The organism is Micromonospora sp. WMMA1976 (assembly GCF_027497335.1).
GTDB lineage: Bacteria > Actinomycetota > Actinomycetes > Mycobacteriales > Micromonosporaceae > Micromonospora > Micromonospora aurantiaca.
In genome coordinates, this window is record NZ_CP114912.1 from 2,444,229 (window position 1) to 2,559,571 (window position 115,343).

General features: G+C 74.3%; 93 protein-coding genes (2 of these 93 cut by a window edge). 61 read left to right on the plus strand and 32 right to left on the minus strand.

Going from position 1 to position 115,343, the window contains the following annotated elements:
• The 7 genes in view from O7546_RS11270 to O7546_RS11300 are tightly spaced (at most 32 nt apart) and all read left to right on the plus strand, a layout consistent with a single transcriptional unit that may run on beyond the window.
• Positions 1 to 2,374, plus strand: partial view of a Na+/H+ antiporter subunit A gene (locus O7546_RS11270; RefSeq protein ID WP_194800004.1) — the 3' portion only. The gene continues 461 nt to the left of window position 1, outside the view; the window shows 2,374 of its 2,835 coding nt (coding positions 462–2,835); its start codon lies off the left edge, out of view; it ends in the stop codon at positions 2,372 to 2,374.
• The gene (locus tag O7546_RS11275; protein ID WP_194800005.1) at positions 2,371 to 2,838 is read left to right on the plus strand and encodes a Na(+)/H(+) antiporter subunit C; all 468 of its coding nucleotides are present in this window, start codon (positions 2,371 to 2,373) and stop codon (positions 2,836 to 2,838) included. Before O7546_RS11270 ends, O7546_RS11275 begins: the two co-directional genes overlap by 4 nt.
• Positions 2,835 to 4,406 (plus strand): Na+/H+ antiporter subunit D, encoded by a 1,572-nt coding sequence (locus O7546_RS11280; protein WP_194800006.1) that lies wholly within the window; start codon positions 2,835 to 2,837, stop codon positions 4,404 to 4,406. The genes O7546_RS11275 and O7546_RS11280 overlap by 4 nt, the downstream gene beginning before the upstream one ends.
• Positions 4,403 to 5,002 carry a Na+/H+ antiporter subunit E gene (locus O7546_RS11285; protein ID WP_194800007.1) on the plus strand — a complete coding sequence of 200 codons (600 nt, stop codon included), beginning with the start codon at positions 4,403 to 4,405 and terminating at the stop codon, positions 5,000 to 5,002. Before O7546_RS11280 ends, O7546_RS11285 begins: the two co-directional genes overlap by 4 nt.
• Positions 4,999 to 5,262 carry a monovalent cation/H+ antiporter complex subunit F gene (locus O7546_RS11290; RefSeq protein WP_135239653.1) on the plus strand — a complete coding sequence of 88 codons (264 nt, stop codon included), beginning with the start codon at positions 4,999 to 5,001 and terminating at the stop codon, positions 5,260 to 5,262. The genes O7546_RS11285 and O7546_RS11290 overlap by 4 nt, the downstream gene beginning before the upstream one ends.
• On the plus strand, positions 5,259 to 5,657 hold the full coding sequence (gene mnhG / locus O7546_RS11295; protein WP_194800008.1) for a monovalent cation/H(+) antiporter subunit G: 399 nt from the start codon (positions 5,259 to 5,261) through the stop codon (positions 5,655 to 5,657). The genes O7546_RS11290 and mnhG overlap by 4 nt, the downstream gene beginning before the upstream one ends.
• Positions 5,658 to 5,689: 32 nt before the next feature.
• On the plus strand, positions 5,690 to 7,282 hold the full coding sequence (locus O7546_RS11300) for an amidohydrolase (protein ID WP_281600883.1): 1,593 nt from the start codon (positions 5,690 to 5,692) through the stop codon (positions 7,280 to 7,282).
• A 43-nt stretch (positions 7,283 to 7,325) separates the two neighbouring features.
• On the opposite strand, the gene O7546_RS11305 is transcribed toward O7546_RS11300, so the two are convergent.
• From O7546_RS11305 to O7546_RS11325, 5 genes are all read right to left on the minus strand, one after another.
• A complete protein-coding gene (locus tag O7546_RS11305) occupies positions 7,326 to 9,035 on the minus strand; it encodes an exo-alpha-sialidase (protein ID WP_281600884.1) in 1,710 nt (569 codons plus the stop codon).
• 185 nt (positions 9,036 to 9,220) lie between these two features.
• On the minus strand, positions 9,221 to 10,219 hold the full coding sequence (locus O7546_RS11310; RefSeq protein WP_281600885.1) for a helix-turn-helix domain-containing protein: 999 nt from the start codon (positions 10,217 to 10,219) through the stop codon (positions 9,221 to 9,223).
• A gap of 120 nt (positions 10,220 to 10,339) precedes the next feature.
• A complete protein-coding gene (locus O7546_RS11315; RefSeq protein WP_194800012.1) occupies positions 10,340 to 10,834 on the minus strand; it encodes a hypothetical protein in 495 nt (164 codons plus the stop codon).
• A gap of 60 nt (positions 10,835 to 10,894) precedes the next feature.
• Positions 10,895 to 11,842 (minus strand): hypothetical protein, encoded by a 948-nt coding sequence (locus O7546_RS11320; protein WP_194800013.1) that lies wholly within the window; start codon positions 11,840 to 11,842, stop codon positions 10,895 to 10,897.
• Between the two features lie 123 nt (positions 11,843 to 11,965).
• The gene (locus tag O7546_RS11325) at positions 11,966 to 12,697 is read right to left on the minus strand and encodes an FCD domain-containing protein (RefSeq protein ID WP_194800014.1); all 732 of its coding nucleotides are present in this window, start codon (positions 12,695 to 12,697) and stop codon (positions 11,966 to 11,968) included.
• Positions 12,698 to 12,835: 138 nt separating this feature from the next.
• On the opposite strand from O7546_RS11325, the gene O7546_RS11330 reads away from it, so the two are divergent.
• The 8 genes from O7546_RS11330 to O7546_RS11365 all read left to right on the plus strand — a co-directional run bounded on the left by O7546_RS11330 (position 12,836) and on the right by O7546_RS11365 (position 22,055).
• Positions 12,836 to 14,461 (plus strand): ABC transporter substrate-binding protein, encoded by a 1,626-nt coding sequence (locus O7546_RS11330; RefSeq protein ID WP_281600886.1) that lies wholly within the window; start codon positions 12,836 to 12,838, stop codon positions 14,459 to 14,461.
• Between the two features lie 103 nt (positions 14,462 to 14,564).
• Positions 14,565 to 15,521: an ABC transporter permease gene (locus O7546_RS11335; RefSeq protein ID WP_013285836.1), complete on the plus strand. Its 957-nt coding sequence runs from the start codon at positions 14,565 to 14,567 to the stop codon at positions 15,519 to 15,521.
• Positions 15,521 to 17,479 carry a dipeptide/oligopeptide/nickel ABC transporter permease/ATP-binding protein gene (locus O7546_RS11340; protein ID WP_194800016.1) on the plus strand — a complete coding sequence of 653 codons (1,959 nt, stop codon included), beginning with the start codon at positions 15,521 to 15,523 and terminating at the stop codon, positions 17,477 to 17,479. Before O7546_RS11335 ends, O7546_RS11340 begins: the two co-directional genes overlap by 1 nt.
• A complete protein-coding gene (locus O7546_RS11345) occupies positions 17,476 to 18,543 on the plus strand; it encodes an ABC transporter ATP-binding protein (RefSeq protein ID WP_194800017.1) in 1,068 nt (355 codons plus the stop codon). The genes O7546_RS11340 and O7546_RS11345 overlap by 4 nt, the downstream gene beginning before the upstream one ends.
• On the plus strand, positions 18,540 to 19,478 hold the full coding sequence (locus O7546_RS11350) for a dihydrodipicolinate synthase family protein (RefSeq protein WP_194800018.1): 939 nt from the start codon (positions 18,540 to 18,542) through the stop codon (positions 19,476 to 19,478). The genes O7546_RS11345 and O7546_RS11350 overlap by 4 nt, the downstream gene beginning before the upstream one ends.
• A 2-nt stretch (positions 19,479 to 19,480) precedes the next feature.
• Entirely contained in the window at positions 19,481 to 20,410 is a 930-nt protein-coding gene (locus tag O7546_RS11355; protein WP_194800019.1) for an ROK family protein, read from the plus strand.
• A complete protein-coding gene (locus tag O7546_RS11360) occupies positions 20,407 to 21,096 on the plus strand; it encodes an N-acetylmannosamine-6-phosphate 2-epimerase (RefSeq protein ID WP_194800020.1) in 690 nt (229 codons plus the stop codon). The genes O7546_RS11355 and O7546_RS11360 overlap by 4 nt, the downstream gene beginning before the upstream one ends.
• Positions 21,087 to 22,055, plus strand: coding sequence for an acetylxylan esterase (locus tag O7546_RS11365; RefSeq protein WP_281600887.1), 969 nt, complete (start codon positions 21,087 to 21,089; stop codon positions 22,053 to 22,055). The genes O7546_RS11360 and O7546_RS11365 overlap by 10 nt, the downstream gene beginning before the upstream one ends.
• Here O7546_RS11365 and O7546_RS11370 read toward each other — a convergent pair.
• From O7546_RS11370 to O7546_RS11380, 3 genes are all read right to left on the minus strand, one after another.
• Positions 22,052 to 23,095 carry a polyprenyl synthetase family protein gene (locus tag O7546_RS11370; RefSeq protein WP_194800022.1) on the minus strand — a complete coding sequence of 348 codons (1,044 nt, stop codon included), beginning with the start codon at positions 23,093 to 23,095 and terminating at the stop codon, positions 22,052 to 22,054. The two genes, O7546_RS11365 and O7546_RS11370, sit on opposite strands and share 4 nt — an antisense overlap.
• A 7-nt stretch (positions 23,096 to 23,102) precedes the next feature.
• On the minus strand, positions 23,103 to 23,513 hold the full coding sequence (locus tag O7546_RS11375; RefSeq protein WP_013477142.1) for a hypothetical protein: 411 nt from the start codon (positions 23,511 to 23,513) through the stop codon (positions 23,103 to 23,105).
• 83 nt (positions 23,514 to 23,596) lie between these two features.
• Positions 23,597 to 26,242: a DUF11 domain-containing protein gene (locus O7546_RS11380; protein WP_281600888.1), complete on the minus strand. Its 2,646-nt coding sequence runs from the start codon at positions 26,240 to 26,242 to the stop codon at positions 23,597 to 23,599.
• Positions 26,243 to 26,447: 205 nt separating this feature from the next.
• Between O7546_RS11380 and O7546_RS11385 the strand changes: the two genes are divergently transcribed.
• From O7546_RS11385 to O7546_RS11405, 5 genes are all read left to right on the plus strand, one after another.
• Complete coding sequence (locus O7546_RS11385) at positions 26,448 to 28,010, plus strand: phenylacetate--CoA ligase family protein (RefSeq protein ID WP_281600889.1); 1,563 nt, start codon at positions 26,448 to 26,450, stop codon at positions 28,008 to 28,010.
• A 3-nt stretch (positions 28,011 to 28,013) separates the two neighbouring features.
• Positions 28,014 to 28,454, plus strand: a complete 441-nt coding sequence (locus tag O7546_RS11390) for a DUF4188 domain-containing protein (RefSeq protein ID WP_104114793.1) — start codon at positions 28,014 to 28,016, stop codon at positions 28,452 to 28,454.
• Complete coding sequence (locus O7546_RS11395) at positions 28,451 to 29,533, plus strand: hypothetical protein (protein ID WP_281600890.1); 1,083 nt, start codon at positions 28,451 to 28,453, stop codon at positions 29,531 to 29,533. The genes O7546_RS11390 and O7546_RS11395 overlap by 4 nt, the downstream gene beginning before the upstream one ends.
• Before the next feature lie 2 nt (positions 29,534 to 29,535).
• Positions 29,536 to 30,552: a nitroreductase gene (locus tag O7546_RS11400; protein ID WP_194800026.1), complete on the plus strand. Its 1,017-nt coding sequence runs from the start codon at positions 29,536 to 29,538 to the stop codon at positions 30,550 to 30,552.
• Positions 30,553 to 30,705: 153 nt separating this feature from the next.
• Positions 30,706 to 33,516, plus strand: coding sequence for a glycoside hydrolase N-terminal domain-containing protein (locus O7546_RS11405; RefSeq protein ID WP_281600891.1), 2,811 nt, complete (start codon positions 30,706 to 30,708; stop codon positions 33,514 to 33,516).
• Between the two features lie 52 nt (positions 33,517 to 33,568).
• Here the strand turns inward: O7546_RS11405 and O7546_RS11410 are convergent, their stop codons facing one another.
• The gene (locus O7546_RS11410) at positions 33,569 to 34,282 is read right to left on the minus strand and encodes a hypothetical protein (RefSeq protein WP_194800028.1); all 714 of its coding nucleotides are present in this window, start codon (positions 34,280 to 34,282) and stop codon (positions 33,569 to 33,571) included.
• A gap of 73 nt (positions 34,283 to 34,355) precedes the next feature.
• Here O7546_RS11410 and O7546_RS11415 point away from each other — a divergent pair, with 73 nt between their 5' ends.
• Positions 34,356 to 35,183, plus strand: a complete 828-nt coding sequence (locus tag O7546_RS11415) for a PIG-L family deacetylase (protein WP_194800029.1) — start codon at positions 34,356 to 34,358, stop codon at positions 35,181 to 35,183.
• Positions 35,184 to 35,217: 34 nt separating this feature from the next.
• On the opposite strand, the gene O7546_RS11420 is transcribed toward O7546_RS11415, so the two are convergent.
• Positions 35,218 to 36,324: a glutamate--cysteine ligase gene (locus O7546_RS11420; protein ID WP_194800030.1), complete on the minus strand. Its 1,107-nt coding sequence runs from the start codon at positions 36,322 to 36,324 to the stop codon at positions 35,218 to 35,220.
• A 94-nt stretch (positions 36,325 to 36,418) separates the two neighbouring features.
• On the opposite strand from O7546_RS11420, the gene O7546_RS11425 reads away from it, so the two are divergent.
• On the plus strand, positions 36,419 to 37,390 hold the full coding sequence (locus O7546_RS11425) for a hypothetical protein (RefSeq protein WP_194800031.1): 972 nt from the start codon (positions 36,419 to 36,421) through the stop codon (positions 37,388 to 37,390).
• Between the two features lie 119 nt (positions 37,391 to 37,509).
• On the opposite strand, the gene glnA is transcribed toward O7546_RS11425, so the two are convergent.
• The gene (gene glnA, locus O7546_RS11430) at positions 37,510 to 38,934 is read right to left on the minus strand and encodes a type I glutamate--ammonia ligase (RefSeq protein WP_194800032.1); all 1,425 of its coding nucleotides are present in this window, start codon (positions 38,932 to 38,934) and stop codon (positions 37,510 to 37,512) included.
• A 233-nt stretch (positions 38,935 to 39,167) separates the two neighbouring features.
• On the opposite strand from glnA, the gene O7546_RS11435 reads away from it, so the two are divergent.
• Entirely contained in the window at positions 39,168 to 40,952 is a 1,785-nt protein-coding gene (locus tag O7546_RS11435) for an N-acetylglutaminylglutamine amidotransferase (RefSeq protein ID WP_194800033.1), read from the plus strand.
• 19 nt (positions 40,953 to 40,971) lie between these two features.
• Positions 40,972 to 41,232 carry a hypothetical protein gene (locus tag O7546_RS11440; RefSeq protein WP_135239679.1) on the plus strand — a complete coding sequence of 87 codons (261 nt, stop codon included), beginning with the start codon at positions 40,972 to 40,974 and terminating at the stop codon, positions 41,230 to 41,232.
• A gap of 46 nt (positions 41,233 to 41,278) precedes the next feature.
• On the opposite strand, the gene O7546_RS11445 is transcribed toward O7546_RS11440, so the two are convergent.
• Positions 41,279 to 41,449: a hypothetical protein gene (locus tag O7546_RS11445; protein WP_194800034.1), complete on the minus strand. Its 171-nt coding sequence runs from the start codon at positions 41,447 to 41,449 to the stop codon at positions 41,279 to 41,281.
• Positions 41,450 to 41,692: 243 nt separating this feature from the next.
• Between O7546_RS11445 and O7546_RS11450 the strand changes: the two genes are divergently transcribed.
• Complete coding sequence (locus tag O7546_RS11450; RefSeq protein ID WP_281600892.1) at positions 41,693 to 43,108, plus strand: aldehyde dehydrogenase family protein; 1,416 nt, start codon at positions 41,693 to 41,695, stop codon at positions 43,106 to 43,108.
• Here O7546_RS11450 and O7546_RS11455 read toward each other — a convergent pair.
• From O7546_RS11455 to O7546_RS11490, 8 genes are read right to left on the minus strand one after another with little or no spacing between them, the layout of a single operon-like run.
• On the minus strand, positions 43,105 to 43,839 hold the full coding sequence (locus O7546_RS11455; protein ID WP_194800035.1) for a class II aldolase/adducin family protein: 735 nt from the start codon (positions 43,837 to 43,839) through the stop codon (positions 43,105 to 43,107). The genes O7546_RS11450 and O7546_RS11455 overlap by 4 nt on opposite strands.
• Positions 43,839 to 44,705 (minus strand): thioesterase family protein, encoded by an 867-nt coding sequence (locus O7546_RS11460; RefSeq protein ID WP_269696746.1) that lies wholly within the window; start codon positions 44,703 to 44,705, stop codon positions 43,839 to 43,841. The genes O7546_RS11455 and O7546_RS11460 overlap by 1 nt, the downstream gene beginning before the upstream one ends.
• Positions 44,702 to 45,565 carry a beta-ketoacyl synthase N-terminal-like domain-containing protein gene (locus tag O7546_RS11465; protein WP_194800036.1) on the minus strand — a complete coding sequence of 288 codons (864 nt, stop codon included), beginning with the start codon at positions 45,563 to 45,565 and terminating at the stop codon, positions 44,702 to 44,704. Before O7546_RS11465 ends, O7546_RS11460 begins: the two co-directional genes overlap by 4 nt.
• Positions 45,562 to 46,668 (minus strand): beta-ketoacyl synthase N-terminal-like domain-containing protein, encoded by a 1,107-nt coding sequence (locus O7546_RS11470; RefSeq protein WP_281600893.1) that lies wholly within the window; start codon positions 46,666 to 46,668, stop codon positions 45,562 to 45,564. Before O7546_RS11470 ends, O7546_RS11465 begins: the two co-directional genes overlap by 4 nt.
• Before the next feature lie 6 nt (positions 46,669 to 46,674).
• On the minus strand, positions 46,675 to 47,163 hold the full coding sequence (locus O7546_RS11475) for a beta-hydroxyacyl-ACP dehydratase (protein WP_269696747.1): 489 nt from the start codon (positions 47,161 to 47,163) through the stop codon (positions 46,675 to 46,677).
• Complete coding sequence (locus O7546_RS11480) at positions 47,160 to 47,546, minus strand: hypothetical protein (protein WP_167796877.1); 387 nt, start codon at positions 47,544 to 47,546, stop codon at positions 47,160 to 47,162. Before O7546_RS11480 ends, O7546_RS11475 begins: the two co-directional genes overlap by 4 nt.
• Complete coding sequence (locus tag O7546_RS11485) at positions 47,528 to 48,784, minus strand: CoA transferase (protein WP_194800038.1); 1,257 nt, start codon at positions 48,782 to 48,784, stop codon at positions 47,528 to 47,530. The genes O7546_RS11480 and O7546_RS11485 overlap by 19 nt, the downstream gene beginning before the upstream one ends.
• A gap of 1 nt (position 48,785) precedes the next feature.
• The gene (locus O7546_RS11490) at positions 48,786 to 50,345 is read right to left on the minus strand and encodes an AMP-binding protein (RefSeq protein ID WP_281600894.1); all 1,560 of its coding nucleotides are present in this window, start codon (positions 50,343 to 50,345) and stop codon (positions 48,786 to 48,788) included.
• Between the two features lie 136 nt (positions 50,346 to 50,481).
• Between O7546_RS11490 and O7546_RS11495 the strand changes: the two genes are divergently transcribed.
• Both O7546_RS11495 and O7546_RS11500 read left to right on the plus strand, forming a co-directional pair.
• Positions 50,482 to 51,573 carry an LLM class flavin-dependent oxidoreductase gene (locus O7546_RS11495; protein ID WP_194800040.1) on the plus strand — a complete coding sequence of 364 codons (1,092 nt, stop codon included), beginning with the start codon at positions 50,482 to 50,484 and terminating at the stop codon, positions 51,571 to 51,573.
• Positions 51,570 to 52,850 (plus strand): cytochrome P450, encoded by a 1,281-nt coding sequence (locus O7546_RS11500; protein ID WP_281600895.1) that lies wholly within the window; start codon positions 51,570 to 51,572, stop codon positions 52,848 to 52,850. Before O7546_RS11495 ends, O7546_RS11500 begins: the two co-directional genes overlap by 4 nt.
• Before the next feature lie 9 nt (positions 52,851 to 52,859).
• On the opposite strand, the gene O7546_RS11505 is transcribed toward O7546_RS11500, so the two are convergent.
• On the minus strand, positions 52,860 to 54,062 hold the full coding sequence (locus O7546_RS11505) for a cytochrome P450 (RefSeq protein ID WP_194800042.1): 1,203 nt from the start codon (positions 54,060 to 54,062) through the stop codon (positions 52,860 to 52,862).
• A 190-nt stretch (positions 54,063 to 54,252) separates the two neighbouring features.
• Here O7546_RS11505 and O7546_RS11510 point away from each other — a divergent pair, with 190 nt between their 5' ends.
• The 7 genes from O7546_RS11510 to O7546_RS11540 are packed head-to-tail and all read left to right on the plus strand — an operon-like array spanning position 54,253 to position 71,524.
• Positions 54,253 to 55,242, plus strand: coding sequence for a ParB/RepB/Spo0J family partition protein (locus O7546_RS11510; protein ID WP_281600896.1), 990 nt, complete (start codon positions 54,253 to 54,255; stop codon positions 55,240 to 55,242).
• 27 nt (positions 55,243 to 55,269) lie between these two features.
• Positions 55,270 to 61,845, plus strand: coding sequence for a non-ribosomal peptide synthetase (locus tag O7546_RS11515; RefSeq protein WP_281600897.1), 6,576 nt, complete (start codon positions 55,270 to 55,272; stop codon positions 61,843 to 61,845).
• Positions 61,842 to 67,193 (plus strand): non-ribosomal peptide synthetase, encoded by a 5,352-nt coding sequence (locus O7546_RS11520; RefSeq protein WP_281600898.1) that lies wholly within the window; start codon positions 61,842 to 61,844, stop codon positions 67,191 to 67,193. Before O7546_RS11515 ends, O7546_RS11520 begins: the two co-directional genes overlap by 4 nt.
• Complete coding sequence (locus O7546_RS11525; RefSeq protein WP_194800045.1) at positions 67,190 to 68,335, plus strand: saccharopine dehydrogenase NADP-binding domain-containing protein; 1,146 nt, start codon at positions 67,190 to 67,192, stop codon at positions 68,333 to 68,335. The genes O7546_RS11520 and O7546_RS11525 overlap by 4 nt, the downstream gene beginning before the upstream one ends.
• Positions 68,332 to 69,423 carry a Gfo/Idh/MocA family oxidoreductase gene (locus O7546_RS11530; protein WP_269696752.1) on the plus strand — a complete coding sequence of 364 codons (1,092 nt, stop codon included), beginning with the start codon at positions 68,332 to 68,334 and terminating at the stop codon, positions 69,421 to 69,423. The genes O7546_RS11525 and O7546_RS11530 overlap by 4 nt, the downstream gene beginning before the upstream one ends.
• Positions 69,420 to 70,175, plus strand: coding sequence for an alpha/beta fold hydrolase (locus tag O7546_RS11535; protein WP_194800047.1), 756 nt, complete (start codon positions 69,420 to 69,422; stop codon positions 70,173 to 70,175). The genes O7546_RS11530 and O7546_RS11535 overlap by 4 nt, the downstream gene beginning before the upstream one ends.
• Positions 70,133 to 71,524 (plus strand): serine hydroxymethyltransferase, encoded by a 1,392-nt coding sequence (locus O7546_RS11540; protein WP_194800048.1) that lies wholly within the window; start codon positions 70,133 to 70,135, stop codon positions 71,522 to 71,524. Before O7546_RS11535 ends, O7546_RS11540 begins: the two co-directional genes overlap by 43 nt.
• Here the strand turns inward: O7546_RS11540 and O7546_RS11545 are convergent.
• A complete protein-coding gene (locus O7546_RS11545) occupies positions 71,509 to 72,759 on the minus strand; it encodes a cytochrome P450 (RefSeq protein WP_281600899.1) in 1,251 nt (416 codons plus the stop codon). The genes O7546_RS11540 and O7546_RS11545 overlap by 16 nt on opposite strands.
• A 97-nt stretch (positions 72,760 to 72,856) precedes the next feature.
• Here O7546_RS11545 and O7546_RS11550 point away from each other — a divergent pair, with 97 nt between their 5' ends.
• The 3 genes from O7546_RS11550 (at position 72,857) to O7546_RS11560 (ending at position 76,417) form a co-directional block, all read left to right on the plus strand.
• Positions 72,857 to 74,035, plus strand: coding sequence for a glycosyltransferase (locus O7546_RS11550; protein WP_269696753.1), 1,179 nt, complete (start codon positions 72,857 to 72,859; stop codon positions 74,033 to 74,035).
• A 64-nt stretch (positions 74,036 to 74,099) separates the two neighbouring features.
• Positions 74,100 to 74,984, plus strand: a complete 885-nt coding sequence (locus O7546_RS11555) for an NAD-dependent epimerase/dehydratase family protein (RefSeq protein ID WP_194800051.1) — start codon at positions 74,100 to 74,102, stop codon at positions 74,982 to 74,984.
• A gap of 14 nt (positions 74,985 to 74,998) precedes the next feature.
• Positions 74,999 to 76,417, plus strand: a complete 1,419-nt coding sequence (locus O7546_RS11560) for an aldehyde dehydrogenase family protein (protein ID WP_228531758.1) — start codon at positions 74,999 to 75,001, stop codon at positions 76,415 to 76,417.
• 42 nt (positions 76,418 to 76,459) lie between these two features.
• On the opposite strand, the gene O7546_RS11565 is transcribed toward O7546_RS11560, so the two are convergent.
• The 3 genes from O7546_RS11565 to O7546_RS11575 are packed head-to-tail and all read right to left on the minus strand — an operon-like array spanning position 76,460 to position 80,187.
• Positions 76,460 to 77,515, minus strand: a complete 1,056-nt coding sequence (locus O7546_RS11565; RefSeq protein WP_269696755.1) for a hypothetical protein — start codon at positions 77,513 to 77,515, stop codon at positions 76,460 to 76,462.
• 39 nt (positions 77,516 to 77,554) lie between these two features.
• Positions 77,555 to 78,520, minus strand: coding sequence for an FAD-dependent oxidoreductase (locus O7546_RS11570; protein ID WP_194800052.1), 966 nt, complete (start codon positions 78,518 to 78,520; stop codon positions 77,555 to 77,557).
• On the minus strand, positions 78,517 to 80,187 hold the full coding sequence (locus tag O7546_RS11575) for an AMP-binding protein (RefSeq protein WP_281600900.1): 1,671 nt from the start codon (positions 80,185 to 80,187) through the stop codon (positions 78,517 to 78,519). Before O7546_RS11575 ends, O7546_RS11570 begins: the two co-directional genes overlap by 4 nt.
• Positions 80,188 to 80,413: 226 nt before the next feature.
• Here O7546_RS11575 and O7546_RS11580 point away from each other — a divergent pair, with 226 nt between their 5' ends.
• From O7546_RS11580 to O7546_RS11655, 16 genes are all read left to right on the plus strand, one after another.
• A complete protein-coding gene (locus O7546_RS11580; RefSeq protein WP_194800054.1) occupies positions 80,414 to 82,093 on the plus strand; it encodes a carbamoyltransferase N-terminal domain-containing protein in 1,680 nt (559 codons plus the stop codon).
• 77 nt (positions 82,094 to 82,170) lie between these two features.
• Positions 82,171 to 82,461, plus strand: coding sequence for a phosphopantetheine-binding protein (locus O7546_RS11585; protein WP_216933389.1), 291 nt, complete (start codon positions 82,171 to 82,173; stop codon positions 82,459 to 82,461).
• Positions 82,462 to 82,513: 52 nt separating this feature from the next.
• On the plus strand, positions 82,514 to 84,217 hold the full coding sequence (locus O7546_RS11590; protein WP_269696759.1) for a carbamoyltransferase N-terminal domain-containing protein: 1,704 nt from the start codon (positions 82,514 to 82,516) through the stop codon (positions 84,215 to 84,217).
• 2 nt (positions 84,218 to 84,219) lie between these two features.
• Positions 84,220 to 85,242, plus strand: coding sequence for a methyltransferase (locus O7546_RS11595; RefSeq protein ID WP_281600901.1), 1,023 nt, complete (start codon positions 84,220 to 84,222; stop codon positions 85,240 to 85,242).
• Positions 85,239 to 85,988 (plus strand): 3-oxoacyl-[acyl-carrier-protein] reductase, encoded by a 750-nt coding sequence (gene fabG / locus O7546_RS11600; protein WP_281600902.1) that lies wholly within the window; start codon positions 85,239 to 85,241, stop codon positions 85,986 to 85,988. The genes O7546_RS11595 and fabG overlap by 4 nt, the downstream gene beginning before the upstream one ends.
• A 49-nt stretch (positions 85,989 to 86,037) precedes the next feature.
• A complete protein-coding gene (locus tag O7546_RS11605) occupies positions 86,038 to 86,292 on the plus strand; it encodes an acyl carrier protein (protein WP_135239705.1) in 255 nt (84 codons plus the stop codon).
• 4 nt (positions 86,293 to 86,296) lie between these two features.
• On the plus strand, positions 86,297 to 87,514 hold the full coding sequence (locus O7546_RS11610; RefSeq protein WP_194800058.1) for a beta-ketoacyl-[acyl-carrier-protein] synthase family protein: 1,218 nt from the start codon (positions 86,297 to 86,299) through the stop codon (positions 87,512 to 87,514).
• Positions 87,511 to 88,584: a beta-ketoacyl synthase N-terminal-like domain-containing protein gene (locus O7546_RS11615; RefSeq protein ID WP_269696762.1), complete on the plus strand. Its 1,074-nt coding sequence runs from the start codon at positions 87,511 to 87,513 to the stop codon at positions 88,582 to 88,584. The genes O7546_RS11610 and O7546_RS11615 overlap by 4 nt, the downstream gene beginning before the upstream one ends.
• Complete coding sequence (locus O7546_RS11620; RefSeq protein ID WP_135239708.1) at positions 88,581 to 89,390, plus strand: alpha/beta hydrolase; 810 nt, start codon at positions 88,581 to 88,583, stop codon at positions 89,388 to 89,390. Before O7546_RS11615 ends, O7546_RS11620 begins: the two co-directional genes overlap by 4 nt.
• The gene (locus O7546_RS11625; protein ID WP_194800060.1) at positions 89,387 to 90,085 is read left to right on the plus strand and encodes a DsbA family protein; all 699 of its coding nucleotides are present in this window, start codon (positions 89,387 to 89,389) and stop codon (positions 90,083 to 90,085) included. Before O7546_RS11620 ends, O7546_RS11625 begins: the two co-directional genes overlap by 4 nt.
• Positions 90,082 to 91,305 carry a cytochrome P450 gene (locus tag O7546_RS11630; protein WP_135239710.1) on the plus strand — a complete coding sequence of 408 codons (1,224 nt, stop codon included), beginning with the start codon at positions 90,082 to 90,084 and terminating at the stop codon, positions 91,303 to 91,305. The genes O7546_RS11625 and O7546_RS11630 overlap by 4 nt, the downstream gene beginning before the upstream one ends.
• Complete coding sequence (locus tag O7546_RS11635) at positions 91,302 to 92,450, plus strand: steroid 3-ketoacyl-CoA thiolase (protein ID WP_281600903.1); 1,149 nt, start codon at positions 91,302 to 91,304, stop codon at positions 92,448 to 92,450. The genes O7546_RS11630 and O7546_RS11635 overlap by 4 nt, the downstream gene beginning before the upstream one ends.
• 46 nt (positions 92,451 to 92,496) lie before the next feature.
• Positions 92,497 to 93,432 (plus strand): TIGR03560 family F420-dependent LLM class oxidoreductase, encoded by a 936-nt coding sequence (locus O7546_RS11640; RefSeq protein WP_269696765.1) that lies wholly within the window; start codon positions 92,497 to 92,499, stop codon positions 93,430 to 93,432.
• 48 nt (positions 93,433 to 93,480) lie between these two features.
• The gene (locus tag O7546_RS11645) at positions 93,481 to 94,650 is read left to right on the plus strand and encodes an acyl-CoA dehydrogenase family protein (RefSeq protein WP_135239713.1); all 1,170 of its coding nucleotides are present in this window, start codon (positions 93,481 to 93,483) and stop codon (positions 94,648 to 94,650) included.
• The gene (locus O7546_RS11650) at positions 94,638 to 97,052 is read left to right on the plus strand and encodes an alpha-L-rhamnosidase (protein WP_194800063.1); all 2,415 of its coding nucleotides are present in this window, start codon (positions 94,638 to 94,640) and stop codon (positions 97,050 to 97,052) included. The genes O7546_RS11645 and O7546_RS11650 overlap by 13 nt, the downstream gene beginning before the upstream one ends.
• Positions 97,049 to 97,432 (plus strand): hypothetical protein, encoded by a 384-nt coding sequence (locus O7546_RS11655; protein ID WP_194800064.1) that lies wholly within the window; start codon positions 97,049 to 97,051, stop codon positions 97,430 to 97,432. The genes O7546_RS11650 and O7546_RS11655 overlap by 4 nt, the downstream gene beginning before the upstream one ends.
• Here O7546_RS11655 and O7546_RS11660 read toward each other — a convergent pair.
• Positions 97,426 to 98,883: an amidase gene (locus tag O7546_RS11660; protein WP_194800065.1), complete on the minus strand. Its 1,458-nt coding sequence runs from the start codon at positions 98,881 to 98,883 to the stop codon at positions 97,426 to 97,428. The genes O7546_RS11655 and O7546_RS11660 overlap by 7 nt on opposite strands.
• 267 nt (positions 98,884 to 99,150) lie before the next feature.
• Here O7546_RS11660 and O7546_RS11665 point away from each other — a divergent pair, with 267 nt between their 5' ends.
• Complete coding sequence (locus O7546_RS11665) at positions 99,151 to 100,530, plus strand: cytochrome P450 (protein ID WP_194800066.1); 1,380 nt, start codon at positions 99,151 to 99,153, stop codon at positions 100,528 to 100,530.
• 154 nt (positions 100,531 to 100,684) lie between these two features.
• Here O7546_RS11665 and O7546_RS11670 read toward each other — a convergent pair whose 3' ends face one another.
• A complete protein-coding gene (locus tag O7546_RS11670) occupies positions 100,685 to 101,986 on the minus strand; it encodes a condensation domain-containing protein (RefSeq protein ID WP_281600904.1) in 1,302 nt (433 codons plus the stop codon).
• Between the two features lie 73 nt (positions 101,987 to 102,059).
• Between O7546_RS11670 and O7546_RS11675 the strand changes: the two genes are divergently transcribed.
• From O7546_RS11675 to O7546_RS11690, 4 genes are read left to right on the plus strand one after another with little or no spacing between them, the layout of a single operon-like run.
• Entirely contained in the window at positions 102,060 to 103,784 is a 1,725-nt protein-coding gene (locus O7546_RS11675) for an FAD-dependent oxidoreductase (RefSeq protein ID WP_269696768.1), read from the plus strand.
• Position 103,785: 1 nt separating this feature from the next.
• Positions 103,786 to 105,189, plus strand: a complete 1,404-nt coding sequence (locus O7546_RS11680) for an FAD-dependent oxidoreductase (RefSeq protein WP_269696769.1) — start codon at positions 103,786 to 103,788, stop codon at positions 105,187 to 105,189.
• A gap of 32 nt (positions 105,190 to 105,221) precedes the next feature.
• Entirely contained in the window at positions 105,222 to 106,502 is a 1,281-nt protein-coding gene (locus O7546_RS11685; protein ID WP_269696770.1) for a cytochrome P450, read from the plus strand.
• Positions 106,503 to 106,511: 9 nt separating this feature from the next.
• Positions 106,512 to 106,919 (plus strand): VOC family protein, encoded by a 408-nt coding sequence (locus O7546_RS11690; RefSeq protein ID WP_269696771.1) that lies wholly within the window; start codon positions 106,512 to 106,514, stop codon positions 106,917 to 106,919.
• 4 nt (positions 106,920 to 106,923) lie between these two features.
• Here the strand turns inward: O7546_RS11690 and O7546_RS11695 are convergent, their stop codons facing one another.
• Positions 106,924 to 107,790, minus strand: coding sequence for a thioesterase family protein (locus O7546_RS11695; RefSeq protein WP_269696772.1), 867 nt, complete (start codon positions 107,788 to 107,790; stop codon positions 106,924 to 106,926).
• 3 nt (positions 107,791 to 107,793) lie between these two features.
• A complete protein-coding gene (locus O7546_RS11700) occupies positions 107,794 to 109,245 on the minus strand; it encodes an MFS transporter (RefSeq protein WP_281600905.1) in 1,452 nt (483 codons plus the stop codon).
• 96 nt (positions 109,246 to 109,341) lie between these two features.
• Between O7546_RS11700 and O7546_RS11705 the strand changes: the two genes are divergently transcribed.
• Complete coding sequence (locus tag O7546_RS11705; protein ID WP_135239725.1) at positions 109,342 to 109,788, plus strand: VOC family protein; 447 nt, start codon at positions 109,342 to 109,344, stop codon at positions 109,786 to 109,788.
• Between the two features lie 10 nt (positions 109,789 to 109,798).
• On the opposite strand, the gene O7546_RS11710 is transcribed toward O7546_RS11705, so the two are convergent.
• Positions 109,799 to 111,091 carry a condensation domain-containing protein gene (locus O7546_RS11710; protein WP_194800073.1) on the minus strand — a complete coding sequence of 431 codons (1,293 nt, stop codon included), beginning with the start codon at positions 111,089 to 111,091 and terminating at the stop codon, positions 109,799 to 109,801.
• A 67-nt stretch (positions 111,092 to 111,158) separates the two neighbouring features.
• On the opposite strand from O7546_RS11710, the gene O7546_RS11715 reads away from it, so the two are divergent.
• Entirely contained in the window at positions 111,159 to 112,253 is a 1,095-nt protein-coding gene (locus O7546_RS11715; RefSeq protein ID WP_269696774.1) for a class I SAM-dependent methyltransferase, read from the plus strand.
• Between the two features lie 57 nt (positions 112,254 to 112,310).
• On the opposite strand, the gene O7546_RS11720 is transcribed toward O7546_RS11715, so the two are convergent.
• A complete protein-coding gene (locus O7546_RS11720) occupies positions 112,311 to 112,793 on the minus strand; it encodes a PaaI family thioesterase (RefSeq protein ID WP_194800075.1) in 483 nt (160 codons plus the stop codon).
• Entirely contained in the window at positions 112,793 to 114,397 is a 1,605-nt protein-coding gene (locus O7546_RS11725; RefSeq protein WP_281600906.1) for an AMP-binding protein, read from the minus strand. Before O7546_RS11725 ends, O7546_RS11720 begins: the two co-directional genes overlap by 1 nt.
• A 230-nt stretch (positions 114,398 to 114,627) precedes the next feature.
• On the opposite strand from O7546_RS11725, the gene O7546_RS11730 reads away from it, so the two are divergent.
• On the plus strand, positions 114,628 to 115,343 hold the 5' portion of the coding sequence (locus O7546_RS11730) for an acyl-CoA dehydrogenase family protein (protein WP_194800077.1). Its footprint extends 607 nt past the window's final position; 716 of the gene's 1,323 nt are visible here — the first part of the coding sequence; the start codon lies at positions 114,628 to 114,630; its stop codon lies off the right edge, out of view.

Sequence of the window (115,343 nt, forward strand, 5' to 3'; positions counted from 1 at the left end):
CAGCCGCCGCGCGGCGATGCAGGCGCTGCTGGTGACCACGCTGGGCGGCCTGGCGATGCTCGCCGGGTTCGTGATGCTCGGCCAGCACGCCGGCTCGTACCGGTGGTCGGAGATCGCCGGGAACCTGCCCGAGGGCGGCTACCTCACCGTCGCGCTGGTGCTCGTCCTGCTCGGCGTGACCAGCAAGTCGGCGATCTTCCCGTTCAGCTTCTGGCTGCCGCGCGCGATGGCCGCGCCCACGCCGGTCAGCGCATACCTGCACGCCGCCGCGATGGTCAAAGCGGGCGTGTTCCTGGCCGCGCTGATGGGCCCGGCGGTGGGCCAGACCACCGTGTGGCGCGGCGTCCTGCTGGCCGGCGGCCTGATCACGCTGTTCCTCGGCGGCTGGACGGCGCTGCGGCAGGTCGACCTGAAGCTGCTGCTGGCGTACGGCACGGTGAGCCAGCTCGGCCTGCTCATGGTGATCCTCGGCGCGGGCACCCGGGACACGGCGCTGGCCGGCGCCGCGATGCTGCTGGCGCACGCCCTGTTCAAAGCCACACTGTTCCTCGTCGTCGGCGTCGTCGATCACGTCACCGGCACCCGCGACCTGCGGGAGCTCAGCGGGCTGGGCCGGCGCGCGCCGGTTCTGGCGGCGGTCGCCGGACTCGCGGCCGCCTCGATGGCGGGCCTGCCGCCGCTGATCGGCTTCGTGGCCAAGGAAGCAGCGCTCGAGGCGTTCCTGCACGGCGGCACCACCGAACTGGTCGTGCTCGCCGGGGTGGTGGCCGGCTCGGCGCTGACCGTCGCGTACACCGCGCGGTTCCTGTGGGGCGCGTTCGCCGCCAAGCCCGGCGTCGCGGAGACCCGGCCGCACCGGATCGAGCCGGCGTTCATCGGCCCGGCGGCGGTGCTCGCCCTCGCCGGTCTCGCGGTCGGCGTCCTCGCCCCGGCGGTGGACCGGGTGCTGGCCCCGTACGCCGATCAGTTCCCGACCGCCGACCCCGGCTACCACCTGGCCCTCTGGCACGGCCTGACCCCGGCGCTGGGCCTGTCGGCGCTGGCGGTGACCGCCGGTCTCGGGCTGTTCCTGCTGCTGCACCGGCGCCGGCCCCACCTGCCGCGGCTGCCGTTCGACGGTGCCACCGGCTACGACCGGCTGGCCGGCGCGGTCGACCGCGCGGCGGTCGAGCTGACCGGCGCCACCCAGCGCGGCTCGCTGCCCTTCTACCTCGGCGTCATCCTGCTGGTGCTGGTCGTGCTGCCCGGTGGCGCGGTGCTCGCCGGCGCGCCGTGGGTCAGCCGGTTCCAGCTCTGGGACACCCCGTTGCAGGCCGTCGCCGGCGCGGTCATCGTGGTCGCGGCACTGGTGGCCGCGCGCGCCCGCCGCCGGCTGACCGCGATGATCCTGGTCGGCGTGACCGGCTACGGCACGGCGCTGATGTTCATCCTGCACGGCGCGCCCGACCTCGCGCTCACCCAGTTCCTGGTGGAGACCGTCACGATCGTGATGTTCGTGCTGGTGCTGCGTCGCCTGCCGCGCCGGTTCTCGGCCCGCCCGATCCGCGCCACCCGGCGGTTCCGGGTCGCGCTCGGCGTCGCCGTCGGCGTGGTCACCGCCGGGATGGCGTACGTGGCCGCGGGAAGCCGGACCGCCACGCCGATCTCGGTCGGCTTCCCGGACGAGGCCGTCTCCTACGGCGGCGGCAAGAACGTCGTCAACGTGACGCTCGTCGACATCCGGGCCTGGGACACGATGGGCGAGATCGCCGTGCTGGTGGTGGCCGCCACCGGCGTGGCCAGTCTGATCTTCCGCCGCTCCCGCGCGCTGGACCTGCGCAGCGGCATCCCCGGCGCCGGCCGGCAGCAGTCGTCGCGCCCGCGCTGGCTGACCAGCGGCGCGACCTCCCGGCAGCAGTCGGTGATCCTCCAGGTGGTCACCCGCCTGCTCTTCCACGCCATCCTGCTGTTCTCGATCTACCTGCTCTTCTCCGGCCACAACGCCCCCGGTGGCGGCTTCGCCGCCGGGCTGGTCGCCGGGCTGGGACTCGCCGTGCGATACCTGGCGGGCGGGCGTACCGAACTCAACGGCGCCGCACCCGTCGACGCCGGCCTGGTGCTCGGCGCGGGCCTGTTCGTCGCGGTCGGCACCGGCGTGGCCGCGATGCTGCTGGGCGGCGAGTTCCTGCAGAGCGCGACGCTCGACTTCCACCTGCCGCTGCTGGGCCACGTGCACTTCGTGACGTCGGTCTTCTTCGACGTCGGCGTCTACCTCATCGTGGTCGGCCTCGTCCTGGACATCCTGCGCAGCCTGGGCGCCGAGATGGACCGCCAGGAGGAGGTCGACGAACAGGAGACCGAACCGGCCGGCGTACGGGAAGAGGAGCTGGTGTGAGCCCGAACATCCCCAACCTGGTCTACGTCGTGGTCATCGGCGTCCTGTTCGCCACCGGCGTCACCCTGCTGCTGGAACGCAGCCTCACCCGTGTCCTGATGGGGGTCATCCTGCTCGGCAACGGCGCCAACCTGCTGCTGCTCACCGGCGGCCGGGCCGGCGGCCCGCCGATCGTCGGCACCACCGTCCAGGAGGACATGTCCGACCCGCTGCCCCAGGCGATGGTGCTGACCGCGATCGTGATCACGCTCGGCATGACCGCGTTCCTGCTCGCGCTGGCCTATCGGAGCTGGCACCTCAACGGGCACGACGAGGTGCAGGACGACGTCGAGGACCGCCGGATCATGGAGCTGGCCGACCGGGACGAGGGCCCGGGCACCTCGGACTCGGACACCGTCGACGCCGCCGACGGCAGCCCCGAGGCCCGGGTGCTCGCCGCCGGTGAGGCGGAGGCCGTCCGATGACCTGGCTCGTCCCGCTGCCGGTGGTGATGCCGCTGCTCGGCGCCGCCCTCACCCTGCTGCTCGCCCGCCGGGCCCGCGCCCAGCGGTGGGTCAGCATCATCGTGCTCGCCGCCACCGTCGCGGTGGCCGCGATGCTCCTGGTCCGCTCCTCGCTGGACGGCCCGCTCGTGGTGGAGGTGGGCGGCTGGGTGGCGCCGATGGGCATCGTGCTCGTCGCCGACCAGCTCGCCGCGCTGATGCTCGTGGTGTCCGCCTCGGTCACCCTGTGCGTGCTCGTCTACTCCATCGGGCAGGGCATGGCCGACGGCAACGAGGAGACGCCGCTGTCGGTCTACCACCCGACCTACCTGGTGCTGACCGCCGGCGTGTGCAACGCCTTCCTCTCCGGCGATCTGTTCAACCTCTACGTCGGCTTCGAGATCCTCCTGGTGGCGAGCTACGTGCTGCTCACGCTGGGCAGCACCGAGACGCGGATCCGGGCCGGCACCACGTACGTCGTGGTCAGCCTGCTCTCGTCGCTGATCTTCCTGGTGGCGATCGGTCTGGTCTACTCCGCCACCGGCACGCTGAACCTGGCGCAGCTCGCCGACCGCCTGGACGCGCTGCCCGACGACATCCGCCTGGTGCTGCAGGGCATGCTGCTGCTCGCCTTCGGCATCAAGGCGGCGGTGTTCCCGCTGTCGGCGTGGTTGCCGGACAGCTATCCGACCGCGCCCGCGCCTGTCACGGCGGTCTTCGCCGGCCTGCTCACCAAGGTCGGCGTGTACGCGATCATCCGGACCGAGACGCTGCTGTTCCCCGGCGGCCGCACCGCCGACCTGCTCATGGTGATAGCGGCGCTGACCATGGTGGTGGGCATCCTCGGCGCGGTCGCGCAGTCGGACATCAAACGGCTGCTGTCGTTCACGCTGGTCAGCCACATCGGGTACATGCTGTTCGGGGTCGGCCTGACCACCCCGCTCGGCCTGTCCGCGGCGATCTTCTACGTGGTGCACCACATCACCATCCAGACCACGCTGTTCCTCGCCGCCGGCCTGGTCGAGCGACGCGGCGGCAGCACCGCGCTGGACCGCCTCGGCGGCCTGGCCCGGCTGTCACCACTGCTGGCGGTGCTGTTCTTCGTGCCCGCGCTGAACCTGGCCGGCATACCACCGTTCTCCGGGTTCCTCGGCAAGCTCGGCCTGGTCCAGGCCGGCGTGGACGACGGCGGGTTCCTGGCCTGGTCGCTCGTCGCCGGGGGACTGCTCACCAGCCTGCTCACGCTCTACGCCATCGCCCGGGTGTGGAACCTCGCCTTCTGGCGGGCGCCGCACGCGGACATGCCGCAGCCCGGCGACGCCGAGCAGGCGGCCCGCACCGACGGCGCCGAGCAGCCGCACGACGGCCCGTCGCCGGCCGGTGCGGTGCTGCCCCGGCTGATGACCGTGTCCACCGCCGCCCTCGTGGTGCTCGGCCTGGCGTTGACGGTGGTGGCCGGGCCGCTGTTCGACATCAGCACCGACGCCGCCGACGACCTGTTGCGCCGTGCCCCGTACGTCGAGGCCGTGTTCCCGGAGGGACCGCCGTGACCAGTCAGCCGAAAGCGCCGCTGACCCGCCGTGACCGCTGGCGCAACCGGGCCATCGCGGTGACCGGCCTGGTCACCGTCTGGGTGCTGTTGTGGGGCACCTTCAGCTGGGCCAACGTGATCAGCGGACTCGTGGTCGCGGCGGTGCTGCTGGTCGTCTTCCCGCTTCCCCCTGTCACGTTCGCCGGCCGGATCCGGCCGGTACCGCTTCTGCGGTTCGTGATCCGCTTCCTGTACGACCTGGTGGTCGCGTCCGCCCAGGTGGCCTGGCTGGCCGTCCGGCCCGGGCACCCGCACTCGGCGATCATCGCGGTGCGCCTGCGGGTGAACACCGACCTCAACCTCACCCTCAACGCCGAGGCGCTGTCGCTGGTGCCGGGCAGCCTCATCCTGGAGGCCGACCGGAGTACCGGGACGCTCTACGTGCACGTCATCGGGATCCGGAGCCCCGACGAGGTGGAACGGTTCCGGCGCAGCGTGCTCGAGCTGGAGGCGCGCATCGTCGCCGCCGTCGGCTCGGTCGAGGAGCGCGACCGGATCCGCCACGACGAGGCCGAACCCTCCGGTTCGGTCGAACTGGAAGGAGCACCGACGTGACCGTCGTCGCCGTGATCGTCACCGCGCTGCTCGTCGCGGCCGGTGGACTCACCCTCGTCCGCATCATCCGCGGGCCGTCCATCCTCGACCGGGCCGTCGCCACCGACGTGCTGCTCGCCGTCGCGGTCGCGGCCATCGCCACCGAGGCGGCCTACAGCCGGGACGCCACCGCGCTGCCGGTCCTCGTCGTCCTCGCCCTCGTCGGTTTCGTCGGATCGGTGAGCGTCGCCCGGTTCGCGTCCCGGAGAAGCACGAAGTGACCGCCGACGCGATCCTGGACATCGTCGCCGGCGTCTGCCTGATCGCCGGCGCGCTGCTCTGCCTCGCCGCGGGCATCGCGCTGGTCCGCTTCCCGGACGTGCTGTCGCGGATGCACGCGGCGGCCAAGCCCCAGGTGCTCGGGCTGCTGCTGGTGCTGCTCGGCTGCGCGCTGCGGCTGCGTACCGGGGTGGACATCACCACGCTGGTCCTGGTCGGCCTGTTCCAGCTCGCCACCGCCCCGGTCGCGGCGCACATGGTCGGGCGGACCGCGTACCCGCACGACGACATCCGGCGGGACCTGCTGATCACCGACGAGCTGGCCGACCACATCGACCGGATCCGCGCGGACCGGGCCGGTGAGCCGGAGGAGACGGCGCCGGTCCGCACGTCCTGACCCTCCGTACGAGCGCCGAGGCAGGGGAGCCCATGAGCGGCACGGTCTACGAGAACGCCCGCATCCACACCCTCGACCCGGACCGCCCGTACGCCGAGGCGATGCTGGTCCGCGGCGAGCGGATCGTCGCCGTCGGTGACCTCGCCGACTGCCGGGACCGGGCCGGCGGCGGCGCGCGGCGGGTCGACCTCGGCGGGGCGGCCGTGCTGCCCGGGCTGATCGACAGCCACATCCACGCGGCGTCCTACGTGCGCGGGCTGGACCAGGTGGACCTGCGCGGCACGGCGAGCCTCGACGAGGCGCTGACCCGGATCGCGGGACACGCCGCCGCGCTGCCGCCGGACGCCTGGCTGCTCGGCGGCGGGTGGGACAGCAACAGATGGACCCGGCCGGTGCAGCCGGCCCGCACCGACCTGGACCGGGTCTGCCCGGACCGGCCGGCGGCGCTGCCGAGCATCGACGGCCACACCATCTGGGTGAACACCGCCGCCCTGGCCCGCCTCGGCATCGACGCCGCCACCCCCGACCCGCCCGGCGGGCAGATCGCGCGGGACGAGCACGGCGAGCCGACCGGCATCCTGCGCGAGGCGGCGGCCGACGCGGCGTACGCGGTGGTGCGCTCCCCGCACGCCGGTGACCTGGTGGCGCAGCTCCGCGCCCACCTGCCCCGGCTGCTCGCCGCCGGTCTGACCGGCATCCACGACCTCGACGGGCAGGACGCCCGCGCCGCCTACGAGACGCTGTACGCCCGGGGCGAGCTGCCGCTGCGGGTGCACAAGACGATCCCCGCCACCGCCCTGGACGAGGCGATCGACGCCGGCTGGGCCACCGGGGACGGGGACCGCTGGCTGAGCACCGGCCCGGTGAAGATCTTCACCGACGGCGCGCTCGGCTCGCACACCTGCCTGATGACCGAGCCGTACGACGGGGAACCCGGCAACCACGGCATCGCCGTCACCCCGGCCGAGGAGTTCGAGCGGCTGGTGGCGACCGCCGCCGGGGCGGGGATCGCGGTGGCGGCGCACGCCATCGGCGACGCGGCGAACCGGATGGTGCTGCGGGCGTACGCACGCTGGCGCGAGTCGGCCGGCCCCGGCCCGGTGGCGCGGCTGCGGCACCGGATCGAGCACACCCAGCACCTGCTGCCGGACGACGTCCCGCTGCTCGCCCGCCACGGCGTGATCGCCTCGATGCAGCCCACGCACTGCACCAGCGACATCCCGCTCACCACCCGGATGCTCGCCGGCCGGGGCCTGGCGTCGTACGCCTGGCGCAGCCTGCTCGACGCCGGGGCGACTGTGGCGTTCGGGTCGGACGCCCCGGTGGAGGACCCCGACCCGTTCTTCGGCATCCACGCCGCGGTGACCCGGCAGCAGCCCGGCGGCACCCCACCCGGCGGCGTCGACCCGCACGAGCGGCTCGACCTGGACGCCGCGCTGCGCTGCTTCACCGAGGCCGGAGCGTACGCCTCCTACGAGGAGCACCTGAAGGGCCGGCTGCGCCCCGGCATGCTCGGCGACTTCATCGTGCTGCCCACCGACCCGTACCGGGTCGAACCGGCGCGGCTGCGGGACCTGACCGTGGCGCTCACCGTGGTCGGTGGCGTGGTCCGCTGGCAGCGCTGACCGTGTCCCGCCCGGACGCCGCTGTCCGGGCGGGACACTGCGGTCAGGCGCCCTTCACCCAGTCGAGGCTGAACCGGGCGAAGTAGATGCCGCCGGTGTCGCCCACCTCGTACAGGTTGCCGACAGTGCCGTCGGCCAGGACCGCCATCGTCGAGTAACCGGCGCCGCCGGGCTTGACCAGCGCCCGCGCCGGCCAGGTCGCGCCGTCGTCGGTGGACAGCCGGACGGTGAGGTCGTTGCGCGCGCTCGGGTGCGCGTTGTTGCTGAACAGCGCCGTGCGGGTGCGTACCGGCGCGCGGTTCGCGCCGACCTCGGCCGGGCGCAGGTAGGACATCTCGTCGGCGTTGCAGAGCGGGTCGGTCAGCACGGCGCTCGCCGTCGCCGGACCGAACGTCGCGGCGCCGTCGGTGGAGGTGGCGTAGAAGCGGCTGCGGGTCGAGTTGTGCCGCATGTTCTGCATCACTGCGCCGGTGCTGCGTTCGATCGCCTTGCTCTCGTTGATGTTCGCGCCGGCGGATCCGCCGCGGCGCCAGGTCGCGCCGTGGTCGTCGCTGTAGATGGTCGCGGCGTGGCTGGTGCCCGCGGCGTCCCGGTAGGCGATCGGCTGGATCAGGCGGCCGGTGCTGGTCTGGATGCCGTGGCCGGAGGAGAAGAACACCTGCCGCCAGGTGGGGTCCTTGACGGCCGGGTTCAGCTCGACCGGGGCGCTCCAGGTGGCGCCGTCGTCCCGGCTGGTGATGTAGCGCAGATGCATGCTGTTCGGGTCGTCGGCGGTGTTCAGGCCGGAGCCGCCGGACCAGAAGCTGATGCCGGGCCGGGGGGAGTAGGTGAAGAAGCAGTAGACGACGCCGGTGGCGCGGTCCACGAGCAGGCTGGGGTCGCCGACGCCCTCGCTGGTGGTGGGCGGCGCGTGGATGACGCGGGGCTGCTCGAAGGTGCGCCCGCCGTCGGTGCTGCGGATCATCACGATCTGGATGTTGTTGGTGCCGCCGCCGAGGTCGTACGAGCCGTTGACCCGGGCGTCGGCCACGGCGATGACGGTGCCGTTGTTGCTCACGGCCAGGCCGGGGATGCGGACCGAGGCGACGGTGCCGTTGTAGCGGCCGTTCGCGCCGTTGAGGTCGCGGATCACTGTCTGCGTGGTCAGCAGCGTGGTGGTGGCGAGCTGCGGGTTGCCGGCGGCGAGGTCGCAGGAGGTGGTGCCGCGCAGCGTGGTGTCGAAGCCCGGCGCGGTGACCCGCAGCGTGTACGGCGTGCCGGCGCCGACGGTCCAGTAGTGCAGGAAGTTGCCGCCGGCGGCGATGGTGCGGGTCCACGGCGAGCCGGTGCGTCCGGGCCAGGTGACGGTGAAGTCGCGGGCCGTCGTGGTGCGGTTCTCCAGCGCGAGCTGGAGGCGGCCGTTCGTGCAGTCGAAGCCGGCCAGCGCGGACATGCCGGTGCCGCAGTGGAAGATGCCGCCGGTGGTCTCGTCCAGGCCGGTCGGGGTCGTCGTGCGCAGTGTGTACGGCGTGCCGGGGGACAGCGTCCAGTACAGCTCGGCGCTGCCACCGGCGGCGACCGTGCGGGTCCACGGCGAGCCGGAGCGACCGGGCCAGGTGACGGTGTAGGTCTGCGTCGTGGCGCTGCGGTTGTCGAGGTCGAGCAGCAGCCGGCCGGCGGTGCAGTCGGCACCGACGGTGGCTGTCACACCGGCGGGGGCGGCGGCCTGGGCAGCGGTGGCGGGCAGTACGGAGAGGAGGGTGAGGGCGGCCACCGCGAGGACGGTTGCGCGGCGCGGTATGGCGCGGCGAGGGGACACGTGGTTCCTTCCGGACGGGGGAGGGGGAATCGGACTTAGCTATAAGACGTCAGATGTCCGATGTCTGCACGCTAGGCGGATTCACCCCGGCCCGTCAAGGATCGGTTGCGGTCGACGTCCCCGTCCGGCCCGGGGAGTCGTCAGCGGTCCGGTCCGTGCGTCTCGCCGAGCAGTGCCTCGCCCATCGCGGTGAGCCGGTGCAGCACCAGGTTGCCGTGCCGCTGGCTGGTGATCAGTCCGGCCTCGCGCAGGATGGTGGTGTGATGGCTGGTGGTGGCCGGCGAGATGCGGGCACGCCGGGCCAGCTCGCCGGTGGTGGCGCCGCTCGCGGCGGCGCGCAGGACCGCGACCCGGGTGTGGCCGAGCAGCGGACCGAGCCGGCGTTGCGGGCCGGCCGGCGGCGCCGGTTCCGCTCGCTGCCGGCGCGCCGGATAGACGAGCGTCGGCGGCAGGTCGGGGTCGGCCAGCGTGATCGGCGCGTGCCAGCAGAAGTACGACGGGACCAGCGTGATGCCCCGGCCGTCGAGATGCATGTCCCGGTCCTCCGGGTAGCCGTGCACGGACAGCACCGGCGGATCCCAGGAGGTCTCCGGGCTCAGGTCGTCGAGGATCTGCCCGGCGCCGTTGTCGAGGACCCAGGCCCCGCGCAGCGCCCGGTCGCCGGAGACGGCGGAGGTGATCTGCGTCCAGTAGGGAGCGAGCGCGACCCGGAAGTAGGCGCGCAGCGCGTCGCCGAGGCCGTGCCGGGCGGCGAGCCGGCCGGCTGCCAGGTCGCTCATCCACGCGCCGTCGACGGGCGTCACCATCCGCCCGAGTTCGGTGCGGATCCGCCGGGCCGGGGTGCCGAGCACCCGGTCGATCCCCTCGTCGAGGTCGGTGACGGGGCCCGGTGTGAGGAAGTCCGGGAAGTAGCGCTTGAGCGGCGCGACGGGCAGGAGCCGCTCGCGGACGACCGGGACGAGACCGGCGCGCTCCAGGTCCGGACGGATCTGCCGGTGCCACCGGGCGTAACCCGCGTAACCGGCCCGGGTCTGGAGGCGGTGCAGGCTACAGATGATCTCCCACAGTGGATCCGGCCGGGCCGCCAGCCGGGTGCGGCTGAGGTCCCCGGCCGTGAAGTGGATGCGTAGCGTCCCCATGACGCACAGTGTTCCGACGCGCGCCGCCGCGCTCAGTCTCGTCCACGACATTGACGTATATCGCTGGATTGGACGCGGCGGGGCGGCAGCCGCACGGCTGCCGCCCCGCCCTGTCCCAGCTCAGCCCGCGCTGCAGCTCGTACGCCACCGGTGGGAGGCGATGTTGTCGTTTGTGGTCTCCCCGTAGCCGCCCCGCGTGGAGCCCCAGTTGAAGGTGTGCTGGGTGAGGTTGTCCCACACCTCGCCGGCGCCGAGACACGCGTACGCGCCGGTGTAGTCGGGGTGGATGTAGAGGGCGACCGGCCGGCCGGTGTTGGAGTCGTTCCAGGCCGAGGACGCCAGGTTGCGCATGCTTGCCCGGTTGTTGTAGTCGCAGTTGGCGTTCTCCGCCGTGTTGATCGTGTCCCAGTTGTTGTCGGCGTTGTACCACCAGCACCACCGGCCGGCCCAGTTGGCGTCCTGGCTGACGTACAGGTAACCGCTGCCCGCGGCGGCACGCTGCGCCGTGTCCGCGTGCGGGGTCGGCCGGGGCGCGGCCTGGGCGGCGGTGGCGGTGAAGGCCAGCGCGGCTGCCGCCGCGACCACTGTGGCCAGCGCGGACCGTAGTGCTCTCATGGTGTTTCCCTTCAGTCGGGTCCTTCCGTGGCGGGCCGCCACGGACGTCGTGGGGGTGGGTCAGCCGGCGGCCAGCACGGCGCGTGCCAGCGGCAGCGCGGCGGCCTCCAGGCGGAGGCGTTCGGCGACCTCGGTGTGGAACCGCCTGTCGAGGGCGGCCCGATGCTCGGCGTCGAGCCGCCGGGCGAGCGGGCCGAGCCCGGTCCGGGCCGCACAGGTCGCCTCGGCCACCGCCAGCCTGATCTCGCCGGGCGTGGCGGAGCCGGCAGCCGGCTCGGGCACCGACGCGCGGGCCGATGCCGGGTCGGCCACGTCGTGCCCGTCGGCGTGCATGCACCGCCGCCACGCCCGTACGCCGTCGGCGTAGCGGGGGTCGGCGAGCACCCGGCCGACGCGCAGGCCGGCCAGGTTGTCCGTGACTTTCGTGGCGCGGTACCAGCCGGGCAGGTCGCGGTAGAGCTGCCGCTCCGCCTCGGACGTGCAGCTGTGGCTGCTGCGGCGCAGCACGCCGCCGGCCGGCAGCGTCGCGCGCAGGGCGTCGGGCTCGCCGGGGTCGCCGTTGACCGCGCGTACGGCGGCGGCGCCGCGTTCGGGGGGCAGCTCCCGGACGTACCGGGCGTTCGGGTCGGCCGCCATCGCCTCCTGGAGGCGGCGTTCCAGGGCGCCGCCGTATCCGTACCGGCGGGCGTAGGAGACGTCGTCGAGGCCGTACGGGAATTCTCGCAGCTCCGGCACCGGCTGCCGGGGAACCGGCCAGTAGCGGAAACCGCGACGCTGCATGCAGTCGCGGATCAGCACCTGCGTGGCGGCGTACCGCACGTCGGCGGCCGGGGCGGCGGCGGGCAGGACCGGTACGGCGGCGGCACTCACCGCGGGCGCGCGCTGACTCTCGGGCGGCGGCGCGACGTCCGGGCGCGCGCCCAGCGCCCCGGCCACCGCCGCCGCGAGGGCGGCGGGGACCGCGACGGCGTACCACCTCGACCGCGCTCGGCGCGACACCACCGCCATGACGTGCACCTCGGCTGTCCGGGGCGCCCGGTGCGCCCGTCAGAAGACAGCTTCGGTGCGGGGCGTGCGCCGGGACAGAGACCTTCGATCAGGCTCGAACGACAGGTCCCGGCGTACGGCGGATCAGGTCTGTGCGGCGCGGGCGATGCTCGCCCGGATGGGCGCGTAGTGCTCGGCGACGGCCGATCGCAGCGCCGCCGCGTCGGCGGCGGTGAGGGCGGCGACGATCGCCTGGTGCCGCTGGGCGGTGATGACCCGGTCCTCCGGCTCGGTCTGCAGCGTGGGCGCGACGATGGCCTGCACCTGCCAGAACGCCTCGGTGAGCTGGACCAGCAGGTCGTTGCCGAGGGGTTCCATCAGCTTCAGGTGGAAGGCGCGGTCGACGTCGAGGAAGTCCTCGCCCCGGGCGGCCCGGCTGTGCATCTCGTCGGCGAGCGCGGACAGCTCCGAACGGTGCCGCTCGTCCAGGGCGTCGATGACGGTGGCGGCCAGTCCCTGCTCCAGCGTCTGGCGGATGTCGACGACCTGGGCCAGTACGTGGTGGTCGTCCTCGCCGCTGAGCAGGCCGCGGAACGTCAGGCTCTCCACCAGGGCGTTGAGGGACATACGGCCGACGAACGTGCCGTGGCCGTGGCGCACCTCGACGATGTCGAGCGCGGAGAGGATCTTCACTGCCTCGCGGACGCTGGAGCGGCTGGCGCCGACGGCCTCGCACAGCTCCGTCTCGGTGGGCAGGAGGTTCCCCGGCTTGAGGCGGTTGCGCAGGATGTACTCCTTGATCCTGGTGGCGACCTCCTGCCGGCGAGGGCTGGGCCGCTCGGCGCCGCGTAGCGGACTGGCGTCAATGGTCGTCATCTGCCCCTTGCCCTTCGTTCCCGAATCTGACACCCTCACCCTACCGGCATCAGACGTCAGACGTCATACACCTTATGCTTCACATCCCCGAGCGCGAGCGGTCACGCGAGCGCATGAAGAGCCTATGGAGGCAGCTACGTGAGCACCACCGGTAAGCCGTCGAGGAGCCGGCGCGCCCTGCGCGGCCGCGTCCGCTCCCTGACCGTCGCCTCCCTCGCGGGCGGCCTCGCGGTCGCGCTGGCGGCCTGCAGTGGCGGTCCCGCCTCGACAAACGCCGTGGGCGACGGGAAGGGGGGCACGTCCATCGAGGCGACGCTGGCCTTCACGCTCTCCAGCGGTTTCGATCCCAGCAACGCCTCCTCGGCCGTGGCGACAGCGGTCAACCAGCACGTCTTCGAGGGCCTCGTCGACCTCGACCCGATCACGCGGGAACCCTACAACGCCCTGGCCAAGAGCGACCCGACCCCCGGGGCCGACGGCCGGACGTACACCGTGACGCTGCGTGACGGGGCGAAGTTCTTCGACGGCACCCCGGTCACCGCCGAGGACGTGGCCTGGTCCTTCACCCGCGTGCTCAAGCCCGCGGACCCGAAGGCGCCGCCGCTGATGCAGGGCTTCGTGTCGTTCCTGGACACCGTCACCGCCAAGGACGCGACGACCGTCGAGTTCACGCTGAAGTACCCGTTCGCGCTGTTCAGCGAGCGGATCTCGGTCATCAAGGTCGTCCCCAAGGCCAAGACCGGTGACCCGGCCGCGGCCAAGGCGTTCGACACCGCCCCGATCGGCTCCGGCCCGTTCAAGGTGGACAGCGCGTCCAAGGAATCCGGCATCAAGCTGAGCAAGAACGCGAACTACAACGGCCCGCGCGCCGCCAAGGTCGAGACGATGACGTGGAACACCACCACCGAGGCGTCGGCCCGTGTGTCGGACCTGCAGGGCGGCCGGGTGCAGGCCATCGAGGCCGTGCCGTACCTGAACGTGGACTCGCTCAAGGACAAGTACACGATCGACGTGAAGCAGGCCTTCAACCAGGTCTTCCTCATGTTCAACAACTCCGCCGCGCCGTTCAGCGACAAGCGGGTGCGCCAAGCCCTGCACTACGCCATCGACAAGGAGGCGGTCATCAAGACCGCGCTCAACGGCTACGGCAGCCCGGCGACGAGCTACCTCGACGAGGGCAACAAGGCCTACCAGAAGGCCGCCACCGTCTACGACTACAACCCGGACAAGGCCAAGGCCCTGCTCCAGGAGGCCGGCGTCACCAACCTGTCGTTCCGGCTCGACACCACCGACAGTTCGGTGGTCAAGGACGTCGCCCCGCTGGTCATCGAGCAGTGGAAGAAGATCGGCGTCAACGCCACGCTCAACACCGTGCCGTCCTCGGCCATCTACGGCGACATCGTCCCCAAGGACACCTTCCGGGTGCTCATGGCCACCGGTGACCCGAGCGTCTTCGGCGTCGACACCGACCTGCTGATGCGCTGGTACTACTTCGGCGAGACCTGGCCGGGCCAGCGCTACCGCTGGAGCGACGCCGACCGCAAGGCCATGAGCGACCTGCTCGACAAGGCCGCGCAGACCTCCGACGAGACGGCCCGCAAGGCGCTGTGGAAGCAGGCCCTGGACATGGCGGCGGACCAGGTGCCGCTGTACCCGATCCTGCACACCAAGGTCGTCACCGCGTACGACCCGGCCAAGGTGGACGGCTTCTCCGGCGCTTCCACCACCGGCCTGTACTTCCTGGGCACCGGCCGGACCGGCTGAGCCCGCGCTCGGGGTTCCGGCCCCGCAGGCGTCCCGCCCGGCCCCACGTGACCCGTGCGGCCGGGCGGGGCGTCCCGGCGCCCCGCCACGAGAAAGAGAATCCATGCTGACCGTCCTGAACCTGGTCGCACGACGATTCCTGACGCTGATCCCCCTGGTGCTGGGCATCACGCTCTTCGTCTTCGTGATCATGCAGTTCTCCCCGATCGACCCGGCGTTGTCAGTCCTCGGTGACCAGGCCACGCCGGCGCAGGTCGAGGCGTTCCGCGCCGCCAACGGCCTGAACGACCCGCTGCCGCTGCGCTACCTGCACTTCCTCGGCGACCTCGTCCGCGGCGACCTCGGCATGACGTTCCCGCCGTCGGTCCCGGTCGCCGAGAAGATCGCCATGGCGCTGCCGCTGACCATCCAGCTCACCGCGCTCGGCGTCGTCGGCGCGCTCGTCATCGCGCTGGCGCTCGGCATCCCGGCCGCCCTGTACCGGGACCGCTGGCCCGACCAGGTCATCCGGATCGTCTCCATGGCCGGCATCGCCACGCCCTCGTTCTGGCTGGCCCTGCTGTTCATCCAGGAGTTCTCGGTCCGCCGGCCGATCTTCCCGACCGGCGGCTACGTCAACCCCGCCGACTCGGTCGGTCTGTGGTTGCAGTCGCTGGCCATGCCCGCGCTGGCGCTTGCCGTACCGGTCGGCTGCTCGCTGGCCCGGATCGTCCGGACGTCGATGGTCGAGGAACTCGACAAGGACTACGTCCGCACCGCGATCGGCGCCGGACTGCCGCCGCGCGTGGTGATCGGCCGCAACGTGCTGCGCAACGCGCTGGTCAACCCGCTCACCGCGCTCGGCCTGCGGATCGGCTACCTGATCGGCGGCACCGTCGTCATCGAGGCGATCTTCTCGCTGCCCGGCATGGGCACCCAGATCATGAGCGCCGTCCAGCAGAACGACACCGCGCTGGCCCAGGGCACCGTGCTGACCATCGCGCTGTGCTTCGTCCTGGTGAACCTGGTCGTCGACATCCTCTACCTCTTCGCCAACCCCCGACTGCGCGGAGGCCACTGATGCGCCGGTCCCTCACCACGCGGCTGTCCCGCCCCGGCATGGCCTTCGCCCGGCTCGGTCTCGCGGCCCGGTTCGCGCTCGGCTTCGTCGCGCTCATCGTCGTCGTCGGCGTGCTCGCCCCGCTGCTGCTGCGTCACGACCCCACCCAGACCGGGCTCGGACCGGCGCTGACCGGCCCGAACGGTGACTTCTGGTTCGGTCTGGACAAGCTCGGCCGGGACGTCTTCTCCCGGCTGGTCGCCGGCACCCGGCGCTCCCTGATCGTCGGGTTCGGCGCGGCCGGCATCGCGCTGGTGCTCGGCGCGATCCTCGGCGCGATCGCCGGCAGTAGCCGGACCGTCGTCGACGAGATCATCATGCGCTGCCTCGACGTGGTGATGGCCTTCCCCACGATCGTGCTCTCCGCGCTGCTGATCATCTCGTTCGGCAAGAACAGCCTGCTGGTCCTCGTCATCGCGATCGGCTTCGTGTTCACCCCGTCGGTCGCGCGCATCGTCCGCGCCAACGTGCTGTCCCAGTACGGCGAGGACTACGTGGCCGCCGAGCGGATCATCGGCGCCCGGCGGCCGCACATCCTCTGGCGGCACGTCCTGCGCAACTGCGCCGCCCCGATCCTGGTCTTCGTCACCGTCATGGTGGCCGACGCGATCGTCTTCGAGGCGTCGCTGTCCTTCATCGGCGGCGGCCTCGCCCCGCAGGAGGCGGCCTCCTCGTGGGGCTCGGTGATCGCGTTCGGCAAGGAGATGGTGCAGATCGGCGGCTGGTGGGCCACGTTCTTCCCCGGCCTGCTGATCCTGCTCACCGTGCTGGCGCTCAACGTGCTCTCCGAGGGCATGTCCGACGCGTGGGCCGCCCCGGCCGCGCGCCGTGCCACGTCCACCACCAGCGGCGACGCGCTGGAGCAGGCGAAGCCCGGCACCGGCGAGGTGGTCGAGCTGCCGGGCCTCGCCGAGGCGGCGCGGCGGCTGCGCGAACGCGCCCGCCCGCTGCCGCAGGGCAAGCCGGTCCTTCAGGTCAGCGACCTGTCCATCGGCTTCGAGGGCCGCCACCGCGGCGTGGACATCGTCGACGGGCTCTCCTTCGACGTCCGCCCCGGCGAGGTCGTCGGCCTGGTGGGGGAGTCCGGCTCGGGCAAGTCGCTCAGCGTCCTGGCGGTGATGGGCCTGCTGCCGCAGGGCGCCCGGGTACGTGGCGAGATCCGCTTCCAGGACACGAACCTGCTGAAGCTGAACGCCAAGGGCCGCCGTGCCCTGATGGGGCGCGAGATCGCCATGGTCTACCAGGACGCGCTGTCGGCGCTGAACCCGGCGCTGCGCGTCGGCGCCCAGCTCGCCCAGATGATCCGCCGCGGCGGCACCCGCTCGGCCGAGGAGCTCATGCGGCTGGTCGGGCTGGACCCGCAGCGCACGCTCGCCGCGTACCCGCACGAGCTGTCCGGCGGGCAGCGGCAGCGCGTGGTGATCGCCATGGCGCTGTCCCGCGATCCGAAGCTGATCATCGCGGACGAGCCGACCACCGCGCTCGACGTCACGGTGCAGGCCCAGGTGATGAAGCTGCTGCTGGACCTGCGCGAGCGGCTCGGCTTCGCCCTCATCCTGGTCAGCCACGACCTCGCCCTGGTCAGCGACGTCTGCGACCGGGTCGTGGTGATGTACGGCGGCCAGATCGTGGAGACCGGCGTGACCGCCGACGTGATGGAGGCGCCCGCCCACCACTACGCCCGCGGCCTGCTCGGTTCCGTCCTGTCCCTGGAGACCGGCGCGGAACGGCTCACCCAGATCCGCGGCGTGGTGCCGTCACCGGCCGACTTCCCGAAGGGCTGCCGGTTCTCCGACCGCTGCCCGATGGCGACCGAGATCTGCCGGGGCACCGCGCCCGCCCTGGAGGGCACGGACGGCCACGGGTACGCCTGCCACCACCCCGCCGTCACCGTCAGCGAGAAGGAGCCGGCCCGATGAGCGCCACCGCCGAGCACCGGCCGATCGCCGAGCTGAGCGACGTGCACGTGGTGCACGCCGCGCGCGGCGGCGGCATGTTCAGCCGGGAGAAGGTCTACGCGCTCACCGGCGCCGACCTGGTCATCCGGGCCGGCGAGACGGTCGGCATCGTGGGCGAGTCCGGCTGCGGCAAGTCGACGCTGGCAAAGGTGCTCGTCGGCCTGCAACGACCGACCGCCGGCACGGTGTCGTTCGCCGGCAAGGACGTGTGGTCGATGAGCACGGCCGAGCGGCGCGAGCACATCGGCGCGGGCGTCGGCATGATCTTCCAGGACCCGGCCACCTCGCTGAACCGCCGCATGCCGGTACGCGACATCCTGCGCGACCCGCTCGACGTGCACCGCCGGGGCACCCGGCAGCAGCGCGAGCAGCGGGTGACCGAGCTGATGGCCCTGGTGGGCCTGCCCCGCTCGGTCGCCGACGTGCTGCCCAGCCAGCTCTCCGGCGGGCAGCGCCAGCGGGTGTCCATCGCCCGCGCGCTGGCCCTGGAACCGGGACTGGTCATCGCCGACGAGCCGACGAGCGCGCTCGACGTGTCGGTCCGGGCCCAGATCCTCAACCTGCTGCTGGACCTCAAGGACCGGCTCGGGCTGGCGATGGTGCTGGTGTCGCACGACATCCAGACCGTCAAGCGGGTCAGCGACCGGGTCGTCACCATGTACCTGGGCCGCATCGTCGAGCAGACGCCCGCCGCCCTGCTGCCCGAGGGCGGCCGGCACCCGTACACCAGGGCCTTGTTCTCGGCCACGCCGGGCCTGCTGTCACCGATCGAGCCCATCCCGCTGGTCGGTCCGGTCCCGTCGGCCACCCGGCCGCCGAGCGGCTGCCCGTTCCGGACCCGCTGCTGGGCCGCCACCGACGGCTGCGCCGTGGACATGCCGGCGCCGCGCCCCGCCGAGGGTGAGGGCCACGAGTTCCGCTGCCACCACCCGGTGCCCGCCGGAACCGCGAACACCGAACTGGTCGCGCTCGCCACCTCGGCGACCGGCCGCACCACATCTGAGTCTGTCGAGGAGAACCTGTGACCACCCCAGCCCCGCGGTTCGCCGGAGTCGTGCCGCCGGCCGTGACCCCCCTGACCGATGAGGGCGAGGTCGACGTCCACTCGCTGGAACGGCTGGTCGAGTGGCTGCTCGACGCCGGCGTCGACGGCATCTTCGCCCTCGGCAGCTCCGGCGAGACGGTCTTCCTCACCGACCGGCAGCGGGACCTGGCCCTGGAGACCATCGTGAAGACCGCCGGCGGCGCCGTGCCGGTCATCGCCGGCTGTATCGAACCCACCACCCGCCGGGTCGTGGAGCGCGCCGAGGCGTCCACCCGGCTGGGCGCGGACGGCCTGGTCGTGACCGCGCCGTTCTACGCCATCGTCGGCCCGCACGAGATCGAGCGGCACTTCCGGGCCGTCGCCGCGGCGGTCGAGCTTCCGCTGCTGGCGTACGACATCCCGGTCTGCGTGCACAGCAAGCTCTCCGTCGACCTGCTGACCCGGCTCGCCGCCGACGGCGTGCTGGCGGGCGTCAAGGACTCCAGCGGCGACGACGTCGCGTTCCGCCAGCTCGCGCTGGCCGTCGCCGAGCACGCGCCGGAGCGCGACTTCAGCCTGCTCACCGGCCACGAGGTGGTGGTCGACGCGATGATGCTCGCCGGTGGCTCCGGCTCGGTGCCCGGACTGGGCAACGTGGACCCGGCCGGGTACGTGCGGCTGCACCGCGCCTGCGTGGCGGGCGACTGGACCGCGGCCCGCCGGGAGCAGGACCGCCTGACCCGGCTGTTCCGCATCGTCGACGCGGCCGACCCGGCCACCTCGGCGGGCGCCACCCGGGGCGTCGGCGCGTTCAAGACCGCACTGTCCCTGCTCGGCGTCATCGCCGGCAACGCGGTGTCGCTGCCGCTGCGGCCGCTGGACGCGGCCGAGACGGGCCGCGTGCGTACCCAGCTGGAACTGGCCGGGCTGCTCTGACCATGCCCGACGTGAGCACCACCGGTCTGGTCGCCGCGCTCGACATCGGCGGCACCAAGACCACCGCCGCCCTGGTCACCGCCGCCGGAGAGGTCGTGGGCCGGCGCACCGCGCCGACACCTGGTCGCTCCGGTGCTGCCGCGGTGCTCGACACCGCGGCCGGCCTGGTGGAGAAGCTGCGGGCGGACGCGCCGGGCGTCGTACGGGCGCTCGGCGTCGGTAGCGCCGGAGTCATCGACAGCGGCTCCGGCCTGGTGCTGTCCGCCACCGACGTGCTGACCGGGTGGACCGGCACGGACCTGCGTGGCGACCTGAGCCGGCGCCTGGGCGTACCGGTCACCGTGATCAACGACGTGCACGCCCACGCGCTGGGCGAGGCGCGTCACGGCGTCGCGGCCGGCTACGACACGGTGCTCTACGTCGCCGTGGGCACCGGCGTCGGCGCGTCGTTCGTCCTCGGCGACACCGTGCTCACCGGTGCGCACAGCGCGGCCGGGCACGCCGGGCACCAGCCGTCGGCGTACGCCGGAACGCTCGCCTGCACCTGCGGCGGGCGCGGGCACCTGGAGGCGATCGCCGCCGGGCCCGCGCTCACCGCCGAGTACGTCCGGCGTACCGGCCGGGCGGTGGCCGACCTGCGGGCCGTCGCCGCGCTCGCCGCGGACGGCGACGAGACGGCCCGGGATGTCGTCCGGCTGGGCGGCGCGGCTGTCGGTTCCGCCGTCGGCGGCCTGGTCAACGTGCTCGACCCCGCCGCCGTGGTGATCGGCGGCGGCGTCACCGGTCTCGGCGAGCCGTGGTGGCGGGCGCTGCGCGACGCGGTGCCCGCCGAGACACTGCCCGCCCTGGCCGCAGTGCCGGTCCTCGCCTCCACCCTCGGACCCGACGCGCCACTGCTCGGCGCCGCCTCGCTCGCCTGGAAGGTCTCATGAACGCGCTCGTCGACCAGCTCCGTGACCGCCTGGTGGTCTCCTGCCAGGCGTACCCGGGTGAGCCGATGCGCGACCCGGACACCATGCGCCGGGTCGCGCTCGCCACCGCACGCGGCGGCGCCGCCGGCATCCGCGCCCAGGGGCTGGCGGACATCGCGGCGATCCGCGCGGCGGTGGACCTGCCGCTGATCGGGCTCTGGAAGGACGGCGACGACGACATCTTCATCACCCCGACCCTCGAACACGCGCTCGCCGTCGCCGACGCCGGGGCGCACGTCGTCGCGCTCGACGGCACGTCCCGGCCCCGGCCCGACGGCCGTACGCTCGCCGAGACGATCGCCGCCGTGCACGAGCGCACCGGCGCGCTCGTGATGGCCGACTGCTCCACCTTCGACGAGGGCGTGGCCGCCGCCGCTGCCGGCGCCGACCTGGTCGGTACCACGCTCGCTGGCTACACCGCGTACACCACGAAGGGCGACGGGCCGGACCTGGACCTGGTCGCCCGGCTCGCCGCCGCGATCGAGGTCCCGGTGGTCGCCGAGGGACGCATCCACACCCCGGAGCAGGCCGCGCAGGCGCTGCGGGCGGGCGCGTGGACGGTCGTGGTGGGCACTGCCATCACCCACCCGAGCACGATCACCGGCTGGTTCGCCTCGGCCGTGCGGGAGGCCGCGTCGTGCCGCTGACCGACCTCGACCTGGCCGGCTGTCTGGCGTACCGGCCGGAGCTTCACGTGCCGGCGGACCTGGACGCGTTCTGGGCGCGCACGCTCGGCGGCGGCGACCCGGAGCGTGCGGTCTACGAGCCGGTCGACACCGGGCTGACCCAGATCCGGACGTACGCCGCCACGATCCCCGGTTTCGGCGGTGAGCCGGTACGCGGATGGCTGCACCTGCCGGCCGGTGCCGACGGGCCGCTGCCCTGCGTGGTCGAGTACCTCGGCTACGGCCGGGGCCGCGGCCTGGCGCACGAGAAGCTGTTCTGGGCCGCGGCGGGGTTCGCGCACCTGATCATGGACAGCCGGGGCCAAGGCTGGAGCGCCGCCACCGGCGGCACGCCCGACCCGCACCCCTACCCGGCCGGCACCGTGCCCGGCTTCCTCACCCGGGGCGTCGACGACCCGGCCGAGCACTACTACCGGCGGCTGATCACCGACGCGGTGCGCTTCGCCGAGGCGGCCCGGCGGCACCCGGCCGTCGACCCCGCCCGGGTAGCGGTGACCGGCTTCAGCCAGGGCGGCGGCCTGGCCCTGGCCGCCGCAGCGCTGTGCCCGGACGTCGTGGCGGTCATGCCGGACGTGCCGTTCCTCTGCGACATCCGCCGGGGCGTGCGCGTCGCCGGCCCGGACAGCCCGTACGCCGAGGTCGTCGAGTACCTCGCGCTGCACCGCGACCGCGCCGACCGGGTGTTCCGCACGCTGTCCTACCTGGACGCCGCCGTGCTCGCGCCGCGCGCGACAGCGCCGGCGCTGTTCTCGATCGCGCTGCGGGACCAGGTCTGCCCGCCGTCGACCTGCTTCGCCGCCTACCACCGCTACGGCGGCGACAAGGACGTGCGGGTGTACGAGTTCAACGACCACGAGGGCGGCGAGGCGGCACACCAGCGCGAACAGCTCACCTGGCTGCGCGCGATCCTGGGCGCCTAACGCGCGCGTTCCACCACGTAGTCGGTCAGCTCCAGCAGGAAACGGCCGTCCTCGCTGTCGGCGGCGGCGCCGAGCGCCCGCTCACCCTCGCGGCGGGCGGCCAGCGCGAGGTCCCGGGCGCTGCGCCGCGCCGACTCCACACAGTCGTACGCGAGCAGTCGCCCGTGCAGCCAGCGCACCTCGGCGTCGGTGCGCTCCGCGCGGGTACGGCTCAGCAGCCGCACGAGCCGTTCGCGTTCCTCCGGTGTGCACCGCCGCATGAAGTCGATCAGGATCAGCGTGCGTTTGCCCTCCCACAGGTCACCGGCGATCTCCTTGCCGTACCGGGCGTAGTCGCCGGTGAGGTTGAGCGCGTCGTCCTGGATCTGGAACGCCGCGCCCAGATACCAGCCGTAGCGGTCGAGCACGTCGACGGCGTTCTCCCGGCCGGTCGCCACGAGGACGCCGGTGCGGCACGGGTAGATGCACGTGTACCAGGACGTCTTCTTCAGGCACATCCGGTAGTAGTCGTCGGCGTCGAGGTCGCACACGTTGTCGCGGATCCAGCCGATCTCGATGGCCTGCCCCTCCAGCGAGTGGCGCATCATCAGCTCGGTCTCGGTGAACAGCCGCCAGGCGATCCCGGAGCCGAGGGCCGCCCGGTTCGCCGCCAGCCGCCGCAACGCCAGCAGGTTCGTCATGTTGCCGACGTTCAGCGCCACGCCCACGCCGTACTCGGCGTGCAGCGTCCGCCCGCCGCGTCGCTGCTCGCTGGAATCCTGGATGTCGTCGTGGATGAGGAAGGCGTTGTGAAACAGCTCCACCGTCACTGCGGCGTTGAGGCCCACCGCGTCGCCGCCGCCGAACGCCCGGCACGTGGCCAGGCACAGCGCGGCGCGCAGCCCCTTGCCCCACCGGCGCGGATACTCCGCGACCAGGTCGTAGAGGTAGCGCGGGCCGCCGTCGGGCACGTCGTCGAGCAGCGCGCCGAGGGCGAGCCCGCGATAGCGCTCCAGCATCCGTTCCACGTGCCCGCCGGCCACCCCGGTGGGCGGCGCCATCGCGCGGCTACCGGTCCGTCGGCCGCTTCGGGGCCGGCGACGCCAGCCGGTCCGCGAGGCCGTTTGCCACCTCGGGCGCCAGCCGCGCCAGATTGAGTACGGTGTCCAGCGCGTCGTGCGCGTCCGACGTGTACCGCCGGATCACCTCGCCGCGCTGGTCGTCGGCCATCTTCAGTTGCCCGACCACGGTGTCGATCAGGGCGTGCCCGTCGGTGCGGACCCGGGCGACGAGTTCGTCGAACGCCTCCGGGTCCACGCGCCGGCTCTCGGTCAGCTTCTCCTCGAGCCGCCGGGCGCCGGCCAGCCCCGCCGCGAGTTCCTCCTCCAGCACCGTGGCCGCGTGGGTCACGGTCTCCGAGGTCTCCTCGGCCACCTTCTCGAAGCGCTCATTCGTGCGCTCACGCTCCACGTTCTCCATGCGGCGGAGTCTCCACCCGGCTCCGGGCGCCGGGCTAGGCATGTGTCGCGATGGTGACTGACGGTAATGACCGCAGGTGGTGGTCAGGGGTGTCGGCGCGAGCGCCGGGTCAGGACCAGACCGGCGACCAGGAGTACGCCGAGGGCCACGGCGGCGAGCCCGATCGAGGTGATGACCGCCGTGCCACTGCCGGTCACCGGCAACGGCGGGATCGGCTTGTGCGGCCCCGGCTTGGGCGGCTTCGGTGTGGGCGGTTCCGGTGTCGGCGGTGTCGGGGTGGGCTGCACCGGCCCGGCGACGACGACTGTGGCCGAGCAGCTCGGGGTGCAGCCCGGGTCGGTGGCGCCTTCGGGTGGTGTGACTGTGGTGGTGTTCGTGAGGTCTCCGGTGGTGTCGGCGGGCACGGTTCCGGTGATCGTGTAGGTGAGCGTGCCGCCCGCGAGGACGGTCACCGTGTCGGCGATGTTGCCGGTGCCGGAGGTGGTGCAGGTGCTGCCGGTGGACGCCGCACACGTCCAGGTGAAGCCGGGCAGCGGCAGCGGGTCGGTGACTGTGACGCCCACGGCGTCGGACGGGCCGCCGTTGGTGACGGTGACCGTGTAGGTCAGGGGAGTACCCGGCACGTACGGGCTGGGTGCCGCCGCCTTGGTCACCGCCAGGTCGACGGTCGGCCGGCCCGGGGTCACGACCGTCGCCGTGCAGTTCGGCGTGCAGCCGGGATCGGAGACACCCTCGGGCGGGGTCACGGTGGTGGTGTTGGTGAGGTCGCCGGTGGTGCCTGCGGGTACGGTCCCGCTGATCGTGTAGGTGAGCGTGCCGCCGGCGAGCACGGTGACGGTGTCGGCGAGTTCCCCGCTGCCGGAGGCGGTGCACGTGCTGCCGGTGGACGCCGCGCAGGTCCAGGTGAAGCCGGGCAGCGGGAGCGTGTCCGTGACTGTGGCGCCGACGGCGTCGGACGGCCCGCCGTTGGTGACGGTGACCGTGTACGTCAGCGACGCCCCCGGCACGTACGGGTCAGGGGTTGCCGTCTTGGTGACGGCCAGGTCGACGGCGGGTGCCGCCGGGGTCACCACCGTCGCGGTGCAGGTGGGCGTGCAGCCGGGGTCGGAGACCCCGTCGGGTGGGGTGACCGTCGCGGTGTTCGTGAGGTCGCCGGTGGTGCTCGACGGCACGGTCCCGCTGACCGTGTACGTGAGCGTCCCGCCCGCGAGCACGGTCACGGTGTCGCTGATGTCCCCGGTGCCGGAGGCGGTGCACGTGCTGCCGGTGGACGCCGCGCAGGTCCAGGTGAACCCGGGCGCCGGCAGGGGATCGGTGACGGTGGCGCCGACGGCGTCGGACGGCCCGCCGTTGGTGACCGTGACGGTGTACGTCAGCGGTGCGCCCGGCACGTACGGGTTCGGGCTCGCCGTCTTCGTCACGGCCAGGTCGACGGTGGGGATGACCTGGAGCGTGGCGGAGCCGGGCGGGTTGATCCCGAGGATCGTCGGGAAGTTGCTCTCACAGCCGGGGATCGGCGTGCCGTCCGGCCCGGCGCATCCGGTGTTCGTGTACGAGCCGACCACGTCCGCGGTCACCTCGACGGAGACGGTGCAGGACGCGACGCCCAGGCCGATGTCGCCGTCGAAGACCACGGAGGTCGCGCCGGCTGCCGCGGTCACCGTGGCGTCCGAGCAGGTGGTGTTGTTCACCCCGGTCGCGGTCACGCCTGCGGGAAGCTCGTCGGTGAAGCTCATCCCGTTCTTGGCCTGCAGGTCGTCGGTGTTGGTGACGGTGAACGTCAGGGTGGACGTCTGCCCCTGCCCGATGGTGGCCGGGCCGAACGCCTTGTCCAGTTGCGGGGTCACGTCGACGATCTGGGGGAGGTCGAACGCCACGTCGTTGCCGACGCCCGTGGCGGTGGCGTTGTAGAGACGCAGGCCCAGCGTCGGGGTGTCGTCGACCGGGAGTTGGATCGCCGTGGACTGGAGCTTCGCGATGTAGGTGCCGTTGATCACCACCGCGCTGGGATCCGTGCAGGGGTTGAGACCCTCGGCGAGGACCGTCGGCACCTCGTTGAGCATCAGCTCGAACCGCTCGCTGGCCCGCGCGGTACCCGGGACCTGGCAGTTCGTCTCCGCGAAGATCGCCGAGACGGCGTAGAAGTGGCCGCCGACCGCCGGGATGGTGTTGCTGTCGGTGTCGAACTGGTAGCCGGCGGCCTGCACTCCGCCGATCCCGTTGGAGAACTCGGTGAGGGCCTGGTTCGTCGTCGCCTCCTCGTCATTCTGGCCCTGGAAGACCCCCATGTCGTGGACCATCTGGCCGATCGTGGTCCAGGCGCGGCTGCGGGCGCACTGGTCGTTGTCGGTCACGGGCGGGTCGCCGCCGTTGGGCGGGAGCGGTGACGTCTGCCGCATGATCCAGCCGTTGCAGGCTCCGGCGCCGGGGCTCCACGCCGGGTCCGCCGTGTACGTCTCGCTGTCCGCGCCGCTGCCTCCCGGCCCCGGCACGTACACCGAACCGGGTGATCCGGTGTAGGAACCGATGCGGATCGGCGCGTCGACCGCGCTCTCGTTGGAGAAGTCCTCGGTGAAGATGGGAGTGCCGGGCTGGGGCACTCCTGGCTGGCCGGGAACGGTGGCCGAGGCGGGCGGGGGCGAGACCACCACCGCGAACGTCGACGACGACGCCAGCACGGCGAGCACCGCCAGCGCCGACGCAGGTCGCCACCATCCCTTGTGAACCATCTTCCTCTTCCCCCGTTGTGGCTGGTCGGAGCCGGAAGGCCTCGACGCTCACAGCGGTAAAGGTGCCAGGTCATTGCCCCTTAAGTCCGTCTTTTCATGATTCCTGCGTCCGCTCACGGCGGTCGGCCGGCTGGGTACGGGTACTCAGCGCAGTACCGTCCCGTCGCTCATGTGTCCGCGTCGCGGCGTCGACAGGATGCTTCTCATGGCCGAGACGCTGCACCGACACGCCGCTGCACGTACCGTCGACACGCCGTTGCCCGCCGAGGCCGCGCTGGCCCCCGCCGGCCGCGCGGTCGCCGCGCTGGCCCGGCTCGTCGCCCACCACCCCGCCGGCTGGCGCTGGCTGGCCCGGCGCCACCACCCGGTCCTCGACCGCCTCGCCGCCGCGAACGCGCGGTCGACCTGCGTGCGGGCGGCCCGGCGGGTGCCCGCCTACCAGGCGTTCCTGCGGGCCCGCCCGGGCGGCCTGCGCCGCCGGCTGCGGGACTTCCCGGAGACCGACAAGCGCGGGTACGTCATGGCGTACGACGCCTCGGCCCGGTGCCGGAACGGGCGGATGCCGGAGCGCGGCGTGGTGGTCGACGAGTCGGCCGGATCGTCCGGGCGGCCCTTCAACTGGCCCCGCGGCGAGCGGGAGCTGCGGGCGGTGCACCGCGACATCGCCGGCTACACCGGACTGGCGTTCCCGATGCGCCGCCCGTTCGTCATCAACGCGTACTCGATGGGCGCCTGGGCGACCGGCACCACCACCGGCGCGGCGATGGCCCGGATCGCCACGGTGAAGAACACCGGCCCGGACCTCGGGAAGATCGTCGACACGCTGCGCGAGTTCGGTCCCGGCCACGACTACCTGGTGACCGCGTACCCGCCGTTCCTCAAGCACCTGCGGGACCGGCTCGACGCCGAGGGCTTCCCGTGGTCGCGGTACCGGATCTTCGCCAGCTGCGGCGGCGAGGGCATGACCGAGGCGCTGCGCGACTACCTGGAGGAGCGGTTCGTGCGGGTGCGCTCGGCGTACGGGGCGTCGGACCTGACCATCGGCATCGGCGCGGAGACCCGGTTCACGGTGTGGCTGCGGCGGCGGCTGCGTACCGACGCGGGACTGCGGGCGGAACTGCTCGGCGCGGGGGAGCAGCGGCTGCCGATGGTGTTCCAGTACAACCCGTTCGCCACCTACCTGGAGACGAACGAGCGGCGCGAACTGCTGTGCACAGTGGCGAGCCCGGACGTGCTCCAGCCCCGGCTGCGCTACAACGTCGGTGACGAGGCGCTGCTGGTGCCGTACCGGCGGATCGTCGAACTGGCCCACGCCGACCCGGTACGCCGCGCCGAGTTCCGTACCGCGGTCGCCGAGGAGCGGATGACGCTGCCGTTGCTGCTGCTGTTCGGCCGCAGCGACTCCACCGTGTCCTACCTGGGCGCGAACCTCTACCCGCAGGACGTCGAGTACGGCCTCTACACCGGCAACCCGTACGCCGCCGAGATCAACAGGTTCTGCCTCACCCTGCACGAGGACGCGGCGCTGGAGACCCGGCCGGTGATCCACGTCGAGCTGCGCCGCCCGCTGGACAGCGCGGCCCGCGCGGCGCTCGCCGACGCGTGCCGCGACGGGGTACGCGCGCACCTCACCTCGGTGTCGCGGGACTTCGCGCAGTCCCTGGTGGAGGACCCGACCGCCGGTGACCTGCGGGTGGAGCTGCACGAACCGGACGGCGGCCCGTTCGCCGGCATGCAGAAGATCAAGAACGTCTACCTGGTGAGGTGAACGATGCGTACCCGTGACTTCTCCCGCGCCCCGGCGCAGGCCCGCGCCGGCGCCATGTTCATCGGCGGCACCCGGTACGCGAACCCGCTGGTGCTGCTGCGCCTGGCCCCCGACTGGATCCGGATGGTGCGCGACATGCGCCGGATGTCCGGCTACTGCTGGCACACCGTCTACTGGCAGTTCCCGCTGACGCTCGGCACCATCGCGTTCTTCACCGACCGGGACGCGCTGCTGCGCTTCGCCCGGACCCGGCACCACCGCAGGCTGATGATGTGGCTGACCGACGGCAACCGCAACGCCACCGCCGGGTTCATCCGGCTCTACACCGCCTCCCCGGACGGCTACTCAAACGGCGCGTGGCGGGCCGAGGACGGCGCGATGGGCCACATCGAGCGGTTCACGCCGCTGGGCGCGGAGACGACCGGACCGGCGGTGCGCCGGTGACCGGCCACCGGTTCGAGCGCGTCACCGGCCGGCGCGGCCTGCGCGACTTCCTCACCCTCACCGACCGGCTGTACGCGGACGAGCCCCGGTACGTGCCGACGCCCCGGCAGCAGATCCGCCGCTGGTGGCGCGACGGCGTGCCGATGTACGTGCTGCGTGACACCACCGGCACCGTGGCCGGGCGGACCACGCTGCACACCGACGCGGACCTCGACGCGAAGCTGGGCCGCCGGTGCCAGCTGTTCGGGCTCACCGAGTTCACCGCGTCCGCCGCCGGGCCGCTGTTCGACGCGATCACCACGCACGCCACACCCGGCCGGGACCTGCTGCTCGGGCCGGTGGCGCTGCTGCCCAACCAGGCCGGCGGCGTGATCACCTCCGGGTACGCCGACCGGGGTTTCGTGGACAGCGCGTGGAACCCGTCGTACTACCCGGACGCGTACGAGGAGAACGGGTTCACCGGGCGGTTCGTCTCCGACACCTGGATCTGCCCGGTGCCGCCACCGACCGGACCGCCGCCCGCGCTGGGCGTCCAGCCCGACGGCGCGCGGCTGGACCTGCACCACGGGGACACCCGGCGGCTCGACGAACAGCTCGACCTGCTGCGCGGGATGCTCAACGACTCCTTCGCCCAGCTCGGCTACTACACGCCGATCTCGGCGGCGCAGCTGCGGCGGCAGACCGACGGGCTGGCGTACCTGCTGGACGAGTCGCTGCTGCTCTACCTGACCCGCGACGGGCGGCCGGTGGCGTTCGTGCTCTGCGTGCCGGACATCAGCGACTTCCTGGTTGCTGTGCGCGGCGACCTGAACCCGGTCAACCAGTTCCGGCTGCTGGCGACCCGCCGCCGGTACCGCCGGGAGGCGGTGCTGATCGTCAAGGGCGTGGTGCCGGAGTTCCAGGGGCGCGGCTACCAGCGGTTGCTCTCCGCGCACCTGCACCGCAACCTGCACGACGGCGGCTACACGGCGCTGCGCAGCACGTACGTCGGGCGGGACAACCCGGCGTCGGCGGCCCAGTACCGGCGCCTCGGCGGACGCCCGCTGCACGGCTACACGTTCTATGCCAGGGAGCGGTGAGCATGGACCTCGCCGCGTTCCACGCGCTGGAGCCGCTGTGCTGGCGGGCCCCGAGCGCGCACAACACCCAGCCGTGGCGGCTGCGCTACGAGCGTTGGGCGATCACCGTCGGCTGGGACCCGGCCGACGCGCTGCCGGCGGGTGACCCGACCGGCCGGGACCTGCGGCTGTCGCTGGGCGCGTTCGTGGAGACCTGCCTGATCGTCGCGGCCGACGCGGGGCTGCGGCTGGACTGGGCCGCCGACCACGACGAGTCCGACCGTCGGGTGGGGCGGCTGCGTCCGGCACGGCAGCCGTACCGGACGCCGTTCCGCACCGCCGACGTGTGGGACCGGCGTACCCACCGGGGCCGGTTCACCGGCGGCCCGGACGCCGACGTGGTCGCGGCCGTGGACGCGGTTGCCCGCCGGGCCGGTGGCGCGGTCCGCGCGGTGCCGGCGGCCGGGCGGCTGCGCGCGCTGCTGCGCACGGCGGACCGGCACGTGTACGCCGACCCGGCGGTGGTCGCGGAGCTGCGCCGCTGGCTGCGCCTGGACCGGTCGGGCCCGCGCTACCGGACCGACGGGCTCAGTGACAGGTGCCTCGGGCTGGGCCGGGCCACGGCCACCGGGCTGCGGGCGGCGCTGGCGGCGTACCCGGCGTTGCGCCCGCTGGGGCTGCCCCGGCTGCTCGCCGCCGCGGGCGGTGATCCGCTGGCGCAGGGCGGCGGGGTGCTGGCGCTCGTCGCGCCGCCCGGTCTGGACGCGGCCGGGCAGGTCGAGTTCGGACGCGTGCTGATGCGGATGTGGCTGACGTTGCACACGGCCGGGCTGGCCGCGCACCCGCTCAGTCAGCTCGTCGACGTCGCAGCCACCCGGGACGCGCTCGGCGCGCTGCTGGACGTGGCGCCGGAGCGGATCGTGCACGTGGCCCGGGTGGGCCGGCCGGCCGTCCCCGCGCCCCGTTCGGCCCGGCGAGTGCGCCACGGATCGGATCTGTTAGCGGTAACACCCCTTGACGCAGTGTCACTTCATCCATGAGAGTCCATGTTGGCTGATGTGTCGCCCGGTCGGGAGCCCTGGGCGCGTAGTGGCAGGAATGCGGCGTCCGGGTGCGCGAGCGATGTCTGTTAGCGATAACAGCACCGTCGCGCACCCGGGCCCGCCCTCTGAACTGCGCGGTTGGGAGCAACCATGTCCGAAGTGACACGACGAAACATCATCAAGGCCACGGCGGCGGGCGCCGGTGCCGCGCTGGTGCCGGCCGCCTGGAGCGCCGCCGCGCGCGCCGGCTCGGCGGCGCCACCACAGGTGCTGGCCGCGAACGACCTGGCACTCTGGTACGACGAACCGGCCGGCACCGACTGGCTGCGCGCCCTGCCGATCGGCAACGGACGGCTCGGCGCGATGGTGTTCGGCAACGTCGACACCGAGCGGCTCCAGCTCAACGAGGACACCGTCTGGGCCGGCGGCCCGTACGACTCGGCGAACACCAGGGGCGCGGCCAACCTGGCCGAGATCCGGCGTCGCGTCTTCGCCGACCAGTGGACCTCGGCCCAGGACCTGATCAACCAGACCATGATGGGCAGCCCGGGTGGGCAGCTCGCCTACCAGACCGTCGGCGACCTCCGGCTCGCCTTCGGTTCGGCGAGCGGGGCGACGCAGTACAACCGGACGCTCGACCTGACCACCGCCACCGTCACCACCACGTACGTGCTCAATGGTGTGCGGCACCAGCGGGAAGTGTTCGCCAGCGCGCCCGACCAGGTCATAGTGCTCCGGCTGACCGCCGACCGGGCGAACGCGATCACGTTCTCCGCCGCGTTCGACAGCCCGCAGCGGACCACCGTGTCCAGCCCGGACGGCGCGACAGTCGCGCTCGACGGCATCTCCGGCTCGATGGAGGGAGTGAACGGCTCGGTGCGGTTCCTCGCGCTGGCCAACGCCGCCGTCACCGGCGGCACGGTCAGCAGCTCCGGCGGCACGCTGCGGGTGTCCGGCGCCACCAGCGTGACGGTCCTGATCTCGATCGGCACCAGCTACGTCAACTACCGCACCGTCAACGGCGACTACCAGGGCATCGCCAGCAACCGGCTGAACGCCGCCCGGAGCGTCTCCGTCGACCAGCTCCGTTCCCGCCACCGCACCGACTACCAGGCGCTGTTCAACCGGGTCACGATCGACCTGGGCCGTACCGCCGCCGCCGACCAGCCCACCGACGTACGGATCGCGCAGCACGCGAGCACGAACGACCCGCAGTTCGCCGCGCTGCTGTTCCAGTTCGGGCGGTACCTGCTGATCTCCTCGTCGCGGCCGGGCACCCAGCCGGCGAACCTCCAGGGCATCTGGAACGACTCGCTGACGCCGTCCTGGGACTCGAAGTACACGGTGAACGCCAACCTGCCGATGAACTACTGGCCGGCCGACACCACGAACCTGTCCGAATGCTTCCTGCCGGTCTTCGACATGGTCAAGGACCTCACCGTGACCGGCGCGCGGGTCGCCCAGGCGCAGTACGGCGCCGGTGGCTGGGTCACCCACCACAACACCGACGCCTGGCGGGGCGCATCCGTCGTGGACGGCGCGTTCTGGGGCATGTGGCAGACCGGCGGGGCCTGGCTGAGCACGCTCATCTGGGACCACTACCTGTTCACCGGCGACAGCGGATTCCTCCAGGCCAACTACCCGGCGCTCAAGGGCGCCGCCCAGTTCTTCCTCGACACGCTGGTCGCCCACCCGACGCTCGGCTACCTGGTGACGAACCCGTCGAACTCGCCGGAGCTGGCGCACCACGCCAACGCCAGCGTCTGCGCCGGCCCGACGATGGACAACCAGATCCTGCGCGACCTGTTCGACGCCGCGGCCCGGGCCAGCGAGGTGCTCGGCGTCGACGCCACGTTCCGGTCCCAGGTGCGCACCGCAAAGGACCGGCTGCCGCCGAGCCGCGTCGGTTCCCGGGGCAACGTGCAGGAGTGGCTGGCCGACTGGGTGGAGACCGAGCGGACCCACAGGCACGTCTCCCACCTGTACGGGCTGCACCCCGGCAACCAGATCACCAGGCGCGGCACCCCGGCGCTGTACGAGGCCGCCCGCAGGACGCTGGAGCTGCGCGGCGACGACGGGACGGGCTGGTCCCTCGCCTGGAAGATCAATTTCTGGGCCCGGCTGGAGGACGGCGCCCGCGCCCACAAGCTCCTGCGCGACCTGGTCCGCACCGACCGGCTCGCGCCGAACATGTTCGACCTGCACCCGCCGTTCCAGATCGACGGCAACTTCGGCGCCACCTCCGGCATCGCCGAGATGCTGCTGCACAGCCACACCGGCGAGCTGCACCTGCTGCCCGCGCTGCCGAGTGCCTGGCCCGCCGGGCAGGTCGCGGGCCTGCGCGGCCGGGGTGGCTACACGGTGGCGCTGACCTGGAGCAGCGGCCAGGCGGACGAGATCACCGTCCGCGCCGACCACGACGGCACGCTGCGCCTGCGGTCCCGCCTGTTCACCGGGAGCTTCACAGTCGCCGACGTCACCGACGGCAGCACACCCGCCACCACCCGGCCGGAGTCCGACGTCGTCGCGCTCACCGTCCGTGCCGGGCACACCTACCGGGCGGCCCGGCCCGGCGTGACGCCGTCGCCGACTGCGACTCCGACGTCCACGCCGTCACCGACTCCGACCCCTACCCCTACCACCAGCTCGCCGGCGCCGTCCGGCGCGCGTGCCACGTACGCGATCACCGGCTCCTGGTCGGGCGGCTTCCAGGCCGAGGTCACGGTGACCGCCGGCGCCACCGCGATCCGCGGCTGGACGGTCTCCTGGACGTTCCCGAACGGTCAGGTGATCAACCAGATCTGGAGCGGTACGCACACCCAGAACGGCGCGAACGTGACGGTGCGCAACGTCGACTACAACGGCTCGGTGCCGGCCGGCGGTTCCACCACGTTCGGCTTCATCGGCTCGGCGGGCGGCACCAACAACCCGCCGGCGAACCTCACCTGCACGACCAGCTGAGCATCCACGCGCCCCGCCGCGGCCACCCGGCCGGGGCGGGGCGTGCCGCCGGTCAGGCCAGCAGCGTCTCGCGCAGCCGCGCGCCCAGGTTCAGCTCGCCGACCACGCGGGGACCGGCCGGGTCGTACACGGCGATGCGGTGGTTGCGGCGCATCATCTCCCGCACCGCGGGAGGCAGCCGGGGCGGATCGTCCATCGTCGCGAGCACCCGCGCGCCGGTGCCCATCAGCCGCTCCACGAGCGTCGCGCTGTCGGTGTCCACACGCACCCGGCCGAACTCCCAGCCGGCCGTGGTCAGGTCGAGCACCTCGAACAGACGCGTCACGAACGGCTGCGGGTCGGTCACCCGGTCCAGCCGGTCGGCCCGCCCGCCGACCACCGCCACGGCGGCGCTGACCTGCGCGTACGGGTGCAGCCCGCTGGGCAGCGCGCCGAGCGGCCAGCGCAGCGCGGGCCCGGCCTCCTTCCACAGGGGCCGGTAGTTGCGGCGGTGCACCAACAGCCGCCGCCCGGTGCGCCGGAACACCTCCTGCGCCTGGGCCAGCAGGTCGGCGTGGGCCTGATCGGCGGCCTCGCAGACGATCCCGGCGGCCACCACGAGACCGTCGTCATCGGACAGCAGCCGGGTGATCGCGTCAGCCTGCTCCGGGAACCGGAGGCGGGCGTGCGCGCCGTAGGACCGCCGGACGTCCCGCAGCAGCTCCTGCTGACGTGCGGGGTCCAGTTCGACCCGTCCGCCACCGAGCAACCGCTGGAGCCAACCCATCGCGCCTCGCTTCCGTCGCCGTCTGCGGACCGGGCAATGCTAGTTCGTCGGCCGATGCTCGTATGGTGACGGGGTGACCGATCGATCCCTGACCCTGATGGCGGTGCACGCGCACCCCGACGACGAGGCGACCAGCACCGGCGGCGTCCTGGCGCGCTACGCGGCCGAGGGCGTCACCACGGTGCTCGTGACGTGCACCGACGGGGGGTGCGGCGACGGTCCCGGCGGGATCAAGCCGGGCGACCCCGGGCACGACCCGAAGGCCGTGGTCGAGATGCGCCGCGCCGAGCTGGCCGTGAGCTGCGAGGCGCTGAAGGTCACCCACCTGGAGACGCTCGGCTACGGCGACTCCGGGATGATGGGCTGGGCGACGAACGACGCGCCCGGCGCGTTCTGGAACACGCCGGTGTCCGAGGCGGCCGACCGGCTGGCCGAGCTGATCCGGCGCTACCGCCCCGACGTGGTGGTCACCTACGACGAGAACGGCTTCTACGGCCACCCGGACCACATCCAGGCCCACCGCATCACGATGGCCGCCGTCGAGCAGACCGCTATCCCGGCCAAGGTCTACTGGACCACCGTGCCGCGCAGCGCGTTCCAGCAGTTCGGCACCGTCATGCGGGAGATCGGGGTGGAGTTCCCCGAGCCGGAGGCGACCGACGAGATGCCGGCGCTGGGCCTGCCGGACGACGAGATCACCACCTGGGTCGACACCAGCGGATACGGCGGGCAGAAGTTCGCCTCGCTCGCCGCGCACGCCAGCCAGGCGGAGAACATCTTCTTCCTGCGGCTGGGGCAGGAGCGGTTCACCGAGCTGATGGGCATGGAGACGTTCGTGCGGGTGCGGGACACCACCGGCGCCGCCACCCCCGAGGACGACCTGTTCGCCGGGTTGCGCTGACCGGTCGCCGGTCCGGTCCGGGGAGGTCATCGACTCACGTCGAGACGGTCTGCGCGGCCAGGTGCGCGAGCACCACGCGGATGTCGCCGCCGGTGTCAGCCATGACCTGACGCTGCCGGGTGGCGCCGGTGCCGTCCCGGCGCACCCGGTCCAGCTCGCGCCGGACCAGGTCCAGGTCGCCGTGGCGGGTCAGCGCGGGCGTGACGGTGACGAACAGGTCGTCGACGAGGTCCCAGGCGGGCCGGGGCCGCCCGGTGCGCAGGTCGACCAGCTCGCCGTCGACGCCGTCGTGGGCGGCCCGCCAGTGCGCGGCGGCGACCAGGCAGTCCCGGATGCGGGGTGCGGGTACGCCGGCGCGGACGTCGTCGATCAGGGTGGCCACGAGCGCCCGGACCAGCCCGGCGACCAGCACCGTGTCGTCGACGGTGGGACACACGTCGCCGACCCGGACCTCCACCGTCGGGTACGACGCGGACGGGCGGGCGTACCAGTAGACCATCGCGGCGTCGAGCATGATCCCGGCGGTGATCAGGTCCGCCACCGTGGCGTCGTAGTCGGCGGCGGAGTCGAAGTGCGGTGTCGGTCCGATGCTCGGCCACCGTTCCAGCTGCATCGAGCGCCAGCTCGCGTGGCCGGTGTCCCGCCCGTCGTGCAGCGGCGAGTTGGTGGTGAGCGCCTGCACCACCGGCAGCCACTGGCGCAGGTGGTTGCAGACCTGCACGGCGAGTTCCCGGTCCGGGACGCCGACGTGGACGTGGCAGCCGCAGACCGCCGGGTCGTGGGCCACCGGGCCGAACCGGCGGGACATGTCGTGGTAGCGCTGCTCGTCGGGCACCGTGCGGTGGGCCTCGCAGACCGGGGTGGCGCCGACGGCGACCAGCTGCGCCCCGGCCGCGTCGGCCGCCCGCGCGGCCGCCCGGCGCAGCGTGACCAGGTGCTCCCGCAGCTCTCCGAGATCGGGGCTGACCGGCGTCACCATCTCGACCATGCTGTGCCGGAACTCCTGCCGGCTCTGCTCGCGGGCGGTGCCGGAGAGCGCGCCGCGTACCCGGTCGGCGACCGGCATGCTCTCGCCGGTGGCCGGGTCCAGCAGCAGGAACTCCTCTTCCACCCCGAGGGTCAGGACGTGAGGCGGAGTCATGTCCCGACGGTACGAGGGCGGGGGCCGGCCCGAGGCCGTTTCCGCCGACCACCGCCCCCGCGGGTGGCGGCACGCAGAGCGGCAGAATGACGAGGTGACCTCACCTGGTGTCTCCTACGGCGACCTCGACCTGCTTGCCGACGCTGGACGCTGGCACGACCTGCTGAGGTTCGCTGCCACAGTCGAGGCGGGGCCGGTCGACCAGCGGCGGGAGACGGCGCACGTCGTGGCATTGGAAGCGCCGGCCGGGATCGCCGCCGCCGCAGCCGAACTGTTTCCCGGCGATGACAAGGGCTCCCCGGGGCCCCTGTGGGAGGTGGTAGCCCAAAACCACACGTGGCGAGAACTGACCCCCCATCTGGCCGACCCACGCACGCGGCATCTGACAGCCCACACTCGCGTGCTGCACGGCGAGGATCTCCGTGCGGCCGCCGACCTCGATCCACAGCTGCTCGATGCCCCGCTGTGCCTTCTGCCGTGGGAAGCCGCCAACTGGTACAGCACCTTGGACATCCCCGAGTACGACCGGTCCGGCAGTTCGGGATGCACCATCTGGGCCTGTCCGAGCCAGTTGGCCGACCCGAAGCCGCTACCCGTGACCACCGTACGGCCGGCACAGCACGCCGCGGTGGCACTCCTCGGCCGCTTGTCACCGGCTACCCAGGCGTACGCGTTCCACGGAACCGCATGGGAGGCGGCCTCGGTGGTGGCCACCGACCAGGCCAGGATGCCCAGGGGCCAGCGGTGGCAGGGCCTGCGGGGCCGCCAGGGATCACAGGTTCCCTTCGCCGATGTCTACCCCAGCCTGGTGCACCTGGCCACCGGTGAAGGGCCTTACGCGCGTCGGACCGGACAGGCGCTCGGACGGACGGCTCTCTGGAAGGCACTCGCCGTCATGGCTGACGTGACCCCTGCCGCAGGGGCGGGCAGCGTCAGCGCGTTTGTCGAACGCCTGCACTGCGTCGTCTGGCAGGAGCCCGACGACGAGATCTGGTACCTGCACCTGGCGATGGAAGACCCGGCGCAGGGCATCGCCTGGGTCCTCACCGGCAACGACTTCGACTGACCGGACAGCGACCGTCAGCGCATCGGAGCGGCGGCCATGCCCGCTGTGAGCCGAGCATGACCGCCGTCCGCGAGGTCGTGCAGTGCTTCTGTTGATCCGGGTCAGCGCCGTGATCGGTCTCAGCAGTCGAAGTAGAGCGCGAACTCGTGCGGAGTGGGCCGCAGCCGGACCGGGTCGACCTCGTTGGCGTTCTTCCAGTCGACCCAGGTGGAGATCAGGTCGGCGGTGAAGACGTCGCCGTCGAGCAGGTAGTCGTGGTCGGTCTCCAGCGCCGCCAGTGCCTCAGGCAGCGAGCCGGGTACCTGCTTGACGTCGCCCCACTCCTCCGGCGGCAGGTCGTACAGGTCCTTGTCGATCGGCGCCGGCGGCTCGATCTTGTTCTTGATGCCGTCGAGACCGGCCATGAGCATGGCCGAGAAGGCCAGGTAGGGGTTGCTGGACGGGTCCGGCACCCGGAACTCGACGCGCTTGGCCTTGGGGTTGCTGCCGGTGACCGGGATGCGGGTGCAGGCGGAGCGGTTGCGCTGCGAGTAGACCAGGTTGACCGGCGCCTCGAAGCCGGGGACGAGACGGCGGTAGGAGTTGACGGTCGGGTTGGTGAAGGCGAGCAGCGACGGGGCGTGGTGCAGCAGGCCGCCGATGTACCAGCGGGCGGTGTCGGACAGGCCGGCGTAGCCGGTCTCGTCGTAGAACAGCGGTTCGCCGCCGCGCCAGAGGCTCTGGTGGGTGTGCATGCCGGAGCCGTTGTCACCGAACACCGGCTTGGGCATGAACGTCGCGGTCTTGCCGTGCGCCCACGCCTCGTTCTTGATCAGGTACTTGAAGAGCTGAAGCTCGTCGGCGGAGTGCAGCAGCGTCGAGAACTTGTAGTTGATCTCGGACTGCCCGCCGGTGCCCACCTCGTGGTGCGAACGCTCCACTGTGAAACCGGCGTCCACCATCCGGCGGACCATGCTGTCGCGCAGGTCGGCGTAGTGGTCGACAGGCGGCACCGGGAAGTAGCCGCCCTTGTAGGCGGTCTTGTAGCCGCGGTTGCCGCCCTCCTCGACCCGCCCGGTGTTCCAGGCGCCCTCGATCGAGTCGATGTAGTAGAACGACTGGTGCGCCGAGGTCTCGTGGCGGATCGAGTCGAAGATGTAGAACTCCGCCTCGGCGCCGAAGTACGCGGTGTCGGCGATGCCGCTCGCCGCCAGGTACGCCTCCGCCTTCTTCGCCACGTTGCGCGGGTCGCGGGAGTACGCCTCCCGGGTGAACGGGTCGTGGACGAAGAAGTTCAACGCGACGGTCTTCTGCGTGCGGAACGGGTCCACGAACGCGGTCGCCACGTCCGGCAGCAGGAGCATGTCCGACTCGTGGATCGACTGGAAACCGCGGATCGACGAGCCGTCGAAGGCGAGACCGTCGGTGAAGACGCTGTCGTCGAACGACTCGACCGGCAGGTTGAAGTGCTGCATCACGCCGGGCAGGTCACAGAAACGTACGTCGACGAACTTCACGTCCTCGTCGGTGAGGTATCGCAGGAGTTCCTCGGAATTGGCGAACACACGTCCTCCTGGCAGGCGTCGTTGATCCTGGCCACGTCCCGTGGCCGGACCACCCGGGGACATGGCCCGTACCGCCACCGTACGACGGCTCGCCGTGCCCGGCTCGCCAACCGCCCATCAGGGTTTCCTTCGCCACAGGCCGGGTAGTCGCCGTACCCGGCGGACCGCCCGGGAGACGACGTGGCGGGAGGTTGGCGTGGTGGGTGCTGCTCGACTGACCGGCGGACGCTGAGATGTGCGGGATCAGCGGTGAGGCCAGACTCGACGGGGCCACCCCCGACGCGGCCGCGGTGACCCGGATGACCGCCGCCATGCGCTCCCGCGGGCCGGACGGCGAGGGCGCGTGGAGTGACGGCTGGATCACCCTCGGGCACCGCCGGCTGACAGTGATCGACCTGTCCGAGGCCGGCGCCCAGCCGATGGTCCGTGACGACCTCGGCCTGGCCCTGGTCTTCAACGGCTGCGTCTACAACTACCCGGAGCTGCGCGACGAACTGCGCGCGGCCGGGCACACCTTCCACAGCACCAGCGACACCGAGGTGATCCTGGTGGCGTACGCGCAGTGGGGGGAGCGATTCGTCGACCGCCTGGTCGGCATGTTCGCGGTGGCGCTGGTGGACCGGCGGCGGCGATGCCTCGTGCTGGCCCGCGACCGGCTCGGCATCAAGCCGCTCTACCTCGCCGAGTCGCCCGGCCGGCTCCGGTTCGCCTCCACGCTGCCGGCGCTGCTGGCCGGCGGGAACGTCGACACCGGCATCGACCCGGTCGCGCTGCACCACTACCTGTCCTGGCACTCGATCGTGCCGGCGCCGCGCACGATCCTGCGCGGCATCCGCAAGCTGCCCCCGGCCACCGTCCGGGTGGTCGAGGCCGACGGGCGCAGCCGCGAGCGCGTCTACTGGCGGCCCGAGTACCGGCGCGACCCGGCCCACGAGGGCATGGACGCCGCCGACTGGCGGGCCGCCGTCGGGGACGCGCTGCGCACCGCCGTACGCCGCCGGCTGGTCGCGGACGTGCCGGTCGGGGTGCTGCTCTCCGGTGGCCTGGACTCCAGCATGATCGTGGCGCTGCTGGACGGCGCCGGACAGCACCACCTCCAGACGTTCAGCATCGGGTTCGACAGCCGCGGCGACGAGAGCGGCGACGAGTTCCACTACTCCGACCTGGTGGCCCGCGCGTTCGGCACCGACCACCACCGCATCCGGCTCGCCGACGGCGACCTCGGCCCGGCCGTGCGCGCCACCGTGGCGGCCATGACCGAACCGATGGGCAGCCACGACGTGGTGGCGTTCTACCTGCTCTCCGAGCAGGTCGCCCGGCACGTGAAGGTGGCGCAGTCCGGCCAGGGCGCCGACGAGGTGTTCGCCGGCTACGGCTACCACCACCGGCTGGCCGACGCGGCCCGCGACGACGCGACGGCCGGGTTCACCGCCGCGTTCTTCGACCGCGACCACGCCGAGCTGACCGAGGTGGTCGAACCGGCGTACGCCTGCGACGGTGACGCCAGCGGCGAGCTGGTCGCCGCCGACCTGGCCGCGCCGGGCGCGCAGACCGCCGTGGACGCCGTGCTGCGCCTGGACACCCACCTGATGCTGCCCGACGACCCGGTCAAGCGGGTGGACAGCATGAGCATGGCGTGGGGGCTGGAGGTGCGTACGCCCTTCCTCGACCAGGACCTGGTCACGCTCGCCGCGGCGTGCCCGCCTGAGCACAAGCTGGCCCAGGGCGGCAAGGGCGTGCTCAAGGAGGCGGCCCGCGAGGTGCTGCCGGCCGAGGTCATCGACCGGCCCAAGGGTTACTTCCCGGTGCCGGCGCTGCGCAACGTCGACGGTCCCGTGCGAGAGTTGGTGGTCGAGGCGCTGGGTGCGCCCGAGGCGCGCCGGCGCGGGCTGTTCCGCCGGGCGTACGTCGACGAGCTGCTGGCCGAGCCGGACCGGGCCCAGGCCGCCGCCGGCAGCAACAAGCTGTGGCAACTGGGCCTGCTGGAGCTGTGGTTGCAGACGCACGGCGTGAGCTGAGCGGGGCGGGAGAAGCACTGTGAAGTTCGTCATCGAGAGCGAGGCCGACGGCAGTGTGGGGTTCACCGTCGTCGGTGGCGACGGTCAGCTGCTCGCCACCGGGGCGCCCTGCCCGGACAAGGGCTCGGCGCTCGCCGTGGTGGGGGAGCTCATGCACGGTCTGGGCGACGCCTGCGTCGAGGACCGCACCGAGGCCGGCGCCGGGCCGGTGGCCGGCACCCGCACCGAGATCGGCGACGACATGTCGGACATCGGCCGCTCCGGCATCCCGCCGGTCTGACCGCGGCACGTCCCGCCCGGCCGGAGGGCCGGGCGGGGCGGTGTGCTCACCGCTCGTCGTCGAGCACGTCCGTGTGGCCGTCGCGGGTGACCGTGGGCGGCAGGTGTTCGTCCGGCTGGGGCGCCTCGGCGAGCGTGTGGTGCGGGTCGCCGTCGGGCGAGAACAGCACCCGATCGGTCTTGCGGGTCTTCTCCTGCTCCTCCTCCGGCTCCGTCACCGCGTTCTCCCTCCGCTCACCGGCGCCTCCGGCAGGCCGCCCCTCGTCCCACGCTAAGCGCCGGACGAGCGCCGGGAGCGGGTTTCCGCGCGACGGCCCCGACGCTCGACGGACGGGGAGCGCACGGACCGATCCGACTCTCATCATCCGCGGAGCGCCGCGGCGGGACAACGTGCACGCTGCCCACCCCGCACACCCGCGGATACGCTGCCAGCCGCAGGCACCAGCGACGGAGGGGCAGCCGTGGCGCTGACGATGACCGTCGACGGCCGCCCGGCCGCCGGCGCCGGAACCTTCGACGTCGTCGACCCGGCCACCGGCGCGGTGTTCGCCACCGCCCCGGCCTGCCCGCCCGAACTGCTCGACCGGGCGATGGCCGCGGCGACCGCCGCGTACCCGCAGTGGGCTCACGACGACGAGGCGCGGCGCGGCGTGCTGCGCGCCGCGGCCCGGGCGGTCCTCGGCGCCGTCGCCGACCTCGCCGCGCTGGTCACCGCCGAGCAGGGCAAGCCGCTGGCCGAGGCGACCACCGAGGTACGCGCCGCCGCCGCGTGGCTGCACTACTTCGCGGGCATCGAGACCGGACCACAGATCGTCGACGGGCGACGCGACACCGCGATCGTCACCGCGCGGCCCCTCGGCGTCGTCGCCGCCGTCACCCCGTGGAACTATCCGCTCGCGCTCGCCGCCTGGAAGATCGCTCCGGCGTTGCGGGCGGGCAACACCGTGGTGCTGAAGCCCTCCCCGCACACCCCGCTCGCCACGCTCGCCCTCGGCGAACTGCTGCGGGACCTGCTCCCACCCGGCGTCCTGAACGTGGTGACCGGGCCGGACCCGCTCGGGGCGCGGCTGTGCGCCCACCCCGTACCCAGGAAGATCACCTTCACCGGGTCGACAGCGACCGGCCGGCGAGTAGCGGCGGAGGCCGCCGCCCGGCTCCGGCGGGTCACGCTCGAACTCGGCGGCAACGACGCCGCGGTGGTGCTCGACGACGCCGACCCGGCGCGGATCGCCGATGACCTGTTCTGGGCGGCCTTCACCAACAGCGGCCAGATGTGCATGGCGGTCAAGCGGGTGTACGTGGCCCGGCCGGTGCACGACGCGCTCGTCGAGGCGCTCGCCGACCGCGCCGCCACCGTCCCGATGGGCCCCGGCGCCGACCCCGGTGTCCGGCTCGGCCCGGTGACCACCCGGGCCCAGCGGGAGTACGTGGCAGGGCTCGTCCGCGCGGCCGTCGCCGGCGGCGCGACGGTGGCCGCCGGTGGTCGAGCCGCCGGCGGGCCCGGTCACTTCCATCCGCCCACCGTCCTGTCCGGGGTGTCCGACACCGACCGGGTCGTCACCGAGGAGCAGTTCGGGCCGGTGCTGCCGGTGCTGGCGTTCGACGACGTCGAGGAGGCGCTCACCCGGGCCGACGCGACACCGTTCGGCCTGACCGCCTCGGTCTGGTCGGCGGACCCGGACCGGGCCGCCGCGGTGGCCGCCCGCCTGGACGTGGGCCAGGTGTCGGTGAACGCGCACGCCGCCGGGGTCCGGCCGGACCTGCCGTTCGGCGGGCGGAAGGACAGCGGCCCCGGGGTCGAGAACGGACACTGGGGACTGGCCGGGTACACCCAGCCGCACGTCCTGGTCCGGCCGCCCTCGGATGACCAGCCCTAGTCGAGCAGGTCCGGCTCGGCGTGCACGACGTCCTCGTACATCGGGCGGAAGTTCAGCCGGCCCAGCCCCGGCGTGCCGATGGTGGCCCGGGTGAGACGGGCCTCGGCGGGCGCGATCGGCACCGGCGTGCCGGCCGCCTCCGCCGCGAGCTGGATCCGGCAGCAGCGGTCCATGCTGAAGAACCACCAGGCCGCCTCGTCCACGCTGCCGCCCACGGTCAGCAGGCCGTGGTTACGCAGGATGACCGCCTTGCCGGGGCCGAGCGCCGTGGCGATCCGGTCCGCCTCGTCGCGGTCGAGGACCACCCCGGAGTAGCCGTCGTGCAGGCCGTGGTCCTCGTAGAACGCGCACGCGTCCTGGGTCAGCGGGTCGAGCAGCCGGCCCAGCGTGGCGAACGCGCGCCCGAACACGCTGTGGCTGTGCGCGGCCGCCACGACGTCCGGGCGGACCGCGTGGATGCGGCTGTGGATGGCGTAGCCGGCCGGGTTGATCGTGCCCTCGCCGTCCACGACGGTGCCGTCGGAGTCCACCAGCAGCAGGTCGCTCACCCGCAACCGGCCGAACGAACGGCCGAACGGGTTGATCCAGAACCGGTGCGGCTCGCCCGGGTCGCGGACGGTGAGGTGACCGCCGGCGCCCTCGTCGAAGCCGTACCTGTGGAACAGCCGCAACGCCGCCGCGAGGCGCTGCTTGCGGCGCAGCCGCTCCTCCGCGACGCTCCGGGCCCCCATCACGCCCTCCCGAGCAGCGCGGCGACGACCTCGTCGTCGAACTCGGCCAGCCGTCCCGCGTCCGGGCCGCGGCTGATCGCGTACCCGTGCAGGATGCGGGCGTGGGCCACCGGCACGCGCTCGCCGTCACGCCGCACGGCGAAGCGGACGTCGGCGTCGAACATGGTCCCGCGCAGCACGTCGGTGACGGTGAACGTGGTCTCGATCTCCTCCTCCATCCGTGCGGCGGCGAGGACCCGCACGGACGCGCGGGACACGACCGGGATCCAGCCGCGCACGTCGAGCATCCGGCCGACCGAGATGCCGCGGGCCGCCAGGAACCGGTCCACCACCTCCTCGACCGCGCGCACGTAGCCGGAGTGCTGCACCGGCTGCGAGTACTGGCAGTAGAAGTACGGTGCCCGCCACCGCCACTCGAACGGCGTACCGGCCGCGTCGCCGGCGGGTGCGGGAGCGTCCGCCCGGACCTCGGCCACGACCGGCACGTCACCGGGGACCGCGACGTCGACGGCCGGGCCGGTCCGGACCAGCGCCGCGCGGACCCGGCCGCGCAGCACCGGCACGCCGCGCGCGGTCAGCCGTACCGCGAACTCGCCGCCGCCGCGGTGCCGCGCCTCGGCGGTCACCTCGTCGTCCACGTCGAGCACCGCCGGTAACTGCACCGAGGCGTCGGCGATCACCAGGCCGAGGCCGTGCTCGTGGTACAGCCGCGAGGGCCCGGCGCCGCGCTCGCGGAACCAGGCGAGCACCGCCTCCTCGGCCAGGTACATGAAGTGTTTGAACCCCACCCAGGTACGGATGTTGGCGCCCTCGAAGCGGGGGCGCAGCGCCACGGTGGTGGTCTCGTCCGGCAGGACCGCTGTCACCGGGTCTCCTCTCGACTGTCGGATCGGGGCGCGGGCCCGGGGTCCGGCGCGGCGCGTACCGTGACCGCGCGGAACCCGTCCTCGTCGTCGCCGCAGCGGACCTCCACGACCGCCGGCCCGCCGGGCGCGCGCAGGGCGTCCGCCGCCAGCGCGACCGGGACCAGGCCGTCGGCGCCGTAGTGGCCGCCCCCGCCGCCGGTGCCGTGGCCGTCCGGCGGGTCACCGGGCACCGTCCGCACCGGACCGACCACCAGGTGCGGCGCGGGCACCCGGTCGAGCGGCTCCAGCACCAGGCAGGCGGCGCCGGCACGCAGCGGACCCGGGCGGCCCGGGCGGGTCGCGTGCAGCGCGACGGCGATGTCGTCGTCCGGCTCGGCGCCGACCACCACCACCCGGCCGGCCCGGCCCGCCGCCAGCAGCCGCAGCCCGGCGGCGAGCGCGTCCAGGCCGGAGGTGGCGCCGGAGCAGCACATCAGGTTCGGGCCGCCGAAGCCGAACCAGATCGCCACCGAGCTGGCCACCACGTTGGGGGAGGCGTTCGGCGCGGACAGCGGGGACACCGCCCGCCAGCCGTCGGCGCGGGCGGTGGTGACGATCCCGGCGACGGTGCCGACGTTGCCCAGGTTGCTGCTGGCCACCACCGCCGTGTGCGGGTCGACCCGATCCGGCGGGGTGCCGTCGCCGTCGGCGCGGCCGAGCGCCCGGTGCACCGCGCACAGGGCCAGCCGGGTCGCCGTCTCCTTGTACAGCAGTCCCTTGCGCCCGAGGACGGTCCGGGCCCGCTCCGCCGGTGGCGCGTCCGGCCCGGGCAGGTACGCGTACCAGGCGGTGAGTGCCGCCGCCGGCCCGGAGGCGGTCATCGGGCGGCCTCGACGAGCGTCACCGCGTTGACCCCGCCGAAGCCGAACGCGTTTACCTGCGCCAGCGTCGCCCGAGTCCGGGCCGGACGGTCGCGGACCAGGTCGAGGCCCTCGGCCCCGGGCAGCGGCGTGCGCAACCCGGCGATCGGTGGCACCACCCCGGCGCGCAGGCAGCGGACGGCGACGTCGAGACCGTGCAGCGCGGCGGTGCCGGAGGTGTGCCCGATCGCGCCCTTGAGGCCGGTGACGGTGGTGGGGCCGCCCAGCGCCACGAGCGCCGCCGCCTCCGTCGGGTCGTTGAGTGCAGTGCCCGTGCCGTGCGCCACCACCAGGCTTGCGTCGGCCGGCTCCCGGGCACCTCGGGCGTACGCGTCGTCCATCGCCCGGCGCACACCCTCGGCCGACGGCGCGGTCTCGTGGTACGCGTCGCAGGACAGTCCGGTGGCGACCACCCGGGCCAGCACGCGTGGCGCCAGCCCGGCCCGGGTCACCACGAGCGCGGCGGCCCCCTCGCCCAGCAGGACGCCGGCCCGGTCCCGGTCGAAGGGGCGTACCCGGTCGGCGGGCTCGTCGGCGACCCGGCCGATCATCGCGAGCATCGACTCGGTCATCGCGTCGGTGGCCGCGACGACGACGGCGTCGGCCTCACCGAGTTCGATCATGTCCTGCGCGAGGGCGAGGACGTGCCCGCCCGCGCTGCACGCGTTCGCGACGGTGACCGCGCCGGGCACGCCGGCGTCCGCGACGGCGGACCGGAAGTGCAGCCCGCCCGCGCGGAACGGCGCCCGGTCGGCCACCGCCCGCTCGACCGCGCGCAGCTCGCGCAGCCCGGTGCCGACAAGCGCCGCGACGCGGTGCCGGGCCGGGTCGAGCGCCGCGTCGGCGAGCGCCCGCCGGACGCAGTCGCGCAGCCAGCCGGCGGCGGGCCACAACTCGCCGCCGGAGCCGTCCGGGATCGGATAGCCGTGCCGCACGTGCACGGCGGCCGGGTCGTAGCCGGACAGCGGCGCCACCCCGCACCGGCCGCCGAGCAGCGCGGCGAACGTGGCGTCGCCGTCGCCGAAGCAGGTCCGCACCGCGCTCGCCGCGATCTCCACCGGCATCGCGGCCTACCCCAGCTCCGCGAGCGCGGCGCCGGGCCGGACGGCGGCGATCAGCTCACCGATCACCGCAGTGGTCCGCCCGCCGACCGTGACGGTGCCCGACGCGACGGCCGCGCCGTCGACGACCTTGTCCAGCCGTACGTCGTGGCGCAGCACGTCTCCCGGGTACGCGGCGCCGGACAGCCGCAGTTCACGCACGCCGACGAACAACGGCAGCAGCCCGCTGCCCGGCCCCGGCACGCCGACGCCCGCGCGCAGGAACCAGGCGAGCGCGGCGGCCTGGCCGAACGACTCCAGCAGCAGCGCCACCGGATACGCGTACGCCTCGGGAGACGTGGTCTCGTCCAGGCCCGCGTAGCACCACTCGGCGGCGGTGACCGCCTTCTCGGCCACGATCCCGTCGGGCCGGACCTCCACCACCCGGTCCACGAGCAGCAGCGGGAACCGTTGCGGCAGCAGCCCGCGGATCGCCTCCTGCCCGACCGGCGCACTCACCGATACCGCCCGGCGTCGAACTGCGCCTCCAGGCGGGCGCACTGCTCCCCGTCGCCCCGGTGGCAGCGGGCGCGGGCGGTGAGCGGTCCGGTCGCCGGGTCACCTGTCACCTCGACGCGCATGGTGAACTCGCCCGGCGCCAGCACGGGCGCGGTGAACCGGGCCGAGCGCAGCACGGTCAGGCGCGCGCCGTCCACTCCGGCGCAGACGGCGCGCAGCAGCGTGTCGACAAGGAATACCCCGGGCAGGATCGGCCGGCCGGGGAAGTGACCGGACAGGTACGGGCCGTCCGGCTCGACGACGGTACGGGTGCGGATGCGCACCCCGTGACCGGAGCGTTCGATCTCGATGCTGTCGAAGGGGCTCAGTGGGGGCGGGTACACGCCGGGGCCTCCTGTCGGTCGGTGGCGCCGCACGCGCGCAGCCGCGCGAGCTCCGCCCGGTCGACGCCGGCCTCGGTGAGCAGCGCCTCGGTGTCCGCGCCGACGGCCGGCGCGCCGTGCCGCACCCGGGTCGGTGTCCGGGAGAACTTGGCAGCCGGGCCGGTCAGCGGGCCCGTGGTGCCGTTGCACAGCGGGACGGTCTGCACCATGTCGCGTTCCCGGACGTGCGGGTCGGCGGCGGCGTCGGCGAAGTCGCGTACCGGCTCGGCCGGGATGCCCGCGGCGGCGAGCCCGGCCGCCGCCCCGGCCACGGTCCGCGCCTCGCACCACGCGCCGACCAGCGCGTTGACCTCGTCGCGGCGGGCACGGCGCTCCTCGTTCGTGGCGAAGCCCGGGGCCCGGGCCAGCTCCGGCCGGTCCATCGCCGCGGCGAGCGAGCGCCAGTGCTTGTCGAGCGCGACCGCCAGGTAGAGCCAGCCGTCCCGGCAGCGGTACGTGCCGGCCGGTACGACGAAGTCGGCCTGGTCGCCCCAGCGGCGCAGCGGCACGCCGGTCGCGCCGAGCGTCAGGTAGCCGCCGCTGTTGGCGAGCAACGCGTCCAGCAGTGACACGTCGACGTGCTGGCCCTCGCCGGTGCGGTCGCGGTGGCGCAGCGCGGCCAGCGCGCCGATCGCGCCGTGCAGCCCGGCCAGATCGTCGGCGAGGAAGGACGGCGCCTTCATCGGTGTGCCGTCCGGCTCGCCGTTGAGGCCCATCCAGCCCGCCGCTGCCTGCGCGATCGGGTCGAAGCCGGCGTCGGTGGCGCGCGGGCCGTACTGGCCCCAGCCGGAGATGGAGACGAAGACGATGTCGGGATTGACGCGCCGGCACTGCGCGTAGCCGACGCCCCATCCGTCGAGCGTGCCCGGCCGGTAGTTCTCCACCACCACGTCGGCGGTGACCACCAGCCGCAGGAACGCCTCCCGGGCCGGTTCCCGGCGCAGGTCCAGCGACACGCTGCGCTTGTTGCGGTGCACCGTCTCCCGGAACCAGGACAGGCCGGTGCCGGGGATGTCCGGCGGCATCCGGCCCTCCCGGTTGCCGGGCATCTCGATCCGGATCACCTCGCAGCCCAGGTCGGCCAGGACCGCGCCGGTCATCGGCCCGGCCCACACCTTGCTGATCTCCAGCACCCGTACGCCGTGCAGCGGCCCGTCCACGTCGTGACGTGCCTCGCGGTAGAAACCGGCCTTGTCCATCTCACCGCCAGCTGTCTGGTATCTGCGATCGGTGTGCCGAACTGCGGTGCAGCGCCTGCCGCCGCACCTTCCCGGAGTCCTCCCGGGGCAGCGCGGTGGACAACTCGTAGGAGCGCGGCACCTTGAACCCGGCCAGTTCGCGGCGGCAGTGCCGGTCCAGCGCGGTGGTCAGGTCGTCGGTGAGCGCGTGGGTGTCCACCTCGACCACGGCCCGGACCTGCTGCCCGAACTCCTCGTCCGGCACGCCGAAGACGACCGCGTCGCGGACCGCGGGGTGGCGCAGCAGGACGGCCTCGACCTCGGCCGGGTACACGTTCACCCCGCCGGACAGGATCATGTCGTCGGCGCGGCCGGTCAGGTAGAGGTAGCCGGCGGCGTCCAGGTAGCCGCGGTCGCCGTAGGTGAAGCTGCCGTCGGCGCGGTGCGCGGCCCGGGTCTTCTCCGGTGCGTCGCGATACTCGAAGCCGTCCGGGCGGCGCAGGTAGACCCGGCCCTCGTGCCCGGCCGGCAGCGGCATGTCGTCGGCGCCGACCACCACGATCTCGGTGCGCGGCAGCGGCCGGCCGACGCTGCCCGGGTGCGCCAGCCAGTCCTCGGCGTGGATGATCGTGGCGATACCCGCCTCGGTGGCCGCGTAGTACTCGCTCAGCACCGGGCCCCACCAGGCGATCATCTGCCGTTTCACGTCCACCGGGCAGGGCGCCGCCCCGTGCCAGACGCGCCGCAGCGTGGCGCCGCCGAACGCGGCCCGTACCGCGGGGTCCAGCCGCAGCAGCCGCACGAACTGGGTCGGCACCAGGTGCGTCATGGTGACGCCCTCGGCGTCGATCAGCCGCAGCGTCGCGGCCGGGTCGAACCGGGGCCGGGTGACCAGCCGGAACCCGCGGATCAGCGGCAGCAGCGAGAAGAACAGCTGGCCGGAGTGGTACCAGGGGCCGCACAGCAGGTTCACCCCGTCCGCCGGCATGCCCAGCACCGTGCACAGCCGGTTCAGGCGTCCGCGCAGCCGGGGGAGTGGCTCGCCCTGGCGGAACAGCCGGCTGACCACCGCCTTCGGCGCGCCGGTGGTGCCGGAGGTGTAGAGGCCGGTGGCGCCGCTGCCCGCCTCCGGCGGCTCGGCGGCGTCGGCGTGCGCGAGCAGCGGCTCGGCGGCGGCGAACCCGTTCACCGGCTCGTCGCCGAGCACGACGCGCAGTCCGGGGCGGCGGTCGTTGCGCTGCCACGCGTCCCGGGCCGCCGGGAGGCGCTCGGTGTCGGTGATCAGCGCCCGGCAGCCGGAGTCGGAGAGCAGATACGCGACCTCGGCGCCGGTGAGGTGCCAGTTCATCGGCACGATCACCAGACCGGCGTGCAGACAGGCGAGCAGCAGCTCGAACACCTCGTGCCGGTTGCCGGCGAGCACGCCCACCCGGTCGCCCGGGCGCAGCCCCTCCCGGCGCAGCAGGTCGCACCAGCGGTTCACCCGCTCGTCGAGGGCCCGCCAGCTCAGCGCGGCGTAGCCGTCGTCGAGCGCGACCGCGTCCGGCGCGGCGGCCACCATCGGGTGCAGCAGCTGCGCCATCGCGGATCCTCCTCGCCCGGGCGGTGCCACCCGGCCCGTCGGTGACCCCAGCAACGTAGGTTTCGGCGGCCTCCTTTGTCGACTCTCGTATGTGCGGAGTCGTAACGTGTGCCCGGCCCGGTGAAGGGACGATCGGATGACACTGCACCTGCACTGGTTCCTGCCGTCGCACAGCGACGGGCGGGACATCGGCTGGCGTCCGCGGGGTGCCGGCGCGCGGCGCACGGTACGCCGGGAGCCCGACCTCGCCTACCTCGCCCAGGTCGCGCTCGCGGCGGAGCGGCTCGGCTTCGAGGGCATGCTGATCCCGGTCGGGATGTTCTGCGAGGACCCCTGGCTGGTCTCGGCCGCGCTGGCCGGGCGCACCGAGCGGATCCGGTTCATGATCGCGCTGCGGCCCGGGCTGATGTCGCCGACCCTGGTGGCGCAGATGGTGGCCACGTTCCAGCGCCTGTCCGGGGACCGGCTCATGCTCAACGTGGTGGTCGGCGGCGACCCGGACGAGCAGCGCCGCTACGGCGACTGGCTGGACCACGACCGGCGCTACGAGCGCGCCGACGAGTTCCTCACCATCCTGCGCGGGGCGTGGACCGGCGAACCGGTGGACTTCGAGGGGGCGCACCACCGGGTCCGGGCTGCTCTGGTGACACGCCCGCCGCGGACCGCGCCGACGGTGTTCGTGGGCGGCTCGTCGGCCGGTGCGCAGGACACCGCGCTGCGCCACGGTGACGTCTATCTGGCCTGGGGGGAGTCGCCGCCGGAGCTGGGCGCGTTGCTCGGCGAGGTACGCGAACGCGCCGGCGGCAAGCTCTCCTGCGGCACCCGCTTCCACGTGATCACCCGGGACACGCCGGAGCAGGCGTGGGCCGAGGCGGACCGGCTGACCGCCGGGATGGACCCGAAGACGGTGGCCGCCGCCCAGGAGCGGTTCCGGCGCAGCGAGTCCGAGGGACAGCGCCGGATGGCCCGGATGAGCGCCGGCGCCGAGGGCCGGCTGGAGGTGTACCCGAACGTCTGGGCCGGGTACGGCCTGCTCCGGCCGGGCGCCGGGGCGGCCCTGGTCGGCAGCCACGAGCAGGTCGCCGACCGGATCGCCGAGCTGCACGGGCTGGGCGTGGAGCATCTGCTGCTGTCCGGCCAGCCGCACCTGGAGGAGGCGTACTGGTTCGGCGAGGGCGTGCTGCCGCTGCTGCGTGAGCGCGGCATCCTGGCGGAGGTCCACGGATGACGGCGGCGGTGAGCCCTGACGCGTCGCCGGAACTGCTCGCCGACCCGGCCACGTACGTGTCCGGACCGCCGTGGCGGGAGTTCGCCAGGCGGCGGGCCGAGGCGCCGGTGGCCTGGGTACGGGAGCCGGCCCTGCGCCGCCGCTCCGGGCGCGCGGGCGACGGACCGGTGGGCGAGGTGCTGCACCGCGGCGACGGGTACTGGGCGGTGACCCGGTACGACAGCGTGGTGCGGGCCTCCCGCGACCCGGCGTTGTTCTCCTCGGCCACCCGCGGGCCGTTCCTCGCCGACCCGAAGACCCGGGGCGACCTGCAGCGCACCCGCCAGCTGCTGTCCGGCATGGACCCGCCCGGGCACACCCGCCTGCGCCGGGTGCTGACCGCCGCGTTCACGCCGCGCACGGTCCGGGCGCTGCAGGACTCCATCGACGCGCACGCCGCCCGGATCGTCGCCTCGGCGGCCGGCCGGGGTGAGGTCGACGCGGTACGCGACCTGGCCGCCGAGCTGCCCCTGGTGGTCCTCGCCGACCTGCTCGGCATGCCGCCGCAGGACCGGCACCTGATGTTCACCTGGAGCAACCACCTGGTCGGCTTCGACGACCCGGAGTTCGGCGGTGGCGACGTCCGGACGTTCAAGCGGGCCATGACCGACGCGTTCGGGTACGCGGCCGCCGCCGCCGCCGCGCGCCGCCGCGACCCGGGCGACGACCTGACGAGCGTGCTGGCGACGGCGGAGGTGGACGGCCGGCCGCTGACCGAGCCGGAGCTGTGCGGCCTGTGGCTGCTGCTCGTGGTGGCCGGCAACGAGACCACCCGTCACCTGGTCTCCGGCGCGCTGGAGCTGGCCGCCGACGACCCGGCCGTCCGCGACGCGCTGGCCGACCCGGACCGGGTGCCGGCGGCGGTGGAGGAGCTGCTGCGCTGGGTCACGCCGATCATGCAGTTCCGCCGGACCGCCACCGCCGACACCGAACTGGACGGCCAGCCGATCCGGGCCGGTGACAAGGTGGTCCTGTACTACGCGTCGGCCAACCGGGACGAGGCGGTGTTCGCCGACGCGGACCGCCTGCGGCTGGACCGGGCCCCGAACCCGCATCTGGCCTTCGGCGTGGGCCCGCACTTCTGCCTGGGCGCGCACCTGGCCCGGGCCGAGGCGGTGGCGCTGCTGCGGGCGCTCCACCCGCACCTGCCGCATCTTCGCCGCGTCGGCCCGACACAGCGGCTGGCCTCGAACTTCATGAACGGGATCAAGTCGTTGCCGGTGCGCCTGGTCCGGTAGCGGGGGTGTTCAACCGGGGAAGGCGCCCAGTCGAACACGTGCCGGCAGGTGGTCGTACCCCCGGAAGCTCATGTGCCGGCGGCGTACCGGGACGCCGGCCGGCTCGAAGCCGGCCAGGCCGCGGGCGATCCGGTCGAACACCGCCGCCCCCTCCAGCCGGGCGAGCGTGGCGCCGAGGCAGAAGTGCGGGCCGGCGCTGAAGGAGACGTGCGGGTTCGGGGTACGGGCGATGTCCAGCTCGTCCGGGCGGGCGAACCGCCTGCCGTCCCGGTTGGCGGCGGCGAGCAGCAGCACTACCAGCCGGTTGGCGTTGATCCGCCGACCGGACACCTCGATCGGGGCGCGGGTCAGCCGGGCGGTGGCCTGGATCGGCGCGTCGAAGCGCAGGAACTCCTCGACCGCGCTCGGCACCAGCTCCGGCTCGGCCCGCAACCGGGCCAGCACGTCCGGGCGGGACAACAGGGCGGCGCAGCCGGTGGCGATGAGGTTGGTGGTCGTGTCGAAGCCGGCGAAGAACAGGAAGATCACGTTGTCCACCAGCGCCTCGGCGGTGATCGCGCCGCCCGGGTCGGCGGTGGCGAGCAGACCGGCCAGCGGATCGTCGTCGCGACCCCGGCGCTCGCGCTCGGCCAGCAGCTCCCGCACGTAGGCGCGCAGCCACGTCACCGCGGCGGCGGTGGCGTCCCGGTCGCCCTCCACCCGAATGCCGGCGCCGAAGGCCCGGGCCAGCGTCATCGCGTACGGGCGCACCAGGTCGCGGTCGGCGACGGGGATGCCGAGCAGTTCGGCGGCGACGGTCACCGGCAGCGGCGCGGCCAGCCCGGTGACCAGGTCGGCGTCCCCGTCCATCGCGGTGAACAGCTCGCCGACCAGTTCGTCGACGCGGCCGCGCAGCCCGGCCACGGCCCGGGGCGCGAGCAGCCGGGACATCGCCCGGCGCAGCACGGTGTGCACGGGCGCGTCCCGGTTGAGCACTGTGGCCCGGAAGAAGCCGGTGACCGCGTCGGGCTCGCCCGAGGCCTGGTATACGACGTCGGGGAACTCGTGGCCGACGCGCGGGTCGGCCAGCAGGGCGGTGACGTCGGCGTGCCCGGTGACCGCCCACACGCCGGGACCGGCGGGCACGACCGGCCCGGCCTCCCGCAGTGCCGCGTAGGCGGGGTAGGGGTCGTCCAGTCCGGCGATCGCGGTCGCGTCGTATCGCACTCGCACGACGGGATCGTAGCGCCGGTGGGACGCTTGAAAGCGAGATAGCGCAGCGACGGCGATCACTGACCTGTCGCGATCCCGGCACGTCCGGGGCGTGTGCTCGGCTTCCCCGTCTGATTAGGATTCACGTATCACGGCTCTTGCGGAGCGACGAGAGACGTAAAAGCTAGATACGACATCCCCTGGAGGCGGCGTGACCAAGGGAGCAGCCATGACGGTGGTGGCGGACCTCGACGAGGAGCCGGCGGGTACGGCCGAGGGCGGGCCGGTGCAACTGCTGCCGATCGCCTGCCTGCGCGCGGCCGACTCGCCCAGGCTGGCCGGCGAGGACGACCTGCACGCGCAGACACTGGCCGAGACGGACGCGCCACTGCCGCCGATCCTGGTCCACCGCGGCACCATGCGCGTGATCGACGGCATGCACCGGCTGCGCGCCGCGGTCCTGCGTGGCGAGACGCAGATCGCCGCCCGCCTGTTCGACGGCACCGTCGAGGCGGCGTTCGTGCTCGCGGTGCAGGCAAACGTCACCCACGGACTGCCGCTGTCGCTCGCCGACCGCGAGGCGGCGGCCCAGCGGATCCTGCGGTCGCACCCGCACTGGTCCGACCGGGCGGTCGCGACCGCGGCCGGGCTCGCGGCGAAGACCGTGGCGAGCATCCGCCGGCAGGACATCGGGGCCCCCGACGTGCACGCCCGGCTCGGCCGCGACGGCCGGCTGCGCCCGGTCAACAGCGCCGAGGGCCGCCGCATCGCCAGCGAGCTGATCAGCCGCAAACCGGAGGCGTCGCTGCGCGAGATCGCCAAGACCGCCGGCATCTCCCCGGCCACCGCCCGGGACGTACGCGAGCGGATGAAGCGCGGCGACGACCCGCTGCCGCTGCGTCAGCGAGGGGGTGAGCCGCGTCCGGCCCGTTCCGGCCTGAGCCGCCGGCCACCGATGCGGGAGCGCTCGGTCAACCTGCAGAACCTGCGGCACGACCCGTCCGTCCGGTTCACCGAGTCCGGCCGTGCACTGCTGCGCTGGCTCGACAGCCAGGCCACCGGGCCGCAAGGCTACGCGGAGCTGATCGGCACCATCCCGGCGCACTGCACGTACGTGGTCGCCGACATCGCGCGCAGCATCGCCGAGGAGTGGCTCGAGTTCGCGGACCAGCTCCGGCAGCGGGCGAACGAGGCGGCCTGACGTCGCCACCGGTGGGATTGGGGACAAATGGATACGCAGCACGAGCTGACGCTCGACCGCGTCCGCGCCGACATCGGCGCCGCGGTCGGCGACACCGACGCGCTCGACGCCTCGGACGGCGACCTCATCGCCTGCGGCCTCGACTCGCTGAAGGTGATGCGGCTGGCCAGCCGGTGGCGGGCGGCCGGAGTGGACGTCAAGTACGCCGAACTCATGGAACGGCCGACGCTCGCGGGCTGGATGGACCTGCTCACCGCACGACAGGCGCCCGCTCCCGCCACCGCCGCTCCCGCCGCGTCCGGTGCCCCGGCGGACGCCCCCGGAGAGCCGTTCGACCTCGCCCCGATGCAGTACGCCTACTGGGTCGGCCGGCACGAACAGCTCGTGCTGGGCGGCGTGGCCACCCACTTCTACGCCGAGTTCGACGGCGCCGCGATCGACACCGCCCGGCTCGACGCGGCCACCCGGGCGCTCATCGCCCGCCACGACATGCTGCGCGTGACGATCCTCGACGACGGCCGGCAGCGGGTCGCCGACTCCTCGCCGTGGTCCGGCGCCACCGTCCACGACCTGCGCGACCTCGACGGACCGGCGGTCACCGCGCGGCTGGCGGAGATCCGCGACCGCCTCTCGCACCGGCGCTTCGACATCGCCCGGGGCGAGGTCTTCGACCTGGCCGTCTCGGTCCTGCCCGGCGGCGCCAGCCGGCTGCACCTCAACATCGACATGATCGTCGCGGACGCGCTGAGCTTCCGGATCATCCTCAACGACCTGGCCGAGCTGTACGCCGACCCGGACGCCGCGCTGCCGCCGATCCGCTACAGCTACCGCCGGTACCTCGCCGAGCGCCGCGCCGCACCGGCCCGGGGACGGGAGGCGGCCGTCGCGTACTGGCGCGAACGCCTGCCGGAGATGCCGGCCGCGCCGCAGGTGCCGCTGGCGACCGCGCCCGAGCGCCTGGCGGTCCACCGCGTGGTCCGGCGCTTCCACCGCCTCGACGCGGCCTGGCGCGAACGCCTCGACGCGCGGGCCCGGACGCACGGCGTCACGTCGTCGATGGTGTTCGCCGCCGCCTTCACCGAGGTGCTGTCCGCGTGGAGCGCCGAGCCCGACTTCCTGCTCAACGTGCCGCTGTTCGACCGGGATCCGCTGCACCCGGACGTGGCGCACCTGGTCGGCGACTTCACCAACCTGCTGATCGTGGCCGTGCACACCGGGGAGGGCACGTTCCTCGACGCCTGCCGCCGGCTGCAGGACCGCGTCCGCGCCGACGCCCTGCACAGCGACTTCTCCGGCCTGGAGGTGCTGCGTGCGCTCTCCGCCGAACGCGGCGCGCAGGCGCTCGCGCCGGTGGTGTTCACCAGCGCGCTCGGCCTCGGCGAGCTGTTCAGCCGCAAGGTACGCGACTGCTTCGGCGACGCCGGCTGGAACATCTCCCAGGCCCCGCAGGTCTGGCTGGACCACCAGGTCACCGAGGACGACGGCGGGCTGCTGCTCAACTGGGACGCCGTCGACGGCCTGATCCCCGCCGACGTGCTCGACGACATGTTCGCCGCGTACCTGTGGCTGCTCGACCGGATCGTCACCGACGCGGGGGCCTGGACCGAGCCGGTGCCGAGCCTGCTGCCGCAGGCGGCCGCCCGCCGCCGGGCGGCGCTGAACGACACCGCCGGCCCGCAGCGGCGGACCACCCTCACCGAGGGGTTCCTGGCGCACGCCGCCGCCGAGCCGGACCGGATCGCGCTGCTCGCCGCCGGGGCCGTCGTGCGCTACGGCGAACTCGCCGAGCGGGCCCGGCGGATCGCCGGCCGGCTCGTCGCCGCCGGACTGGATCCGGGCGACACCGTCGCGGTGACCCTGCCGAAGGGACCGGCGCAGATCGAGGCGGTGCTCGGCGTGCTGTGCGCCGGCGGCGTCTTCGCCCCGGTCGGCGTCGACCTGCCACCGGTGCGCCGCGCCGCGATCCACCGGGCCGCCGGGGTGCGGATCGTGCTCACCGACACGGCCACCCGGGACCAGCCGATCTGGAGCCACGGACTGCCGGTGCTCGCCGTCGAGGAGGCCACCGACGCGCCACCGCTCGCCGAACTCCGGCCGGCCGGGCCCGACGACCTGGCGTACGTCATCCACACGTCCGGCTCGACGGGCGGCCCGAAGTGCGTGGAGATGACGCACCGGGCGGCGATGAACACCATCGAGGACATCGGCGACAGGTGGGGCATCGGCCCGGACGACCGGGGGCTCGCGCTGTCCGCGCTGGACCACGACTGGTCGGTGTACGACATCTTCGCGTTCCTCACCGCCGGCGCCGCGCTGGTCTGCGTCGACGACACCGCCCGCCGCGACGCCGAGCACTGGCTCGACCTGGTCCGCCGCCACCGCGTCACGGTGTGGACGTCGGTACCGGCGCTGCTGGACATGCTGCTCGTGGCGACCGAGGGCGAAGCGGCGGAGCAGGCCGGCGACCTGCCGTTGCGGCTGGCCCTCGTCGGCGGCGACTGGGTGGGGCTCGACCTGTACGACCGGCTCACCGCGCGGGCGCCCGGCGCCCGCCTGGTCGCGCTCGGCGGCGCCACCGAGGTCGGCATCCACTCCACCTGGCACGAGGTGACCGAGGTGCCGGCGCACTGGCGGTCGGTGCCGTACGGCGCCCCGCTGCGTAACCAGCTCACCCGCGTGGCCGACGGGCTCGGCCGGGACCGGCCCGACCTCGTGCCCGGCGAGCTGTGGCTCGGCGGCGTCGGCGTCGGGCCGGGCTACCGGGGCGACCCGGAACGCACCGCCGCGCGGTTCGTCGAGCGGGACGGGCAGCGCTGGTACCGCACCGGTGACCTGGCCCGCTTCCACCCCGACGGGCGCCTGGAGTTCCTCGGCCGCCTCGACGGCCAGGTGAAGATCCTGGGACACCGGCTCGACCTCGGCGACGTGGAGGCGGCGCTGCGCGAGCACCCGGGCGTGGCCCGCGCGGTCGCGCTGACCGTACCCGGCGAGGCCGGGCCGCGGCTGGTCGCCGCGGTGACCCCGGCGGCCGGCGGGCCGGTCGACGCGCAGACGCTGCGGGCGTACGCCGGGGAGCGGCTGCCGCCGTACATGGTGCCGTACCGCGTCGACGTGCTGGACGCGCTGCCGCTCACCGCGAACGCGAAGATCGACCGGACCGCGCTCGCCGCCCGGTTCAGCGACGACGCCCGGCCCGCACCCGAGGCGGCGGGCCGGCTGACCGGCCCGGCCGAACTCGCCGTCGCGGCCGTCTGGGCCGACCTGCTCGGCCGGCCTGCCGTCGGCCCCGACGACAGCTTCTTCGCCCTCGGCGGCAACAGCCTGCTCGCCACCCGCCTGGTCACCGCCGTGCGGGCGGCCGGATTCCCGGGCGCGCGCCTGTCCACGCTGTTCGCCGCGCCGACGCTCCGGGCGTTCGTGGACCGGCTCGGCGAGGCGTCCGCGCCGGTCGCCCCGGCCGCGCCCGCCACTGCCGTGCCGGTCGAGGCCCACCCCGAGCGACGGTACGACCCGTTCGACGCCACCGAGGTCCAGCGCGCCTACTGGCTGGGCCGGCGTCCCGAGTTCACCCTCGGCGGCGTCGGCTCGCACTGGTACTGGGAGTTCGAGGGCGAGCAGGTCGACCTGGAGCGGTTCGAGGAGGCGTTCAACCGGGTCGTCGCCCGGCACGACATGCTGCGCGCCGTCTTCGACGACGACGCCCGGCAGCGGGTGCTGCCCGAGGTGCCGCGCTACCGGATCACGGTCACCGACGCCGGCGGTGACGCGTACCCGGTCGCGGTCGAGCGGATGCGCGACGACCTCGCCCACCTGGTGCACGACCCGGCCGCCTGGCCGATGTTCGCGGTCCGCGCGGTCCGCTCGGCGGATCGCACCCGCATCGGCCTCAGCCTCGATTTCCTGGTCCTCGACGCGCTCAGCATCATGATCGTGCTGGCCGATCTGGCCGAGCTGTACGCCGACCCGGCGGCCACACTGCCCGAACTGGGGATCACCTTCCGGGACTGCGTGGTGGCCGGGGACCCCGATCCGCAGCGCCGCGAGGCCGCCCGGCGCTACTGGGTCGAACGGCTGCCGCACCTGCCGCCCGGCCCGCGGCTCCCGCTGGCCCGCGATCCCCGCCAGATCGACCGTCCCCGCTTCACCCGGCGGGAGGGACGCCTGAACGACCAGGCGTGGTCGCGCCTGGTCGCGCGGGCCGCCGAGCACGGCGTGACCCCGTCCACCGTGGTCGCCGCCGCGTTCGCGGCCGTCCTCGGGAGGTGGAGCGCCACGCCGGACTTCACGCTGAACCTCACGCTGTTCGACCGGCTCGCCACCCACCCCGACATCTCCCGCATCGTCGGTGACTTCACCTCGCTGCTGCTGGTCGCGAACACGCCCGAACCGGGGGAGAGCTTCGCCGCCGCCGTCCGCCGGCTCCAGGGCCGCGTCTGGGCCGACATCGAGCACAGCTCCTTCTCCGGCATCGCGGTCCTGCAGGAACTGGCCCGGCACACCGGCTCGGCGGAGGTCGCCATGCCTGTGGTGTTCACCAGCACCATCGGCGTCAGCGCCGCCACCGATCGCCCGTTCGGCCTGACCACACCGTTCGGCCGGTACGTCACCGGCCTGTCCCAGACCCCGCAGGTGTGGCTCGACCACCAGGTCACCGAGCACGAGGGCGGGCTGCTGTTCAACTGGGACGCGGTCGAGGAGCTGTTCGCGCCGGGCGTGCTCGACGCGATGTTCGACGCGTACCGCGGGTTGCTGCGCCACCTCGCCACCGCCGGCTGGGACCGGCCCGCGCCGGTGCCGCTGCCGGCCGGGCAGGCGCAGGTGCGGGCCCGGGTCAACGACACCGGCGCACCGGTCACCGATCGGCTGCTGCACGCCGGGTTCGCCGCCGTCGCCCGCGACGACCCCGGCCGTACCGCACTGGCCTGGGGCGACGGTGAGTCGCTGAGCTACGGCGAACTCGCCCGGCGGGCCCGCCGCGTCGCCGGTGCGCTCGTCGCCACCGGCGTGCGGCCCGGCGACAACGTGGCCGTGTCGCTGCCCCGGGGACCGGACCAGGTCGCCGCGGTGCTCGGCGTCCTGCACGCCGGTGCCGCGTACGTCCCGGTCGCCGCCGACCAGCCCGAGCTGCGCCGGGAGCGGATCCATCGGGGCGCCGGGATCCGGGTCGCGCTCACCGCGTCGGCGGTGCCCGACGGCGTGACCGCACTGCCGATGGCGCGGGCGCTGGCCGCCGCCGAGCTCGCCGAACCGGTCACCGTCACGCCCGACCAGCCCGCGTACGTCATCTTCACCTCCGGCTCCACCGGCGAGCCCAAGGGTGTGGTGACCGCGCACGGCGCCGCCTGGAACACTGTCGACGACATCAGCACGCGCTTCGGCGTCGGCCCCGGCGACCGGGTGCTGGCGGTCAGCGCCCTCGACTTCGACCTGTCCGTCTACGACCTGTTCGGCGCCCTCGCGGCCGGCGGGACCGTGGTGCTCACCGCCGAGGACGAGCGCGCCGACCCGGCCGCCTGGCTGCGCCTGGCCGACACCCACCGGGTCACGGTCTGGAACTCGGCCCCGGCGCTGCTGGACATGCTGCTCACCATGTCGGGCGACCGGCCGCCGCTGCCGCTGCGTCTGGCCCTGGTCTCCGGCGACTGGGTCGGGCTGGACCTGCGGCGGCGCCTCGACGCGGTGACCTCCGGCTGCCGGCTGATCGCCCTCGGCGGCGCCACCGAGGCGGCCATCTGGTCGAACGCGTTCGAGGTGACCGAGGTGCCCCCGGAGTGGACGTCGGTCCCGTACGGCTTCCCGCTGCGCGGCCAGCGCTACCGGGTCGCCGACCCGGCCGGCGCGGACCGCCCCGACTGGGTGCCGGGTGAGCTGTGGATCGGCGGGGCGGGCGTCGCGCTCGGCTACCACGGCGACGAACGCCGCACCGCCCAGCGTTTCGTCCGCCACGACGGCGGCCGCTGGTATCGCACCGGCGACCTGGGCCGCTACTGGCCGGACGGAACGCTGGAGTTCCTCGGCCGCGCCGACCACCAGGTGAAGATCCGCGGCCATCGGGTCGAACTGGGCGAGGTCGAGGCGGCCCTGGAGAGCCACCCGGCGGTGACCCGGGCGGTGGCCGTGGCTCCCGGGGGACGGCAGCGCCGGCTGCTCGCGGCGGTGGTCGCACCCGGCGGCGTCGATCCCGGCGACCTGCGCGCGCACCTGGCCCGCCGGCTGCCCGAGCACATGGTGCCGGCCCGCGTCGAACACCTCGCCGAGCTGCCGCTGACCGCCAACGGCAAGGTCGACCGGGCACGCGTCGAGGCGATCGTCGACCGGCCCGACCACACCGGCGGGGAACGGATCAGCGACCCGGTCGAGGAGGCGGTGGCGCAGCTCTGGACCGACCTGCTCGGCCAGCCCGTCACCGGCCGCCGGGAGAGCTTCTTCGCGCTCGGCGGCAACAGCCTGCTCGCCACCCGGCTGGTGGCCGCGTCCCGGGCCCGGTTCGGGGTCGAGCTGTCGCTGCGTCAACTGCTCACCGCGCCGACGGTCGCCGAGCAGGCCGCCCTCGTCGCCGCCCAGTCCACCGTGGAACTCGCCGTCGAGGAGGGTGTGCTGTGACCGCAGCGCTGCGTGCCGACGCCGCCGCGATCCTGGCCGAGCTGGAAGCCGCCGGCGTCCGGCTGTGGGCCGAGGACGCCCGGCTGCGTTTCCGCGCGCCCCAGGGCGTGCTGACCGAGGAACGGCGGGCCCGGCTGCTCGCCGCCAAACCCGAGCTGCTCGCGTACCTCGCCGAGGCCGAGTCGGGACGCATCGAGCCCGAACCGGAGGCCCGCCACGAGCCGTTCCCGCTCACCGACATCCAGGCCGCGTACCTGATGGGCCGGCGCACCGTGTTCGCGTACGGCGGGGTCGGCTGTCACGCCTACGGCGAGGTGCGGCTGCGCGACCTGGACCCGGAGCGGGTACGCGACGCCTGGCAGGCGCTGGTGGACCGGCACGACATGCTGCGGGCGGTGATCGACGCGAACGGCTCGCAGCGCGTCCTGGCCGAGGTACCGCCGGTCCGGGTCGCCGCCACCGACCTGCGCGGGCGTCCCGCCGAGGAGGTCGAGGCGCACGTCGCGGCCGTGCGGGCCGACATGGACCACCGGGTCTACGAACCGCACGAGTGGCCGCTGTTCGACCTGGCGGTGACCCGCGCCGACGACGGCGCGCTGCTGCACGTCTCGATCGACTTCCTGATCGCCGACTTCGTCAGCATCCAGCTGCTGCTCACCGAGTTCCAGGAGCACTACACCGATCCGGACGTGGTCCGGCCGCCGCTCGACGTCACGTTCCGTGACTACCTGGCCGCCGAACGGCGGCTGCGCGGCACCCGCCGCTACGAGCGGGACCAGGCGTACTGGTTCGACCGGATCGACAGCCTGCCGGCCGCGCCGGACCTGCCGGTCCTCGGTGACCAGTCCGCCGGCGACCCGGTCCGGTTCCGGCGCCACGAGCTGCGTCTCGACGGCGCCGGGTACGCCGCGCTGCGCGAGGCCGCCGCCGCGCACGGGCTCAGCCCGACCGCGGCGGTCCTCACCGCGTACGCCGAGGTGATCGGCAGGTGGAGCCGGCGGCGACGGTTCGTGCTGAACCTGACGATGCTCAACCGGCTGCCGTTGCACCCGCAGGTGGATCGGCTGGTCGGCGACTTCACCTCCGCCGTGCTGCTGGAGGTCGACGGCGCCGAGGGGACCACGCTCGCCGAACGCGGTGGCGCCCTGCAACGCCGGCTCTGGCAGGACCTCGACCACCGGCTGGTCGGCGGCGTCACCGTGCTGCGGGAGCTGGCCCGCCGCCGGGGCGCCGACGCCGCGCTCATGCCCGTCGTGTTCACCAGCGCGCTCGGTCTCGGCGACACCACAGCGCCCGGGCCGGAGGCGGGGGAGACCGGCTACGGCATCAGCCAGACCCCGCAGGTGTGGATCGACTGCCAGGCGCTGGAACGCGGCGACGGCCTCGAACTGCACTGGGACGTCCGGCAGGGGGTGTTCCCGGACGGTGTCGCGGAGGACATGTTCGCCGCGTTCGGCGACCTGGTACGGCGGCTGGCCGGCGACGCGCCGCCCTGGTCGCAGCCGTCCCCTGTGGACCTGCCGGAACGGCAGCGCCGCCGCCGCGCCGAGGTCAACGACACCGCGGCGCCGCTGTCCGGGCGGCTGCTGCACAGCGGCGTGGTCGAGCAGTGCCGGCGCACCCCGGACCGCCCGGCGGTGCTGTCCGGGGAGCGCACGCTGACGTACGGCGAACTGCTCGGCCGGGCCGGCGCGGTGGCGGCGGCGCTGCGCGAGCGCGGCTGCGCGCCCGGCGACATCGTCGCCATCGTCATGCACACCGGCTGGGAGCAGCCGGTCGCGGCGCTCGGCGCGCTGCTGGCCGGCGGCGTCTACCTGCCGATCGACACCCGCAGCCCCCGGGCGCGCCGCGACGCGCTGCTGTCCGGTGCCGGGGCGCGGCACGTGCTGGCCACCGCCGCCACCGCCGACGGGCTCGACGCCCCGATCCTGGTCGAGCGGCTGGACCCGGTCGACCCCGACGAGCGGCTACTGACGCCCGCCGCCGGCCCGGCGGACCTGGCCTACGTCATCTACACCTCCGGCTCGACCGGCACGCCCAAGGGCGTGATGATCGACCACCGGGGCGCGGTAAACACCGTCGAGGACGTCAACGCCCGCTTCGGCGTCGGGCCGGACGACCGGGTGCTGGCCCTGGCCAGCCTCGCCTTCGACCTGTCCGTGTACGACCTGTTCGGCCCGCTGGCCGTCGGCGGCGCGCTGGTGCTGCCCGACCACGACCGGCGCGCCGACCCGTCGCACTGGGTCGACACGATGCTGCTGCACAGCGTCACGCTGTGGAACTCCGTCCCGGCGCAGATGCAGATGCTCGCCGACTACCTGACCGTGGAGGCCGGCGTCGACCTGCCGTCGCTGCGGCTGGCACTGCTCAGCGGCGACTGGATCCCGGTCACCCTGCCGGACCAGATCCGCGGTCGGCTGCCCGGGCTGCGGCTGGTCAGTCTCGGTGGCGCGACGGAGGCGTCGATCTGGTCGATCCACCACCCGATCGAGGCGGTCCCGCCGCACTGGCGCAGCATCCCGTACGGCACGCCGCTGACCAACCAGACGTTCCACGTGCTCGACGAGGCCGGACGTGACTGCCCGGACTGGACGGTGGGGGAGCTGTACATCGGCGGCGTGGGCGTCGCGGCCGGCTACCTCGGCGACCCGGAGCAGACCGCCCGCCGGTTCAGCGTGCACGAGCCCGGCGGCGAGCGCCGGTACCGCACCGGCGACCTCGGCCGCTACCGGCCCGACGGCGTCATCGAGTTCCTCGGCCGGGAGGACGACCAGGTCAAGATCCGCGGCCACCGGATCGAACTGGCCGAGGTCGAGGCGGCGATGCAGTCGCACCCGGCGGTCGGTGCCGCCGTCGCGTTCGTGGAGGGGGAGCCGCCGCTGGACCGGCGCCTCGCCGCCGTGGTCGAGACCGCACACCGGGAGCCGGACCGGGAGGCCGCCGTCCGCGACACCGCCCGGCTCCTCGACGGCGCCCGGCGCCGGCTCGCCGAGGTACGCCGGGAGATGGACGCCGACGCGGCAGTCGCGTTCGCCCGCGAACTGGACCGCACCGCGCTGCTGGCGATGGTGACCACGTTGCGCGGCGCCGGCCTGTTCCGTACCGCCGGGTCGGCACACACGCTGCCGGAGGTGCTCGACGCCGCCCGCGTCGCCCCGAAGCACCACCGCCTGGTCCGGCGCTGGGTGAAGGGCTTGATCGCGGGCGGCATGATGCGCCGCGACGGCGACCGGCTCACCGGCGTACCGGCGGTGACCGCCGACGACGTGGCGGCGGCCTGGGCGCGGGTCGACGAACTGCTGCCCGGTGGCGGGCACCGGCCCGAACTCGTCGAGTACTTCCGCGCGGCCACCACCCGGCTCCCCGAGCTGCTGCGCGACGACGCCGACCCGATCCAGTTGCTGTTCCCCGAGGGGCGGCTGGACATCCAGGAGTCGGCCTACCAGGGCAACTTCCTCAGCGACACGGTCAACCGGCTGGTCGTGGAGGCGATGTGCACGCTCGCCGCCGACTTCCCGGCCGGGCGGCCGATGCAGGTGCTGGAGGTGGGTGCCGGGGTGGGCGGCACCAGCATCGACCTGATCCCGGCGCTCGCCGCGCACCCGGTGCGCTACCTGTTCACCGACGTCTCCACCTTCTTCCTCAACGCCGCGCAGGAACGCTTCGCCGCATACCCCTGGGTCGGCTACGGCATCTACGACCTGAACGCCGACTACCGGGCGCAGGGCCTGGAGTCCAACGCGTTCGACGTGATCCTCTGCGCCAACGTGCTGCACTACGCCCGCCACGCCGGCCGGGCGCTGGCACGGTTCAGGGAGATGCTGCGCCCCGGCGGCTGGCTGGTCTTCATCGAGACGACCCGGGACAACTACCAGATCCTCACCTCGATGGAGTTCCTGTTCGACGCCACCGCCGGCGACTTCGAGGACGTACGGGCCGGACAGGACGAGACGTTCATCTCCCGGCCGCAGTGGCAGGCGCTGCTCACCGAGGCCGGTGCCTCCACTGTGGTGTGCCTGTCCGACGAGGACGAGGCGCTGGACCGGATCGGCATGCACGTGTTCGCGGTGCGGTTCAAGGCCGACCGGGTGCCGGTCACCCCGGCCGAGATCACCGCGCACCTGGGCGAGCGGCTGCCCGGCTACATGGTGCCGGGCACGATCGGGGTGGTCGACGCGCTGCCGCTGACCGGCAACGGCAAGGTCGACCGGGCCGCCCTGCCGGCGCTGCTGCGGGCACCGGAGCTGGGCGGAGCCGCGCCGGTGTCGGCGGAGCCGTCCGGCGAGGTCGAGATCGCGCTGGCGAAGGCGTGGGCGGAGGTGCTGGGCGTGCCCACCGTCGGCCGCGACCACACCATCTTCCAGCTCGGCGGCGACTCGCTGCTGGCGGCGCAGCTCGTCGCCCGGATCCGCGAGTCGGTGCCGGCGGCCGCCGACGCCTTCTTCGACCAGATGCTGCGCGACCTGCTGGAGGGGTGCACGCTCGCCGAACTCGCGGCCGGTCTCGGCGCCGGTTCCGCCACCGAATCCCGGTCCGGGGACGAGACCGGGCCGGACGGGCCGGTGACACTGGTCGGCCTCGACGGTCCGGGGCCGGACGTGCTCGTGCACGACGGCACCGGCGGGCTCCCTCCGGTCGCCGGTGACCTCGCCGCCGCCGGGTCCGGCCTGGTGGTGGCCGCGCCGCAGACGTACCTCGGCCTGGACCCGGCGGTGCTCGTCGACTGGCACGCCTCCGCCTGCGCCGACGTGCTGGCCGGGACCGCGCCGCTCGCGCTGGCCGGGCGGGACTTCGGCGCCCTGCTCGCGGTCGAGGTGGCCCGGCGCCGGCTGGAGCAGGGCGGCGAGATCAGCCGGCTGGTCGCCGTCGTCACCGAGCCGTTCACCCCGGACCTGCGCGACGACCTGCTCGTCGAGTACGCCTTCGCCAGGGCCCTCGGCGTGGCGCCGCCGGACGTCGGGCTGCCCGCCGAGGCGGACCTGGCACGTGCCGTCGAGGCGGCCGGTGGCGGCGTGCTGCCGCCGGGCCGGCTCACCTATCCGCCGGCCGGGCAGGAGGCCCCCGGCGTGACCGACGTGCTGCTGCGGCAGACCGAACGCCCGGCCGGCGAGCGGCTCGCCGCCATCGCCACGCGGGCCGGGCTGACCGGGGCCGAGACCGAGCGGCGGTACGAGATGTTCCGGCACAGCCTCGACGCGGCGGCCCGGCACCGCGCCGAGCCGTACGCCGGGGACGTCACGCTCGTGCTCGCGTTCGACAGTGGGCTCTGGCCGGCGGCGGCGGAGGCGATCCCGGCCCGCTGGCGCGACCAGTGCCTCGGCGCGGTGGACGTGCGGTGGTCGCGGTGACCGCCGGCCCGGTCGCCGTGGTCGGCGGGTACGGCGCGGTGGGCAGCGCCGCGGTCGCCCGGCTGCACCGCGACGGCGTCGGCCCGCTGCGCGTCGGCGGCCGGAACCCCGACCGGGCCGCGGCGCTGGTCCGCGACCGGCTCGGCGGCGCCGGGGAGGCGGTCGCTGTCGACGTGTACGACAGGGACTCGCTGGCCCGCTTCTGCGCCGGCTGCCGGCTCGTGGTCTGCGCGGGCGGCGCGTCGCACCAGGTGCTCGACCGGGTGGCGGTGGCCGCTCTGGCCGCCGGCGCGGACTACGTGGACGCCGGCGGGGACGAGCCGTTGTACGACCGCCTCGCCGGGCGCGACCTCGCCGCGCAGGGCCGGATCGCGCTCGTCACCGCCGGGATGATGCCGGGACTCAGCGGGCTGCTGCCCCGCTGGCTGGCGGCGCGGGGCGTGACCCGGCCCCGGCGCCTGGTCGCCCACCTCGGCGTGATGGACCGGCTCACCCCGGCCGGCGCGGTCGACTACCTGCTCAGCCTGCACGACCGCGAGCGGGAGTCGCGCGCCGTGTGGATCGGCGGCCGGCCGGTCGCCCGCGCCGCCGAACCACAGGTGGACGCGCTGGTGCCGTTCTTCCCCAACCCGGTCGGCGTGCACCCGTACCTCGGCTACGAGGCGCGCCGGCTCGGTGCCGGACTCGGCCTGGACGAGGTCCGCTGGAACTCCGTCTTCGACGGCGGCGCCGCGATGATGGCCACACTGGGCCGCCTCCAGGGGGCGATGGCCGGGCAGAGCGACCTCACCCGGGCCGCCGCCGAACTGGCCCGCGCCGCCGACCTGGACATGTTCTCGCGCCGGCCGTACCAGTTGATGCTGCTGGAACTGTCCGGCGCGGACGCCGCGGGCGACCCGGTCACCCGGACCGTGCTGGCCCGCTCGACCGACACGTCCGCGCTCACCGGCACGGTCCTGGCGCTGGCCGCGCGGCAGGTGCTGGACGGGCTGGTTAAGCCGGGGACGCACTTCGCGGCCGAGGGCCTGCACCCGGAGCGGCTGGTCGAGGCGCTGCTACGCACCGGCGCGCTCACCGCGTTCGAGACGTTCGACGTGCCCGCCGCCGAGGCGGCGTCAGCGGTCGAGGAGGGCGCGTTGTGACAGGGCCCCGGGTGGTCGTCGCCGGCACCGGGTTCGGCCGGGTCTACCTGGCCGGCGTCGCCGACCCGGCGTTCCCGTTCGAGCTGGCCGGCGTGCTCGCCCGGGGCAGCGAGCGGTCCCGGGCCTGCGCCGAGCGCTACGGCGTGCCGCTGTGGACCCGGGTGGCGGACCTGCCCGGCGACGTGGACGTGGCCTGCGTGGTGGTCGGTTCCGCGCCCACCGGCGGGCCCGGCGCCCGGCTCGCGGTCGAGCTGATGCGCCGGGGCGTGCACGTCCTCCAGGAGCACCCGGTGCACCCGGGGGAACTGGCGGAGTGCCTGCGCCAGGCCCGCGCCTCCGGGGTGCGGTACCGGCTCAACAGCCACCACGTCCACGTGGCCGCGGTACGCCGCTTCATCGCCGCGGTACGCGACCTCGCGGCCCGGCAGGACCTGCTGTTCGTCGACGCGGCCACCAGCGTGCAGGTGCTCTACACCCTGTTCGACGTGCTCGGCGAGGCGCTGCCCCGGCTGCGTCCGTGGACGTTCGCCCCGCCGGTCACGCCGCCCGGCGTACCGCCGGCCGAGGCGCCGTTCCACAGCCTCGCCGGTGTGCTCGGCGGCGTGCCGGCCACGCTGCGGGTGCAGCACCACCTCGACCCGCGCGAGCCGGACAACCACGCCCACCTGTGGCACCGGATCACCGTCGGCGCCGAGGGCGGAACGCTGACGCTGGTCAGCAGCAACGGGCCGGTGCTGTGGTGCCCCCGGCCGCACCTGCCGCCGACGGACGGGCTGGCCGGGTTCGACGAACTGGCCGACGCGCACCTGAGCTACGGCGTCGCGGAGCCGGTCGGTCCGGCGACCGCGCCGACGTTCGCGGAGGTCTTCACACGACAGTGGCCCGCGGCGGTCCAGACCGCCCTGACGGGATTGTGGGACGCGGTGACCGACGGCGAGGATCCGATGACCAGAGGCCAGTACCATCTCACGCTCGGCCGGCTCACCCAGGACGTGCTCGATCTGCTCGGGCCGATGCACCTGGTCCGGCGGGACACCCCCACGGTGCTGTCCGCTCGGCACCTGTCCGCGGGACCGGAGGCGGCATGACCCCGCTGACCCGCTGCCTCCAGCGGTACGCCGCGCCCGCCGCGCCGGCCACGCGGCTCGTCTGCTTCCCGCACGCCGGTGGCGGGGCGAGCGGCTTCCGGCAGTGGGCGGGGCACCTGCCCGGCGGGGTGGAACTGCTGGCCGTGCAGTACCCGGGCCGGGAGGAGCGCATCGCCGAACCGCCCGCGACCGACCTGTGCCGCCTCGCCGCCGAGGTGTCGCACGCGCTCGCCGGTCTCGACCCGGCGCCCACCGTCCTGTTCGGGCACAGCCTCGGCGCGGCTGTCGCGTTCGAGACCGCCCGCCGCCTGCCGTCGCCGGTGCTGCTCGTCGTGTCCGGCCGGCAGGCGCCGGTGGACCCGGGCCGCTCGGTGCACCTGATGAGCGGCGACGAGCTGTGGCAGGACGTGGCCCGCTCCGGCGGCACCCGGCAGGAGGTGCTCGACAGCGACGAGTTGCGGGCGCTGCTGCTGCCGGTGCTGCGGGCCGACTACCGGCTCAGCGAGACCTACCGGCCGGCGCCGCTGCCGCTGCTGGCCTGCCCGGTGCTGGCCTGCTCCGGCGACCGCGACCCGGAGGTCGACCCGGCCGCCCTGGACGGCTGGCGGTCGGTGACCACCGGGACGTTCACCGCCCGGCTGTTCCCCGGCGACCACTTCTACCTGGTGCCGCAGCGGGGCGCGCTGATCGCCGAGGTGCTGCGTACCGCGTGGTCGTTGCCGGCCGCCGCGGCCTGGCCGTCGACGCCGTGACCAGCGAGGCGCTCACCGGCGCGCCGGACACCGGCACGACCGACCGGATCGCGGCGCTGTCCGCCGTCGCCGCCGCCGGGGGCGAGGGGTTCGCCCGGCTGGCCGCCGCCGACCCGGCGCTCGTGGCACTCGCCCACCGGCAGCGGGAGCGGCGGTGCCGGCAGCTCAACCTGGTCGCCGCGGCCAGCCCGACGCTGCCGGCCGTGCTGGCCGCCGGTGCGCTGGGCTTCGGCGCCGTCACCGCCGAGGGGTACCCGGGTCAGCGCTACCACTCCGGCGCCGAGACCGTCGACGCGGTGGAACGGCTCGCCCGGGCCCGCGCCGAACTGCTGTTCGGCGCCGCGCACGCGAACGTGCAGCCGGCGTCCGGCTCGGCGGCGAACCTGGCCGTGCTCTACGGGCTGCTCGGACCGGACGACACAGTGCTGTCGCTGGAACTGAGCCACGGCGGGCACCTGTCGCACGTCTCCGGCGCGGCGAGCGTCTCCCGCCGGGTGCGGGCCCGGCACTACCGGGTCGGCCCGGACGGACTGGTGGACACCGACGAGGTGGCCGCGCTGGTCCGCGAGATCCGGCCCCGGCTGCTCATCTGCGGCGGCTCGGCCTGCCCCCGGGCGGTCGACTTCGCCGCGTTCCGCCGCGCCGCGGACGAGACCGGCGCGCTGCTGATGGCCGACGTCAGCCACGTGAGCGGCCTGGTCGCCACCGGGTTGCACCCGTCGCCGTTCGACCACTGCGACGTGGTGACCACGTCCACGTACAAGCAGTTGCGCGGCCCCCGGGGCGGGCTGGCCCTGCTCGGCGCCCGGTCCCGGATCCGCGCCGCCGACCTGGACCGGGCGGTGTTCCCCGGCTTCCAGGGCACGCCCGACTTCGGTGCCATCGCCGGCAAGGCGGTCGCGCTGCGCCACGCGGCCCGGCCGGCGTTCGCCGCCGCGATGGGCCGGGTGGTGCGCTACGCCGGGCAGCTCGCCGACGCCCTCGCCGGCCGGGGCGTACCGGTGCTCACCGGCGGCACCGACACCCACATGGTGCTCGTCGACCTGCGGCACGCCCCGGTGTCCGGCCGGTACGTCTGCGACGTGCTGGAGGCGCACGGTGTGCTCGCCAACCGCAATCCGGTGCCGGACGACCCGCGACCGGTCGGGCAGACCAGCGGTCTGCGGTTCGGCACCAACGACCTGGCGTTCCGGGACGTCGGCGACGACCTGGTGACCACTGTCGTGGCGGCCGTCGCCGGTGCCGTGGCGGAGCTGGCCGAGACCGGCGACCAGGCGCGCTGCCCGTCCCTGGCCGTACTGCCGGACCTGGTCGCCGAGGTCGCGTCGCGCGGCTACCGGGAGGAGTGAGGCGCCCGGTCGACGCGCAGCGGCAGCGCGGTCAGCGCCCGCAGGCTGAAGCTCGGCACCGCCCGGCGCGGCGCACCGGCGAGCGCCAGCCCCGGCCGGGCGCGCAGCAGCGCGGTGAGCGTCGCGGCCGTCTCCATCCGCGCCAGGTAGCCGCCCACGCAGGCGTGCGCGCCCCGTCCGAGGCCGAGGTTGCGGTTCGCGCCGGGCCGCTCCACGTCGAGCCGGTCCGGGTCGGGGAAAGCCCGCTCGTCCCGGTTGGCGGAGCCGACGAGCAGCATCACCGGCTGCCCGGCCGGGATCGTGACGTCGCCGACCCGGTGCTCCCCGGTGGTGACCCGGGTCGCGGTCTGCACCGGGCTGTCGTAGCGCAGCAGCTCGTCCACCGCGCCCGTCGTCAGCGCCGGGTCGGCGCTGAGCCGGTCGAGCTGCTCCGGGTGCCGCAGCAGCGCCAGCATCCCGTTGCCGATCAGGCTCACCGTGTTGTGGTGCCCGACGATGAGCAGGAAGACGCCGTTCACCAGCAGCTCGGCGAGCGTCATCGTCCGCTCGGCGCGCTGCGCGGCCAGCCACCTGCTCATCAGGTCGCCGGTCGGCTCGCGCCGGCGGCGGGTCAGCAGCCGGCCGAAGTAGTCGCCCGCCTCCCGCGTCGCCTCGGCCGCCGCGTCCCGCTGCGCGTCGCTGAGCAGCGCGTCCGGGTCGGAGGCGGCGCCGAACGCGCGGGACCACCGCTCCAGCAGCGGCCAGTCCGCCCGGGGCAGCCCGAACAGGCGTCCGATCACCGCGATCGGCACCGGGTACGCGACGTCGGCGACGAGGTCGATCTCGCCCCGGTCCGGCAGCGCGCCCACCACCTCGGCGACGGCCGCGTCGATCGCCGGGCGCATGGCGTCCACCGCCTGCGGCACGAAATCGTGACTCATCGCCGAGCGGATGCGCGGATGGTCCGGCGCGTCGAGCGCGTTGAGCGGCAGCGGGAACCGGGTGTCGATGCCCCGGGTACGGAAGTACTCGTCGTACGCGGTGAGCCGGCCCAGGTCGCAGCTCAGTCGCGGGTCGCGCAGCCCGGCGCGGACGTCGTCGTACCGGGACACCAGCCAGATGCCCGCGTTGGTGCGTACCGCCGGCGCCTCGTCGCGCAGCCGGCGCAGGAACGGGTACGGGTCGTCGGCGTACGCGGCGCCGGTGACGGTGGCGAGGAAGTCCGCCGCGATTCCGGGCGGGGAGGAGGTGGTCATCGGTGGCCTCCGTCGACTGTGGTGCCTGCGGATCGGCTGGGCGAGAATACCGGGGGCCAGGGCTCCGTCACCCATTATCCGGAGGTGGATGGCCCTCATGAAAGTCGTGGTGACCTGCCAGCCCGCGGTCGGGCACTTCCATGCGATCGCCCCGCTCGCGCTCGCCGCCCGCACCGCCGGGCACGACGTCACGGTGGTCACCGGACGGGGTCTCGGCCCCTGGGTGACCCGGGCCGGGCTGGACGTGGTGGAGGTCGGCCCGGCGTGGCTGGCCGACGGGCCGAGGACGTCGGCGTTCGACGACGAGCGCCGGCGGCTGCGGCTGATGGCCCTGGCCACCGCCGCGCTCATCCCCGGCGTCGTCGAGGTGCTCCGGGACACCCGCGCCGACGTGCTGCTGCACGAGTCGCTGGAGTGGGCCGGGCCGCTCGCCGCCGACGCGGTGGGCGTGCCCTACGCGGCGCTCGGCCAGCTCCCGCGCCTGCCCCGGGCGGTCACGGCGCAGACGATGGGCGCGGGCTGGAGCCAGGCCCGCACCCGCCTCGGGCTGCCCGCCGACCCGGGCATGGCGCGGCTCTACCCGTACCTCTACCTCGACGCGTACCTGCCGAGCATGCAGCCGCTGTCCGACGACCCGCTGCTGTGGTTCGGCGGACGGGCCGAGGACGAGGTGGTGCACCCGATCATGCCGCCGCTGTACCAGGTGGACGGCCCGGTGCCGGACTGGCTCACCGCCCCGGCCACACGGCCGCTGATCTACATGACCATGGGCACCGCGTTCAACCAGACGCCGCACCTGTTCCGCGCCGCCGCGCGGGGCCTGCGCGACGAGGACGTCGACGTGGTCATGACGCTCGGCTCCGGCGTCGACCTCGCCGCCACCGGCATCGACGCGCCGAACGTGCGGCTGGCCACGTACATCCCGCAGGACGAGGTGCTGCGCCGCACCGCCGTGGTGCTGCACCACGCCGGTTACCTGACCACAGTCGGCGCGCTGCGGCACGGCCTGCCGATGGTGGTCGTCCCGGTCGCCGTCGACCAGCCGTACCACGCCCACCGGCTCAGCGCGGCCGGGGTGGCGATCCGCCTCGACGAGGCCGCGGCCACGCCGGAACGCATCCGCGACGCGGTGCGCGCCACCCTGGACGACGACCTCTACCGGCGCAACGCCGCCCGGCTCCAGGCGGAGATGGCCGGGATGCCCGGCGTGGAACGGGGCATCGAGCTGCTGGAGCGGCTGGCCGAGGAGCGCCGGCCGCTGCGCGCGGCCGCATAGGACGGATCCCGGCCGCGTACGCCCGTACCTGTTCGCGCGGCCACCTCGCAGAGAGGCGACAGCCATGCGCGTACCAGTGGAGACCGTCGACGCCGAGCCGGCGCCGCTCGGCCGGATCCTGCTCACCGGCGCGACCGGCCGGGTCGGTGCCCGGCTGCTGCCCCACCTCAAGCGGCTCGGCGGCGAGGCGCGCCTGCTGGTGTGGGGCCCCGGCCCGGGGCCGGGCGGCGGCCGGCTCGTCACCGGCGACCTGCGCGACCCGGCGGTGTGCCGCAGCGCGGTCGAGGGGGTCGACGCGGTGGTGCACATCGCGTCCGCGTTCGTCGGCCTGGACGGGCCGGGCGCCGAGGAGGTGAACCGGACCGCGACCGCGGCACTGGCCCGCGCCGCGCTCGACGCCGGGGTGCGCCGGTTCGTGCAGATGAGCAGCTACCTCGTCTACGCGCCCGCCGGCGACCGGCCGGTACGCGAGGACGGCCCGCTGCTGGAGTCGCCGGAGTCGTCGTTCCCGGCCGCGAAGCTCGGCGCGGAGGCGGCGCTGCGCCAGTTCACCGGCGGGGAGCTGGAGGTGTGCGTGCTGCGTGTCGCGTTCACCTACGGCGAGGGCGACCCGCATCTCGCCGACGCGCTGAGCTGGGCCGCGCACCGGCCGGACGACGAGCGGCTGCACCTGGTGCACCACGCCGACGTGCGGGCCGGCATCTTCGCCGCGCTGCGCAGCCCGGCCGCGGCCGGGCACACGTACAACCTGGCCGACGACGAGCCGGCCCCGGCGGCGTTGCTGCGCCCGCTGGCCGAGGAGTTCACCGCGCGCGGCGCCGGAGCCGGCGACGCGGAGGAGGGCGGTCCGCTGGGCTGCGTCGTGGACACCACCGCCGCCCGCCGGGACCTGGGCTTCCGGCCCGTCTACCCATCGATCGAGGACGCCCGCCGCGCGGGCCGCATGTGACGGAGGACGCCACCATGACCGCGACCGCTGAGCACGCCCCGGCGATGACGATCGGCGGCGTGGCCGAGGAGGCGGCCGCCGTCCTCCCGGTCGACAACCCGGCCACCGGCGCGCCGCTGGGCGCCGCCCCGGTCTGTTCCGGCCGGCAGCTCGACCGGGCGATGGACGCGGCGCTCGCCGCCGCCGGCGGCTGGGCCGCCGACGACGAGGCCCGGCGTGCCGCGCTGCTCGCCGCCGCGAAGGAGGTGTCGCGGGCCGCGTCCCGCCTGGGCGCGCTGGTCACCGCCGAGCAGGGCAAGCCGACGGCGATGGCGATCGCCGAGGCGTACGGCGCGGCCGGCGCGCTGCGCTACCACGCCGGACTCGACCTCGGTGCCGAGCTGCTGCGCGACGACCGGCGCGGGCACGTCGAGCTGGCCCGTCGTCCGCTGGGCGTGGTCGCCGCGATCACCCCGTGGAACTTCCCGGTCGCGATCGCCGCGGCCAAGCTGGCCCCGGCGCTGCGGGCCGGCAACACGGTCGTGCTCAAGCCCTCGCCGTACGCGCCGCTGGCCGTGCTGGAACTGGGGCGGCTGCTGGCGCCGCTGTTCCCGCCCGGCGTGGTGAACGTCGTGTCCGGCGGGGACGACCTCGGCGCGGCGATGGTCGCGCATCCGGTGCCGGCGCACGTGTCGTTCACCGGGTCGGTGGCCGCCGGGCGCCGGGTCGCCGCCTCCGCCGGCGCCGGGCTCAAGCGGGTCACCCTCGAACTCGGCGGCAACGACCCGGCGATCCTGCTCGACGACGCCGACCCGGACGCGATCGCCGAGAAGCTGTTCTGGGAGGCGTTCGCCAACAGCGGGCAGGCGTGCATGCTGGTGAAACGGCTGTACGTGCCGGCGTCGCGCCACGGTCGCGTGGTCGACGCGCTGGCCGACCGGGCCCGGGCCACCCGGGTCGGCGACGGCGCGGTGAAGGGCACCGAGCTGGGGCCGCTCACCACCGGGGCGCAGCTGCGCCGGATCACCGCGCTGGTCGAGGCGGCCACCGCCGGGGGAGCGCGGGTCGCGGCCGGCGGCGCGCCGCTGCCCGGCCCGGGACGGTTCTACGCACCCACCGTGCTCGCCGGCGCCACCGACGACCTGGCGGTCGTGACGCAGGAGCAGTTCGGGCCGGTGCTGCCCGTGGTGCCGTACACCGATCTCGACGACGCGGTCCGGTCCGCGAACGCCGGCCCGTACGGGCTGGGCGCCTCGGTGTGGTCGGCGGACCCGCAGCGCGCCTGGGACGTCGCCGCGCGACTGGACGCGGGCACGGTGTGGGTCAACTCGCACGCCGAACTGACCCCGGACCAGCCGTACGGCGGCCTGAAGTGCAGCGGGCTGGGCGTGGAGGGCGGTGTGGCCGGGCTGCACGGCTACACCGGCGCGCAGGTGCGTCACCGTCCCCGGTGAGCCGCCGTCCGGGCGCCCTGTCCGGGGCGCCCGGAGCGCGGGTCAGGTCAGGCCGCTGTAGAACAACGCGCCGATGACGGCCCGTTCCGCCTGCGGCAGGCGGGCGTGCGGCACCGCCCGGCCGGTCAGCGCCAGCCCTTCGCGCGGCTGGTAGATGAAGTCCAGCCCGCCGTCGGGGAAGTTGCCCGCCTCCCGCACCCACCGGTCCAGCCAGGCCGGGTCGTGGCCGGTCTCGTCGAGGTACGAGCGCATCGGCCCCGGGTCGCCGGCGATGGTGAACAGCAGCGACACCTCGCACGTCGGCTGGTCGGTGTGCACGCCCAGGTAGTCGCCCTTCTCGTAGCGCAGGTACGTGCACCGGGTCGGGTGCATGGGCCGGCCCATCCGGGCGCTGATCTCGGCGACCAGCGCCGGATCCTCGTGGATCTTGATGAGTGTCGGCCCGGCGCCCAGGTACGCGTTCATCGACCGGCTCACCAGTGCGTCGTGCTCGACGTCCCAGCCCGGCTGCAGCCCGCCCGCGAACGACTCCCCGCGCGGGGCGGCCAGCAGCACCTCGACGTCCTTCATGCACTCCCGCGCGGTGGCCGCCGAGATCAGGTCCGGCATGTGCCAGTAGTACCCGGACGGGTCCAGCATGGACAGGTAGTCGCTGCGCCGGCCGCTGGACTCGCGCAGCAGCGCCGCGTACTCCTCGTCCACCTCGTGGTCGGTGGGCCGCCGCACCACCCGCGACTTCACCGCCCGGATGATCAGCGGGCCCTGCGGGAACATCTGGTCGTACGTCGCGTCGACCAGCGGCCCGCCGCCGGCCAGCGGTGACACGTCGGCCGGCGGCACCCCGGCCGACACGGCCAGGCGCTCGTACAGCCGGATCGAGGCCGGCGGCTCGTCGCGCAGTCCGAGGTGGTGACGCAGCCGCCAGCGCCGCCACTCCAGCTCCACCTCGTTGATCCGGTGCCGGGGCCACCGGTACGAGCCGCCGGGCGCGTACAGCGCGTCCCGGATGTGCTGCACGTCGATCGCGCGGACCCGGTCCGCGGCGGTGCGGAACAGGGCCGACGCGTCGGCGCCGGACGCCCAGGTGGCAGTGGACATGGTGTCCCTCCGGTCAGGCCGGCGCCCGGCGGCGCCGGCTCACTCGTCAGGCCGGTCGGTGGTCCCGCCGCCCTGCGCCAGCGCGGCGGCGTCGCGGGCGCATCCCCACGAGAGCATGACGCCGTTCCCCGCGTGGCCGTAGTTGTGCACGACGAGCGCGTCCCCCCGACGCTCGGCCTCCACCCGCGGGGCCGGGCGGCCGGGGCGCAGCCCGACGGTGTGCGCGAGCACCTCGGCGCCGGCCAGGGCCGGCTCGATCGCGGCGCACCGCGCGACGATGTCCCGCTCCTCGGCCGGGTCGGGCGTGGTGTCGTCGCTGCGCCGCTGCGCGCCGCCGAGCACCACGTGGTCGCCGTGCGGGAAGATGGACGCCCAGGTGGGCGTCATCGGCGCCTCCAGGAAGAACCGCTCGATCCCCGGGTTGCGCACCACGATCTTCGGGCCGCGCACCGGGTACAGCTCGTCGTCGCCGGTCAGCGCCCGCGCGGCCAGCCCGGTGCAGTTGACCACCACCGGCGCCACCGCCGCCGCCTCGTCGAGCGAGGCCACCGGCTCGGCGCGCAGCTCGCCGCCGGCGTCCAGGAAGCGCTGCTGGAGGTACGCGAGGTAGACGGGCATGTCGACGAGCGGCAGCCGGACGGTGAACGCGGTGCCGAAGCCCGCCGGGCGTTCGTGCTCGTCCAGCGGCCGGAACCCCGGGGTCTGCTCCACGAACGGCGGGGTGGCACCGGCGGGCCGGGCCGCGAGTACGCCCTCGCGCAGCGTCACGCCCGGCATCGGCTCGTCGCGCAGCACCCGCAGCGTCTCGTCGGTCCAGGCGCGCTGCGGGTCGTCCGGCGGTGACAGGTTCGGGCCGACCAGCGCCGAGGCCTGCATCGAGGTCGTCCGCGCGGGCGGTTCCGCGGTACGGATCAGCACCCGCGCGCCTCCCTCGGCCAGCCGGATGCCGGTGCTGAGACCGGTGACACCGGAACCGAGGACGACGACGTCCGGACGTGCGGTCATGAAGGATCCTCCGAGTGTGCGGCGGCTGTGGTCAGCTGTCCTGTCAGGAAGATTCTCCACAGCTCACGCCGCTTCGGCTTGCCACTCGTGGTTCGCGGGATGGTGCCGACGCCGGTCCGGACGAACACCAGGTCGGCACCCTCGGTCACCCGGCCGACGAGCCCCTGCGCCGCCTCCAGCCGCAGCGGGTCGGCCTGCTCGACCACCACCACCGCGGTCGGCCGATCCCCGCGCATGCCCAGCAGGACGGTCTGCCGGTGCCGCGGCAGCCCGGCCGACTCCAGCGCCGCCTCCACGTCCTCGGCCAGCAGCGTACGGCCGCGCACCTTCACGCTGTCGCCGATGCGGCCCAGCACGAACAGCTGGCCGTCGTGCAGGAACCCGGCGTCGCCGGTGACCAGCGGCCCGTCCCGGCGGCCGGTGTCGGCGTCCGGCGGCTCGTTGTGGTAGCCGTCGGTGAGGCAGGGACCGTCCACCACGATCTCGCCGACGTGGTCCTCCGGCAGTTCCCGGCCGTCCCGGTCCACGATCGCGACCCGGATCCCGTCCAGCGGGCGGCCGGATCCGACGAGCGCGCCACCTGCCTCCGGCGCCAGCGGCACCGGCCCGTCGAGCACCACCCGCCGCGGGTCCAGCGGCACCGACGTCCACAACTCGTCCAGCGGCAGACCGGTGACGGCGAGTGTCGCCTCGGCCAGCCCGTACGCGGGCAGGACGGCGCGCGGATCCAGCCCGTACGGGGCCAGCAGCCGCACGAAACGCTCCACCGCGCCGGTGCCGACCCGCTCGGCGCCGACGATGACCGCCCGCCAGGCGGAGAAGTCCATGCCCGCCAGGTCCTGCGGGCGTACCTTCCGCGCGACGTGTTCCAGCCCGAACGTCGGCATCGCGGTGAGCCGCGCGCCGTGGACGCCGAAGCAGCGCAGGTAGCGCAGCGGGGACCGGACGAACTGCTCGGGGGAGAGCAGCCACAGGTCGCTCTGCCGCACCACCGGCGTGATGAGGCAGCCGATCAGCCCCATGTCGTGGTGCATCGGCAGCCACGACGCGGTCGGGTCCTCCGGCCGCATCCGCAGCCACTGCGCGATGGCGGCCACGTTGGCCTCCAGCGCCGGCACCGGCACCCGGACCCCGCGCGGCGCCCGGGTCGAGCCGGAGGTGAACTGGAGCATCGCCAGCTGGGCCGGGGCACAGCCCGGCCACGGGCCCGGGTCGGCGGTGGCGATCACGTCGTCGTCGACCCGCACCGGCACCGGTGGCGGCACCAGCCCGGCGAGCTGCCCGGCCAGCGCGGCGGACGTCACCACCATCCGCGGGGCGGCCCGGCCGACCAGGTGGGCCAGCGCCCGCGCGTAGCCGGTCAGGTCCTGGCCGAACGCGGGCGGCGCGGTCGGCACCGGCACCGCGCCGGCGACCATCGCACCGAAGTAGAGCTGGATGAACCGGGGCCCGGTGGGCTCCACGATCACCACCGTGTCGCCGTCGGCGGTCCCGGCCGAGCGCAGCCCGGCGGCGACCCGGCGGGCGCCCTCGGCGAGCCGCTCGTAGCTCCACTCGTCCCACCCGTCGCCGGGTCCGGCGAAGCGGACCGCCGCGTCCGGGCGCGGCCGGTGCACCCAGTCGGTCAGCGGCGAGCCTGCCGCCGCGGCGCGATCCTGTCCGTCCATCGGGGACCTCCTGGGCACGGGTGGGCGGAGCGTAACGCGGTGCCACGCGACGGCGGCAGGCCCGCGCGAGCCGGCCGGCGGGCACGCTTGCGGCGCCGGCCGGCCCGGCGCGAGCATGCGCTCGACGTGTGACGTGGGCGCGATGTCCCTGGCACGCCTGCCCGGTCAGGTGCGGGCAACTGGGCATTCTGCCCAGTTGAACGGACCCGGCGAGGAGGCTGCGAAGGTGCCTGGACGATCCCTGATCTGCGGACTGAAGGTCACGCACGACGGCGCGGTGGCCGTGATCGACGACGGTCGGCTGCTGTTCTCCACCGAGGCGGAGAAGCTCGGCAACCACAACCGCCACTCGGAACTGCACGACATCGACGTGATCCACGACGAACTGCGCCGGCACGGCCTGTCGGCGGGCGAGCTGACCGGCGTGGCAGTCGACGGCTGGGCCCGGGACCGCGACGGCACCTCGTACGTGTGGCTGCTCGACGGTGCGCGCCCGCACCCGCTGGACGTGGCCGGTTACGAGGACCCGGTGACCGACGCGGCGCGGCCCCTGGACGCGCGGCACGGCCCGCTGCCGCAGCGGTTCGGCCCGGCCGGTTTCACCAGCTACACCCACGCCACCGGGCACCTGTTCGCGAGCTACAGCACCAGCCCGTTCGCGCAGCGCGGCGAGCCGGCGCTCGGCCTGGTCTGGGACGGCGGGATGCCGCCCTTCCTCTACCTGGTCGAACCGGACGGGCCCCGGGTACGCGGCGTCGGCCGGGTCAACGAGTTCATCGGCGGCCTGTACCCGATCTTCGCCTCGCACTTCGATCCGTTCCGGGTCGACCGGCGCAGCGCCGACCCGGACCGCCGGTTCGGGATGGAGGCGCTGCTCCCGGTCTCCGGCAAGGCGATGGCGTACGCCGGGCTGGGCAAACCGGTGGAGGCGGTGATCGACGTGATGGGCGCCGTCACCGCGCAGTTCGGCGCGGTCGACACGCCGATGCGCTCGTTCCAGTGGAGCCAGCGGGTGCTCCAGCTCGCCCGGGGCCTCGGCGCCACCGACGCCGAGCTGCTGGCCTCGTTCCAGGAGTACCTGTTCCGGGCCCTGGTCACCGGCATGGTGGCGATGCTCGACCGGCACCCGGAGCTGCGGGCGTTGCCGCTGTGCCTGTCCGGCGGCTGCGCGCTGAACATCAAGTGGAACTCCGGCCTGCGGAGCAGCGGGCACTTCCCGCGGGTGTGGGTGCCGCCGTTCCCCAACGACGCCGGTTCGGCGATCGGCGCCGCGTGCGCCGAGATGGCCCGCACGACCGGGCGTACCGGCCTGCGGTGGAGCGAGTTCGCCGGGCCGGAACTGCGCTGGGACGGCGTGGTGCCGCCGGGCTGGACGTCGCGGCCGTGCCCGGTCGAGGACCTCGCCGCGCTGCTGCACGAACGCGGCGAGGTGGTCGTCGTGCTCACCGGCCGGGCCGAGCTGGGCCCGCGCGCGCTCGGGCACCGCAGCCTCATCGCGCCCGCCACCAGCCGGGACATGCAGCAGCGGCTCAACGAGATCAAGGGCCGGGAGTGGTACCGGCCGGTGGCGCCGATCTGCCTGGAGGAGCGGGCGCCGGAGGTGTTCGCGCCCGGCACCCGCGACCCGTACATGCTCTTCGACCACGACGTCCGGGCCGGCTGGGTGGAACGCATCCCGGCGGTGGTGCACGTCGACGGCAGCGCCCGGCTGCAGACCGTCGACGCCGGCAACCGGGTGGTCCACGACCTGCTGCGCGCCTACGAGCGCCTCAGCGGCGTACCGGTGCTCTGCAACACCAGCGCGAACCTGCCGGGACGCGGTTTCTTCCCCGACCCGGGCACCGCCATGTCCTGGGGCCGCACCCGGTACGTGTGGTCCGACGACGTGCTCTACGAGCGCCTCTGAGCCCGCCTCCGGAGGGTGTCCGCGGTCGAGTTCGCGCACGCTTCCGGGGGCGCTCGGGGCGGGGTTACGGTGCCCCCGTGCCGATTCCGAATGAGCAGCAGACGCGGAAGCGGGTGCGGGAGCTGGTCCTCGAACTGGCCCCCAACCCGGAGAAGGGCGACCAGGACGAGGTGCTCCTCGTCGAGGACCTGGAGTACCACTCCCTGGCCCTCCTGGAGCTCGCCTTCGCCCTGGAGGACGAGTTCGACCTGCCGCCGATCGACGAGCAGAGCGTGCAGAACATCCGTACCGCCGCCGACATCGAGAACCACGTGGTGCGGCAGCTGGAGAGCAAGGACGCCGAGCCGCTGGCCGCCACGACGGAGTGACGGTCCACCACGGACCGTGCGAGGGCTGGCAACGATCGGTGGAGGTGCGGACTTGTCCGAGCACGACGAGGTCATCTGCGGGCTGAAACTGACCCACGACGGCGCGCACGCCCTCATCCGGGGCGACCGTCTGCTCTGGTCGGTCGAGGAGGAGAAGGTCGGCAACCGCCGCCGCCACGCCCGCCTCACCGACCTGAGCGGCGTGGTGGCCGAGCTGGAACGCCACGGCCTGGGCATCGGCGACATCGACGCGATCAGCGTCGACGGCTGGGTGCAGTCCGGCGACGGGCGTACCGCGGCGGAGATCGAGCTGCCCGACGGCGGGCGGCAGATGATCGACCTGGCCGGCTACGCGGTCATCGCCGAGCCCGGCAACCCGCTGCCGGCCCACCCGCGCACCACCGGCAGCGGCCTGCCGCTGGGCTCGAAGACCTTCGACTACTCCAGCTACCCGCACGCCACCGGCCACGCGTTCGCCGGTTACAGCACCAGCCCGTACGCGGCGGCGGACCGGGCCGCGCTGATCCTGGTGTGGGACGGCGGCATGCCCGCCACCCTCTACCGGTTCGACCCGGCCACGCCCGCGCTGCACTCGCTCGGCGTGGTGGTCCCGATCGTCGGTGCCCTCTACCCGATCTTCGCCTCGCTGTTCCCGCCGTTCGGCGTCCCCGCCGACGAGCGCCGCCGGCTCGGCGGGCTGGGCGACTTCGCTCAGCTGGAGGCGCTGCTGCCGGTCTCCGGCAAGGCGATGGCGTACGCCTCACTGGCCCCGGCCAGCGAGGAGGCGATCACGGTGATGACCGAGCTGGCCGAGTCGATGCTGCCGATCGGCATCACCGGCGCGTTCCTCTGGAGTCACCAGGCGCGGCGCCGGCTCGCGCCGCTCGGGCTCTCGGACGCGGCGATCCTCGCCTCGTTCCAGGAGTTCCTGTTCCGGCTGCTGCTGCGCGGGCTGCGTACCGGCCCGGGCGCCGCGTACGTGCGGGCCGGCGAGCCGCTCTGCCTGTCCGGCGGCTGCGCGCTGAACATCAAGTGGAACTCCGGGCTGCGGGCCAGCGGCGACTTCAGCGACGTGTGGGTGCCGCCGTTCCCGAACGACGCCGGCTCGGCCATCGGCACCGCCTGCGCGGAGCTGTTCCGCCGCACCGGCCGCGCCGCGCTGCGCTGGTCGGTGTTCGACGGCCCGGACCTCGTCGACTCGCCGGTCCCGCCCGGCTGGACCGGCCGCCCGTGCAGCGTCGCCGAACTCGCCGAGCTGCTGCACCGCACCGGCGAACCGGTCGTGGTGGTCGACGGCCGGGCCGAGCTGGGCCCGCGCGCCCTGGGCCACCGCAGCATCATCGCCCCGGCGCACGACCCGGCGATGAAGGACCGGCTCAACGAGATCAAGCTGCGCGAGTCGTACCGGCCGGTGGCGCCGATCTGCCTGGAGGATCGGGCGCCGGAGGTGTTCGACCCCGGCACCCCCGACCCGTACATGCTCTTCGAGCACCACATCCGGCCCGGGTGGCGGGACCGCGTGCCGGCGGTGGTGCACGCCGACGGCAGCGCCCGGCTGCAGACCGTCGGTCCGGCCCATCCGCTGCTGTTCGAACTGCTCACCGCGTACGAGCGGCACTCCGGCATCCCGGTGCTCTGCAACACCAGCGCCAACCACCCCGGACGCGGCTTCTTCCCCGACGCCGCCTCCGCGATGCGCTGGGGCGGCGTGCCGCGGGTCTGGTCGCGGGGCCGGCTGTACACGGCGGACCGCTGACCATGGTGGCCCGTCGCGCCGACATCTCGGCGATGCTCGAGATGCTCCCGCCGTTCGCCGTGCGGGTCGCCGCCACGCTGCGGCTGTCCGACCACATCGCCGACGGTCACACCGGGCTGAAGGCACTCGCCCGGGCCGGCGGAGCCGACCCGGACGCGCTCGGCCGGCTCCTGCGCTACCTGGTCCAGCTCGGCCTCTACACCGAGCCCGAGCCGGGCACGTACGCGGTCACCCCGGCCGGCCGGATGCTCGCCACCGCCCACCCGTCGGGCCTGCGGGCCTGGCTGGACCTGGACGGGCCGGGCGGGCGGATGGACCTGGCGCTGGCCGGGCTGCTGCACGCGGTGCGCACCGGCGAACCCGGCTACGACCGGGTCCACGGCCGCTCCTTCTGGGACGACCTGGCCGCCGACCCGGCTCGCGGTGACGCCTTCGACGCGCTGATGGCCGGCAAGTCCCGGCGCGTCGCCGCCGACCTGGCCGCCGTGGTGCCCTGGCACGGCACTCGGCACCTGGTCGACGTGGGCGGCGGTCGCGGCGCCACGATGATCGCCGTCCTGGGCGCCCACCCCGGTCTGCGCGGCACCGTGTTCGACCTGCCCGGGCCGGCGGCCGGGGCGCGCGCCGCGGTGCGGGAGGCGGGCCTGGCCGACCGGTGCGACGTGGTCGCCGGCAGCTTCCTCGACGCCGTGCCCGAGGGCGACACCCACCTGCTGTTCGACATCCTGCACGACTGGGACGACGCGACCGCCGCGGCGATCCTGCGCCGCTGCGCCGCGGTGAGCCGCCGGGTGCTCGTGGTGGAGGACATCCCGGCCGGCGAACCGGACCGGTGGTCGGTCGCCGCCGACCTGAAGATGCTGACCCTCTTCGCCGGCCGCCAGCGCACCGCCGCGCAACTGGCGGCGCTGGGGGTGGTGGCCGGCCTGCGGGCCGTGCATCCGGCCGCGCCGGTCGCGCTGCCGGGCGGGTTCGCCTACGTCGAGTTCCGGCCGGGCGCCGGGGAAGGGGGTAGGCCGGCATGAGCGGCTCCGAGCCCGCCGGGCACGTCCTGGTCACCGGCGCCTCCCGGGGCATCGGCCGCGCCGTCGCGGTGCACCTGGCCGGCCTGGGCTACGACGTCACCGGCTGCTACCGGCGCGACGGCGAGGACGCCGAGGCGGCCGAGGCGGAGGTCGCCGCCCACGGCGTGCGCTGCCTGTTCCAGTCCTGCGACGTGTCCGACCCGGACGCCGTCGAGGATCTGGTGGCGCTGGCGGAGAAGAAGATCGGCCCGCTGACCGGGCTGGTGAACAACGCCGGCATCACCCGGGACGCCCCGGCCGTGCTGATGCGCGCCGACCAGTGGCGGGACGTGCTGGACGTCAACCTCACCGGCACCTGGAACCTGTGCCGCACCGTCGGGTTCCGCTTCCTCAAGCGGCGGGCCGGTGACATCGTCAACATCTCCTCGGTCGCCGGTGTCTACGGCAACGCCGGTCAGACCAACTACGCGGCGGCGAAGGCCGGCATCATCGGCCTGACCCGCTCGCTGGCCAAGGAGATGGCGCCCTACGGGTCGCGGGCCAACGTGGTCGCGCCCGGGTTCATCGACACCGACATGACCTCGGCGCTGCCGTCGAAGTCGCGCGCCAAGGCGCTCGCCGCCATCCCGCTGGGGCGCTTCGGCGTACCGGACGACGTGGCGCCGCTGGTGGCCTTCCTGCTGTCGCCCGCCGCGTCGTACATCACCGCCCAGGTCTTCCACGTCGACGGCGGGATCGTCCTGTGACGCCCGTGCCGTGCCCGACCGACCGTCGTACCAGGAGAGGAACAGTGTCATGTCGGACAAGCAAACCCACCTCGAGGAGCTGCGCGAGCTGGTCGCGGAGGTGCTCGAGGTCGAGCCGTCGGAGCTGACGGACACCGCCGACTTCCAGGACGAGTACGAGGCCGACTCGCTGCGGGCGATCGAGATGCTGGCGCGGATCGAGAAGCGCTACAAGGTGGAGATCCCGCAGCGGGAGCTGGCGGGGATGGAGAACCTCAAGGCGGTGTACGAGATCACCGCCACCTACGCGGGCTGGGACAGCTAGTGCGATGAACCGTGTCGTGATCACCGGCGTCGGGCCGGTCTCCAACATCGGCATCGGGGCCCGCGCCTTCGAGCAGGGGCTGCGCGAGGGGCGCGTGGGTGTCGGGCCGATCCGCAGCTTCGACACCACCGGCTTCCCGCGCACCATGGCCGGTGAGGTCCGCGACTTCGTCCCGGCGGACCTGCTGCGCCGGCTCGACGTCGCGGCGTGGGGCCGCTCGTCCCTGTTCGCGGCCGCCGCGGCCCGGCTCGCGGTGCGTGACGCCGGCCTGGACGCGGCGCTCGACGCCGGTGCGCTGGCACCGGACCGGGTCGGCGTGGTGGTCGGCACCACCAGCGGTGAGTCGAAGCTGACCGAGGAGTTCGGCCGGCGGGTGGTCGACGCCGGGTTCGCCGCCGTGGATCCGGCGCTGCTGGCGGGGTTGCCGGCCGGGCGGCTGGCCTTCGCCGTGAACGAGGAGCTGGGCGTGACGGGTGAGTCGGTGACGCTGGCGACCGCCTGCTCGGCGAGCAACTACGCCATCGGCTACGCGTACGACGCGATCGCCGCGGGCGACGCCGAGGTGATGCTCACCGGCGGCGCCGACTCGGTGTGCCGGTGGGCGCACGCCGGGTTCGTGCGGCTCGGTGCCGTCGCCGAGACCGCCTGCGCGCCGTTCGACCTGAACCGCTCCGGCATGGTCACCGCGGAGGGAGGCGCGATGCTGGTGCTGGAGTCCGCCGACCACGCCGCCGCGCGTGGTGCCCGGCCCTACGCCGAGGTGCTCGGCTACGCGCTGAACTGCGACGCCAGCCACATGGTCGCGCCGAACGCGGCCACCATCGCCGCGTGCATGCGCCTGGCCTTCGACAACGCGGGGATCAGCCCGTCGGACGTCGACTACGTCTGCGCGCACGGCACCGGCACCGCCGCCAACGACGCCACCGAGGCGGAGGCGCTGTTCGAGGCGTTCGACGGGAAGGTGCCGCCGGTCAGCTCGATCAAGTCGATGCTCGGCCACACCATGGGCGCGGCGAGCGCGTTCGGCGCGATCGCGTCCGCCGTCGCCATCGCCCGGGGGTTCCTGCCGCCGACGGTGAACTGGGCGTCGCCGGACCCGGCCATGTCGTGGCTCGACCCGATCCCGAACCGGGCCCGCCCGGCGCCGGTACGGGTGGCTCAGAACAACGGCTTCGCGTTCGGCGGCAACAACGCCATCGTCCTGCTCGGGGCGCCGTCGTGACCGCGTTGACGATCGCCGGCTGGGGCGTCGTGGGCCCGGCCGCGGACGGCCCGGAGGCGCTCGCCACGGCGCTCGGCGCCGCGCCGCAGCCGGTGCCGGTCACCGGCATGTACGCCGACGAACTACCGGACGCGCGGGCGTACGCCCTGGTCGGCTTCGACGTCAAGGCGCACCTGCGCCGCCGCGGCACCGCCTTCTTCGACCGGCGCACCTCGCTGACCGTGGTCGCCTGCGGCCGCGCGATCGAGGACGCCGGGCTGGTGGTGACCGACGACAACCGGGACCGGATCGGCATCGTCACCGGCACCACCGCCGGCAGCGTCAAGTCGAGCGTGGACTACGCCGCGGAGACGTTCACCCAGCAGCCGCCGTACCTGGTGAACCCGGCGCTGTTCCCGAACACCGTGATGAACTGCGCGGCCGGTCAGTCGGCCATCTGGTACAAGCTGCACGGCCCGAACGCCACCGTCGCCGGAGGACCGCTGGCCTTCCTGACCGGGCTGCGCTACAGCGCGAACCTGTTCCGGCGGGGCCGTGCGGACGTGCTGCTCGCCGCCACGGTGGAGGAGTTCACCCCGCACGCCGCCTGGACCGTGCGGCGCACCGGCGGGACCGTCGCCGGGGAGGGCGGCGCCGCGTTCGTGTTGCGCCGCGAACCGGACGGGCCGGCCGACGGCGCCGTCCTCGCCGTGCGGGTCGGCTTCTGCCCGGCCGGCCAGTCCCGGCCCGCCGCGCTCTCCGCACTCGTCCGGGCGACGCTGGCCGAGGCCGGCGTGGACGGCGCGGACGTGACCACTGTCGCCTGCGGCCGGCGCGGCGACGCGCGCGACGACGCCGAGGTCTGGTCGGCGGTGGACGACGGGCTCGGCGGGCGCTCGCCGGCCGAACGGCTGCACGTCGACGACGTGGTAGGGGACTGCCAGGCGGCGACCGGGGCCTGGGAACTGGCCGCGGTGCTCGCCCGGCACCGCGCCGACCCGGGCCGCGACGGCGCGTACGCGCTGCTCGTGGCGCGGACGCCGGAGGGCGGCGTCGGCGCCGCGGTGGTCCGGGGCCGGAGCCGGCGATGATCCCACCGCGACTGCACGGCCTCACCGCCGACGATCGGGACGCCACTGCGGCCGACGGCGACGGCCCGGTCGCGGTGTTCGTGCACGGCATGGAGGACGACTGCCGGGGCTGGACCGCGCTCGCCCGCAGCCTCGGCCCGCAGTGGCGGACGCTGGCGATGTGCGTGCCCTGGCACGCCGGCAACGACTACTCCTGGCGGTACGCCGGGCGGCCGGGGGAGTGGGTGGCGGCCGGGCTGTCGAAGCTGCCCGCGCCACCGACCGTCCTGGTCGGGCACTCCTTCGGCGCCAACGCGATCCTGGAGCTGCTGGCCACCAGCCCGCAGCCGCCGGCCCGCTCGGCGGTGCTGACCACGCCGTTCTACCGGCCGCACGACGCGCCGGTGACCTGGCGCGCGTTCGACAGGTCGCGGCGGATCTTCCAGCGCCAGATCAGCGACGGGCTGCGCTCGCGGCTGACCGCCCGCAAGACGTCACTGGAACCCGACATCCTCGAGTCGATGCTCGAACGGGCGTGGGAGCGCACCGGCCCGAGCGCGTTCCTGGCGGTCTTCGAGCAGTACCTGGCCAGCGGCCACCTGCCGGTGCAGACGGTGGAGATCCCGGTGCTGGTGGTCGGCGGTGAACGCGACCCCGGGCTCAACCGGGACCACCTGCGGGCGCTCACCGACCGGCTGCCGCTGGGCCTGCTCGCCTGCGAACCCGACTACGACCACTTCTGCCACCGGCGGCACGCCCACCGGCTCGGCCGGTCGATCGACCGGTTCGCCAGGTACGGCACCGACGCGGAGAGGCCGGCCCGATGACACCGAGGACACAGCCGCGCGTGCACTTCTCCTTCCGCAGCCCGTTCAGCTGGCTGGCGATCACCGTCCTGCGCCGGCGGGTACCGGACCTGGACGACCGGGTCACCTTCGTGCCGTTCTGGAACCCGGACGCGGTCACCGAGGCGGCGCTGCGGGAGCGTGGCGCGGAGCTGCACTACGCCCCGATGAGCAAGGCGAAGCACCTCTACATCCTGCACGACACGAAACGGCAGGCGGCCCGCGTCGGCGTGCCGATGCGCTGGCCGATCGACGACGACCCGTGGTGGGAGCTGCCGCACCTGGCCTGGCTGGCTGCCCGCCGCGCCGGCCGGGCCCGGCAGTTCTACGAGGCGGCGTGCGCGGCCCGCTGGGAGCGCGGCGAGGACATCTGCACCGTCGAGGCGGTCGAGCGCATCGCCCGGGAGGCCGGGCTCGACCCCGGACCGGCGGCCCGGGCCACCGACGACCCGCTGATCCGGGCCGAGGCGGTCGACTGCCTGGAGCAGGCGTACCACGACGACATCTTCGGCATCCCGTACTTCCGGATCGGCCGACACCGGTTCTGGGGCCTGGACCGGGTGGACGACTTCGTCGCCGAGCTGGAACACCCCACCCCGGTGCGGCGGCCCGCCCCGGCCGGCGCGGCCCGGCGGATCGGGGCGTACGACACCGACACGGCGGGAGGCTGCGGATGACCGCGAGCGCACGGGAGTCGGCGCGACTGTTCGACCCGTTCGACCCCGCCGTCCTGGCCGACCCGTACCCGGCCTACGCGCGGCTGCGCGACCACGACCCGGTCAGCTACCTGCCCGAGTACGACGTGTGGATGGTGACCCGGTACGACGACGTGGTGGCCATCGCCCGCGACCCGGCCCGGTTCTCCTCGAAGATCGGCATGAGCCCGGACTTCGCGGTCGCCGGCGGCCCGCAGACCGGCGTCAGCTACCGCATCGGCGCGCCATCGGTGCGGGTGCTCATCGCCACCGATCCGCCCGAGCACCAGATCTTCCGGCGCGCCGTGGCCGGCGCCTTCACCCCCGCCTCGGTGACCGCGGCGACGCCCCGGATCCGCGCGCTGGCCCGCGAGCGCGTACGGGTGCTGCGGGAACGCAGCGAGGCCGGGTGCGGGGACTTCTTCACCGACCTGGCCGAGCCGCTGCCGGTGCTCGTGCTCGCCGACCTGCTCGGCGTGCCGGCGGACATGCACGAGGAGTTCCGGGACTGGTCCACTGTCATCACCAAGGACCTCGACCAGGCGTCCGGGCCGCCCCGGGTGGGCCGGGGGATCGAGATGTTCCGCTACTTCAGCCGTCAGCTCCGCCGCGCCACGCCCGGCCGGGCGAACCTGTTCGACGCGATCGCCACCGCCCGTTCCGCCGGGGTGTCCGAGCAGGAGCTGCTGGCGTTCTGCGCGTTCCTGCTCGTCGCCGGCATCGAGACCACCACGAACCTGCTGACCAACCTGATGGCCGCGCTGCTGCGTTTCCCCGGGTTGCAGGACCGCATCCGCGACGACCCGGGCCTGGTGCCGACCGCCGTGGACGAGGCGATCCGCTACGACACCCCGGTGCAGGCGCTGTGGCGGGGCACCCGCGAGCCGGTGGAGCTGCACGGCCGTACGCTGCCCGCCGACGCCCGGGTGCTGCTCGTCTGGGGCGCGGCCAACCGCGACGGCCGCCGGTTCGACCAGCCGGACGAGTTCCGGCCGGACCGCCGCCCCAACGACCACGTCGGCTTCGGCGCGGGCCCGCACTTCTGCCTCGGGGCGCGGCTGGCCACCGCCGAGGTCGCGGCGGTGCTGCACGAGCTGTTCGCCGCCGCGATCCGGGTGGAGCCGGCCGGGGAGCCGGTGCTGACCCGCAGCCTGGTGCTGCGCGGCCGGACCAGCCTGCCGGTGCGGTTGGTGCCCCGGTGACCCCGTCCGACCGCGACCCGGTCGTCGTCGAGGCGGTCCGCACCCCGATCGGCCGCCGCCGGGGCGCGCTCAGCGGCGTGCACGCCGCGGTCCTGCTGCGCCACGTGCTGCTGGCCGTGCTGGAGCGCACCGGCGTCGCACCCGCGGACGTCGACCAGATCATCGGCGGCTGCGTGACCCAGGTCGGCGAGCAGGGCCTCAACGTGACCCGCAACGCGTGGCTGTCCACCGGACTGGACCACCGGGTCGCGGCGACCACGGTGGACGTGAGCTGCGGCTCGGCCCAGCAGGCAAACCACCTGGTCGCAGCGCTCATCCACGCCGGGGCCATCGACGTCGGCATCGCCTGCGGGGTGGAGTCGATGAGCCGGGTGCCGGTGGGCAGCAACTTCACCGGTGCGGCCGACTTCCGCACCGAGGACTACCCGTGGGACGACCCGCCCCGGCTGCAGTTCGGCGGGGCGGAGCGGATCGCCGCGCGCCAGGGGCTGACCCGGGACGAGCTGGACGCGTACGGCCTGCGCTCGCAGCGGCGGGCCGCCGCGGCCTGGGCCGCCGGGCACTTCGACCGCGAGGTCGTGCCGGTGCCGGTGCCCGGCGGCCCACCGGTCGCAGTCGACGAAGGGCTGCGCGCCTCCACCCCGGAAGGGCTGGCCGCGCTGCGCCCCACTGTCGACGGCGGCCTGCACACCGCCGGCACCACCTCGCAGGTCTCCGACGGCGCCGCGGCGGTGCTGTGGATGTCGGCCGGCCGGGCCCGGGCGCTCGGCCTGCCGGCCCGCGCCCGGCTGACCCACCAGGTGGTGACCGGCGCCGACCCGTACTACCTGCTCGACGGCCCGGTGGAGGCCACCGGCCGGATCCTCGCCCGGGCCGGGATGAGCCTCGGCGACATCGACAGGTACGAGGTGAACGAGGCGTTCGCCGCAGTGGTGCTGTCCTGGGCCGGGCGCCTCGGCGCGGACCTGGACCGGGTCAACGTCAACGGCGGGGCCATCGCGCTCGGGCACCCGATGGGCGCCACCGGCGCCCGGCTGGTCACCACCGCGCTGCACGAGCTGGAACGCACCGGCACGGAGCTGGCCCTGATCACCATGTGCTGCGGCGGCTCGCAGGGCACCGCCTCGATCCTGCAGCGCTGCTGACTGGCACACACGTACCCGGCCGGACCGCAGTGGAGGGAGCACCAGGATGCGGATGGGAGTGTTCGTCGGCGACTTCACCGGCCCCGGCGGGACGGCGGCGCTGGGCGAACGGCTGGCCGCGTTCGCCGTACGGGCCGAACGGGCCGGCGCGGCGAGCCTCTGGCTCAACGACCACCTGTTCCAGATCCCCATGTTCGGCGGCGAGGACGACCCGGTGCCGGAGTCCTGGACGGCGCTGGCGTTCGTCGCGGCCCGGACCAGCCGGATCGAGCTGGGCACGCTCACCACCTCGGCGACGTACCGGCACCCGGGCGTGCTGCTCAAGACCGTCGCCACGCTGGACGTGCTCAGCGGCGGGCGGGCCTGGCTCGGCATCGGGCCGCCCTGGCACGAGCGGGAGCAGCGGGACATGGGCATCCCGGTCGGTTCGTGGCCGGAGCGCTTCGCCCGGCTGGAGGAGATCCTGCGGCTGACCCGGCAGGTGTGGGACGGCGACACCGCCCCGTTCGCCGGCGAGCACTACCGGCTCGACCGGCCCCGGCTGTGCCCGCCGCCGCTGCGCCGCCCGCCGATCCTGGTCGGCGGCGCGCACGAGCGGCGGGTGCTGCGGCTCGTCGCCCGCTACGCCGACGCCTGCAACCTGTTCGAGGCGGGCGGGCTGCCGATGCTGCGGCTCAAGCTGGACCTGCTGCGGCGCAACTGCGAGCAGGCCGGCCGCCCCTACGACGACATCCTGCGGACCACGTTCGGCGCGCTGCGCGCCGAGGACGTGGCCGACCCGCGGGCGGCGCACCGGCGGTTCCAGGACCTCGCGGAACTCGGCGTCGACGTGGCGGTCGTGGACCTGGGCGCGGACGCCGACGAGCGCCGGTTCGAGCTGTTCGCGGCGCTGGCCGAGGCGGTCGCGCCGCTCGGCCGCACCCAGCCGGCCGCTGTGCCGGCGCACATCGTTGTTCCGGCCGTACCGGCGTTGGCAGACTGACCCGGCGACGGCCGATCCGCACGCGTGTCGAATGTGGAGGAACGTCAAATGACCTCGACCACCCCCGTGACGATCGACGCCCTCAAGGCGGCCCGGGAACTGGCGCCGACGATCGCGGACCGGGCCGCCGAAGGCGAACGCCTCGGCTGCGTACCCCCCGATCTGCTGGACCGGATCTCCCGGGCCGGGCTGATCGACCTGATGCTGCCGCAGGCGTTCGGCGGCCTCGAACTCGACCCGATGGCCGTGGTGGACGTCATCACCGAGCTGTCCCGCGCGGACGGCTCGGTCGGCTTCACCATCCTCAGCCTCAACGCCACGTTCTTCGTCGCCTGGCTGGAGCCGGACGTCGCCCGCTCGGTGCTGGCCGACCGGCCGCGCGCCATCGCCACCGTGTTCGCGCCGCTGGGCAAGGCGACGCCGGATCCGGGCGGCGGGCTGGTCGTGGACGGCCGCTGGCCGTTCAACAGCGGCTGCCGCAACGCCTCCTGGTTCGCCAACGGCGTGATGGTGATGGACGGCGACAAGCCGGCCGTCGTCCCGCCCGGGCGCCCCGACTGGCGGCTGGTCTTCGTCCCGGCCGCGGACGTCGAGGTGCTCGACACCTGGGACGTCGCCGGGCTGCGCGGCACCGGCAGCAACGACGTGCGCATGAGCGGCGTACGGGTGCCGCCGGAGTACACCGCGAACCCGATCTTCGAGTCGGCCAAGCTGGACGGGACCATCTTCCGCTGGTCCTTCTTCGCACTCATGGGCGTGCTGTTCGCCGGCTTCCCGCTGGGCATCGCCCGGCGCGCGATCGACGAGTTCGTCACCGTGGCCCCGCACAAGTCGCGGGGCAGCCGGCCGCTGGCCGAGGAACAGTCGGTCCAGCTGACCGTCGCGCGGGCCGAGGGGCAGCTGCGCTCCGCGCACGCGTACGTGCAGGACACGCTGGGCCGGGCGTGGGACCGTACGCTCGCCGGCGACGAGATGACGATGGACGACCGGGTCGCGGTCCGGCTGGCCACCGGCAACGCCATGCGCGCCGGGACCGCCGCCGTCGACTCGATCTTCCGGCTGGCCGGGGGCAGCGCCCTCTACAACCGGTCGCCGCTGCAACGCTGCTGGCGCGACATCAACGCCGGCAGCCACCACGGCTACTTCTCCGAGTACCACGAGACCCGCGTGGGCCGGGCGCTGCTCGGCGTGCCGGTGCCGGACCCATGGATGATGTGACGACGGACGGGCGCCGGCCGTGGACCGGCAGGTGGATCTGGTGCCAGGACACCGGCATCCGCCGCACCGGCGAGTTCCAGAGCATCCCGGAGGTCGACGAGCGGGTCCACGACCGGCGGGTGCTGTTCCGGCGCGAGTTCACACTCGACCGGGTGCCCGGGCGGGCGCCCATGCGGATCACCGCCGACTCCCGGTACGTGCTGTGGGTCAACGGGGTGGAGCTGGCCCGCGGCCCGGCCCGCAGCCATCCCCGCCGTTTGCTCCACGACACCGTCGACGTGGCCCCCGCGCTGCGTCCCGGCGTCAACGTCGTCGGGGTGCTGGTGCGCTTCTACGGCGAACCGACCGCCTGGTGGATGCCGGCGGTGCCGACGTTCAGCCACGGCGCCGGGGTGCTCGTCGCCGAGGTCGACCTGCCCGGCGGCGTCCTCGGCACCGACCGGACCTGGCGCTGCCGGGTGAGTGACGCGTGGACGCGCCAGCGCCCGTCCGGTCTCGGCCAGGCCCGCCCGGAGGTGCTCGACGGCCGCCGGCTCGACCCGGACTGGCTGCGGCCCGGCCACCCGGACGAGGGCTGGTCGGCGCCCCGCGTGGTCACCGCCCTGCACCTCGGGGGCATCGGCCGGGCGGTCCCGCCCACCGACCCGTACGGGCCGATGCCGCCGCGTGTCACCGCGCCGCCGGCCGTGACGCCGAGGATCCCGGCAGAGCTGCGGCGGCACCGGCCCGGCATGCCCGGTGAGCCGGTGACGCTACCCCTGACGGTCGACCTGGACGCCGGGTCGCCGGAGGTGCTCACCGCCGACTTCGGCCGGGTCGTCGCCGGCACGCTCGCGCTGCGGCTGACCGGCCCGGCCGGCGTGGTCGCCGACGGTTCGCTCGGCGAACGCCTGGACGGCGAGGGCGCGCCGGCACCGTCGAGCGCCGCGTTCTCCTACACGCTGCGCGGGCACGCCGACATGTTCGAGACCGCCGACCCGGGCGGCGGCCGGTACGCGGTGCTGCGCCTGACCGGGTCCGGCCGGGTCACGGTGGACGCCGTCACCGTGACCGAACGGCTGCGCCCCCGACCGGCCGGCCCGTTCTTCACGTGCAGCGACCCGCTGCTGGACGAGATCCACCGGGTCGGCCTGCGGACCGTCGACCTGACCGCGCAGGACGCGTACATCGACTGCCCGACCCGGGAGCAGCGGGCCTGGACCGGCGACTCGGTGGTGCACCAGGCCGTCGACCTGGTCACCAACCCGGACTGGCGGCTGGCCCGCTGGCATCCGCGCCTGGCCGCCGTCCCCGGCCCGGACGGGCTGCTGCCGATGGCGGTGGCCTGCGACTTCGAGCACCGCGCCACCACCACCATCCCGGACTGGTCGCTGCACTGGATCCGGTCGGTACGCAACCTGTGGTGGTGGGCCGGCGACCGGGACGAGGTGGCCGCGCTGCTGCCGGTGGCCGAGGGCGTGCTGCGCTGGTTCGCCGAGTTCGCCCGCGACGGGCTGCTCACCGACGTCACCGGCTGGGTGCTGCTGGACTGGGCCAGCGTGCAGGGACGCGGCGCCGGCGCGGTGCTCAACGGGCTGTGGGGGCGTGCGCTGACCGACTTCGCCGAGATGGCCGCGTGGCTCGGCGACCACGGCCGGACCCGCTGGGCGCGCGCGCAGCACCGCCGCCTCGCCGAGGCGTACCGGATCTTCTTCGACCCCGCGCGTGGCGGCTACCGGGACTGGGCGCGCGACGGCGTGGCCGCTCCCGGCCTCAGCGACCACGCCGCCGCGGCGGCAGTCGTCGGCGGCCTCGTTCCGGCCGCTTCGCGGGCCGCGGTGCTGCGGTTCCTGCTGGCGCGGGAGGACCGGGTGACCAGCGCGTGGTCCTTCGGCGTCATGCCGCTGCGGGCCGCGATGGGCCCGCCGCAGCCGGACTGGGACGTGGACCGCCAGGTGGTCGCGGCACAACCGTTCTTCCGGTACGTGGTGCACGACGCGGTCGCCGCGCTCGGCGGCGCGGAGCACGTGGCCCGGCTGTGCCGGGACTGGCGGGCGCTGCTGACGGAGGAGACGGACACCTGGCCGGAGACCTGGTCGGGCGGCTCGCTCTGCCACGGCTGGTCCGCCACGCCGAGCCGGGACCTGCCGCTGTACACGCTCGGCGCGGGCCCGGCGGCACCCGGCTTCGCCCGGGCCCGGGTCGCACCGCGCCTGGGTGACCTGGACTGGGCGCGCGGGGCGGTGCCGACGCCGCACGGCCCGCTCACCGTCGACGTGGGCACGGAGGTGACGGTGGAGTCCCCGGTGCCGGTGGAGATCGACGTGGGCGGCGTCCGGCACCACCGGCCCCCCGGCCGGTGGACGGTCCCGGCGGGACGGGCTCACGACCGGGACCGCCCCGGCGCCGCGGTGACGGCATGACCGGCGAACCGGCGGGCGCGCGGACCAACGGCACCAAGCTGACCGTCGCCAACGGCCGGCGGCCGGCCACCGACGCCGCCCCGGCCGCGCGTACCGTCCCCGTGGAACGGGCCGACGCGCTGCTGTCCGCCGTCGCCGACCTGGTCGGACCGCGCGCCGACCCGCTCGGCGACGCGCTCGCCGCGGTGCTCGACGCGGCCCGCGACCTCGTCGAGGTGGCGGCCCGGTGGCCGGCCGGCTCCACCCCGGGGGCCGAGTCGCACGAGCGCCTCCGGCAGGCCCACGGCAGCGCCCGCGCCGCGTGCAGCGTCTGCTGGTACGCGGTCGTCGAGGTGGGCGACCAGGTCCGCCGCGCGGACGGCGGCCGTCCGGCTCAGTAGCCGGGCGGGGCCGTGTAGCCGCCGGTCAGCTCGTGCACCGCCGCGGCGAAGGCCAGCGTGCCCCGGTCACCCCAGCGCGGCCCGATCACCTGCACCCCGACCGGCAGCCCGGCCGCGGTACGGCCCACCGGCACGGCGGTGGCGGGCAGCCGGGCCAGGCTCGCCAGGCTCGCCCACACCAGCTGCCCGGCGTACGGCGCCGGCCGGCCGTCCACTGTGAGCTGCCGGGCCAGCGGGGGAGCGTCGGTCTGGTGCGGGTACGCCGGAAGCGGCGCGGACGGGGTGATCACCAGGTCCACCCGCTCGAAGACCGCCTGCCACGCGGCGGCCGACCGCGCCTGCCGCTCGGCGCTGCGGTGCCAGGCCCGGTACGGCTGGGCGAGGCCCCGGGCGAGCCGCACCACCGGGCGGTCGTCGTCGGGGCGCGCCCGGCGGGCGATCCGGGCCAGCTTGGCGAAGTCGGCGTCGGAGAAGTCGGTGCTGAGCACACCCAGCAGCAGTTCCAGGTAGATCTCGTACGACTCGTAGAACGGCCGGGGCGGCCGGAGCCGGTCCTCGACGAGCGCGCCCGCGCCGGCCAGACGCGCCACGAACTCCCGGAGCACCCGCAGCGTCTCCCGGTCGGTGCGCATCAGCGGGTTGTCCAGCCAGACCGCGATCCGGCAGCCGCTGATCCGCCGCGTCGCCGGGGGCGCCGGGGGCAGCGTCCCGCCCGGTACGCCGCCCGCGTCGCCGCCCACCAGCACGCCCAGCGCCAGGTCGAGGTCGGCCGGGTGCCGGGCCATCGGGCCGACAGCGCCCAGCGGCGACGCACCGAGCGTGCCGGGCGGCCCGGGGATGTGCCCCCGCGTCGGCACCGCCGAGAAGGTCGGCAGGTGGCCGTACACGCCGCAGAAGTGGCTCGGCAGCCGGATCGACCCGGCGATGTCGCTGCCCAGTTCCAGCGGGGTGAGGCCGGCCGCGAGCGCGGCGGCGGAGCCGCCCGAGGACCCGCCGGCGGTGCGCCCGGGATCCCACGGGTTACGGGTCAGCCCGTACACCGGGTTGTCGGTCTGGAAGTCGCCCGCGTACGGCGGCACGTTCGTCTTGCCGACCACGACGGCGCCGGCGGCCCGCAGCCGGGCGACCGCCTCCGCGTCGCGGTCCGGCCGGTGCCCGGCCAGCTCGGGCGCGCCCGCGGTGGTCACCAGACCGGCGGTCTCGAACACGTCCTTCACCGTCATCGGCAGGCCGTGCAGCGGGCCGCGGGGCTCCCCGGCGGCGCGTGCCCGGTCGGCGGCTGCCGCCGCCGCGAGCGCCCGGTCCCGGTCCACCGCCACCACCGCGTTTACCGCCGGGTTGAGCCGCTCGATCCGGTCCAGGTGGGCCCGGACCAGGTCGGCGCTGGACACGGCGCCGGCGTCGAGGGCGCGCAGCAACGCGGTCGCGCTCACCGTGGCCAGTTCCTCCATCGCACCTCCCGGCCGCACCCGCGCCGACTGCGCCGGCCGCACGGGCTGGGTACGGTCGTGGCACCGTACCGCCCGGCCGGTCGACTGCGGACCGGTCGCAGTTGCGCGGCGTCCTGAACGCTTGTGCGGCGGCGGCGCGGCGGGCGACGCTGCCGGGGACACCGCGAGCGTGCTCCGGGCGGGCAACGGGCCTCGTTACGGGGCGGCCGCCGCAGCGTCCACGCGTGCATCCGTGGCGATCGTCGCCTGCCCACAGGGGAGACTGGCATGACTTCCGCTCCGACCAGGTCGACCACCTCGAAGACTCCACCGGGGTCGAACGCGCCGCGGTTCGTACAGACCGCGTCGTTCGTCCGGGGTCCGATCGACTACCTCGACCAGAACCACCGCAAGTACGGCGACATCTTCACGGTGTCGCTGATCGGCATGCCGCCGATCGTGTACGTCGCGAACCCGGACCTCGCCCGCCAGGTGTTCGCCACCGACCGCAGCGTCGGCAACGCCGGCCGTACCCGGCAGGACTTCCTGCAGCGGATGGTGGGCGACTACTCGATCCTGGTGCTCGACGGCGACGAGTGGCTGCGGCAGCGCAAGATGATCGGGTCCGCGTTCCACACCCGCTACCTGCAGAGTTACCAGGAGGAGATCCGCCGCATCGCGGTCGAGTCGGTCGCCACCTGGCCGGTCGGCACCCCGTTCCCGGTCCGGCCCAAGATGCAGACCATCGCGCTGGACGTGCTCCTGCGCGTCGTGTTCGGCATCCGCGACCTCGAACGGGTCGCCCAGCTGCGGGAGATGCTGCCCCGGCTGACCGCGTCGGCGTCCAGCATGGAGACGCTGGCGTTCGTGCTGTCCCGCTCGGCGTGGGCCGGCATCGAGCCGATCTTCCGCAAGATCCCGGGCAGCGCGGCGGCCCGGTTCACCCAGGCGCGCGCGGACTGCGACGCGATCCTCTACGACGAGATCCGGCGGCGGCGGGCCGAGCCGGACAACGCCGAGCGCAAGGACATCATGTCCCAGCTGCTGCGTGCCGCGGACGACCAGGGCACGCCGATGACCGACCTGGAGCTGCGCGACGCGCTCATGACGCTGCTGGAGGCGGGATACGAGACGACCGCCGCGGCGATGGCCTGGGTCTTCGAGCGGCTCGTCCGTCACCCCGACGTCTACCGGCGACTGCTGGAGGAGACCAAGGACGGCGACGAGACGTACCTGGAAGCAGTCATCAAGGAGACCATGCGGACCCGGCCGATCGTGCCGGTGATGCCCCGGGCGCTGTCCGGCCCGCTGGAGATCGGCGGCTACACCGTGCCGGGCGGCTGGTGGGTGGCGCCGTCGGTGCCGCTGCTGCACGGCCGGGAGGAGTCGTTCGAGTCGCCGGAGGAGTTCCGGCCGGACCGGTTCCTCGGCGAGGACGTGCCGAAGTCGGCGTTCCTGCCGTTCGGCGGCGGCCGGCGGCACTGCCTGGGCGCGCAGTTCGCCATGATCGAGATGAAGGCGGTCATCCCCGAGGTGATCAAGCGGATGGACCTGCGCCGCCCCGACGGCGCCGGTCCGGAGGCGCAGAAGACCTCGCACGTGCTGCTCACCCCGTCCGAGGGGGCGACTGTCGTGGCCGAGCCGCGTAAGCAGGCGGCGAGCGCCTGAGACGTACCGATCGACCGGGCCGGCCCTCGACGAGGGCCGGCCCGTCCCGTGTCGGCGGTCGGCCCGGGACCGCGCCCGACGGCCCCCGGAGCGCGCCTGACGCCGCGACCGTGCGCCCGGCGGCGCGGCCGAGGGCTCAGCGGCGGGCGGCGGCTCAGCGGCCGGCGGCGGCGACCAGGCGGCGCAGCGGCGCATCCGGGTCGGCCAGGACGCGCCCGGCCAGCTCCGCGTAGCGGCGGACGAAGTCCTGCGCCCAGGCCGGCTCGAACTGGTCCTCGGCGTAGGACAGCCGGGCGTCGAACCGGTCGGCGCGGGGGATGACGGTCAGGCTCAGGCCGAAGCGGCTCAGTCCCTGGCTGGGCCGGAACGTGTCGATCTCCAGCCCGTTGCGCACGGCCGTCGGCGACCAGGAGTCCGGCGCCCGGTCCGGCAGCATCTGGAAGACCACGTCGTTGACCCGGCCGCCGGCCTCGCGCAGCGCCGGCACCGGCACCGTCTGGTACGGCACGCCCTGGTGCACGACGGCGTCCAGGACGGTACGGCGGGTCGCGGCGAGCAGGTCGCGGAACGAGCCGCCGTCGGCCAGCCGGGTGCGCAGCACCAGCATGTTGGCGAAGAAGCCGACGGTCAGCTGCACCTCCGGCCGGGTGCGGTTGGCGAACAGCGAGGCCACCGCCAGATCGTCGGCGCCGGTCTCGGTGTGCAGCAGCAGGTAGTAGAGGCCCAGCATCACCGGGAACAGCGTGGTCCGCTCGGCCTTGGCGAACGCGCGCAGCGCCGCCGCGTCCGCGTCGCCGAACTCGTGCAGCGCCAGCCCGGGGCGCGGCGCGCCCTGCCCGGGGCGCCGCGCGGGCAGGTCGGGCACCCGCATCCCGTCGAGCTTGGCGGCCCAGTAGTCGTGGTCGGCGCGCAGCTGCCCGGAGGCGCTCTGCTCGTGCTGCCAGGCGGAGAACTGCCGGTACTGCCAGCCGACCGGCGCGGGTGGCGCGCCGTCACCGAGCAGCGCGATCACGTCGTTGATCAGCACCCCGCAGGACCAGGCGTCGGAGACCAGGTGGTGCATGTTGGCGCAGAGCACGTGGTCGTCGGCGCCGATCCGCCAGGCGTGCCAGCGCACCGGGGCCTGCTCGACGGCGATCGGGGCGCGCAGTTCCTCGGCGTACTGCCGCTGGACCTCCGCCTCCGCGCCGGCCGGCAGCTCGGTCCACTCGACGCGGGTCGGGCCGGGCTCGTGGACGCGCTGCACCAGGTCGCGCCCGCGCCGGTGCAGTGTGGTGCGCAGCGCTTCGTGCCGCCGCATCAGGACGTCGACGGTGCCGGCCAGCTTGCCGGGGTCGAGCGGCCCGCGGATGCGGAAGCCGGCCGGGCAGTTGACCGACGCCGTCTCGGCTCGGTAGTGCGCCAGGAACCACATCAGCCGCTGACCGATGGAGGCCGGGATCTCCGTGTACGACATGGCGAGGAGTCTATGGGCGTATCTGCTATCTGCGCTCTACTGCCGGTCCGGACACTCGTGGTAGTCCTAACCCATGTCTGAGGATGCGATCGAACACCGGACCCGGGTCATCGTCGTCGGCGCCGGCTACGCCGGGCTCACCGCGGCGCTCTTCCTGGCCTGGCGCGGTGTCCCGGTGACCCTCGTCGAACGCCATCCGAGCACCTCGGTGCAGCCGAAGGCCTTCGGCATCGTGCACCGCAGCATGGAGTTGCTGCGCCAGATTCCCGGCCTGGAGGAGAAGATCCTCGCCGCCGACGTCATCGACTTCGTCAACGAAGCCCACATCACCATCGCCACCGACATGAAGGATCCGAACCCGGAGGTCCTCCTGGCCGGCAACGACGACACCATGTCGCGGCTGATCCGGTTGACCCCGGCCGGCTTCGGCGCCCTGCCGCAGTCCAAGATCGAGGCGATCCTGCGCCGCACCGCCGAGGAACTCGGCGGCGACCTGCGCTTCTCCACCAGGCTGGAGTCCTTCGACGAGGACGACGACGGCGTGGTGGCCACCCTCGTCGACCTGCCCACCGGGCGCCGCTACCGGGTGGCCGCCGACTACCTGGTGGCCGCCGACGGCTGGCAGGCGCCGGTCCGCGAGTGGCTGGAACTGCCCACGCACGGCGTCGGCGAGCTGTGGCGGTGCCGGACCATCCTCTTCGACGCCGACCTGACCGAGCTGCTGGCCGGGCGGAAGGCGCTGCTGACGTACTTCAAGAACGACGAGTTCACCGGCCTGTACGCGTACCTGGAGAACGCCCGCGAGGTGTTCGGCGTCTCCGGTGCCCACCTGCTCGGCATCAACTACTTCATCGAGCGCGGCGAGAGCGACGACGACTTCACCGACGAGCGCTGCGTGGAGCTGGTCCGCAAGGCCATGGTGGAGCCGGACCTGGAGGTCACCATCACCGACCAGTCCACGTTCGTCATCGCCCACCGGGTGGCCGACCGGATGCGCGAGGGCCGGGTGTTCCTGGCCGGCGACAGCGCGCACGTCATGCCGCAGACCGGCGGCCTGGGCGGCGCCACCGCGATCCAGGACGGCTACGACATCGCCTGGCGCATCGCCGCCGTCGTCGTCGGATACGCCGGGCCGAACCTGCTCACCGGCTACGACGCCGAGCGGCGGCCGGTGGGGGAGTCGACCGCCAACCGGCAGCTGCACCGCCTCTCCGAGCGGATGGCGCCGCAGCTCAAGACGTTGCAGTTCGCCGAGGAGGTGAGCCCGGTCTGGGAGCACCTGGGCTACCGGGTCCACTCGCCGTTCGTCGGCACCGAGCCCGACGACGACGGCGACCTGCTGGAGGACCCGGAGCTGGCGCAGGCCCGGCCGGGCAGCCGCGCGCCGCACGTGCCGGTCCGGCACGGCGACCGGGAGATCTCGCTGCTTGACCTGTTCGGCCGCGACCACGTGCTGCTGCTCGGCTCGCCCGGCACGCCGTGGCGGGCCGCCGCCGAGAAGCAGGCCGCCGCGCTGGGCGTGCCACTGCCGGTGTACGCCTTCGGCGCCGACCTGACCGACCACACCGGCGAGGCGGCACGCCGATACGACCTCGGCCCGGACACCGCCGTCCTGGTCCGGCCGGACGGCTACGTGGTGTGGCGGGCCCTGTCCCGGCCCGACGACCCGGAACGGGCGCTGCGCGACGCCCTCACCACCGTCCTCGGCCGCGCTCCCGAGCCGGTCGAGCCGCCGCAGTGGTCCGAGCCGGCGCTGCGGCGTACCGCGATCCGGTTCTTCACCAACATCCGCCGCTGACGTGAGCCGGATCGCCGTCGTCGGGGCCGGCATGGCGGGCCTGGCCGCCGCGTTGTTCTGCGCCCGCCGGGGCCACGAGGTGACGCTGCTGGAACGCGACGCCGCCGCGCCGCCGGACGGCGCGGGCGCGGACCGGTGGTTCACCGACTGGCACCGGCCGGGCCTGCCGCAGGGACGGCACTCGCACAAGTTCCTGGCCCGGTCGTGCCGGGTGCTGGCCGAGGAGGCGCCGGACGTCCTGGACGACCTCGTCGCGGCCGGCGCGGTGCGGGTGCCGGTCAGCCGCCTGCACACCGGGCCGCCGCCGGCCGACGAGTTCGCGCTCGCCGCGCGGCGGCTGATGCACGAGGCGGTGCTGCGCCGCGCCGTCGGACGCGAACCGACCGTACGTCTGCGACCCGGTGCGACCGCCCGCGCGCTGGTCACCGGGAGCCCGGACGGCGGCGTGCCGACGGTGGACGGCGTCCGGCTCGACTCCGGCGAGGTGGTGTCCGCCGACCTCGTCGTGGACGCCGCCGGACGGCACGCCCGGCTGCTCGACTCGATCGACGTGCGCCGCCCGCCCGCGCTGGTGCATCCGTGCGGGTTCGTCTACCTGACCCGGCACTACCGGCTGCGGCCCGGCGCCGAGCTGCCGCCGCTTGATCGGCCGCTCGCGATGAGCCTCGGGTACGCCGCCACGCTCGCGTTCCCGGCCGACAACGGCACGTTCTCGCTGTCGGTGACGCTGTCCGACCAGGACGAGCTGCGTCACGCCCTGCGCCGCCCGGCCACGTGGGACCGGTTCATCGCCGCGGTGCCGCACACCCACCGCTGGGCCCGCCGGGGCGTACCCCAGGGGCCGGTGCGCACCATGTCCGGCATCGCCAACCGCTGGCAGCGGATGCACGACGACGACGGGCCGGCGCTGGCCGGGCTGGTCCTGCTCGGCGACGCCGCCCTCCAGACGAACCCGACGTACGGCCGGGGCGTCTCGATCGCGTTCCTGCACGCCCAGCAGCTCGCCCGCACCCTGGACACGGCCGGTGACCCGGGCTCGGCGGCGTTCACCGACGCGTTCGAGGCGTGGACCGCCCGCAACCTCGGCGTGTGGTACCGCACCCAGGTCACCGCCGACACCGCCGGTCTGCGGCGGATGGCGGCCGGGCTGCGCGGCCAGCCGCCGCCGGTGTCCGACGACCCGTTCGCCCGCTTCATGGCCGGCATGGAGGTGCTGGCCGGGCGGGACGAGGTCGTCGCCCGCGCGCTCGGCCGGATGGCGCACCTGCTCATCACACCCGCCCAGCTGCTCGGCGACCGCGACGTGGTGCGCCGTGTGACCGGGTTCCTCGACGGCCGGACCGTCACCGACGACGCCGTCGAGGGCCCGGCCCGGCGGGAGTTCGAGGCGATCGTCGCCGCCTGAACCGCGACCGGACGGCACCTTCGGAGGCCACAATGGACGCACGACCCGCCCGGACCGACGCTCCCGCCCGCTGCCCGGTGACCGGCGCCGCGGACTTCGAGCCGTTCGGCCCCGCCTACAACGCCGAAGCCGGGGCGAGTCTGGCCGGCGCGCGCGCCGAACGGCCGGTCTTCCACCACCCCGGCCTCGACTACTGGATCGTCACCCGGTACCGGGACGTGCGTGCCGTGTTCGGCGACCCGGACACGTTCTCGGCCGCAAACGCGATGGACCCGTACCGCCCGCTGTCCCGCCCCGCCCTGCGCGAGCTGGTCCGCCGGCGGTTCACCGGCGGCCCGGTGCTGGCGAACGAGGACGAGCCGGTGCACCTGCGGCGGCGGCGCCGGCTCGCCAGGCCGTTCACCCGGCGCCGGGTGCAGCGGCTGGAACCACGCGTGCGCGCGCTCGTCGGCGAGCGGATCGACGCGTTCGCCGGCCGGGGCCACGCCGACCTGGTGGCCGAGCTGTTGTGGGAGGTGCCCGCCCTGGTCGTCGCCGTCTTCATGGGCGTACCGGACGAGGACCTGGCCGAGGTGCGCGGCTACTCGGTGTCCCAGGCCGTGTTCAACTGGGGGCTGCCCACCGACGACGAGCAGGTGGCCGCGTGCGACGTGATGGGCCGGTACTGGCAGTACGCCGCCCGCCTGGTGAGCGGGCTCAAGGAGACCGGCGGCGGGGGCGCCGGCTGGATCGCCCACGCGGTCCGCGCCCAGGCCCGCAACCCGGAGCTGTTCAGCGACTCGTACCTGCAGTCGCTGGTACTCAACGGCACCACTGCGGCACACGAGACCACGGCGTCCGGCGCGGCCAACGCGGTGCGGACGCTGCTGGAGACGCCGGGGGCGTGGGCGGCGCTGTGCGCCGACCCGGCCGGCATCCCGGCTGCGGTGGAGGAGTGCCTGCGGCTGCGGCCCCCCGTCGTCGCCTGGCGGCGCCGCGTGGTCCGGGACACCGTCCTGGGTGGCGTGCCGCTGCCCGCCGGGGCCCGGCTGCTGCTGGTGACGGCGTCGGCCAACCGGGACGCCGAGATGTTCGCCGACCCGGACACGTTCGATCCGGCCCGGCGCGGCGTGCGCCGGCACCTGGCCTTCGGCGACGGCAACCACGCCTGCCTCGGCGCGCACCTGGCCCGGCTGCAACTGCGTGTCGTCCTGGAGGAACTGACCCGCCGCCTGCCCGCGCTGGAACTGGTGCCCGGCCAGGACTTCGGTCACGCCCCGAACACCTCGTTCCACGGACCTGAACGGCTGTTGGTGCGCTGGCCCGCGTCGTAGCGTTCGGGCATGACGGAGAATGCGGTCGGCATCTACCCGTGTCTGCTGTACCGGGATGCCGAAAAGGCGATCGAATGGCTGGTCGAGGCGTTCGGGTTCACCAAGAACGTGGTGTTCCCCGGCCCCGAGGGGACCATCGCGCACGCCGAGCTCGGCTGGCGTGGCTCAGCGGTGATGGTCAATTCCGTCGGCACCGGCACCCGCCTGGCCACCGAGGTCGGGCAGGGCGGCCTCTACCTCGTGGTGGACGACCCGGACGCGCACCACGCCCGCGCCGTCGCGGCCGGCGCGGAGATCATCCGGGAACTCAAGGACGAGGACTTCGGGACGTCCCGCGGGTACGCCGCCCGGGACCTCGAGGGCAACGTCTGGATCATCGGCACCTATCAGCCCGGCAGCACCCCGGCCCCGGCCTAGCGGCTCACGAGCGGGTCGGCTGCACCTGGCGGGGTGCCATCGCGGCGCCCCGCCGGGTGGAGGTGCTCAGCATCTGCTGCATCCCCGCCGCCACCAGCCGGCCGTCCGGCGCCCAGACCTGGGCCGCCCCACCCAGCACGCCCCGGTGCGACGCCACCCCGGCCGCGTTCACCAGCAGCCACTCGTCGCCCGGGGCGCTGTCGTGGAACGCCACGTACAGGTCGATGCTCGGGGCGAACAACTGCGTCTCCAGCTCCGGGAACGCGTTCATCACCGCCGGCCACTGGAGACTGTCCACCAGGATCACCGAGCGGCAGGCGTCCAGCCACGGGTCGTCGAAGGTGGCCTGCGGCTGGAACCGGGCCCAGCTGAACGCCACCGGCGCCGGCGTCTCCAGCGTGGTCCGCCCGGCCAGCTCCCGCAGCGTGACGCAGTCGTGCCAGGGCGGCACGCCCCGCCCCTCCGCCTCCAGCAGCTCCCGCAGGTCGGGCAGCTCGTCCGGACCGGGCACCTCGGGCATCGGCGTCCACGGTCCGTCCGGGCCGGTGAGCCCGTCGTGCGCCGCCCACACCATCGCCTCCAGCACCGGCCGGCCGAACTGCGTCATGGACACCCGGGCCGCCGCCGCCCGGCGGGTCGCCCGCAACGTCACCACCGCCAGGTCGACGTAGCCGAACCGGGGCGGGCTCAGGAACTGGCAGGACAGGCTCGCCGGGCGGGGCAGGGACAGGGTCTGCTGGGCGGCGCGCAGCGCCACCGCGGCCAGGTAGCCGCCGTTCGGGCCCATCAGCGCCCAGTCGGAGCACAGCTTCGCCCGGAACAGGCCGTCGCCGGCCGGTTCGATGGTGGTGTCCTCGGCGAGGTGGCCCACGGCTCAGCCCGCCGTCGCCGGCGTCGCCGGGCGGCCCGGCGTCAGCAGGCTGACCACGGTGCCGACGCCGATGAGCACGGCGGCCAGCAGGAAGCCGCGGTCGTACCCGGCGGCCAGCGCGACAGCCGGGGACCGTCCCGCGTCGGCCAGGTGCGACGCGTGCGCCACGGCGGCGGTGACCAGCGTGGCCAGGCCGATCGCGCCGCCGAGCTGCCGGGTGCTGCTGATGACCCCGGACGCCAGGCCCGCCTGGGCCGGCGGGATGCCGCTGGTGGCGGCCGCGGTGATCGGCACCATCACGATGCCGATGCCCAGTCCGATCAGCACGGTCGGGGCGAGCAGGTCGACCAGGAACGTCGCGTCGGCCGGCGTCCGGGACAGCCACAGCAGCCCGGCCGCGGCGACCACGCCACCGGCCACCAGCGGCAGCCGCGGACCGGTGCCCGGCAGCAGCTTCGTGGAGACGCCGGAGCCGGCGACGATGCCGATCGACAGCGGCAGGAACGCCAGCCCGGCCTCGATCGGCCGGTAGCCGAGGACCTGCTGGAGGAAGAGCGACAGGAAGAAGAACATCGACACCATCGCGGTGCCGCCCACCAGCGCGATGACGTTGGCGAGCGCGACGTTGCGGTGCCGGAAGAAGCCCGGCGGCATGATCGGTTCGGCCGCCCGCGTCTCGACCACCAGGAACACCGCCAGCAGCAGGACGCCGACCCCGATCGGCACCAGGACGGGAGCGGAGAGGAACGGGTGCTCCCGTACGCCGACGATGCCGTACACGAGCGTGGCCAGACCCGCGGTGACGGTGACCGCGCCGGTGACGTCGAGGCGGCGGCGTGCCCCGGCGGCCGGCGCCGACTCGGTGAGCGCCCAGGCCGCGCCGGCGAACAGCAGTACGCCCAGCGGCACGTTGCAGAACAGCACCCAGCGCCAGCTGAGCAGGTCGGTGAGCACGCCGCCGGCCAGCGAGCCGATCGCGCCGGCGGACGCGGCCACCGCGCTCCACAGGCCGATCGCCCGCCCTCGCTGCTTCGGGTCGGTGAACGTGGTGACCAGCACCGTCAGCGTGGTCGGGGCGAGGATCGCGCCGCCGAGGCCCTGCACCGCCCGGGCGGCGATCAGCGTGCCCGCGTTCGGGGCGAAGCCGCCGACGAGGCTGGCCATTGTGAAGACGGTCAGGCCGGTGAGGAACATCCGCTTGCGTCCGAACAGGTCGGCGGTACGGCCGCCGAGCAGCAGGAACCCGGCGAAGACGATGGTGTACGCGTTCACCACCCACTGCAGCTCGGCCGGGCCCATCGCCAGCGACTCGCCCATCCGGTCCAGCGCCAGGTTCACGATCGCGACGTCGAGGATCACCATGAACTGGGCGAGGCAGACCACCGCGAGGATCGCCCCGCTCGGCGCGCCGGCGGCGCGGGCCGGCGCCGGCGCCGCCTTTCCTGTCGTCGTCACTTGCGGGCTCCAAGGGCTCGGGCCGGCCCGGGACGCGCCGGCGGCGGGGAGGCTCGTGCGCTCGGGAGCGGCGGCCGGGGCTGGCATACTGCCCGCATGGCCGATCTCACCGGAACACACTATCGGGGTTACAGTCCGTATCTCTACTACGAGGACGCGGGCGCCGCGCTGGACTGGCTGGTCCGCACGTTCGGCTTCACCGAGAAGGTCCGCTACCTCGACGAGGCCGGTGTGGTCCGGGAGGCGGAGCTGCACGCCGGGGACACGCTCATCATGCTGCACGGCGCCGACCCCGGCTACTGGGCGAAGCAGTCGGCGCCCGGCCCGGTCGGGCACATGTGCATCGTGTACGTCGAGGACGTCGACGCCCACCACAAGGCCACTGTCGCGGCCGGTGTGGACGCGCCCGAGCCGGAGGACCAGCCGTACGGGGCTCGGATCTACATCGTCACCGACCCGGGCGGGCACCAGTGGACGTTCTGGCAGCACCTGACCGACGAGGTCCGGCTGGCGCCGGGCTGGCGCGAGGTACGCCCGGCGTAGCGCCGTCGCGTCAGACCGGGTCCGGCTGCGGCCGCCGGTCCGGCGCGCCCGCCGCCCGCACGGCCAGCGCGACGTAGTCGGTGAGGAACGCCCGCGCCCACTCCGGGTCGAACTGGTCGTCGTAGAACAGCAGCGCCCGGCAGTCGCCGCCGGGTTGCGGGATCAGCCCCAGCTCCAGCCCGAACCGGCTGCGCAGCGCCTCCGGCACGTAGAGGTCGAAGTCGACGCCCCGCGCGGTGACCTTCGTGCCCGGTGGTGGCGTGAGCAGCATCTGGAACACCACGTCGTCGGCGCGCCGCCCGTTCGTCTGGAACCGCACCGGCAGCATCTGGTACGGGATGCCCTCGTGCAGGAACGCGTCCACCACGGTCCGGCGGGTCGCCTGCACCACCTCGCGGAAGCTCGCCCCCTGCGGGATCCGCGTGCGCAGCATCAGCATGTTGGCGAAGAACCCGACGGTCGACTGCACCTCGCGGCGGGAGCGGTTGGCGAACAACGACGCGACCGCCAGGTCGGTGCTGCCGGTCTCCCGCTGCAGGATCAGGTAGTACAGCGAGAGCATCACCGTGAACAGCGTGGTCCGCTCGGTGCGGGCCAGCAGCCGCAGCCGGTTGAACGTCTCGCGGTCGATCGTCTCGGCCTCCAGGTAGCTGCGCCGCGGCGCCTGCGGGTCCAGCTCACGCATCGGCACGTCGGGCAGCGTCAGCCCGGTCAGCTGCCCGGTCCAGTAGTCCTGGTGCGGCTTCAGCTCGCCCCTGGTCATCAGCTCGTGCTGCCACTGCGCGAACTCCGGGTACTGCCAGCCGATCGGCGTCAGGTCCGGCTCGCCGTCCGGGCCGGCCTCCAGCAGCCGGATCAGGTCCTGCACGATGATGCCGCACGACCAGGCGTCGGAGACCAGGTGGTGCATGTTCACCGACAGCACGTGCTCGTCCGGTCCCAGCCGCCACAGCGTCACCCGGACCGGCCACTCGCTGACGTCCACGTTGTCGCGGACCTCGGCCGCGACCGCCGCGCCGAGCGTCTCCTCGTCCGGGTCCGGCAGATCGACGTGGCGGACCCGGACCGGCGCCGGGTCGTGCACGTGCTGCACCAGGTTGCGCCCCTGCCGCACCAGCGTGGTGCGCAGCGCCTCGTGCCGCGCGGCCAGCCGGTCCAGCGCGATCTGCAGCTCGCCGACGTCCAGCGGGCCGTGCAGGCGGCACACGACGGGGCAGTTGAGCGATGCCGAGTCGGGCCGATAATGCTCCAGGAACCACAGCAACCGTTGTCCGATCGAGGCCGGCACTTCGCGTACGCCCATGCCCCGGAGTATCGAGATCCGGCGACGCCCGGCGCAATGCGATCCGGCCGGTGAAACGAGGTCGAGGGTGGAACCGTCCAGCTCACCGGCACGGCAGGCGCAGGCCCTGTCGATGCGGTTGTTCCTGCACAGCCTCGGCGCGGCCGAGCTGATGACGATGTACCTCGGCCATCGGCTGGGGCTCTACCGGGTGCTCGGCGACGGGCCGGTGACCGGTGCCGAGCTGGCCGCGCGCGCGGGCGTCGGCGCCCGGCACGCCACCGAGTGGCTGGAGCAGCAGGCCGCCGCCGGAGTGGTCGAGCCCGCCGGGGACGGCCGCTTCCGCCTGCCGGAGGGACACCGGCAGGCGCTCACCGACGCCACCAGCCCGTTCGCGGTGCTGTCGCTCGCGGTGCTGCCGGTGGCCGGGCTGGCGCCGATGCTCGACCGGCTGGTCGAGGCGTACGCCAAGGGCGAGGGCGTGGGATACGACGAGTACGGCGAGGAGTTCCGCGCCGCGCAGGCCGGCATGAACCGGCCGGTGTTCACGCACGAACTGCCGCGCTGGATCCGGACCGCCCTGCCGGACGTGCACGCCCGGCTGTCCCGGCCCGGCGCGGTGGTGATCGACGTCGGGTGCGGCACCGGTGACTCCTCGCTGGCGCTGGCGCAGACGTACCCGTTCGCCACGGTCCACGGTGTCGACCTGGGCGCTGCCGCGATCGGCGCGGCCCGTGACCGCGCCGCGTCGGCCGGGCTGGCCGAGCGGGTCGTGTTCACCGTCGCCGACGTGGCCGAGCGGCCCGGCGCCGAGCGCGGCGACCTGGTGTGCGTGTTCGACGCGCTGCACGACATGAGCCGGCCGGTACGGGTGCTCACCGCCGCCCGGGAACTGCTGCGTCCGGGCGGTTGCGTGCTGCTGATGGAGCCGCGGGTGGGGGAGCGGTTCACCGCGCCGGCCGGTGAGGTCGAGCGGTTCATGTACGCGGTGAGCGTGCTGCACTGCCTGCCGGTCGGCCTGACCGGTGACGGCGACGACGGCGGTGCCCCGGCCGGCACCGGCACCGTCATGCGGCCGGACACGGTGCGCCGCTACGCCGAGCGCGCCGGTTTCGCCGCGACCACGGTGCTGCCGGTGGAGCACCGGTTCCACCGCCTCTACCGCCTGGACCCGCCGGCCTGACCGGACCGGCCGTCCTCACGGGGCCGGCCCGGCCGGGCCGCCTGCGGATCAGGCGGATCAGGCGGACGGGTCGCGGCGGGCCGCCACCCGGGCGCTCAGTCGGCTCGCCGTCGACTCGGACAGCACCCGGAACTCCGCGGTGGCCTCCACGCACACCCGGTCGGCGCCGTCGACGATCGTGCCCGTCGTGCCGAGCCGGTCGGGGGCGGGCGTCGCGATGCGGGCACGCACCCGGTAGTCGGCGCCGATGCGCAGCGGCCGGACGAACCGGGCCGTGGTGTCGACGGTGACCGCGAAGCGCCGGGCACCGGCCACCACCGCCCACGCCATCGCCTCGTTCAGCACGGCCAGGCTCAGCCCGCCGTGCACGTACGTCGGCGCGCCGGAGTGCCGCTGCGCGAACGTGAACGAGGCGAGCACCTCGGCGCGCTCGTCGTCGTAGGAGAACGGGATCCGCAGCCCGTGCTCGTTGATCGGGCTGCACACGAAACAGTGCGTCTCCAGCGGGCCGCTGTGCTCGTCCAGCCGTCGTACGGCCATCAGGCGCCGTCCCCGGTGAGGGACCGGCGCAGCGCCCGCTTGTCGACCTTGCCGGCGCCGGTGTGGCTGAACGCGGGCACCACCTCCAGCCGGTCCGGCAGCTTGTACGCGGCCAGCCCCCGGCCGGTCAGGAAGGCGCGCAGCTCCGCCAGGTCGAGTCCGCCGCCGTCGTCGCGCCGGACCACCACGGCACAGATCTTCTCGCCCAGAGCGGGGTCGGGCACCGCGATGACGGCGGCGGCGCGTACGGCCGGATGCGCCTCGATCTGGCTCTCCAGCTCGGCCGCGCCGATCTTCTCGCCGCCACGGTTGATCACGTCCTTGATCCGGCCGGCGACCATCAGGTTGCCCTCCGGGGTGAGCCGGACCAGGTCGCCGGTGCGCAGGTAGCCGTCGGCGGTGAACGCGGTGGCGTTGTACTCCAGCGCGTCGTAGTAGCCGCGCAGCGTGGTCGGCCCGCGGACCAGGAACTCGCCGACGCCGCCCGGCGGGACGTCCCGGTCGTGCTCGTCGACGACGCGGTACTCGTCGGCCGGGATCAGCGGCCGGCCCTGGGTGGTGGCGATCGTCTCCGGCGGGTCGTCCAGCCGGGTGTACCACAGCGGTCCCTCGGCCATCCCGAACCAGTGGCTCAGCCGCAGCCCCCGGCCCAGGATCTCCCGGGCCACCTCCGGGCGCAGCGGCGCGCCGCCGACCTCCAGCAGCACGCCGGACAGGTCCACGCCGTAGTCGGCGGCGAGGTCGAGCCAGACCGCCAGCAGCGGCGGCATCAGCGTGGTCAGCGTGACGCCCTCGGCGGTGATCAGGGGGAACACGTCGTCCGGGCTCGGTGTCGGGCTGAGCACGACCCGGCCGCCGGCGCGCAGCGTGCCGAGCACGCCGGGGCAGCCCAGCGCCGCGTTGTGCGCCGCCGGCAGCGAGGCGAGGTAGACGCCGTGCTCGTCCACGCCGAGTGCCTCGGCGCTGCGGCGCAGCTGGTAGGCGTAGTCGTCGTGGGTGCGGGGGATCAGCTTCGGCAGCCCGGTGGTGCCGCCGGAGAGCAGGAAGAACGCTACGTCGCCGGGGTCCGGCGCGGGCAGGTCCCGGGGTTCGTCGCGTACCTCGCTCAGGGCCAGGTGCGGCCCGGGCTCCCCGGCCACGATGACGTGTTCGAGGCCGGCGGCCGACGCGGCCACCGTCGCGGCCAGCGGCCGGTGGTCGTACCCGCCGAAGCGGTCCGGCACGACCAGCGCCCGCGCCTCGGTGTGCCGGGCCAGGTAGGTCAGCTCGGCCTCGCGGTGCGACGGCAGCGCGAACACCGGTACGGCGCCGAGGCGGAACAGGCCGAGCGCGACCACCACGAACGCGGCCGTGTTCGGCAGTTGCACCACGACCCGGTCCTCGGCGCGCAGGCCGAGCCGGTGCAGACCGGCGGCGAACCGGTCTGCGGCGGCGTCGAGTTCGGCGTAGCTCATCCGGCCGCCGGTGTCGACGACGGCGGTGCGGCCGGGATGCCGGCGCGCCCCCTCACGGCCGATCTCGCCGAGCAGCTCACCGGTCCAGATGCCCGCGGCGCGGTAGCGTTCCGCGTCCGTCTCGGGCCAGGCGACACAACCTTTCAGCACCGCACGACTCCCCTGTCAACTGTGGACGCGTCCGCCTCGGGCGAGGTGCGCTCCACCTTGGCCGGTGCCGTCGCGGCCCGGCAAGCGGTCAGCGTTGCCGCCCGCGGGGCCCGGCTGCGATCCTGCGCGGGCGCAGGTCCCCCCGGTCGTGACCGGGTGCGACTGCGGATGCGCATCAGTTGCACAGCCGGCCGCCGGCCGGGGCACTGTCATCCGACGGGAGGGGACGCATGGGCCCGGATGTCAACGGCGGCGACGGGCGGGGCAAGGAGTGCCGGTCGGACGCGGGTGAGCTGACCGCGCGCACCGAGGCCGGCCGGCGGATGGTGGAGCTGGCGCAGGAGCACGCCGCCGACTTCGCCACCCGCGCCGCCGACCACGACCGGGACAACACGTTCGTCCGGGAGAACTTCGAGGCGATGAAGGCCAGCGGCTTCCTCGCCGCCACCGCGCCGCGGGAGTTCGGCGGCCTCGGCGTGTCGTCCCTGCACGACCTCGTCGTCGCGGTGTCCCGGCTCGCCCGCGGCTGCCCGTCCACCGCGATCGCCGCGAACATGCACCTGGGGTTCGTGTGGAGCACGGCCCGGGGCTGGCGGGCCGCCGCGCAACCGCCGCCGCAGCTCACCATGCTGCTGCGGCTGCTCGGCCGGGGCCGCATCGTGGTGTCGCACGCCGGCACCGAGCCCGGCGGCGGGGCGATCAGCTTCCCGCGCACGACTGCCGAGCCGGTGCCCGGCGGCTACCGGATCAACGGGCACAAGATCTTCGCCACGAACGCCGAGATCGCCGAGACGGTGGTGGTGTTCCTGCGGGTGCCCGACGGCGCGGGCTGGTTCAACGCCGGCACCGCCGTGGTGCGGACCGGCACACCAGGGATGACAGTGGAACGCACCTGGGACGCGCTCGGCATGCGGGGCTCGGGCAGCCACGACATCCGCTTCACCGA

Bases quoted from the DNA above. Each gene is read 5' to 3' on its own strand.
- O7546_RS11560 (WP_228531758.1), top strand. From the start codon at position 74,999: ATGACCGCGACCGCTGAGCACGCCCCGGCGATGACGATCGGCGGCGTG.
- O7546_RS11490 (WP_281600894.1), bottom strand. From the start codon at position 50,345: ATGGCGCAGCTGCTGCACCCGATGGTGGCCGCCGCGCCGGACGCGGTC.
- O7546_RS11610 (WP_194800058.1), top strand. From the start codon at position 86,297: ATGAACCGTGTCGTGATCACCGGCGTCGGGCCGGTCTCCAACATCGGC.
- O7546_RS11670 (WP_281600904.1), bottom strand. From the start codon at position 101,986: ATGTCGTACACGGAGATCCCGGCCTCCATCGGTCAGCGGCTGATGTGG.
- O7546_RS11640 (WP_269696765.1), top strand. From the start codon at position 92,497: ATGCGGATGGGAGTGTTCGTCGGCGACTTCACCGGCCCCGGCGGGACG.
- O7546_RS11325 (WP_194800014.1), bottom strand. From the start codon at position 12,697: ATGACGACCATTGACGCCAGTCCGCTACGCGGCGCCGAGCGGCCCAGC.
- O7546_RS11675 (WP_269696768.1), top strand. From the start codon at position 102,060: ATGTCTGAGGATGCGATCGAACACCGGACCCGGGTCATCGTCGTCGGC.
- O7546_RS11370 (WP_194800022.1), bottom strand. From the start codon at position 23,095: ATGGCGCCGCCCACCGGGGTGGCCGGCGGGCACGTGGAACGGATGCTG.
- O7546_RS11720 (WP_194800075.1), bottom strand. From the start codon at position 112,793: ATGGCCGTACGACGGCTGGACGAGCACAGCGGCCCGCTGGAGACGCAC.
- O7546_RS11575 (WP_281600900.1), bottom strand. From the start codon at position 80,187: ATGGACGGACAGGATCGCGCCGCGGCGGCAGGCTCGCCGCTGACCGAC.
- O7546_RS11310 (WP_281600885.1), bottom strand. From the start codon at position 10,219: ATGGGGACGCTACGCATCCACTTCACGGCCGGGGACCTCAGCCGCACC.
- O7546_RS11405 (WP_281600891.1), top strand. From the start codon at position 30,706: ATGTCCGAAGTGACACGACGAAACATCATCAAGGCCACGGCGGCGGGC.
- O7546_RS11335 (WP_013285836.1), top strand. From the start codon at position 14,565: ATGCTGACCGTCCTGAACCTGGTCGCACGACGATTCCTGACGCTGATC.
- O7546_RS11355 (WP_194800019.1), top strand. From the start codon at position 19,481: ATGCCCGACGTGAGCACCACCGGTCTGGTCGCCGCGCTCGACATCGGC.
- O7546_RS11625 (WP_194800060.1), top strand. From the start codon at position 89,387: ATGACACCGAGGACACAGCCGCGCGTGCACTTCTCCTTCCGCAGCCCG.
- O7546_RS11605 (WP_135239705.1), top strand. From the start codon at position 86,038: ATGTCGGACAAGCAAACCCACCTCGAGGAGCTGCGCGAGCTGGTCGCG.
- O7546_RS11345 (WP_194800017.1), top strand. From the start codon at position 17,476: ATGAGCGCCACCGCCGAGCACCGGCCGATCGCCGAGCTGAGCGACGTG.
- O7546_RS11315 (WP_194800012.1), bottom strand. From the start codon at position 10,834: ATGAGAGCACTACGGTCCGCGCTGGCCACAGTGGTCGCGGCGGCAGCC.
- O7546_RS11455 (WP_194800035.1), bottom strand. From the start codon at position 43,839: ATGGGGGCCCGGAGCGTCGCGGAGGAGCGGCTGCGCCGCAAGCAGCGC.
- O7546_RS11420 (WP_194800030.1), bottom strand. From the start codon at position 36,324: ATGACTCCGCCTCACGTCCTGACCCTCGGGGTGGAAGAGGAGTTCCTG.
- O7546_RS11500 (WP_281600895.1), top strand. From the start codon at position 51,570: ATGACGGCGGCGGTGAGCCCTGACGCGTCGCCGGAACTGCTCGCCGAC.
- O7546_RS11340 (WP_194800016.1), top strand. From the start codon at position 15,521: ATGCGCCGGTCCCTCACCACGCGGCTGTCCCGCCCCGGCATGGCCTTC.
- O7546_RS11705 (WP_135239725.1), top strand. From the start codon at position 109,342: ATGGCCGATCTCACCGGAACACACTATCGGGGTTACAGTCCGTATCTC.
- O7546_RS11570 (WP_194800052.1), bottom strand. From the start codon at position 78,520: ATGACCGCACGTCCGGACGTCGTCGTCCTCGGTTCCGGTGTCACCGGT.
- O7546_RS11300 (WP_281600883.1), top strand. From the start codon at position 5,690: ATGAGCGGCACGGTCTACGAGAACGCCCGCATCCACACCCTCGACCCG.
- O7546_RS11655 (WP_194800064.1), top strand. From the start codon at position 97,049: ATGACCGGCGAACCGGCGGGCGCGCGGACCAACGGCACCAAGCTGACC.
- O7546_RS11410 (WP_194800028.1), bottom strand. From the start codon at position 34,282: ATGGGTTGGCTCCAGCGGTTGCTCGGTGGCGGACGGGTCGAACTGGAC.
- O7546_RS11385 (WP_281600889.1), top strand. From the start codon at position 26,448: ATGGCCGAGACGCTGCACCGACACGCCGCTGCACGTACCGTCGACACG.
- O7546_RS11465 (WP_194800036.1), bottom strand. From the start codon at position 45,565: ATGACCGCCTCCGGGCCGGCGGCGGCACTCACCGCCTGGTACGCGTAC.
- O7546_RS11630 (WP_135239710.1), top strand. From the start codon at position 90,082: ATGACCGCGAGCGCACGGGAGTCGGCGCGACTGTTCGACCCGTTCGAC.
- O7546_RS11550 (WP_269696753.1), top strand. From the start codon at position 72,857: ATGAAAGTCGTGGTGACCTGCCAGCCCGCGGTCGGGCACTTCCATGCG.
- O7546_RS11320 (WP_194800013.1), bottom strand. From the start codon at position 11,842: ATGGCGGTGGTGTCGCGCCGAGCGCGGTCGAGGTGGTACGCCGTCGCG.
- O7546_RS11435 (WP_194800033.1), top strand. From the start codon at position 39,168: ATGTGCGGGATCAGCGGTGAGGCCAGACTCGACGGGGCCACCCCCGAC.
- O7546_RS11690 (WP_269696771.1), top strand. From the start codon at position 106,512: ATGACGGAGAATGCGGTCGGCATCTACCCGTGTCTGCTGTACCGGGAT.
- O7546_RS11485 (WP_194800038.1), bottom strand. From the start codon at position 48,784: ATGGACAAGGCCGGTTTCTACCGCGAGGCACGTCACGACGTGGACGGG.
- O7546_RS11515 (WP_281600897.1), top strand. From the start codon at position 55,270: ATGGATACGCAGCACGAGCTGACGCTCGACCGCGTCCGCGCCGACATC.
- O7546_RS11470 (WP_281600893.1), bottom strand. From the start codon at position 46,668: ATGCCGGTGGAGATCGCGGCGAGCGCGGTGCGGACCTGCTTCGGCGAC.
- O7546_RS11565 (WP_269696755.1), bottom strand. From the start codon at position 77,515: ATGTCCACTGCCACCTGGGCGTCCGGCGCCGACGCGTCGGCCCTGTTC.
- O7546_RS11650 (WP_194800063.1), top strand. From the start codon at position 94,638: ATGGATGATGTGACGACGGACGGGCGCCGGCCGTGGACCGGCAGGTGG.
- O7546_RS11375 (WP_013477142.1), bottom strand. From the start codon at position 23,513: ATGGAGAACGTGGAGCGTGAGCGCACGAATGAGCGCTTCGAGAAGGTG.
- O7546_RS11620 (WP_135239708.1), top strand. From the start codon at position 88,581: ATGATCCCACCGCGACTGCACGGCCTCACCGCCGACGATCGGGACGCC.
- O7546_RS11390 (WP_104114793.1), top strand. From the start codon at position 28,014: ATGCGTACCCGTGACTTCTCCCGCGCCCCGGCGCAGGCCCGCGCCGGC.
- O7546_RS11495 (WP_194800040.1), top strand. From the start codon at position 50,482: ATGACACTGCACCTGCACTGGTTCCTGCCGTCGCACAGCGACGGGCGG.
- O7546_RS11645 (WP_135239713.1), top strand. From the start codon at position 93,481: ATGACCTCGACCACCCCCGTGACGATCGACGCCCTCAAGGCGGCCCGG.
- O7546_RS11665 (WP_194800066.1), top strand. From the start codon at position 99,151: ATGACTTCCGCTCCGACCAGGTCGACCACCTCGAAGACTCCACCGGGG.
- O7546_RS11360 (WP_194800020.1), top strand. From the start codon at position 20,407: ATGAACGCGCTCGTCGACCAGCTCCGTGACCGCCTGGTGGTCTCCTGC.
- O7546_RS11660 (WP_194800065.1), bottom strand. From the start codon at position 98,883: ATGGAGGAACTGGCCACGGTGAGCGCGACCGCGTTGCTGCGCGCCCTC.
- O7546_RS11595 (WP_281600901.1), top strand. From the start codon at position 84,220: ATGGTGGCCCGTCGCGCCGACATCTCGGCGATGCTCGAGATGCTCCCG.
- O7546_RS11710 (WP_194800073.1), bottom strand. From the start codon at position 111,091: ATGGGCGTACGCGAAGTGCCGGCCTCGATCGGACAACGGTTGCTGTGG.
- O7546_RS11555 (WP_194800051.1), top strand. From the start codon at position 74,100: ATGCGCGTACCAGTGGAGACCGTCGACGCCGAGCCGGCGCCGCTCGGC.
- O7546_RS11400 (WP_194800026.1), top strand. From the start codon at position 29,536: ATGGACCTCGCCGCGTTCCACGCGCTGGAGCCGCTGTGCTGGCGGGCC.
- O7546_RS11380 (WP_281600888.1), bottom strand. From the start codon at position 26,242: ATGGTTCACAAGGGATGGTGGCGACCTGCGTCGGCGCTGGCGGTGCTC.
- fabG (WP_281600902.1), top strand. From the start codon at position 85,239: ATGAGCGGCTCCGAGCCCGCCGGGCACGTCCTGGTCACCGGCGCCTCC.
- O7546_RS11685 (WP_269696770.1), top strand. From the start codon at position 105,222: ATGGACGCACGACCCGCCCGGACCGACGCTCCCGCCCGCTGCCCGGTG.
- O7546_RS11280 (WP_194800006.1), top strand. From the start codon at position 2,835: ATGACCTGGCTCGTCCCGCTGCCGGTGGTGATGCCGCTGCTCGGCGCC.
- O7546_RS11545 (WP_281600899.1), bottom strand. From the start codon at position 72,759: ATGACCACCTCCTCCCCGCCCGGAATCGCGGCGGACTTCCTCGCCACC.
- O7546_RS11535 (WP_194800047.1), top strand. From the start codon at position 69,420: ATGACCCCGCTGACCCGCTGCCTCCAGCGGTACGCCGCGCCCGCCGCG.